The following is a 115,343-nucleotide window of genomic DNA, read 5'->3' as shown; positions in this document are numbered from 1 at the left end:
TGATAGACCTACTTTATCTAGATAATAAAGAACTCTTTCACGCTCCTCATCCGGCGTTAAACTTTGAAAGTTTCTTAAAGGTTCTGCAACTAAATCAATAATTCGCTTTTTAGGATTTAGAGAAGAGTATGGGTCTTGAAAGATCATTTGAATTTCTTGGCGAAATGCTCGTAATTGATTTTTATTTAACTCTATTAAGTCTTTGTCTAAAAACTCAATACTTCCATGTGTAGCCTTCGTTAATTGTAAAATCGCTTTACCCGCAGTAGATTTTCCACTACCAGATTCTCCAATTAGGCCATATGTTTCGCCTTCGCTAAGTTCAAATGAAATTCCATCAACAGCTCTAACGTGATCTACAACTGTTCGAAAGATACCACCGCGAATAGGGTAATGTACTTTTAAGTTATCAACCTTTAATAGAGACATTTACGATCGGTGCTCCTTTCTCGTTCTTGAAATGGAAATGCTTATAACAAGAACAACGTACATAATGATTTGGTGTGACTTCGTGCAAGTTAGGTTGATTTTCATGAGCATAAGATTGAATCCAAGGAATACGGTGGCTGAATCGACAGCCGTTTCTAGGTAGTTTGTCTAATGGTGGCACAGTGCCTTCAATAATATGAAGTCTTTGATTTTTTGAATGAGTAGTAGGAATAGAGTTTAATAGTGATCGTGTGTATGGGTGTAATGGATTATTTAGTATTTCTTCTACTGAACCAGTCTCAATAATTTGGCCAGCATACATAACAGCAACTCGGTCTGCTACTTCAGCAACTACGCTTAAATCATGAGTGATTAAAATGATTCCAAGTTTCGTTGTCTTTTGGATTTCTTTTAGTAAATCTAAAATTTGAGCTTGTATCGTTACATCTAAAGCGGTAGTAGGCTCGTCAGCGATAATGAATGACGGATTACAAGCAATTGCAATCGAAATCATTGCACGCTGTCTCATCCCACCAGATAATTCATGTGGGTACTGTTTGTAAGTAACCTCTGGTTTCGGAATACCAACTTGATTAAGTAACTCTAGTGCACGCTCTTTTTTCTGTGATTTTGATAAATCAGTATGGTAATCTAGGTTCTCTTCAATTTGTTTACCAATCGTCATTAGCGGATTTAAAGCAGTTAGAGGTTCCTGGAAAATCATTCCGATTTCCTTACCTCGAATCTTATTTAATTTACTATCATTTAGTGTTAGTAAATTCGTACCCTTGTAAGAGATTGATCCATTCATTTTTGTACGATTATTTGAATGTAGTCCAAGAATTGAGAGGGCTAGTGCACTTTTACCACAGCCAGATTCACCTACAATTGCGAGAATCTCATTTTCATGGACAGTCAATGACACATCATCTACAGCAGGATAATATTGGTTGTTTATTCGAAACGATGTCGTTAAATGTTCGATTTCCAAAAGAGGTTTTGACATATCGTATCTCCTTTCGCGATATCATGAGCAAATTGTTGGTTTATTTAGAATTTTTATAAGTATAATATTATTACGCGAATGTTTCAATACGGTATCAAAGCCTGTAATATATAGTCCTTTTTAACTAGGATTTGAATTTAAACCTGTTCAACTAGTCAATAAATAGGAAAAATTTGTAATGGGGACACGATAAAAAGGTTGATATATTAATTAAAATAAGAGGCAGTAGGATTTGTTAATTATGAAAACGTTTACATTTATGTGGTTGAAATAGTCAATAAGATGTGTTTGAAAAAAAGATAGAAAAAAGAAGAAGTTTGTCGCAAATTGTAAGAATTTTGTGGAAAATATAATATAGAGGGTAATTTTGTAGTTTGATATTCCTAGTACTTTATACCTGTTTTTATATAGGAAAATAAGAATTTAGTTAAAAAATGGGGGTCAACTAAACTATAATTTTAGTAAATTATAAGAAAAGAAAAAACAGAGTAAAGTAAAATGGATCAACTCTCCGACTTACTTTACTCTGTTTTTCTTAATTTAACCTTAAAGTTTTACAAATGATCAATTTAAATAAGCCGTTAACATCCAAACATGCTTAGCAAGCTTTTCTCGAATTGTTAATAATAAATCATGGGTTACAGAATCAGATTCAAGCTCTGCAATTTCCATACCATCTTTTAATTCTTCAATTAAGTATTTAAAGTCTTTAACAATGTCCTGTACCATTTCATCAGCAGTAACATTTGTATTCGCTTCATTTATACATGAAGTATCAAGATATTCTCTCACTGTTCCAAGTGGCTTTCCACCAATTATTAACACTCGCTCCGCTAGCTCATCAATATGTAAACTCGCCTCGTTGTAAAATTCTTCAAATTTAGTATGTAGAGTGAAAAAATTTGGACCTTTTACATACCAGTGATAGTTATGCAACTTTACAAATAGAATATTCCAGTCTGCTATTTGCTTGTTTAGCACATCAACAGTCGTTTTTGAGATGGATGATGTTTCCATTAAAATACCTCCTCTAAATGATGTAAAAGATTAAAAAACCATATACACAATCTTAACTGATAATGACCGATAATAGTCATGGTAATATTTGATAGCTAAGACAACAATTAGTAAATTTAACGTTAAATTGGTAGGTAGCATTATATTAAAATAGAAAACCATCCAAAAGATGGGAAGTTCAAAAAAATAAGACTGCCAGAATTAGTTAAACTGGTCTGCTATTTATTGAACTTTGCTGTATTTAATTCATTTTGCGACTTTTGAAAGATGTGTAATTGTTTTTATTAACTTAGTTTTTGCAGAGTCTGAATATTCATAGGATATAGCCTTACCGTAGTAATACATAGAATCTTTTGCTTGGTAGTTCTTTGTTGTGTAATATTTTATAGCTGCACCATTATATAAAGCATTAAGTGTTGCTGTTGCCGCAGCCTTAGACCATGTTTTTTTAAGAAATTTTTCTGGAATATATGCAGATGCAAAACTGTATGTCCAATCACCTAAACTACTTATAACTTTTGAAGAACCAGTAAATGTATCAATTAATTTATAATTCATACTAACTCCTTCATTAACCACCACACGTGATTGTATTAACGGATGGCTTGGTGAGCCTTCTTCAATAATTGTTTTTGCCACAAGCTGTTGGTTTTCATCATATTCAGCAATCTCTGTCACACTAGAGAAAAATTCTTGTTCTTGTGCTTCTTCAATCGAGCTTTCTAATGCAGTATTTTCCTCTGCGTTTACTGTAAATGGTAAAGAGACCGTTAGTAAAAGTGCTGTAGTCATTGCAGTTAATTGTTTCTTCATTTTCTTTCTCCTTTTAATAGAAAAATATAATGTATAATCTAAAAAACGACTGTTAAATAAAGGTGGTAAGAATCTTGAAAAAATATAGGGTATTGATCATAGCCCTTTTTTTAATGATTTTATTATTTTTGATAATAAACACATTTGAATTGCTGAATGATCCAACACCTATAAGAAAAATAGGTTTTGTATTTTTTACAATGCTTTGGATTTACGGAATCTATCAAAATAGAAAATCATTAATGAAAGTAAGTGCTATGGTATTCTTTTATTTTTTACTAATGGTTTGGGGTAATATTATTTAAATAACGTAATTGTAACCTATAAAATATCGTTTTCTTTTCATAGATAAGGAATAATATTCCACGTTCAAAATTGGTACCATTTATTGGTGTCGTTTCAAAAACTTACTGATAAAATATACACTAAAAATAGTGGACGAGGATTCCATTTATTTACCGGAGTAACGGATAAAAAATGGAATCTCTTAATGCTTAAATCGTAAGACCGAATATTGATAAATTCACCAAGCCAAACTGCCTTGGTCTGAAATTAATATTAAGGTCTTTTTCTATTTATTTTCACAAAAAAAGGCACCCATCTGTCAGACATCCCGACAGATGAGGCACCCAGTTTACGATTTATAAAATAGCACGAATTTATGATTATTTAATTGATTGAAAGCACAAGTCAGTAGACCTAATTCATTTAATAAAACGAACACGCTTAAGTTATGAATGCAGATTTACATTGTGAGGGGAAAGCTTAGGATCAATTCTAACTGCATCATCCTCATTAAACGCATTTTTTAATACTAAGAAAAATGAACCAATCATACCTAAAAGAATAATCACGTAAAAGAAAAAGATGAGCACATCGTAAGCCATTGTAAATACCCCCTTCGAAAATTTTCTGTATTTTATATATATGATTGAAGAAAAGGACAGATAACTAAAATTCACAAAGTGTTCAAATTTTAGAGGAATATTTTGATTTGGGCTTGGGGTAACTGGGTGAAGGAGGGGGGGATAGGTACTTTGTGAGTGAAAGTGGTTCGGGCCCTAAAGGGGTGCTGCTTTGTGTTGAAATACAGTGTGGGGGGAAATTGAAAAAGCGGACACAGGGTGTACTTTGTGCATAAAACGTTGATTTTTGTGCGTAAATGGGTGGGATTTGTTCATAAAGTAGAGGTTTTTGTGCATAAAAGTGTTTCGGGGCTCTAAGGGGAGCTGCTGTGCGTTGAAATACAACAGGTGTATTTTTGAAAAATACGAACACTTGTTGAACTATATTGATAAAGTTGTGAACTTCGTTGATATAATGCTCAATCCCGTTGATAAAGTGCGGATTCCCGTTGATATAATGTACAATCCCGTTGATAAAGTGCAGATTCCCGTTGATATAATGTACAATCCCGTTGATAAAGTGCGGATTCCCGTTGATATAATGCTCAATCCCGTTGATAAAGTGCAGAATCACGTTGATAAAATGCTCAATTCCGTTGATATATGCCATCGGCCTTTAATTAAGTACTCATTTTATTGATATATCGCTAAAAAACTGGCCCAGTTCGAGAGTGTACTAACCAAAAATAAACAAAAAATCACAAGCTAAACTTGTGATTTTCAGTCTGAATTTATTTTTTCTTCCTATATAACTGTGTTAAGCTGCTTGATTTCGATTTTTCTTAACGTTAACAAGAATCGGTGCTGAGGAAAGCAAGATAATTAATAAAACAGCACTAATTATAAATGAAGGAACCATATACCAAGCGTTATATACTAATGAGTAAAGTGGAACCGGAGTGCCTTTTGGTGCGTATGAGCCGTAAAATACAACTCCTGCGATAAAGTGGCAGATGAAACGAGCTAGTGAGCCGATAAATGTTCCTATAATAATGTAAACTGCTGCGCTTGTTTTATTGCCGTTTGCTAAATTGTTTTTTATTTGTTTAAATACGAGACCTGCTAAGCCTATGCTTGTAAATGCTGCGATATAGTCTAAGAATATTTGTATTGGATGTACATAATAAGGTTTTGTGATTAGTTGTAGAATTGCTAGTAATAGTCCAGTAATTAGGCCTTGTTTTAATCCCCAACGGAAAGCAATTAAGAAAACTGGAATCATTGTTAGTGATACGGATCCTCCTTGAGGTGCAGTAAATAGTGGTAAGAAGTCGAATACGATTGCAAGTGCTGCACACATCGCTATTTCTGCCATTAATTGAATCTTTGATGTCTTCATTTATATTTCCCCCTTTATTCGTGGACAACTTATGTAGTGAAACACTTTTTTAGTGAGAGTCGTTTCCACAGTTTGGGATTTCGAGTTGAAGTACATAAAAAAGCAACACGGGTAGCATGATGATCCCAGTGTTGCTTTTCATCGTGCCACATCCCTACGTTAGTATTAACTAACAGGTTCGAAGGGTAAGAATAGCTATTCTATTCACTCTCAGCCAATTGGCTCCCCTTGTGGATCAGCGTACATTTAGTTGTCTCTACTAAATATAGTCAAGGTGGTTTAAAAATACAATTAATTTATCTGTAAAAATTAAATTTTTTACGCTTTAATTAAAATTATTTTTAAAAAGTAAGTGTAAACAGAGCTATTATGTAAAAAATAAGCATTATAACTTTTATCTTATTTATACTGTCCATAAATTATTCACAATAGCTTGCTTTTCATTTTAAAATATACCGTGGTAGAATGAATACGGAACAAACAGCTAATTTTTGGTAGAAGTGTAAATAATTTGAAGGAGACATCGAGATGATACAAGTATTATTTGTCTGTTTAGGTAACATTTGTCGTTCGCCAATGGCTGAGGCTGTTTTTCGTCATTTAGTGACAGAAAAAGGGTTAGAAAAACAATTTATGATAGACTCAGCGGGTACTGGGGATTGGCATTTAGGTCACCCTCCTCATAAGGGAACACAGGGATTATTAAGCGAAAAGGGTATAAATTGCGAGGGTATGAAAGCTCGAAAAGTGACAGATAATGACTTTAAATATTTTAGTTATATTGTTGCTATGGATGCACAGAATAAAGAGGATTTAATGAATTTAGCAAGAAATAATTGTATAGGAGAGATTTCACTACTTTCAGATTATGTTCCAGCATCAATGTGGAAGGAAGTGCCTGATCCATATTATACGGGTAATTTTAATGAAGTATATGACATCGTAACTGAAGGATGTTCACATTTACTTCAACATATTTTAAAGCAACACCAATTAACAGTTTAGAGGAGGATGTAGAATGTCAAAACGTAACAAAGCTTTACGCAATATTCTAGTCGGAGTCGCAATTGGTGCGGGAGTTTCCCTACTTAACAAGGAAAATCGTGAGAAAATCTCACGTAAGGGAAGAAGCGTTACAAACAAATTAAATCAAATTAAAGAGGATCCAGAAATCGTAAAAGGTGCTGTAAGAAATCAATTGAGAGTTGTTCAAAGCTCAGTTGAAAAATTAGAAGGCAATGTTCAGCTTGTAAAAGATAAATGGATCGAAATTAAAGATTCTACATTAAATAAGTTCGATAAAGGATCTTCAAAGGTTTCTGAGCAGGCTGTTGAGGCTGTTGAAGCAAAAATTGAAGATTCAATCGATCTAGAAGAAGGTAAATCGCAAATTTCAGCGACTTCTCATGAGGTAACCCACGAGAACGAATCTTCTGAAACAGATGAGCAGTTAGAAGCTTCTCTTGAAGGTATTGAAGATATTACTGAAGAAAATGCAGATGAAGTACAAGAAAAAGTTGAATCAATTTTATTGGCAGGTAATACATCTAAAGAATAACAATTGAAGGTGTCAATTTGATTAACAAAAAAAATTCTATTGTAGCATTTGGTTGGGATTTAACGAAAAAGTGTATGGAAGACGAAATAGCATCTCGTTCAGCAGAGCTAGCATATTATCTAATGCTATCTCTTTTTCCATTTCTAATTGTTCTAACACAGGTTATTACCTTTTTACCACTCACTACTGATGAAATTATGTCTTTCTTAAGTCAATACGCTCCACCAGATGCAATGGCAATTATCAAAAGTAATTTACAATTAATAATTGGCCAATCACATGGTGGCGTGTTATCAGTAGGGGTAATCGCAACACTTTGGGCGTCGTCTAATGGTATTAATGCAATCATTCGAGCACTAAATGATGCTTATAATGTAGAAGATAAACGAAATTACTTTGTTACAAGAGGGGTTTCGGTTATTTTAACGATTATTATGATTTTTGTGATCGTGTTTGCGTTATTAATACCGGTATTTGGAAAAGTTATTGCCAAATTTGTATTTGAATTTTTAGGTATATCAAATGATTTCCTTTATACTTGGAGCATCATTCGATGGACACTAAGTTTTGTGATTTTGTTAATTGTATTTACTGTTTTATATTCAATTGGACCGAGTAAGGTTGTCCACATTAAAAAAGTTTTCTTTGGATCACTTTTTGCAACTTTAGGATGGATTATTTCTTCGTTTGGCTTTGCCTTTTATGTAGATAATTTCGGCAATTTCACAAGTCATTATGGAAGTTTAGGTGGAATTATCGTTTTAATGATTTGGTTTTTCATATCGGCGATGGTTGTCATAATTGGCGGTGAATTAAATGCTCTAATCAAAGAACGACAATATGGCAAGATCAAACCTAAACCTAAATTAATTGACCCAAAACAGCAAGGTCCGAAATAGTTTCTTCTATAATAATGGCGTTTTCTTCCATGAGTAGTCTTTTTTTAAACAGGTAAACTAAAAAAGACTTCAATAAAGGGAGGAAAATAAGTATGAGTAACAATAAGAAAAATCATAATGATAAATCTAATAAGAAGCAAAAAAGTAGCTCTCATCCAAAGAACAAAACGAGTGGATCTGCAAACGGACATAATGATTATCATTAATATTTAGACTGAAGAGAAAATGCGCACTTTGCCTGCTTGCATTGCTCATTACCGTCAATTCAGTCAAAAAAACGCATCGTACAGTATGAGTACGATGCGTTTTTTTTAATCTCTTAATAATCTTAATGAGTTAAGGATAACTAAAATTGTACTACCTTCATGACCGATTACTCCATAAGGTAGGTCAATGATTTGTAGGAAATTCGAGCAAATTAGAAATGCGATTACGGTAAGCGAAAAGATAATATTTTGCTTTACAATTTTGTTCATACGTTTTGATAATGTGATCGCTTTTGAAATTTTTGTTAAGTCGTTTTTCATTAAAACTACATCAGCAGTTTCTAAAGCTACGCCAGTTCCGCCACCCATCGCAATACCAACATTAGCAGTCGCAAGAGCAGGTGCATCATTTATTCCGTCACCAACCATTGCTACTTGGCCATAGTTTTCTTTTAGCTTTTTAACAATCGATACTTTTTCATCCGGTAGACAAGATGCGAAGTATTCATTGATTTCACTTTCTGCAGCAATCGCTTTTGCCGTTTGTTCAGAGTCACCTGTAATCATGACTGTTTGAACACCTAGTTTATTTAAAGTAGATAAAGCCTGTTTTGACTCATTACGAACTAAATCTTTTAATGAGAAAATCGCAACGACTTGATCCTCAGTACCAACATAAACAATTGTTTTTCCTTCTTGTTCCCATTGTTGTTCAAAATGTAACAGGGGATTTTGTTTCATCGCAACGAATTCTTTTTTACCAACTTTGTATTCCGTACCATTTAAAATAGCAGAAACACCGAAACCAGGATGGTCATCAATTTGTTCGAAAGATGATGAAACAGTGATTCCTTCTTTCGTCGCATAATCAACAATAGCAGCAGCTAATGGATGAGTTGAATATCTTTCAATAGAAGCAACGATTGATAATAACTCAGTTCGATCTAAATTTTCCACTTTTTCAAAGCCTGTCACTTCAGGTTTACCAATTGTTAACGTACCAGTCTTATCGAACGCAATTGCTTTTAAAACAGCTAAGCGCTCTAAATGAATACCGCCCTTAACGAGAATTCCAGATTTTGCTCCATTTGAAATTGCCGATAATACAGCCGGTGTAATAGATGCTACAAGTGCACAAGGAGAAGCAACAACTAGTAAAATCATTGCTCGATAAAAAGTTGTCGTCCATGACCAATCCAATGCAAAATGCGGTAAAAACATCATAAACAGTACGACAATTAATACACCTTTAACATAAACCCCTTCAAATCTCTCAATAAATTGTTGAGAAGGAGTTTGCTCACTTTGAGCTGTTTGAACAAGATTAATGATTTTTTGGAAAAGAGTCTCATCACTGTGCTTAGTAATCTCAACAACAAGCGTACCCTTAATATTAATTGTTCCAGCAAAAACTTCATCCTTTAAATTTTTAACGACCGGAATCGATTCACCAGTAAGAGCTGATTCATCAACTAAAGTTTCACCTTTAATAATCTGACCATCAGCAGGAATACGCTCCCCAGCTTTAATCAAAATCGAATCACCAATACTTAAACTTTTAATGCTAACAACCTCTTCAACATCACCAACTAAACGAATCGCCGTTTGAGGCTGAATCGACAATAAAGAAGAAATCTCTTTATTTGTCTTATTTAACGTATACGTCTCAAGTGCGCCACTTAAAGCAAAAATGAAAATCAGAACGGCACCCTCAGTCCAATAACCAATTGCAGCCGAACCAACAGCAGCAATGATCATTAACATTTCTACGTTTAATTCCTTTTCAGCAATCGTATCCTCAATACCTTCCTTTGCCTTCGCATACCCACCAATACAAAAAGCTAAAACATATAATATAATCGACATCATCGAATGTTCTTTTGTTCCGAATGAAGCAACTAGAATTAAAGCACCAGAAACTAAAGCAGCAATTAACTCACCATGCTTTGAAAGAAACGTTGAAGACTCCACATGCTCGGCCTCATATGTAGTATGAATCGTTGAAACTTTTGGACTTGCCTCCATAATAAATACCCCTTTCATATTATCAATTGAGAAAAATAATCAAATTCACTACCCTTATAAAACGACGAAAGCTGCCGTCCTAGGACAGCAGCGTACATTTTATAAAGACTTACTATTTATTTAATCTCTAAGTTGTTTATTTACTTAATTAAAATTATTCTTATTAACTATATATTAACACATTAGTTTAATTGTGATGAAAAAATTTGCTTATTGGATTAAAAAATTTTTAATGTTTTTGATTTGGGGCGTGAGGGGGCGGGGGCGAACAGGGTGTGTCTTTTATTGATAAAGTTGTGAACTTTGTTGATATATGGGGTTTTTTTGTTGATATAGTACTGATTTTTATTGATATAAGCAGAGTTTTGTTGATATACATAAAACGGTCACATATCCAGACAGCTATATGCTACATTTCGTTAGATAATAGGTAGTATTAATAGTAATAAGAAAAGGAGTGGCCATTTTTGATAGTTAAAGAAAGAAAAATCCCTACGATGTTATTAAAATTGGAGGCGCTTTTGCGGAGATTGCCAAAAGAGCATTCAATGCGTCCAATAATTGAAAGTGATTTTATGAAGTTCAAAGCAGGATATAACGGGGAGAAGAAGATTGATTATTATTTAGACTTACTTCCAAAAAAGGAATATAATATCCTCCATAATATTAGAGTGAAAAATGAGGACAAGCATTTCTTTCAGATTGATACTTTAATAATTACAAGCAAATATATACTTATATTAGAAGTTAAAAACATGTTAGGAAATCTAATGTTTGAGAGAGACTTTAATCAATTTATTAGACTTATTGGGGAAAATGAAGAAAGTTTTCCTAATCCGATTTTACAAGTTGATCGTCACCAGGTGCAACTGAGGGCATTCTTTGATAAACATAAATTGGCAATCCCTCCTATCTACTCATTTATCATCATCAGCAATTCATCATCTGTAATAAAAACCACTCTTCGCAACTCACAAGTCCTTGAAAATGTATTTCACAAGGAACAACTACCTTTAAAAATTCAAAAGCTTAATGAAATCAAAACTAATCAAATAATTTCACCAAATCAATTAAGAAGAATTACAAAGACTATATTAAAAAACCATACTACATTAAATTTTGATGTGTTAGAAAAATACAATATTAATAAAAATGAAATTATTAAAGGCGTGTTTTGCCCGAATTGTACTACTAATATTATGAAGCGAGGACATGGTAGTTGGCATTGTAAGTGTGCTCATCAATCAAAAGATGCGCACATTCAAGCTATCTACGATTACGGCTATCTAATTAGTCATTTTATTACGAATTGTGAATGTAGAGATTTTTTACAGCTGTCCTCGAGTTCGAGTGCATCGTATTTGTTAAAGTCACTTAATTTGGCCAGAATTGGACTTAATAAAAGCTCAAAATACTTATTTCAATTTGATGATTAAATTGTAAAATGCGAACAGATTGTGGCTTTTATTGATAAAGCTGTGAACTTTGTTGATAAAGTACCATTTTTTGTTGATATAATCTTTTTTTTGTTGATATATTGCTCTTTTTTGTTGATAAAGTGCTTTCCTCCGTTGATATACGCCTTTTTATGTTGATATAATGCGCAAATCCGTCGATAAACTGCTCTCCTCCGTCGATATAATACACAAATTCATAAACAAAACGCCGATCCACTCCAAACACACCCTAAAAAGTAAAAACAAATAGATAGAATCCCCAAATAAATGATAGAATAGACTGTATTTATAGAGAGAAAAGGCATATGGAGGGAAGCAATGTCAGCTAAGAGATTTTTTACGCATCCTTTGGGAGTGATTGGGTCGGCGGTTGTTACGACTTTTTTGTGGGGGAGTGCATTTCCGTTTATTAAGTTGAGTTATGCGCATTTGCATATTGGGAAGAATGAGATTTGGAAGCAGATGATTTTTGCTGGTTATCGTTTCTTTTTGGCTTCTTTGTTGATTTTGGTCATTTTTACTTTAATAGGAAGAAAGTTAGCTTTTAGGCGAGATACTTTTTTTGTTGTGGGGAAAGTTGGGTTGTTTCAGACTTTTTTACAGTATGTGCTGTTTTATATAGGGTTGAGTTTTTCGACGGGGGTTCAGGGTTCGATTATTGCTGGGACTACTTCGTTTTTTCAGCTTTTGGCTGCGCATTTTATGTATAAGAATGATCGGTTAAATTTGCGTAAGATTGTTGGTGTAACGGTTGGGTTTGTTGGTGTTATTATCGTTAATATAACGAAGGGGACTCTTTCTTTACATTTAGGGATTGGCGAGATTTTGTTATTGTTTGCGATGGCTTTTGGTGGGTATGGTAATGTGCTTGCTAAGGAAGCTGCAAAGAAAGTGGATGTTGCTTATTTGACAGCGTATCAGATGATGATTGGGTCAATTGGTTTGTTGTTAATCGGGGGCTTTACGGCAGGGTTTTTCCCGTTCCAATTTGATTTGAGAACGTTTGGTATGTTAGTTTATTTATCGATGTTATCAGCTGTAGGATTTATACTTTGGAATAATGTCATGAAATATAATCAGGTTGGAAAAGTATCGATGTATTTATTTTTAGTGCCTGTTTTTGGGGTGATTTTATCATCAATCATGCTTAATGAAGTTTTATCGTATCTTGTATTTATTGGTTTAATGATGGTCACTTCAGGTATTATTATTGTTAATTATCAAAAGGAACAACGCAGTTCTCATATGAAGAGTGCTTCTTGAATAAAAGCAACTCCACTTTTAAATAATAAAGTGGAGTTGCTTTTTTTAGTTGAAGGGAGGTACATAGTTGTCAAAGTTTGATAAGACAATGAACAATGAAATTGAATCGGTAGTAGATGATGCTACTGATTTTAAGGTTTCCAATCGGAAAAAACGGAGAAATAGTGGAAGTTTTATCGTGTTTGTTGGGCCAGCTTTTCTAGTTTTTGCAGCTTTAGTACTAACTCCATTTTTGATGGGCTTGTATTATTCTTTTACTAATTGGAATGGGGTAGTTGGAAATATTCATTATGTTGGTTTTGATAATTATAAATACATATTTACGCAAGATGCGGATTTTAAGCAGTCTTTTATTATTACTGCAAAGTATACGCTTTTTACCGTTATCTTAACGAATTTGATTGGTTTTGGCTTAGCGCTGTTAGTTACAAAGGGGCTTAAAACAAGAAATATACTTCGAACAATTTTCTTCTTACCTAATTTAATCGGTGGGTTGTTACTCGGTTTTATATGGCAATTTATTTTTAATAAAGGTCTAACCTCATTAGGGGCAGCTCTAGGCATGGATTCTTTGATGCAATCAATGCTAGGCACTGCAAATGGGGCTTTTTGGGCAATTATTATCGTAGCAATTTGGCAAGGTGCCGGCTATATCATGATTATTTATGTAGCAGCGCTCCAAGGCGTACCTCAGGAATTGATTGAAGCGGCTCAAGTGGACGGTGCGGATCGTTTTACAACGTTAAGAAAAATCATTATTCCGATGGTAGCACCGGCTGTAACGGTTTGTTTGTTTTTAACTATTTCATGGTCATTTAAAGTATTTGATCAAAATTTATCACTTACTGGTGGCGGACCATTTAAATCAACAGAAATGCTAGCGCTAAATATTTACACAGAAGCATTTGTAAATAACCGTTACGGATTGGGAGAAGCGAAGGCAATTATTTTCTTCGTTGTTGTTGCAGCTATTTCAGTTCTCCAAGTGTATATCACTAAGAAGAGGGAGGTTGAAGCTTAGTGGAAAACGAGCGATATACTGGATTATCATTTTTGCTCGAGTTATTTGGAATAATTTTAGCGATTCTTTTTCTAATTCCTTTTTACTATGTATTAGGAAATTCGTTTAAATCATTTGCAGATATTTTACAGAACACATCTTCACTCCCAAAATCTTTGGATTTCACGAATTACTCTCAAGCCATTGTTGTTATGGACTTTTGGAGAGCACTTTTAAATTCATTAATTGTTACGGTTGCTAGTAATGTCGTGATTGTTTTATTTTGTTCGATGGCAGCTTATAAACTCGTTCGTACAAAACATAAAGTTTCTACGATCATTTTCTTCATTTTTGTAGCAACAATGGTCATTCCATTCCAATCGATCATGATTCCACTTGTAAAAGTTGGGTCTATATTTCATTTAATGAATAGTCATTATGGGCTTGTTGTTATGTACTTAGCATTTGGATCAGCACTTTCTATTTTTCTTTATCACGGTTTTATAAAAGGGATTCCAATTGAACTAGAAGAAGCGGCAATTATTGATGGTTGTACTCCGTTTATGGTTTTTTGGAAAGTGGTGTTCCCTTTACTAAAACCAATTACCGTGACAATTGTTATTTTAAATACTTTATGGATATGGAATGATTTCTTACTACCATCACTTGTGTTGCGAGATGAAGAACTACGTACGATTCCACTCGCTACATTTTATTTCTTTGGCGCATATACGAAACAATGGAATTTAGCACTTGCCGGACTAGTATTAGGCATTTTGCCATTATTGATCTTCTTCTTTGCGGCACAAAAACAAATTATTAGAGGAATCACTAGCGGTTCAATAAAGTAGGAGGATAAAATGAAAAATAAATTATTTAAATCAATTGCTGTTTTATCAACGAGTATGTTGTTATTTTCAGGATGTAATAGTAATAAAAAAGAAGAGAAAAAGTCAGGAGCAGGAGAAAAAGTAACATTAAATATATTTCAGTTTAAAGCTGAGATTGCTAAAGATCTTGAAGCTTTAGCGAATGAGTACCAGAAAGAAAATAAAAATGTAACTGTAAAAGTTCAAACAGTAGGTGGAGGTGCGGATTATGGAGCAGCTTTAAAAGCTCAATTTGCATCAGGGAACGAACCGGATATTTTCAATAATGGTGGTTACCAAGAAGCCATTACTTGGAAGGACAAACTCGAGGATTTATCTGATCAAGCTTGGGTGGCGGATTTATATCCAGAAACAGAAAAACCGATGACTGTTGACGGAAAATTATTAGGTATGCCGATGAATACTGAAGGATATGGCTTCATTTATAACAAAGATTTATTTGATAAAGCAGGAATTACCCAATTACCGAAAACGTTAACTGAATTAGAAGCGACAGCTAAAAAGCTAAAAGACGCTGGCATCACACCATTTTCAGTTGGTTATGGTGAGTGGTGGATTTTAGGAATACATTTATTAAATATTCCATTTGCACAACAGCCTGATCCAGATAAATTTATCGCTGACTTAAATGCAGGCACAGCAAGAATTCCTGATAATGATAAGTTTAAGGAGTTCATCAAATTATTTGATTTAACGATTAAATATGGCAATAAAAATCCATTAACAACAGATTATAATACACAAGTGACAAACTTTGCTTCTGGAAAAACGGCAATGATGCAACAAGGTAACTGGACACAAGGTATGATTGATGGCATTACTCCTAATATGAAACTTGGACTTTTACCAATGCCAATTAATGATGATCAAGAAGCAATGGACAAAATCCCAGTCGGCGTACCGAATAACTGGGTAGTTAATAAAAATTCAAAAAACAAAGAAGAAGCGAAAAAGTTTTTAAACTGGATGGTTACTTCTGATACAGGGAAAAAATATATCGTGGAAAAATTTAAATTCATCCCTGCAATTAAATCGATTCAAGGAAAAGGCTTAGGACCAATAGCTGATGATATTCAAAAGTACTCATCAGATGGAAAAGTACTTTCATGGAACTGGTTCAAGTATCCAGATGGAGCAACAAATGAATTTGGTGCTTCTATGCAAGCTTATGTTGGCGGACAAAAAAATGCTAAACAATTACTGCAATCGATTCAGGATAGTTGGAATAAGTTGAAGAAATAATAAATCTAAGACAAACCTTATTTCGGAATAATTTCCGAATAAGGTTTGTCTTTTTTTTGGTTGATTTTGGAATGGAAGAATTTGTGCGATGAATCTATATAGTTATTTTGATATAGTAATTATCGAGCTGCATAAATCAAATAAATGAAATCCTGAGTTTAACCTAGATAAATAGATTAATAGTAAGGGAGAGTAATATAACATGAAAAAATCAATTAAAAATGCAATTTTATCAACTGCGATCGTGTTTTCTTTAGGAACTGTAGTCGGGCCAGCGAATGCTGAATCTGTTACTTATAAAGTAAAAAAAGGGGACACGCTTTATAAAATTTCAAAATCATATAAAACAACCGTTGCAGAACTTAAAAAACAAAATAAATTAAAATCAAATTCAATTCGAATTGGTCAAAAATTATATATTCCAGTAAAAGCGAAAATTGCTCCAAAGAAGCCAGCTACTCAAACGGTTAGTCCAGTAAAGCTTCCAGCAAGCGAATCAGTTAAAAAGATGGCACTAGAAATCACTTCTTGGTATGAAACATCATCATCTGAAGCGGATGCTTTTGGTACAACGAGCGGTAATTTTGATGGACAAGGTTTATCATTTGGTGCACTTCAAGAAAATTTCGGAACAAACACTATACAACCAATTATGAAAAATATGTTTAACAATCATAATGACGTCGTTTTAAAAGCGTTTAATGGAGATACGGATTCTTATAATACGTTTAAAGATGTCATCATGAACAAAACGACAAAAGAACAAGTAGCTTGGGGAGATTCAATCACGGACCCTAAAGATAAATACCAAGTTGTAGAGCCGTGGAAAACATATTTTAAAAACCTTGGAACAAGTAAAGAATGTATCGATGAACAAATTAACGCTTCAAAATGGTATTTCGACCAAGCTGAAAAGTATTACCAAACATTCGGATTATGGACAAAAAGAGGATACGCACTAATGTTTGATATCTTTGTACAAAGTGGTGCGATATCAGATAAAACGAAAGACCTAATCCTTGATGACTTTAAAAAAATAGATACAAAAAATCTAACAAAAGAACAAATTGAAACGAAAAAAATGAACATCATCGTCAACCGCCGCGCTGCAGACGTTAACCAACAATGGAGAGATACATGGAAATCTAGAAAATCAGTCATTGCTAACGGAAGCGGAACTGTTGTTGGTTACGGAGACTTTTTCGATGTAACTCCTTATGGTGCTACGTTGACACATGTGAATAAATAAGTTTGACGAGGGGAGTCCGAGGTTTTGGACTTCTCTTTTTTTGTTGGTTGGTGCGGTAAGTAGCTGAAACGCGAACATTAAGTGAACAATATTGATAAACCTGTGAACTCCGTTGATATAATGCTAAAATTCGTTGATAAATCGCTAAAGCTCGTTGATATATTGCCCTAGCTCGTTGATATATTCCAGTTTACGTTGATAAATCGCTTAAACTTGTTTGTATTTTCAATTTCAATTGATAAATTACATATTTTTTAAATAAAATACGTGATTTGGATTTCTTCAGGGAATATTAAAAAGGAAATCTACACTAATTTCATAGGAGAGATCAGTTGTGCATTGGTATATAAAAGTGTTAAAGAACTACATAGGGTTTCATGGTCGCGCGAGCCGAACTGAATACTGGATGTTCATGTTGATTAATGCAATTATTACTTTTTTATTTACGTTAGTAGACGACTTTGCAAATACAAATGAAATGTTTGCAGGAATATACGGTTTGCTAACTTTAATCCCATTAATAGCAGTCGGAGTTCGCAGATTACACGATATTGGTAGAAGTGGTTGGTGGTATTTAATTAGTATAATTCCTTTTCTTGGATCACTAATTTTATTAATAATGGCCTGTTTTAAAAGTGAAGACCATGAAAATCGATTTGGACCAGTTCCAGGAAGAAGTTTTGAGTACAAAAAATAACAAAGCCTGTATCCGATAAAGGATACAGGTTCTTCCAATTATGTATTCGAACGTTGTTTCTTAATTTCTGTTCCAAGGATCATTGCAATCTTATACCCGATGTATGTTCCTAGAGTATTTAATATAACGTCATCTATATCTGACCATCTAAAGGACATTAGAAATTGGACAACTTCTATACTTACCGATAAAAATAAGCCAACTATTATCACTTTTTTTGAGTGCTTAATGGTCGTTAAAATAAACCCAAATGGCACAAAAAGCAGGATATTTCCAAAAACATTAACGATAAATTGTTTAAAACCAAAGGCATTAAACAGGTTGATTAATGGAATTAAATTTAATCCACCTTCAGAAACACCTATTCCTAAAGAAGCGACTGGAAAAAATGTAAACCTAAAAATAAACATAAGTGAAAATATTAACAGTAAAAATTTAATAAAAATTGACTTCAAAATAAATCTCTCCAAAAAAATGCTTAGTTACGAGGTAATTATACAGTAATATTTTTTGTAATTCCTCAACAAATTTAGCATTATTTGTATAAAGTGTTCCTAAAGCCATTTAATACAAGTTCCGAGTTAATCTCAAGCTACTACTTACCGCCTAATTATTAGGTGGTTTTTTTGTGTTAATTCAAAATAGATTGTCCAAGTATTAAAAATTAATAATGTTAATGGCATGCCAGGAATAGACTTAAATGTACCATATTTACTTCTTAGGAGGGATCTTTCTTGGAATGGTATTTAAAAGTATTAAAGAATTACACGGTATTCAATGGAAGAGCTAGAAGAACAGAGTATTGGATGTTCGTCCTGTTTAGTGCCATTATCTCTATTATACTTTCAATTTTACAAAGCATTGCCGGTATAGATAATGTTTTAACTGCAATTTATGGTCTTTTAACTCTGTTACCAAACTTAGCAGTAGGAGCACGTAGATTACATGATTCTGGTAAGAGCGGTTGGTGGCTGTTACTTTGTTTGATTCCGTTTATTGGTACGATAATTCTTATTGTTTTCTTCTGTTTGGATAGTGAAGAGGGAGAGAATCGATTTGGTGGGAATCCGAAAGAGTAAGGTCATTTTATGAATAGTCGGTACTAGGCCGATGACAAACCCCATCTCAAATTTATTTTGAAATGGGGTTTGTCTGTTTTTATTTGATTGCTGTTGTAGTTTTTCGTTTTTTATAAATAAAAAGGTTAAGAACCATCTCAATCACTATTAAAAGTGGAGAATGACGACAATAAAACAAATTAGAGTCGAATTCTTCGTTCGCAGCGTAAATGGTTGTATCTACAAATTGTGCAATTGGAGCATTAGGGCTATTAACAATCGCAACGGTTTGTGAAGGGTTATATTTTAAATGTTCTGCTAATTCTAGTGTGTTTAATGTATTTCCGCTCTCAGAGATTATAATAATTAGGTCATCTTTTTCAACAATTTGCGGGAGCATATCGATAATGAAGGAATCGTATGTACATATTGCATTTTTCTTTTCTGTAACAAGAATTTTAGAAAAATATTCACCAATCGTTTTGGTCATACCAAGACATGCTATATAGACTTTTGGGGCATAAAAGATTTGATTTGCTAATTTATTTATTTTCACTTCATCAATATTAGAAATGCCTTGTTGTATAGTTGTAGAAAAATTCGAAAGGAGCATATCGTGATTTATTTCTTTCGTTTTTGGTGGTTGTAATGAATATTTAAGTTCAGAAAAACCGCTTAATCCAATTTTATGACACATTCTGATAACTGTTGTTGTACTAACATTATTAATCTCTGCAAGATTTACCAAAGTGAGGTTTTTAATTTCATTAATATGATTGTCGATGTAGAAAAAAACTTGTTTTTCTGAAGCACTTAATTCGTCTAAATGGTGTGAAAAAAGCTTGTATAGGGATGGAGTTCGCATAATTATTTACTCCTTATACTTATAGTTTAGTAGATTTTACTGAAAACACTATTATATTTAGGTTAATTTTAAGTGTTTGCATTGTTAAATGCAATGAAACGTTTGTACAATTGTACGCTATTCGTACTTTTCATGACATCGATTTATGGTATAACAAAGTTGTGATAAATAACTTATAAGAAGTCGGTTTAAAAACTAAAATTTATTTGTAAGGAGTTGAGTGAAATGGATCTTACGAAGATGACCAGTGAAAATCTCGTTTTTTTAGACAAGGATTGGAAATCCAAGGAAGAAGTTCTAAATAACCTAGTTGAGGAGCTAGACAAACAAGGATATTTGGCTAATAAAGAAGAATTTAAATTAGCTGTTTTGAAACGAGAGCAAATCTCTGCGACTGGAATGGAAGCGGGGCTAGCGATTCCGCATGGTAAATCTAATGCAGTTAAAAAAGCAGGATTTGCATTTGCTAGGTTAAATAATCCGATTAAAGATTGGGAGAGCATTGATCCTGCGAATGAAGTGAAATATGTTTTTTTATTAGCAATTCCAGAATCAGAAGCGGGTTCTACGCATCTTGAATTGTTAGCGGAATTATGTAAACGCTTAATTGATCAAAATTATTATACAAAGCTTGTAGGAGCTAAAAGTGTTTTTGATTTCATACATTCGTTGGAAAATGAAGTGATTTTGGATAATGAGCAAGTTGAATACACCAAAAAAATTGTAGCAGTAACAGCTTGTGCAGCAGGAATTGCCCATACATATATGGCCGCAGAAGCTCTTGAGAAAGCAGGAAAAGAGCTTGGTGTTCAAGTTTTAGTAGAAAAACAAGGAGCTAATGGGATTGAAGATAGGATTACAAAAGAGCTACTAAACGGGGCACATGCTGTTATATTTGCTACCGATATTGCAGCTAAGGATAAAAGTCGCTTTAACGGACTACCTTACATTCAAAGAAGAGTAGCAGATCCTTTAAGAAACGGGAAAGAAATGATTGAAAAGGTTTTAAATGAACCAGATGGAATCGTTCAAGATAATGCAGGAGAAGAGAAAATTTCAGGAGTAAAGCAAACGATTTTCTCACAGATATATCAAGGTGTTTTAACAGGTATTTCATATATGATCCCAGTCATTGTTGCAGCGGGGTTAATGATTGGGATTGGGCAGTTAGGGGCAGGTGCATTTGGGTTAGGGAAAGTAATTGGTGATGTAAAATATGCAACCGACCCTAACGAAATCATTGTAATTCTTCATTATTTAGGCTTATTCGGGGCCATGATTATGAAATTTATGTATCCAGTTTTTGCAGCATTCTTGGCATATTCAATTGCAGATCGTCCTGGATTAGCACCAGGTTTTGTTGGTGGAGCATTTGCAGGGGGCTTACATTATATTCTTTGGGGTGTAGATGGAGGAATTCCGTCGGGATTCTTTGGAGCACTTATTCTTGGGATTACTGCGGGGTTCGTTGCAAAATTCTTAAATGAAAAAATTAAATTACATAAAAACTTACAAGCAATGAAACCGATGTTCTTCATTCCAGGTATTACAGTACTCGTCATTTTCTTTTTAAATTTCTTTGTTGTCGACCCAGTATTTGGACATTTGAATGCTTGGTTACAAGAATTAATAGTAAAAAATCAAGACTCTGGTGAAATACTTCTTTCTATTATTATCGCTTGTCTTACTGCATTTGATTTAGGTGGACCGGTAAACAAAGCTGCAGGTGCTATTGCAATTGGTTTAGCTGCAGACCATATTTTTCCATTAACACCTAGAGTATTAGCGATTGTAATTCCACCAATTGGAATTGGTTTAGCAACAATTTTGGACAAGTATATCGTAAAAAGACGCGTTTTTGATGAGAATTTACGGGTAACTGGTACTACTTCATTAATTCTTGGGTTTATTGCAATTGGTGAAGGTGCAATTCCTTTTATGCTACGAAACCCGATTATTACAATTTCTATTAATCTTATAGGTGCTTCACTAGGAGCAGTAACAGCGGTGACACTTGGGGCTGTTCAATGGTATCCACTTCCTGCAATTTGGGGATGGCCATTAGTAGAAAATTTCTGGGCCTATGCATTAGGCATTATAGTCGGCACATTATTTATTGCATTTGCAAATATTTTTGTCCGCTATTATTTAATTAAGAAAAATGAAAAGAAAGCAGAATTAAATTAAATAGTTTATAAGGGACTGATCAAACAAATGGAATTGAATGGTTATTTGCATTCATTTCTAAGTTTGAATTATGGTCCCTTTCTATTTAACTATTTACTAAAGGAAGAGGTATATAAATATGAAGAAAACAAAAAAAGTACATGTTGTAGCTCACTCTCACTGGGATCATGAATGGTATTTTACAATTGAGGACTCACATGTTTTATTAATCCAAAACTTAGATTATTTAATTGAAACTTTAGAAAACAATCCTAAATTTACGAGCTATTGTTTTGATGCACAGTTATCTGTCGTTGAGCGATATTTAGAAATTCGTCCGCAGAATAAAGAACGTTTAATGAAATTAGTTAAGGAGAGACGATTATTCATAGGACCCTGGTATACACAAACGGATGCTCTCTTAGGTAAAACAGAAGCGGTCATTCGGAACTTGCTTTATGGTTACAAAATGGGGGAAGAAATGGGGCATAGTATGTCTATTGGATATTCACCAGACATTTTTGGTCAGCATGCATATTTCCCTTCTTTTTATAAAGAATTCGGTATGAATTATAGTATCTTCCAACGTGGTGTATATAATGATCAAATCGAAAAAGATTTGAACTTTAAATGGGTTGCACCAAATGGGGCAAATATAAAAACAAATAATATTTTCTTTGGGTATGGTCCAGGAAAATTTTTAAGTAGTGACCCTGAGTATGTTCAGGATCGACTTACACCAATTCTTGATAGATTAAGTGAAATGAACTCAAATACCGATATATTACTTTTACCTTCTGGCGGAGATCAAGTTTTAGTCCGCCGTAAATTTCCTGAAATAGTGGAAGAATTAAATAATCTAGATACAGATTATGAATTCGTTCTTTCTGACTATGAGACTTTTATGGAAGAAACATGGAAGGATGAGAGTTTCCTGAATGTTATTGAAGGTGAATTACTAGCATGTCAAAAGTCAAGAATTCACAATACTTGTCGTTCAGAACGTTATGATATTAAACGCCTAAATTATTTAGTGGAAAATAAAATAGTGAATATATTAGAACCATTAGCAATCATTGCACAAAAAAGTGGTTTAGAGTATCCACAGGAATGGTTAGATATTATTTGGAAAAAAGTGTTTGATAGTCAAGCTCATAATGGAATCGGGGCATCAAATTCTGATGATGCAAACCATGATATCGTAATGAGATTAACGAGTGCAATGCGTATCACTGATGATTTAATTAACTTACTGAAAAAGCAAATTACGACTGCTGTAAGTAATGAAACTGGTGAAAACAACATCGTAACAGTTTTTAATACCAATCCGAAAACATATTCAGGAAATGCTAGAGTGGTAGTTTTTACAAATGAAGAGAAATTTTCATTATTAGATTGCGATGGAAATAATGTTGAGTTTAGTACCTTGGATCAAGAACTGATTATTGGCGGAAGAAAAGTAATTGTAACTGCTCAAGGAGAAAAAGAAGTAGAAATTCCAAATTATTATCGTTCTGTATTATTAATTAAAGCTGATCAAATTCCGGCAATGGGATATTCAACTTATATCATAAAAACAGGTAATGAAACGATGAATCTACTTGTAACAGAACAATCTAAACAAATTCAAAATGAATATTTACAGCTCTCAATAGAAAATGGATATTTAGAGTTGTTTAATAAAGAAGAACAAACTACTCTTGTAGATTTTATCAGTTTTGATAATGTGGCAGATGCTGGAGATTCATTTGACTTCTCACCTCTAGAAGGCGATGAACAAATTTATATAGATAAACCTGAATTGCTTAAAGTAGAAAAAAGTCCATTCATTCATAAGATGACAATCAAACATCAAATCATTCTTCCGCAAGATATTGAAGAACGAAAAGAACATAAGTATTCAACAAAGTTTGAAATCATAACTGAATTAGAACTACATACAGGGGAGTCATTCTTACGCGTGCGTCACACAATTGATAATAATGTAAAAGACCATCGAGTAAGGGTGCTTCTGAAATCAAATATTCAAAACCCAGAAAAATCATATGCGGATCAAGGATATAGCTTGATGGAACGATCTGTAACGAATCCATATTTGTCTACTTGGAGAGAAACGGGCTTTGTAGAAGCGCCAGTTCCAATCTATCCACTAGAAAATATTGTCGCAATCTCTGATGAAAATCATACATTTGCTACTTTAGTAGGTGGAATTAAAGAGTATGAAGTACTTCCTGAAACAGGTGAATTAAGCCTAACATTATTCCGCAGCAATGGATTCCTAGGCCAAGATAATTTATTATGGCGTCCTGGTAGAGCATCTGGAATTAACAATAAAATTGTATATACACCAGATGGTCAAGTGTTAAAGAAAATGGAGTTTGAATACGCAATCTATACAGCTCAAGCTTCGTTACAGGCTGAAAAACTATTTGACCTAGCTAATAAGTTTGAAGTCCATCAAGAAGCTTATCAATTACAACAACTAAACACTTTTGAGGAAAGGTTAGAACGTTTTGAAATTCCTTTCCCAGTAGAAAAATTACCTAGAGAACAATCAATATTCGAAATTGATAATCCAGCAGTTTTTATGAGTTGCTGTAAAAAAGCGTGGAGTGACGATTCTATTGTTATTCGTTTATTTAATCCTACCGAATCTGCACAACCTGTAACCATAAATTCAGAAAGCTTAAAGGATAAATTCTTAACTTCACTTGCAGAAGAAAGAGTTGAACGAATCACAGATTCTAAAATTGTAATTCAACCAAAAGATTATGTGACCATTTTGTTGAAATAGCAGGTGGCTAATGACTCAATTACTTAAAAATTGAAGAAAAGTAAGGACGGCTTTTAGGAGTGGAGAAGAGAATGGTGACACAGTATGATTTAAGACCCGAAGTTGTAATTAAAGATTTTAAAGCTTCATGGGAAGGTTATGAAGGGATAGTTTTGAAATTAAAAGAAACGATTCAAGAAAAGAAACATTCAAATTTTATCCTATCCATTGAAAGTTATCCAGGTGTGCGCAATGAAGAAATTGTTAGTGAGATTATTGAAAAGATGAAGCCACAAAAAATCATTTTTTCAGATGATATAGCTTTCGATAGTAAGACGATAACGAAGATGATTAAACGTAATTTAACAGACGACCGTGTTTTTGGATTAATGGCCCATCATGATTTAGAAGAGTTTTTTGATGAAGAAAAACTTAAGAAAGTTCAACAAGAAATAAAAAATGCAGAAGGTCTGATTGTGATATATGGAACAGGTTCAACAGTCATAACTCCAAAGCCGGATTTACTAATCTATGCCGATTTGGCCAGATGGGAAATTCAATTACGCTATCGTGCAGGTGCACCAAATTGGAAGGCAGATAACGAAATGGATGATGCGTTAAGAAAATTTAAACGAGGCTATTTCTTTGAATGGAGAGTTGCAGATCGTCAAAAGAAAAAAGTGTTCGCTCAAATTGATTTTCTTTTAGACACAAACTTAAAGAATCATCCAAAAATGGTAGCTGGAGAGGATTTCCGTCATGCACTAAAACAAGTGGCTAGTCAGCCGTTCCGTCTTGTCCCATACTTTGACGAAAGTGTATGGGGAGGACAATGGATGAAAGAACATTTTAATTTGGATCCGTCTAAAATAAACTACGGTTGGGCATTTGATGGTGTACCTGAGGAAAACAGCTTGCTTCTACGATTTGGAGAGGTACAAATAGAAGTACCTTCTATTAATTTAGTTCATCAATTTCCAAATGAACTATTAGGACCGAAAGTATACGCTAGATTCGGAACGGAATTTCCTATCCGCTTTGATTATTTAGATACGGTAGGTGGCGGTAACTTGAGCCTGCAAGTACATCCGTTAGTAGAATATGCTCAAGAAAAGTTTGGAATCCCATATACACAAAATGAAAGCTACTATATCCTAGATGCAAAGGAAGACTCAACGATTTATCTGGGTGTCAAAGATGATACAACAAAAGAAGACTTATTTGAAGACTTACGCAAAGCGGAAAAAGGGAACTATCGTTTTCCTGATGAAAAGCATATCAATGTATTTCCCGTCAAAAAACACGATCATTATTCAATTCCAGCCGGCACCGTTCATTGCGGGGGACCCAACACAGTGGTATTAGAAATCAGTGCGACTCCATATATTTTTACATTTAAGCTTTGGGATTGGGAACGAATTGGACTCGATGGAGTTCCGCGACCCGTTCATTTAAATCACGGTGAAGCCAACATCCGCATGGACTTTAATACAGCTTGGGTTAAAAATAACTTAATCAATCCATTTGAAACCTTGAAAGAAAACGAGCATGAAAAAGTAGAAAGAACAGGGCTACATGAACTAGAATTCATCGAAACGAGACGCTATTGGTTTAAAGAGAGTGTCGAGATTGAAACGTTTGATAGTGTCAATATGCTAAATTTAGTAGAAGGTGAAGAGGCAATCGTTGAAAGTATAGACGAATCTTTTGCTCCATTCACCGTTCATTACGGAGAAACATTCATTGTTCCGGAAAAAGTAAAAAAATATATTATTAGAAATAACAAGCAAAGTGGAAAAGATGTTGCTGTGTTACAAGCTTTTGTTAAAAATTTATAAATGAAAAAAAAGATTACTAAAGGGTGTTCTATCAAAGAACACCCTTTAATCTTGCTATTTAATTTTCTTCTACAAAATGTATATCAATCTTATCAGTTAAAGATAAGATATGTACTACCTCCCCATGCTTTATATAAACCTTTCGTAAGCCTAGAGCTTCTTCCTTCACTTCCTGCCAACCCCACATTTTTAAAATTAATTTATAGGATTTAGGTAAACCATTTTCTTCTGATGCCATTTTCCATTTGTATATTTCATATCGATTTTTATGGTCAACTTTAGATTGAATTGCAGTTAATGGAACAGGGAAACCCTTATGTAATTTGGAGGGCTTGTGCGCAACAAAAAATATAAAAACGATCAGAAAAAGGGCTGTAAATATAAGCTTCTTGTTTCTTTTTTTCATCGAATATTTCTCCATTCTTATTGCCAGATTTATTAATATTTTATCATTTTTAAAATGGTAATTATTTAAGGATGATAGGGAGAAATTGAAAGTTTTATGAATAATTCAAAACTAAGGGAAGCATGAAGACTGACATTTACCCTTTTGAAATAGATGGTTTTTTATGTTCATGAGTTTGTAAAATATTGTACTTATTTCTGTCAAAAGTAAAACGAAATTAGAATGGATAAATTTGATATGATTTATTTATTAAAGGATTTTAATGTTGGGAAGGAAGATAGACGTTCTTGTGAGTTATACTATGAAAAGAAAAAATAAATCTATTTGGATAATATTAATAATCGCAGGATTAATGATCACAACAATATCAATTTTTAGAAATAAAGAATATGACAACAGTATTATAATCAATGGAATTGAAACTTTTGAACCAAAACCGTCGAATAAAGAGGACCACTTTCTACTATTTTATCCAGCCGATCCTAGAGTTTCTCAGGAATCTACAATTGTAAAAGAAGTGGATAAATCGGGTGAAATTGTTCAGGAATATGCGATTAAAGATAAGGATTTTGGAAGAATGAAAATTCAGCAAAAGCCGAATTACCTAAATCAATTATATGTGTCATTTTTTGGTGATGCTACTATTGATAATTATTTTTTCACATATGACATTGCAAAAAGAAAGTTTAATAAGGTAAATCTTAATTATTTTAAATACACTGTTGGTGTGGATCATATTCTGCATTATGGTAAAGATATTTTGTTTCAAACAATTGTTTCGCATAAAACAGGTGATCAAAATTTGGATTTAAAGACAAATGAGTTTAATATGTCCATTTCTAATTATTCTTCTGAAGAAAGCTTTGAAACTGAATATGGACATACCCCTAAATGGACACCGTTGTTAGGATTTAATAATAAGGTATTTTATGGGACAAATGGTAAGGTTAAAGAGAAAGAAACAGCAGAATATCCCGGGATTGGTATTATAGACTTGGAAAATCAATCGGTTCATTATGAATCACCTGAGACAGATGATATAGATTTACAACCAGTTTATTCTAACAAAAACCATGCTTACATTATAAGCGATACAGGAAAGATGTATGCGTACAATAGTAAACTTAAATACGAAGTTTTTGAACCATTCAAAAATTTAGAGGAGCAAGATTTCTATTATGACCAGGAGTTTCATCCATTAATGATCGATGAAATAACGGCATTATATAATGTGTACAGCTATGAAAATGGGAGCACACTTGGACTTCTGACATTTGAACCTGTACCAACTTTTCAACCGTTAAAAAAGAGCTATGTAAATGCAAAAAACAAATACAAGTTTATTTATCAGGATCCTGAGAAGAAAGAAGTATATGTACTATGTAAGAATGAAGAGAATTACAAAATCTTAGTACTAGACAATAAAACATTGGATTTGAAAGTAGAGTTCCCCGTTGAGTATGGGCATTTGCTTGATTTTATAGTTAGGATTTAACTGCTAGTCAATAATATTTAGTGATTCTGAATCTCAAAGGGGGATTCTTTTTTTTAGTTTCTTTTAATTTTAAACACCTACAACTTATTTCAATAAAAAAAGGACCACCGAAGTAGCCCAAATTAAATAACGCATAAATCAACTCATTGATATCGATTGCCTAAATATCTTCTTCTATAATCTTTACCCGGAGTTGGAATATCCATGAAGCCTTGTGCGCCCCAAACTTGATGCTCTGTTAATTTATCGAGACTACCACTTAGCTCCACTTTCTCTTGCATTTCAATGTCATCATCATTAGGAACATCTATGTCCATTTTTTAATCATCCTTTCCATACATACTGATCGACTAGAGCCAATCGAAAAATAATGCTTTCGATTTTATAGTCTTCTTCCACTGGTCATTCTTATACCATCAAAATGCCAGAAAGTAGAATTGGATTTGTGATTGGCTCCCAGTTGGATATGGAACGAATGGAAAAATTTTCTCCCTTTTTTTGAATGTTTTAATCTCATACTCAAACTCAGGATTAGTCAGAAATTCATTTTTCAATCGGTTTAGCCAGTATAATAGACACTAAAAACCCTACAAATCCTCCACCGATAGAGCCGGCCAAAGCTGAGTTAGTTTCGGCGTGAAATAGGAATACTCTAACTGAAAAATACGTTACTGCAAATGAAAATGCGTATAGCAAATATACATAAATGCTCTTTTTCGAAATCATATATTCCTCCAAAATTTATCAGCGCTAATAATTTAATTCCACAGTGTTTTTAATAAACCTTTAATTAAAAACAAGGAGCCGATGGTTATCGACTCCTTGTTTGAAAGTTTAAAATTTCACGTCCCCAGTTAAAGCACCTATAACGATAGCTGCAATAAGAACAGGTAAAATATAAATTAAAAACTCATAGCGATCGGGTTTTAGAGTTTTTCTCGCCTTATCGAATAGAGTTAAAACAATATAATAAATTGCTAAACTAATGATTAGCGTTACTAAATCAATAATAGTATATGGTTTGCTTATATATCTGTCTGAGTATGTAGCAGTAAGGAATAGAACACCCCATAGCATGAACTGTATAACGAAAAATTTAATAAACTTCATTTGTATAAACTCCCTTTGAACTTTTCCGGATTCAACTTATTCCACTATTGTCATACGAAGAAGTAAGAAAATCAACATCAACTAGCAAATAATGTAAATTATGATTTTCACCAAATACAATACATCAGAACAATCTAGTCAATATATTCCACCCTACTGTTCAAATGAATACGTTTTCACAATGGGAGAGGTATTTTATGATGATAGTGGAGGTGTTACAGATGATTGAAACGAAAAAAGTGATTGATTCAAATTTATCAGATGCCAAGACAAAGAAGAAGTCATCTAAAAAATTAAGAGATTTTTCAAATTATCTTACGTTTGTAGGACCAGTAGGTATTGTATTTGCAGCGATCGTGTTAACGCCATTTTTAATAGGGTTTTTCTATTCGTTTACTGAGTGGGATGGGGTAGCGAATTCTGCGAAGTGGGTCGGACTTGAAAATTATAAATACATTTTTACACAGGATAAAGATTTTATTCATTCATTTCTTTTAACTGGTAAGTATACATTCTTCGCAGTAATCTTGACCAATGTCATTGGTTTTGGTTTAGCGTTGATTGTAACTCAAGCATTGAAAACAAGAAATATTTTAAGAACGATATTTTTCCTACCAAACTTGATTGGTGGTTTATTATTAGGATTCATTTGGCAGTTCATTTTTAATAAAGGTTTAATTTCGGTTGGACAGTTATTACATTCAGACTTTTTACAAAGAGCACTTTTAGGAGAAGAAAAGGGTGCGTTTTGGGCGATTGTAATCGTGGCGGTTTGGCAAGGTGCAGGTTACATAATGGTTATTTATGTAGCGGCTCTGCAAGGTGTGCCACAGGAATTAATTGAAGCAGCTCAAATTGATGGTGCGAATAAATTCCAGGTGTTACGTAAAATTGTTATTCCAATGGTAGCACCAGCTGTAACAGTTTGTTTATTTTTAACGATTTCATGGTCGTTTAAAGTGTTTGATACAAACCTTTCGTTAACAAATGGTGGACCGTTTAAGTCTACGGAAATGTTGGCATTAAATATTTACACTGAGGCTTTTGTTAATAACCGTTATGGATTAGGTGAAGCGAAAGCGATTGTATTCTTCGTAGTCGTTGCCTTAATTTCGGTGATCCAAGTTTACCTTACGAAGAAGAAGGAGGTTGAGGCATAATGTTAAAAGAACGATATACTAGCCTAACTTTTATATTAGAAGTAGCGGCAATCATACTTGCTCTCATCTTCTTAGTTCCTTTCTATTATGTATTAGGAAACTCGTTTAAATCATTTGCTGATATTTTGCAAAATACATCTTCGCTTCCAAAAAGCTTAGATTTTACAAACTATAAACAAGCAATTGAAGTAATGGATTTTTGGAAGGCACTGTTGAATTCATTAATCGTGACAGTTATTAGTAATGTTGTAATCGTATTCTTCTGTTCGATGGCAGCTTATAAATTAGTTCGTTCGAAAAGTAAGATTTCAAATATCATTTTCTTTATCTTTGTAGCAACAATGGTTATTCCGTTCCAATCAATTATGATTCCATTAGTGAAGGTTGGAAGTACTCTTCATTTAATGAATAGTCATTGGGGATTAATAATCATGTATTTAGGTTTTGGTTCAGCTTTATCAATCTTCCTTTATCACGGCTTTATTAAAACGATTCCGATTGAGTTGGAAGAAGCGGCAATTATTGATGGATGTTCACCGGCGATGGTTTTCTGGAGAGTTGTGTTTCCTCTATTAAAACCAATTACGGTTACAATTGTGATCTTAAATACGTTATGGATTTGGAATGACTTCTTATTACCATCACTTGTTTTACGAGACATGGAGTTAAGAACGATTCCACTTGCTACATTCTATTTCTTTGGAGCATATACAAAACAATGGAATTTAGCTCTATCTGGACTTGTTTTAGGGATCACTCCATTACTACTTTTCTACTTTGCAGCACAGAAACATATCATTAAAGGAATTACGAGCGGTTCAATTAAATAACGTGATTGGGTGGAAGCTATCAATATATTCCACCCATCATGTCAATATAGGCTATCCTTAGTAAAGAATTTTTAAATGTATAATGAAAGCGTATTCAAAATAAAGAATATTGAGACGGGGGTTTTTAGGATGAAAAGGATGCTAAAGGTTGCAGCAGCATTAACAACTTCAGTGATGTTATTCTCTGCATGTTCTGGAGGATCTTCAGACAAAGGTTCAAATGATTCAAAGGATAAAAAAGTAACATTAAACGTATTCCAGTTTAAAGCTGAGATTGCAAAAGATTTAGAACAAATGGCAAAGGATTATCATAAAGAAAATCCAAACGTAACAGTTAAAATTCAAACTGTTGGTGGCGGTGCTGACTACGGTGCTGCATTAAAAGCACAATTTGCTTCAGGTAACGAGCCTGATATCTTCAACAACGGTGGATTCCAAGAAGCAATTACATGGAAAGACAAATTAGAAGATCTTTCTGACCAATCATGGGTAAAAGATTTATATCCAGGTACTGAAAAACCAATGACAATTGATGGCAAACTATATGGTATGCCGATGAATACTGAAGGTTATGGATTTATTTACAATAAAGATTTATTCGCAAAAGCTGGCATTACTGAGCCACCAAAAACTTTAAGCGAATTAACTGCAGCAGCAGAAAAGCTTAAAAAAGCAGGCATCACTCCTTTCTCAATCGGTTACGGTGAGTGGTGGATCCTAGGAATTCACTTATTAAATATTCCTTTTGCTCAACAACAAGATCCAGATAAATTCATGGCTGATGTGAATTCAGGTAAAGTGAAAATCCAAGACAACGAAAAATTCAAAGAGTTTATGAAACTATTTGATTTAACAGTTAAATACGGTAACAAAAATCCTTTAACAACTGATTACAACACTCAAGTTACAAACTTTGCTCAAGGTAAAACTGCTATGATCCAACAAGGTAACTGGATCCAAGGTATGCTTGATGGAATTACTCCGAACATGAACTTAGGCGTATTACCGATTCCAATCAACGACGACAAAGAAGCAATGGACAAATTACCAATGGGTGTACCAAATAACTGGGTAGTTAACAAAAACTCTAAAAACAAAGAAGCAGCTAAAAAATTCCTAGAATGGATGGTTACTTCTGACACAGGTAAAAAATACATTGTTGAAAAATTCAAATTCATCCCAGCTTTAAAAACAATTCAAGGTAAAAACTTAGGACCTATCGCTGACGATCTAATAAAATACTCAAACGAAGGCAAAACATTATCTTGGAACTGGTTCAAGTACCCAGATGGAGCTACTAACGAGTTTGGCGCAGCAATGCAAGCTTACGTTGGAAAACAAAAATCTTCTCAAGAAATGTTAAAATCTCTTGAAGATTCTTGGATGAAATTAAAAAAATAATAAATTGAGGCTTCCCTAAAATACCTCGATAGCCCACAAGGAATTCCTTGTGGGTTTTTTATGTGTTTTGGGGGATGAAAGGGTGGGCAGAGGTAGTTTGGCGATGATTGAGTCGCGATTTTGGCGATTATTAAGCAACAATGATGAGTGAAATGTGGAGCGTAGCGTTATATCAACGAAAATAGGGCATTTATCAACAAAAATGAGTGATATATCAACAAAAATAGCCATTATATCAACGAAGTTCACAACTTTATCAACAAAGTACATATTGTGTTCGTGTTTTCTGGCTCAAACGGGGGCAGTATTTCAGCGTGCAGTGGCTTCTCAAAATAGAAGTAGACAGCTTATGCACAAAACTCCAAACAATATGAACAAAAACCCCAACTTTATGCATAATTCACCCAAATCAATCACCCTTCGCCCCCAATCCTGCTACTGCAATTAGAGATTATTTAAAATTACGTATAGTAGCAGTTATTGATCCGGCGTATCACAATTTAGTAAATCAGCAAAAAGTGGAAGAACAGATTAATCATATAGATGAAAAGTTTAGAAGAGTTTTGTGGAATGACTCTATTTAACTAAAAACAGCGGTGGTCGTCTGACTATCGCTGTTTTTATTCCGGTTTTTATATTTAATTTTTTAACTTTCTGATAAACTAAATAGTAAAGAGTGCAAACGTTTCCGCAAAGGATGTTATCATGAAAAATAGTATTAGAAGTAAGCTTATTATATTATTATTAATCGCTACGATTATTCCGTTTGGATTATCGATTATAGCGAATTATTTTTATACGAAAAACACTGTTACGAAGGAATTTGTAGATACAAATCATGATTTGCTGAAGCGTAGCGGGAATGATTTATTGAATTATTTCAATGAGATATACGGTATTCCATTGTCAATCTATAGTAATAGACCTTTTTTGTCTGTTTTAGAAAACGGGGCTACTACTTATATTGAACAAAATTCAGCTGAAATTCAACGTAGTTTATTAGGTCTATATTTTTCGAGAAGAGAAATCGTGCAACTGAATTTGTATTTTACAAAGGGTAAGGATGATTACACTGTATACAATGCAAAAGTAAGTAGTCGAGGAAAAATGTATAATTTCAATCAAATGCCTGCGTATCGAAATTTAAGCTTTACGAGAGGTTCATACTATATTCAACCTACTCATCCGACACAAAACTATAATAATTTATCTGATTTTCGAATCGCGCCACCTAAGCAAGTTGTTTCACTTCATTATTTTTTAAACAATGTTACTTCTGACCAATGGTTAGGTTTCCTTTCAATTGATATTGAACTAAGTAGAATTAAAGAAATTTTTGATCGTATTTATAAAAAGGGAGAGGAACATCTTTACGTTGTAGGTGATGGGAATGTTGTTCTATATTCATCTGAGAAGAAGTTAATTGGGAAAAAGCTAGACACGAAATGGTATAAGAAAATTAGCTCAGCAAGATCAGATGATACTAGTTTTGAATGGAAGGGTAAAGACTTTAGCGGGGTTTATGTGTATGACAAAATGATGAGCAATCATCAACGATGGACTGTCATTAAAAGTATTCCTTATAAAAATCTTTATTATAATTCTACTCAGTTGCTGAAAATTACAGTTACTTTAGGGGCTATTTCCGTTTTATTGGTCATCATTTTAACGATCGTTGTTTCCTTCAGATTTACTAGACCAATCCGCATCTTAATTCGAGATATGCAGCGAATTGAGAAAGGGGAACTTGCCGTTTCATTCGATAGTTTAGGGAATGATGAGTTCGGTCAATTAGGGAAGCATTTTACTTCAATGGTCGATACATTAAACGATCTGTATATAAAAGAGTATAAGCTTCAAATCGAGAATAAAACGAATCAATTAAAGGTACTTCAGTCGCAAGTGAATCCACACTTTTTATACAATGCCCTGCAATCAATCGGAACGCTATCATTAAAAAATGACGGGATTAAAGTGTATCGATTAATTATGTCACTTTCAAAAATCATGAGATATAGCATGAAAAATAATGAAGATTTTGTAACGCTTAAAGATGAAATAAATCATATAAAAGATTATTTAGCGCTGCAAAACGAGCGCTATGACGGAAAGTTTGTCTATAACCTGGAAGTGGACGATGGATTAAACAAAGTAAAAATGCCGAAAATGATTTTACAGCCGATTGTGGAAAATTTCTTTAAACACGGCTTTGAAAAAAAGCAAATCCTTGGTGTATTAAATATTTCAATTCATAAGCAACCAGATTTTAGCTTGAAAATTGTAATAGCTGATAATGGTGAAGGAGCAACAAAAGAAGAAGTAGAAAAAATCACTGCATCGCTATCAGACGAAGGCTTACACACTACTGAGAGTATCGGTTTAAAAAATATTTCTGATCGTATTCAATTTTATTACGGTAAAAAGGCGCAATTGAAAATAGAAAGTGTGCAGTATGAAAACTTTGTTGTAACAATCATCATACCGATTGAAATGGCTAAAGGGGAAATTAATCATGAAGGTTCTACTAATAGATGATGAAAAGCACGTAAGAGAAGGGGTAAAACTTCTTGCAAATTGGGATATAATTGGCGTTACAGAAATATTAGAAGCAGAAAACGGAGCAATCGCTCAAGAAATAATTAAAAAAGAACAACCTACCATTATTTTTACGGACTTAATGATGCCAGAGTTAGACGGTCGAGGTTTACTAAAATGGCTTCACACAGAAAATATAAAAAGCAAAGTAATCGTAGTAACTGGATATGATGATTACCATTACATGAGAGAAGCGATCCAGTTCGGTGCGTCAGATTATTTACTAAAACCAATCGATCCAGATATTTTAAATGAAACATTATTAAAAGTAGTATCGGATTGGAATGAACAAGAAAAAGAGCGAATTGAAGCATTAAATGATTTTCGTATGCTTCAGGAAGTCTTACCTGTGTACCGAGACAAGGAATTGACGAATGCAATTTTAGGGAAAGAATTTAATCGAAGCTTCTTAATGCAATTAGGATATGAAGAAGGTAAAACTTTGCATGTTTCTTTACTAAAACTACGAAATTTAGAGACTTTCCGGGATATTTGGCCTGAAGATTTATGTTACTTTGCCCTTTTAAATATTGTGAATGAAGTACTTCAAAAACATAATGAAGGAATTGCATTTCAAAATTTACAAGGATCAAAGGAAATCTGCTTACTTTATTGGGGAGATGAAGTAACTGACAATATTCAGCATATCGCTAAAATTTTATCAACAGTAGTACCGTTCCCGTTTCACTTTGCAATTAGTAGAAAGCTCCAAGTCGAATCAATTCCATTTGGATACGAAGAGGTAGTGAATGTTCTACAACATATGAATATTTTAGAAAAGAGAGATTTACCGGTTTATTCTTATACAGATGTAAAAGAATATAATCCGATTAATCTAGTTGAAATCGTTAATTTATTTGAACAGATGGTTGAGAAGCAGGATATTTATATTTACGACGAAGTCATTCAACTTTTTAGTAAACGAATTACCCAGCAAAAGTATCTTCCATTTGCTCAATTACTTTCATTGCACCAAGAGTTTTTAATATTCTTTAACCACTGGATTAATAAGCTTTCACTGCAAACGATTGAGGGAGTGAATATCGAATTATTTTGGAATGCGAAAGGGCATTTTGGAATCGGTGAATATGTTTCTACGCAAAGAGAAAGAGTACAATCAATAATTCAAGAGAAAAACCAAACAAATCAAGAGCTTAACAGCATAGAAGCAATCGCGAATTATATCCAACAAAACTATGCTGAAGAGATTTCACTTCAGGAGTTTTCAGAGAAATTTTACTTAAGCCGTGAATATATATCTCGTAAATTTAAACAAATATATAGCGTAAACATCTCAGATTATATTGTTTCAATTCGAATCGAAAAAGCGAAGGAATTACTAAAATTTCCGAATTTAAAAATTTATGAAATAGCGGGCAAAATCGGTTATCAAGACGATAAGTACTTTCGAAAAGTGTTTAAAAAAATCGTCGGCATGACTCCAAATGAATTCCGAAACTTGAATGAGTGAAAATATTTAGTAAAATAGTTGCAGGAAATTCCTGGATAAATGAGAAATAAGTAATTAGTTACTCATTTTATGTTTCGGGGGATTAAAAGATGGAACAAGCTGTTGAAAGAGTTTTTACGAAAGAAATTTTAAAAAATGCCGCGTCACAATTTGGCATAACAGTAGAAGAAAAACCAGTTGGAGAATTCGAGAATTATCTTTTTAAAGGTAAACTAGCAGATGGTACGGATCGCATTTTACGATTAACACACTCATCTCATCGCTCAAAAGAAGAAATTGAAGCAGAGCTGAAATTTTTAAAATATGCTAGAGAAAACGGAGCAAATGCAGCAGGTTCTTTAACTTCACTAAACGGTAATCTAGTAGAAGTTCAAAATGCAAGCGATGGCACAAGCTTCTACGCTTCAATGTTTGAATGGGCAGACGGTCAATTAGTTGATCGAACAAACCCAACTGTATGGAATGACGATCTAATGTATACATGGGGTAAAACAATCGGCAAGTTACACGCGTTAACAGTTGATTACCCAGTCACTAATCGTGAGCATTGGGATGAAGAAGCTTATTTAAATGAAATGGTAGCCGACGAAGTGCTTGGCGTATATACGAAGGAACTAATCGAAGAAATTCAAAGCTATGAAAGAAAAAAAGATTCATATGGGCTAATCCATAGTGATCTACATCTTCATAATTTCTTCGTAAATGATAAAGGCGAGATCACGGTCTTTGACTTCGATGATCTGCAATATAACTATTTTATTTCAGACATCGCCATCGTTCTGTATTATACTGCTTGGGGAAGCAAAGCTTCATTAGAGGAAAAATCTCAATTTGCCAAAAAACAGCTAGAGGTTTTCAGAAAAGGGTATGAAACAGAATATGTTTTAGATGAAGTATGGTATAGCCGAATTCCTGATTTCTTAAAATGTCGTGATATTACGCTGTATCATGTGTTGAATATGAAGTATGATGAGAAAACGCCGAGAGTTATTGAGCTTTGTGAAGAGTTGAAGGATCGGATTGTTAATAGGAAGACGATTATTGAGATTTAATTAAAAGAAGCTACGATTCAAATATGAATCGTAGCTTCTTTTTTTATTTAAATTTGGGGGAGAAACGATTATAGAAGTGCTTAAATCAATATGATTTACAACTTAAATAGTTGCAAAAGATCTCAGTTGAATCTGAGGTTTTTGACTAGTTTCTTCTATTATATGTATTACAATATCCCACAAAGATTAACCTGCTTTTAACCCTACGTAAAGAATTTGTAAAGGTATAGTGAAAGTCCCCCTTTTTTGTTAATAACCTATTAAAATGACCGTATACACAGTAAAAATGGGAGAGATATGCGGTGGAGCAAATTGTCATCATCCAAGATCAAAATGAGATTGAAAATGTGCTTCAACAAAGTAATCAATTCGGTTTGGTGAAAATAAGCACATTTCCATATGAAGAGTTTAACGAAGAAGTTCACCTTGGTTTCTTAAAAGGGTGCATAGTACTAATGAAAAGTCATGTATTGGACGAGTTTATTCCAATAATAATGAGAATAAGACGAATAACAGAAATACCGATCATCTTATTAGTTGAAACTTATGATTCATACGAAGCAGCAATCTGTATTGAAGCTGGAGCGGATCATTATGTAAAATATCCGATCCATCCAAGAGACCTATCAGCAAGAATAAAAGCAGTTATGCGCAGAATTTGCAGTGAAAAAAAAGAAGAAATTCGAGAAACCGTTTTACATTTTGGAGATATTTCCTTCTATTTAACTAGAGAAGAGGTTTATAAAAACAAAATGAGGATCGAATTAAACGGTAGAGAATACGCAATTTTACTTTTTTTAGTAAAAAAAGCTGACTTTATCGTAACAAGAGAGGAGCTAATGGACGTAATTTGCGTCTATAAAAACAGAAGATTGATCGATATTTATATTCATAGCTTACGAAATAAGATTGAAGAATTCCCAAATTACCCCAAATATATTAAAACAATTAAGGGAAAAGGGTATCGTTTTGAAACGCTTACATTAGTTTAAATGGTAAGAAATTACAATTATATAATTTGGAAAAAAATGTATATATTAAAATGTTAATATAGCAAAAACAAATATTCAGAATACATCTTTAAATTCATTTGTCTTAATTTGAGGAATGCAGTCGTTCGGTGACGAGATTTGAAATATCAAAAAAGGAAGGAAATGCATCAATTGGAAAAAACTAGGTGAAACCTTAAAAAGGTGTTCACCTAGTTTTTTATTTTTATAAGTGCTGTAAACCAAATGTTGTAAGATCTTACTCAGCGTGATGTAACATGTACGTATATGCTGCATCGTAAATATGCTCTAAATCTGCATCCGTCATGAATACCAAGTCCTCAGTTGAAAATCCTTTCGTTAATTCCAAGAATTGAACCATGTTTTTACGCTCTTCTCTACTCATCATTAACAACACTCCCTTAATTTAATAATTAGTTTTTAATCTGTTTTAATACAGTGTATTTGATTAATAACTATTATATAACAGTTTAAATAAAATGTGCTAGAGATTTTTACTAAAATATAAAAAATAAATTACAGAGATTTTAGTTCTTACATGTTAACTTATTATTTTAAAATAATATCCAATATTACAATTTTGCTTAATGTTTGTAATATAACTAGATGTCATTAAATGGACATTAGTCATTCCTTTTTAAGAGGAGAAAAACCCATTGATGTTACGGGTTTCTTAACTTAAATTTCACAATTTGTTAATTAACGATTACTTAACAATACGTTAAGTAATTGTTATACTTAGGTCGGTTGAATGTCTTATGATATTTTAATAGAATAGTAAAAGATGTTATTCAAGGAGGCAGGCATGGAAGAGACAATTAGTTTACAGGAATTATTCGGCGTTATTAAAAAACGTCTTATTATGATAATAAGTATTACAGTTTTAGCCACAGTCGTTGCAGGTGTCATTAGCTTTTTATTTTTAACCCCAATTTACCAATCTTCTACTCAACTTTTAGTTAACCAAAAAGAGACGAAAGATTCTTCAATCTATCAGAATAATCAGGTTCAAACAAATGTTCAATTGATTAATACATACAACGTCATTATTAAGAGTCAGGCCATTTTAGATGAAGTTATTAAACAACTAAACTTAGATTATTCAGTTGCAGAATTGACTAGCAAAATTACTGTTTTAAGTGAAACGAATTCACAAGTATTTACTGTTACTGTACAAGATCCTAATCCAAATCAAGCACAGGCGATTGCAAATACAATTGCAGATGTGTTCCAAGACAAAATTAAAAAAATTATGAGTATTAACAATGTAACAGTTTTAGCAAAAGCGGATTTAGGCGATAATCCGAGTCCAATTAAGCCTAATAAGAAATTAAATGTTGTGATTGGTTTTGCAGCTGGATTAATACTTTCTGTTGGTATTGCTTTCTTACTTGAGTTTTTAGATAACACAGTAAAAACTGAGAAACAACTTGAAGAGTTATTAGATTTACCGATTTTAGGAGTGATTTCTGAAGTGTCAAAAGGACATGTTACGCCTAAACTTAAAAAATTTAAACTGAGAAAGGGTGCGTAAAATGTCTAGACAGACTACCAAAGAAACATTTAAAAGATTTCTTATTACATTAACAAACCCTAAATCACCATTTGCAGAGCAATATCGTACAGTTCGTACTAATATACAATTTTCTTCAATTGATAAAAAAGTAAAGTCGATCTTAGTAACATCTTCGGAACCATCTGAAGGAAAAACAACGACGATTGCAAATCTAGCTGTTACGTATGCTCAGCAAGGGAAAAGAGTTCTATTAGTCGATGCTGATTTGCGTAAACCGCAGTTGCATTCTGATTTTAAGTTAGAGAACTTTAAAGGATTAACAACTGCTATTGCACAAGAAAAGCCATTAAAAGACTTTATACAAAAATCTCAAATTGAAAATCTATCAATTTTAACTTCTGGTCCAATTCCACCAAATCCATCGGAATTATTATCTTCAGAGAAAATGAAGAACTTGATTGAACAAATGTACGAACAATATGACATGGTTCTTTTTGATGCGCCTCCATTGTTAGCAGTGACAGATGCTCAAATTATTTCACAAGTTTGTGATGGAACGATATTAGTTGTACGTAGAGGATATACTTCAAAAGAAAAGATTAAAAAAGCCAAAGAGTTATTAACACTAGTAAACTCTAATATTCTAGGTGTAGTGCTTAATCGAGCGGAATTGGATAAAGACGGTTATTACGATTATTATGGTAACGAAAAATGATTGATCTACACTGTCATATTTTACCAGGTCTAGATGACGGTCCAATTACAATGGAAGATAGTATTAATATGGCCCGAGCTGCAGTGGACAATGGTATTCATACAATTGTTGCATCACCCCATCATCAGAATGGACGTTACAATACAGACAGAAAAAAGATATTAGAAAAAGTAGAAGAATTAAATAATGTATTAGAACAAAGAGCTATCCCTTTAACTATTTTACCAGGGCAAGAAGTAAGACTGTACGGAGAATTAATTCAAGACTTTGAACTTGGCCAAATTGTATCAATTAATGATGGAAGACGCTATTTATTATGCGAGCTTCCATCATCTCATATACCGCATTTTACAAATAGGTTGTTTTATGAGATTCAGGCAAATCAAATTACCCCGATTATTGTACATCCTGAACGAAATAAAGTTCTTATAAATGAACCAGACATTCTATTTGAATTTGTTCAAAAAGGTATATTAACTCAAATAACTGCTTCATCTTTAACAGGTAATTTCGGTAAAAAAATTCAGAAGTTTGCTTTTAAATGTATTGAGGCAAATTGGGTACAAGTTATTGCATCAGATGCACATAACACAAAAAATCGGAATTTTGAGTTAATAGAGGCGTATGAGATTATTCGAGAAAAATTTGGAATTGAAACTGAGTTCCTAATGAGAGAGAATGCACAATCTATTGTGAATGGTGACATTCTTTATTCAGAACAACCTCTCAAATTAAAACTAAATATTTTTAGTCGTTTACTAAGTATTTAAGAAACGATTGGTGATATCTCCTTACCGTTACCAATGGAGGTACTCGACTATATTGTGGTAGATGATTAAATTGATTAGATTACCGTAAATCTAAATGCAAATAGCCCTCTTGAAAGTACTCAAACTTAATCGGCTAAACACATTTCAGAAAAGTAATTACAAGTTTTTAAAATCATCTGCTTAGACGCCAGTCGTCAGAGGTATAGTGTGAGGAGGGGTTAGATGCCCTAAATTTTATTAAAATAGAGTTTCTTTTTGTGTATTTATTCACATGAATGTAGAAGTAGAAACTTTATTATTTTGGGGAAAGAAAGCGATGGAGGGATTTAGAAAATGAAGAAAGTAAGAAAAGCAATCATACCGGCAGCGGGATTAGGAACACGTTTTTTACCTGCAACAAAGGCAATGCCGAAAGAAATGCTACCAATCGTAGATAAGCCAACAATTCAATACATTGTTGAAGAAGCAATTGCCTCAGGAATTGAAGACATTATTATCGTAACAGGTAAAGGGAAACGTGCAATTGAAGATCATTTTGATTTTTCATTTGAACTAGAACACAATTTATTAGAAAAAGAAAAATATGCGTTATTAGAACAAGTAAAAGCTCCTTCTAATATTGACATTCATTACATACGACAAAAAGAACCAAAAGGATTAGGACATGCAGTATGGTGCGCACGTAATTTTATCGGTAACGAACCATTTGCGGTACTGCTAGGTGATGATATTGTTGAAGCAGAAACGCCAGGCTTAAAGCAGTTGATCGATCAATATGATAATACATATTCTTCAATTATTGGTGTACAAACTGTACCAGAAGAAGAAACAAATCGATATGGGATTGTTGAACCGCTTATGCAAGAAGGTAGAAGATACGAAGTAAAAAACTTCGTTGAAAAACCAGCACTAGGTACTGCTCCATCTAATTTAGCAATCATGGGTCGTTATGTTTTTACGCCTGAAATTTTTAAGTTTTTAGAAGAACAAAATATTGGTGCAGGTGGAGAAATTCAATTGACGGATGCTATTCAAAAATTAAATTCAATTCAGCGAGTGTTTGCATATGACTTTGAAGGAAAGCGTCATGATGTGGGTGAAAAATTAGGGTTTATTAAAACGACGATTGAGTTCGCTTTAAAACATGAAGATTTAAGAGATGATTTATTGAAGTATTTACATGACATGTTAACAGTAAATATAAAATAAGGGGATGGATGAGCAGATTGAAAGCAATGAGATTTGAACAATCAGAATATGCTTCACTACCACTCTTATCGAAGGAAACTGTTGAAAAAAATTGGATATATTTATTTACTAAGCGCTTAATGGATTTATTAGGCGCTTTTTTGGGTCTATTAGTATTATTACCAGTCTTTATTGTAGTAGCAATTTTTATTAAATTAGAAGATCCAAAAGGTCCAATTTTCTTTTATCAAACTAGAGTCGGTAAAGATGGAAAAGAATTTAAAATGTACAAATTCCGTTCAATGGTAACTGATGCAGAAGAACGACTGAAAGAGCTTATACAATATAATGAAGTTTCAGGTGCGATGTTTAAAATGAAGGATGATCCAAGGATTACGAGGATTGGTAAGTTTATTCGAAAAACGTCAATTGATGAGTTACCGCAATTCTTTAATGTTTTATTAGGTGATATGTCACTTGTGGGACCAAGACCACCTCTTCCTAGAGAAGTAGCGGATTATACAGATTTTGATAAACAGAGATTACTAGTTACGCCTGGATGTACAGGGCTTTGGCAGGTTAGTGCACGTAATAGTGTTGGATTTGATGAGATGGTTCAATTAGATTTAATGTATATAAGTAATCGGTCAATTATTTTTGATATTCAAATCATTTTAAAAACAGTTGGAGTATTGTTAGGATCGAAAAATGCATTTTAATAAAATAAATCATCTACATCGAATGTTTATGGTTGTAGAAGAGTTTTGAAAAATTATTAATGATGTTAAAGGAGATAAGTAAATGGATGAAAAATTAGTTTCTATAATTTTGCCGACTCATAATTCCGAAAATTATATTCAATTAACAGTAAATTCGATTTTAAATCAAGTGTATCAAAACTTTGAATTAATTGTTATTGATGATTGCTCAACTGATAACACGGTAAAAATTATAGAGAAATATATATCTATGGATAATAGAATTACTCTAATTAAACTAGAAAAAAACTTGGGGGCTGCCAAAGCGAGGAACATTGGTTTAGAAAAAAGTACAGGTAGATATATAGCCTACATAGATGCTGATGATTTATGGGAACCAAATAAGTTAGAAACTCAAATAGATTTTATGAGAAATAATAATATTGGATTTTGCTTTACCTCATATTATGTAATTAATAGCATTGGTGAAAAATTAAAGATAATTAAAATGCCTAATACTATTAACTATAACAGGTACTTAAAAAATACTATAATTCAAACATGCACAGTAATGGTTGATACTACATTAGTGGAAAAAAGTAACTTAGTAATGCCCGACTTAAGAAGGGGTCAAGATGCGGCTACATGGCTAAAAATATTAAAAAGCAATGTTTTAGGTTATGGAATGGAGAAAGTTTTAGCCTCATATAGAAGGACTCCAGGTTCACTTTCAAGTAACAAATTTAAAGCTATTAGACGTACTTGGTTTATATATCGAAATATTGAAAAACTAGGGATTATTAAAAGTACAATTTGTTTTATTTCATATGCATTTAATGCATTGAGAAAAAGAATTTATATTAATTCTGTAAAATATTAATTATATTAAAAAAATTTTGAAATTATAGCAACCACTGAGGTGAAGTTTTATGAGAAATATAATGTTTTTAGGGAGCATCTCCTTAAAGAGAAATAGACTTGATGGTGTCACAGTAAAAAGTAGAACACTATTAAAATGGCTACAAAGTAATAATTATATTGTAAATGTGATTGATACGGATAATTGGACTAAAAATATTATTTATATATTATTTAAATTTTTCATATCTATCTTTAGAAGTGACTTTATTATACTTAGCTCCGCAGATAGGGGAGCTTATTATGCATTAAAGTTGTTAAATTTATTAAAGATAAAGAAGCCTATCTACTACTTAGTAGCAGGAGGGAGATTAGGTGAGAGAATAATAAAAAACGAGTATAATTATGAAACCTATAAAAAGTGTACAAGAATCTATGTTGAATCAAAATTAATGTATGATCAGATAAAAGAATATAATTTAAATGTTAAAGTTTTAAATAATTTTAGAGAAATACCAAGTATAAGTTCGAAAAAAATCGAGAATGATATAATAAAATTTATATATTTTGGTAGAATAATACCGGAAAAAGGGATTACAGATGCGTTAGTTGTTATGAATAACTTAAGGGAAAAAGGATATAACTTAAAATTTGATTTATATGGTCAAGTTAAGAGTGAATATCTATCACAGATTAAGAAATATTTAAATAATGATATTAAATATAAAGGAGAATATGCTCCGGATGGTATATCAGAATATAATATTTATTCACAATATGATGTGCTAGTATTTCCTACTAAGTATCCTGGTGAATGTTTACCTGGAACACTTATAGAAGCTTATATAGCGGGTTTAACAATTTTAGCATCTGAGTGGAAATATGCTAAAGAATATATTGAACATGAAAAAGTAGGATATTTATTTAATTACAATGATATTAGTGAATTTGAAAAAGTGGCAGAAAAGTTAATTAATGAGAAAGAAAAAATTAAAGATTTTAAAGAAAATTCTAAAAAATATTCTAGTAAATTTGATGTAAATACTGTTCTTAATGAATTACATCAAGATATTATATAAGTGAGGAAAGATATGCCGAAAGTAACGGTTTTTATGCCAGTTTATAATACTGAAAAATATTTAGAAAAAAGCATTAGAAGTATCTTAAATCAAACTTTTAAAGATTTTGAGTTATTAATTATAGATGATGGATCAACTGATAAGAGTAAAGAGATTATCAATAAATTCAAAGACACTAGAATTAGACTTATTGAGAATGAAGTTAATAAAGGGTTACCATATACAAGAAATTTAGGCTTAAGATTGGCTAAGGGTTTATATTTTGCAATAATGGATTCTGATGATATTGCTAGAAAAGATAGACTAAAAGAACAGGTGAGTATTTTAGATAAAAAAAATGATATCGGAGTAGTTACTAGTAATGAAAGAGTAATTTATAAAACTTTTCCTATAAAAGTAGTAAAAAGGAAGCAAAAAAGCGATTTTCTTAAATTACTGTTATTGTTTGAAAATTGTATTGGCAATACTACTGTAATGTTTAGAAAAAATATATTAGATGAAATAATATATCAAAAAGATTTTTTTGTTTGTCAAGATTATAAGTTTTGGGTCGATCTAAGTAGTAAAACGAAATTTACAAGTATTAATAAAAGTTTAATGTCTTATAGAACAGGTCATGAAAACATTACAAAAAAATCAAAAAAAAATAAAGAAAAAGAACGGAATGCCCTTTTACTAAAAATTAGACAAGATGCATTTGAATTAAATAAAATATCTATTTCAGATATTGAACTAAATAAATTAAATGATTTTTTAAATAAGAAGGATAAAAGTTTAGAGAAATTCCAAAAAATTGAATGTGTTTTTAATAGAATTACAAATCATAATAAAGAAAATAATGATTTGATTGCAGTAATAAAATATGTATTATCACAAGAATTAAAAATATGTAATGGAAGTATATTACAGAAGAAAAAAATAATGTCAAATTTGGAGAAGAATTTACCTATTTCTTTTAATTTTATTGACGATATTCAATTATTATATCGAAATTTTTATAATATATTTCGAAATCTAATTAATTAGGTGTTAAATGTATAAAAAAGAGAATAAATTTTTTAGTTCATTAAATGGAATACAACTATTATTAACTCTGTTGTTAATGTCAATATTTTTAATTCCACAACAGATAAGAGAAGGTATATTAGGTGGGAAAATAGGTGGGTTAAACTACATAGCGACATTAATTTTGTTTCTTATCTTATTTAGATATATAAGAATGTTTGATTTGAAATATGTAGTATTTTTGTATATCTTCAATATTTACTTATTAATAAGTCTATTGTTTTTTGAGAATAAATTGATGGAAATTATAATTGTATTATTATCATTTTCACTTCCGCTAATTATAATAGGGTTAAAAATTAGAGATACTAGCTTAAAAGTAATATTTAGAATTTTTTTATCTTATTTTAATATTATTATATTAATTATTACCATTTTAGGTATTATTGATTTTTTAACCAATTATAAAATACTTTTATCAATTTCAAAAATCCTGCCAGCAAGAATTGAAGAATTGATTAATCTGCAGAAAAGTACTTCATTATATAGATTATTTTCAATATATGGTCATCCATTATTTAATTCACAACTCTATTTAATGTACTTGATTTTAAATTATATTGGGACTGTTTATTTTGAGTTTCGCACAAAAAAATATTTCTTTTATATTTTGACGACCATTGGTATTGCTTTAACTGCTAGTAAAACAGGGCTAATATTATTAATTATAGCTTTACTAGGCTTCTCATCGAGAAAAAAATGGATAAGAAATTATTTTATATTAGGGTTAATGACTTTAATTGTTTGGATTAGTGGAATATTCAACTCAACCATTCTAAGGTTAACTAGTGGTAATTTAACAACTGGTCGAGAAGACATGTGGTCGAAAGTTGAACAATATAATATGTTTCCAATTAAAATTTTTACCGGATATGGAAGATCTTTTGCGTTAGAATATAATAATTATATTGCTAAAGCATCAGCTGCATTTGAATACCCATATAGAATGTTTGCTTTAGAAATGGGAATCTTTTTCACAATTATTTTATATTGTTTTATATTTGTTTACCCAGTTCTTTTATTAATAAAAAGAAAACATTATAATCTTTTATTCTGTTATTTAATTATTTTTATTGACGTGAACACATATAATGGGCTTTCATCAAGAGGAGATTATATGTTAATTTTTTCTGTATTTACCTTTTTAATTTTAAACGTATCATTGCATAAAAAATGAATACTTTTAAGGAAATTAATATATTTGAAGAATGAAAGTGTAGCTATCGTTACACTTTTTTATTTTTACCCATTAAAACTAAATCTAAAGAGGGTAGAAAATATTGTGTTAACTTGAAAGTATAAATATTACAATGTAATATTTCGAAAGATAAATAAATGTTTTGGGGTAATATATGAATAGTAAAAACCTTTTTAATAAATTTACTGAATTTGCTTTAGGAAGTGGGATAGTACTATTATTAGGATTTATTTCATCACCTTTAAATACAAGGTTATTTTCTCCTTCAGAATTCGGGAAGTTTTCCATGTTCCTACTTTGTTCGAATTTTATTAATTCTTTTATACTTTTGGGTGTTGACCAATCTTTTATGAGATTTTTTCATGAAGAAGAAGTAAAGAATAGAAGCAAGTTGTTGTATAAGACTTTAAAATTGCCTCTAATTTTATGCAGTATTATTTCAATTCTAATCATCGTGTTTAAAACCTATTTTTTAAAATTTATGTATAACATAAGTTATGCTAATAATGAATTAATATCTTTATTTGTTATTAACAACTTTGCCATGATTTTTAACAGATATGCGTTACTTTTATTAAGAATGCAACAAAAAGGTAAACTATTCTCTTTGTTAAACATCTTTCAAAAACTGTGTAATATATTGATTTTATTACTACTTTTTTTACTATATGATAATAAATTTATTGTATTAATCTATGCATTTGTAATAACAAATATTATGGTTTCAATCATAGGAATAATATTAGAAAAAAAATTATGGAAGTTTAATAATAAAGGGAAGAGAATTAATACTTCTATGAAAGAATTGTTAAATTATGGAATTCCTTTATTGTTTACTTTTTTAATTACATGGATTTTTCAGTCATTTGATAGATTATTTATTAAACATTTTTATGGATATAAGGAGCTTGGAATATATTCAGCGGCATTTTCTATAATTGCATTGTTAGTATCTTTTCAAAGTACATTTACAACATTTTGGACGCCAGTAGCATTTCAACGTTTTAATGAAAATAAGAATGATAAACATTTTTTCGAAAAAATTAATCAAATCATTACAATTATAATGTTCATAATTGGCCTAATATTAATTACATCTAAAGATTTGATTATATTGTTACTAGGTTCAAAATATAGAGCAGCTAGCGATATTATTCCGTTTTTATTATTAATGCCAATTATGACAACTATTTCTGAGACAACCGTGATTGGAATAAATTTTTATAAAAAAACTATTTACCATATATACATTGCATTAATAGTAGCTATAGTAAGTATAATCGGAAACTATACTTTGGTTCCTAGATTCGGTATTGTTGGATCTGCATTTTCAACTAGTGTGACATACATTGTTTTTTTTATATTTAGAACATATTTTTCCGGAAAATTATTTAGGGTGAATTTTCACTTGAAAAAACTTTTTATCATTACATTAATGTATTATGGGTATGCATTCTATGCGTTAAATTATAAATTTAATTATTTATATATAGCTATTTTATTAATCAATCTAACTATCATAAATATTCTTTATAAAGATATAACCTTTTTCATATATAGAAAAATTAGTATGCAGTTAAAGACGATGAAAAATAAATATTATAGATCTATCTAAGTGGAGAGACGAATGCGAATTTTATTTATTGTAAAAATTGATGAGAATTGGAAGACAGGACTATTTACTGCTACACATGAAAGAATTAAAAATATATTTCCACTAATTGACCCTGCGAGTGAAGTATATTGTATTAAATATTTTGATGGTTGGTTTATAAAACTTATAAAATATTTTTTTAGAAAGAATGTGATAATGAAAGGGGAAGAAAGTTTTACCTTTGAAAATATTAAATATAAAAATATTTATTATAAGAATACATTAACTTTAAAAATATTTAATTTATTAGGAATAGATTCATATAGAAATTATTTTTTATTTAAACAACAAAGATGCTCATATTACAAATTTGATTTAGTCAGCTCTCACTGGGCTGTTGAACCAGCATCATTGGCTTATTATGTGTATAAGAAAACTAATAAATCATATACAATAACTTCACATGGAAGTGACATTCATACCCTTCCTAATAAATCTAAAAAGTTAAGAAATATTATTAAAAGGAATCTACTTTATTCTAAATGTAATATATTCGTTAGTAGGGCTCTCAAAAAAGATGCTGAACAATTCATAATTAAAGATAAAAAAAATATCTCGATTCCAAATGGGATAGATTTCAATAAGTTTAAAATGCTTGAGAAATTAGACATTATTAATAAGTCAGATTTCAAGAGAAAAGTAGTAGGGTATGTTGGGAATTTTTTAGAAGTTAAAAGGGTAGATGCATTACCTGATATAATATATAGAATACAGAAAGAGTATGGTAATGAAATTATATTTATATTAATTGGTGATGGAAAGTTAAAAAAGGATATAGAAAAAAAATGTTTAAGTCTGGGATTGAATGTGATATTTACAGGTAAACTACCACCTAATGAAGTAGTAGAGTATTATAATGCTATGGATGTATTAATGTTACCAAGTAGAAAAGAAGGATTAGGTTGTGTAGCTATCGAAGCACAGGCTTGTGGTGTTCCTGTAGTTGGAAGTAGTAACGGTGGCATACCTGAGGCTTTAAGATATAAGGAATTAATAGTAAAAGAAAGTAATGATTTTAATAATGAATTTTCAGATAAAGTATTAAAAGTATTAGATTGCGAATATAAAATTTCTAAATTAGAATTGATTAACTTTGTTCATAAAAACTTTGAAAAAAGTTTAATAACTAGTAAAGAACTTGATGTTTATAATAATTTATTAAATATTAATGGATAATATATTTGATTGAAATACAAAAATATAACTTTTCAAAATTTCATTATTTTTATAAGAATAATAGATTTAATAATCTATTATTTTTTTTTATTTAATTGTTTAATTTAGAAAAGATTTTAGTTTACTTAAAGAGGAGTTAAATAATGAATATTACAATTGCGGGAACAGGGTATGTTGGATTAGTTACGGGTGTGTGTCTTGCCGAAGTAGGAAATAAAGTAATTTGTTTAGATAGTGATGAGAAAAAAATAAGTAGATTAAAAAATGGGTTTTCTCCAATATATGAAGAGGGATTAGAGTCCTTAATGAAATCGAATTATAAAGAAGGAAAATTGTTTTTTACTTCTGATTATAAATTTGCATTTAAAAATGCTGATATAATTATGATTGCTGTTGGTACTCCAGAAAGAACTGATGGTTCTGCCAACTTAGATTATGTAAAAATAGTAGCTAAACAAATAGCAGAAAATATTGAAAAAGATACTTTAATAGTTATTAAGTCCACCGTACCTGTTGGAACAAATGATTATATTGAGAATTATATTAAGAAATATCTTGTTAATGACGTACATATTGAAGTTGCTTCAAATCCAGAATTTTTATCACAAGGATCTGCAGTAAAAGATACTTTAAACGCTTCAAGAATAGTCATAGGAGTGGAAAGTGAATGGGCACAAAGAAGGTTAGAAAGTATATATTTACCTTTTAATCAACCGATTATTGTTACAAAAAGAAGTAGTGCAGAGATGATAAAATATGCTTCTAATGATTTCTTAGCCTTAAAAATTTCATTTATGAATGATATTGCAAATTTATGCGAAATTGTTGGTGCGGATGTTGACGAAGTTTCTTTAGGTATGAGTTACGATGACAGAATAGGTAGTAAGTTTCTTAAAGCAGGATTAGGGTATGGGGGATCATGTTTTCCAAAAGATACAAAGGCACTTCATTGGCTAGCAAGTGATCATGACTATGAATTAAAAACTGTTAAAGCAGCAATAGAAGTTAATGAAAACCAAAAAATGAGGTTAATAAAAAAAGCCCGTAACCTTGTTGAAAATTTTGAAGGTATGAAAATTGCAATATTAGGATTAACATTTAAACCTGGTACGGATGATATGCGTGAAGCTCCTTCAATACCAAATATAAATTATCTTTTAGAGCGTGGTGCATCTGTAATAGCATATGATCCTGTTGGTATTGATAACGCGAAAAAAATATTTGGAAATAAAATAAATTATACTACTAATATTACTGAAGCGTTAGCTGATGTTGAGATGTGTTTTATCATGACTGAATGGGAAGAAGTATTAAATTTAGAAATAAATAAGTATTTAAAGCTAATGAAAAATCCAATTGTATTGGATGGTAGAAATTGTTATTCACCAGTAGAAATGCAAACTGAAGGAATAGAATATTATTCAATTGGTAGATGAAAATTTTACAATTTTAACGTATGTAAAGATATAGGAGAAAAATATGCTTAAAAAAATTCTAGTAAAAGTAATAAATACACTAATTTTGCGTAGAAGTTTTTTAGAACAGCTTAAGCAAAGAGGTTTAAAAGCTGGAAATAACGTTAGCATTTATAATACTAAAATAGATTATTCACATTGCTTTTTAATTGAAATAGGAAACGATGTGACAATAACGAATAGTACCCTTTTAGCCCATGACGCTTCTACTCAGATATATTTACGAAAGAGTAGAGTGGGGAAAATCATTATTGGCGATAGAGTATTTATTGGTTGGGGAAGTATTATCCTGCCCAATGTAGTAATTGGTAATGATGTAATTGTAGCATCTGGATCCATTGTCACTAAGGATATACCTTCAAATACTATAGTAGCAGGCGTACCGGCAAAAGTAATTGGAAAAACTTCTGATTATATTGAAAAAAATAGAGAACTTTTGAAAAGTGCTCCAAATTATGATACTTATTGGAAGAAAAAGAGCAAGGAAGAAATTAATCTGATGATAAATGAATTAAATGGTAAAATTGGTTTCGATGAATAAATTGATACTAACTTATATAACTATTGCACAGGTGAATCTTTAATGAGGAGCATGTGCTTTTTTTGTAATTTATATGCAATTGATAAAATAATTGAATCCGAAAGTTTCGAGCTTTTATTAACCAGTAATAACCATAAATTTGTGGGGAATTTATTTAAATAGAAGAAAAATCTAAAAAGGTAATTAGAGTGGCGTGAAACCGACATAATAATCCAAATGGAAATAAGAAATAGTAATTGTAAGGAAAAAAAATTTCAAATAATACTTATCGAGTTTATTTTTATTGATTAAGTGAAAGGTAAAATGTATATGAATTATAAAAGTCATTTCAAAAAATGGTACACCCACCCCACTCTAGACAATGAACAAAAATCATTACTAGAACAAATGAAATCAAATGAAAAACTAATAGAAGACAGCTTCTACAAAAACCTAGAATTCGGAACAGGCGGAATGCGAGGCGAACTAGGTGCAGGAACAAATCGCCTAAACATATACACAGTAAGAAAAGCCTCAGAAGGACTAGCTCGTTTCATTGAAAAACAAGGTGAAGAAGCAAAACGTCAAGGTGTAGTAATCGCTTACGATTCTCGTCACAAGTCTCCTGAATTTGCAATGGAAGCTGCAACGACTCTTGGTGCACATGGTATTAAAACATATGTATTCGAAAGTTTACGTCCAACTCCAGTTTTATCATTTGCCGTTCGTTATTTAGGTTCATTCAGTGGGATCGTACTAACGGCAAGTCACAATCCACCTGAATACAACGGATACAAAGTATACGGTCCTGATGGTGGCCAATTACCTCCTGCAGAAGCAGATGAATTAACTAGTTTCGTTGATCAGGTTGAAGATGAATTAACAGTCGAAGTTGCTTCAAAGGATGCATTATTATCTAATGGTTTACTAGAAATGATTGGCGAAAAAGTAGACTCTGCATATTTAGAAGAGTTAAAGTCAGTCGTTGTAAATGCTGATATAGTTGAAAACTATGCTAAAGACTTAAATATTGTCTTCTCACCATTGCACGGAACTGCCAATATTCCTGTTCGTAATGGATTTAGTATGTTGGGCTACACGAATGTAACTGTAGTAAAAGAGCAGGAGCTTCCAGATCCAAACTTTACAACTGTAAAATCTCCGAATCCGGAAGAACATGCGGCATTCGAATTAAGTATTCAGTATGGTGAGCAAGTAAATGCGGATTTATTAATTACAACTGATCCAGACGCAGACCGTTTAGGCGTTGCTGTTCGTAACTCTGAAGGTGAGTTCACGATTTTAACAGGTAACCAAACGGGTGCGTTAATGATTGAGTATTTATTATCTCAAAAGAAATCACTTGGTACTTTACCCGAAAATGGTGTAGTTTTAAAAACAATCGTTACTTCTGAAATTGGGAGAGTGATTGCTCAAAATTATGGTATTGATACAATTGATACACTGACTGGTTTTAAATTTATCGGTGAGAAAATTAAAGAATATGAACAAACAGGTGAATACGAATTCCAATTTGGTTATGAAGAAAGCTACGGCTATTTGGTCCGTGGATTTGTACGTGATAAGGATGCTGTTCAATCTGTTATGTTAGCTTGTGAAGTAGCAGCTTATTATAAGTCTCAAGGTAAAACATTATATGATGGTTTACTAGAAATCTTTGAAAAGTATGGTTACTTTAAGGAAGATTTAGTGTCTATGACATTGAAGGGGAAAGATGGGGCAGAGCAAATTCAACAAATGATGAATGAATTTCGTGTGAATCCTCCAAAAGAGATTGCTAGTATTGAAGTAGCTGTAATTGAAGACTATAAGGAAAGTACGAAAACAACGGTAATAGATGGTACGGCTGCTGAAATTAATCTACCAAAATCAAATGTATTAAAATACATTTTATCAGATGAATCATGGTGTGCATTAAGACCATCGGGTACCGAGCCAAAGATTAAATTCTATTTTGGTGTTAAAGGAAATTCTTTAGAAAATAGCAGTGAAAAATTAGAAGCAATTAAGAGGGATTTATTAAGTCGCTTTGATCAGTAAGTGAATAAATTTAAATTTATTAAAAGCACGACCTTTTTTTAGAGGTCGTGTAATTTTTTTGTTTAAATTTAGTAAAAAAGACAACTCTGATTTACTTCCAAGTTAAGTACATATTAGAAGGAGAATAACCTTGTCCAGATCAGAAAAACACTCAAAGAAAAAAATGTCCACACCAAAAAAAGTACTATTAATCGTAGTTAGTGTAATAGTTGTAATTGTTTTAGGAATAGGTGGGTCAATTTACCACAATATAAATAAAACATCAGATGCAATTTATCAAGGAATAAAGAAAACCGACAAACGTAAAGATGAATTTAATGTTGAAAAGAAAGAGCCTTTCTCAATTTTACTATTAGGTGTTGATCATCGCCCTGGTGATAAAGGTCGTTCGGATTCGATGATTGTATTGACAGTTAATCCGAAAACAAATACGACTAAAATGGTAAGTATTCCACGTGATACGAGAACTGATATTGTTGGAAAAGGGAAAGTTGATAAAATTAACCATGCTTATGCGTTTGGTGGAATCCAAATGTCTGTTAATACAGTTGAAAATTTCTTAAACATTCCGATTGACTATTATCTTGAAGTAAATATGGAAGGCTTTAAAGATATCGTTGAAGCAGTTGATGGGGTAGACGTTAATAATGATTTAGACTTTACTTATGAAGGCGTTCATTTTACGAAGGGGCAACTTCATTTAAATGGTACAGATGCATTAAAGTTTTCTCGTATGCGTAAGTTAGACAAGCGAGGTGACTTTGGGCGTCAGCTTCGTCAAAGACAAGTGATTGAAGCGGTTGTTAAAAAAGGAGCAACGATTTCTTCTTTAACAAACTATCAATCTGTATTACAAGCGGTTCAAAAGAATGTTATGACGAATATTAGTTTAAAGGATATGGTTTCAATCCAAAAAGATTATCGTACAGCTGCGAAAAACGTTACTGAAACTCAAATTACAGGTGAAAGTAAGAAGATTGATGGAATCTGGTATGTAATTGTATCGAAAGAGGAACAAGATAAAGTATCAACTGAATTACGTCAACATTTGGAATTACCTTAAGAAGTGAATAAATAACGAAACCTTCAAATAAACACCGTTAAAAACTTATATTTTTAGCGGTGTTTATTTTTTTATGTCTTTTTATCTTTATGACTCTACTAATTTCTTCTAAAATTCACTCCAAAATACTCATTCCTCCCAAATTAGAGTTTTACCTACACACACACTTATCCATCAACATAATAATATATATATTCCTAAAATTATGAGTAAAAATGTTTAGGAGGTCTTGACGATAAAAGGCATTATACTTGCAGGTGGTAGTGGTACGCGGCTGTATCCATTGACGATGGTGACTAGTAAGCAGCTATTACCTGTATATGATAAACCAATGATTTATTATCCGTTATCTACTTTAATGCTGGCGGGGATTAGAGATATTTTGATTATATCGACTCCAGAGGATTTGCCTCGTTTTGAGGCGTTGTTAGGTGATGGGTCTCAGTTTGGCATTTCTTTGCAATATAAGGTACAGCCTAGTCCCGATGGGCTGGCCCAAGCTTTTATTATTGGTGAAGAGTTTATTGGAAATGATTCAGTTGCGATGATACTAGGTGACAATATTTATTATGGTAGTGGGTTGCGTAGTATTTTGAAAAAAGCAGCGTTGAAAGAAACCGGAGCGACGGTGTTCGGTTATCATGTGCAGGATCCTGAGCGATTTGGGGTCGTGGAATTTGATGCGTCCGGAAAAGTTTTGAGTATCGAAGAAAAGCCTGTCGCTCCGAAATCTAACTATGCGGTGACAGGATTATATTTTTATGATAATCGTGTCGTTGAAATTGCTAAAAACGTAAAACCATCTCATCGTGGTGAGTTAGAGATTACTTCTGTAAATGAAGCTTATTTAAGCTTGGGCGAATTAGATGTAGAGCTTTTAGGGCGTGGTTATACGTGGTTAGATACTGGAACGCATGAGAGTTTAGTTTCAGCAACGAATTTTGTAAAGACAATTGAGGAGCATCAAGGGATTAAGATTTCTGCTCCAGAAGAAGTTGCTTATATTAATGGATGGATTAATAAGGAGCAATTATTACGTTTAAGCGAGCAACTGAGTAAAACGAGTTATGGTCAATATTTACGAAAAGTTGCGAGTGGCGAGATAAAATATTAAGGGGTCATTACCTTTGAAGATTACAGAAACTTTTTTAAAAGGTATTGTAGTTATTGAACCGACTGTTTTTGGTGATCACCGTGGTTGGTTTATGGAAACTTATAATGATTCAAAAATGAAGGATTTTGGCATGGATATACATTTTGTTCAAGATAATCAATCGTTTTCTGCGATGAAGGGAACTTTACGTGGCTTACATTATCAATTATCTCCAAAAGCACAAACGAAATTAGTGCGGTGTACAAGGGGTTCGATTTTTGATGTAGCTGTTGATATTCGAAAAGGGAGTCCGACATACGGAAAATGGTTTGGGATCGAATTAAGTGCTGAAAATAAAAAACAACTTTTAGTACCAAAAGGGTTTGCTCATGGTTTTATGACGTTAACGGATGATGTGGAAGTTCAATATAAAGTAGATGAGTTATATTCACCTGAGTGTGATCGGGGGATCAACTGGAATGACCCCGACATAAAGGTCGATTGGCCAATCAATATTTCTCCATTATTATCAGCAAAAGACAAAATTGCGCCATTATTAAAGGATGCTGAAAATAATTTTGTTTATAAGGAGCAATAAAATGAAGATTTTAGTAACTGGTTACGGTGGGCAGCTCGGCTACGATGTCGTGAAGGAATGCGAGCTACACGGTTTAGATGTTAAAGGTTGTGGTCGAAAAGAGCTTGATATTACTAAGGAAAAATCAGTATTTTCTTTAGTAGATTCATATAAACCTGATGTAATTATTCATTGTGCTGCTTACACAGCGGTCGATAAAGCTGAAGATGATCAAGAGAATTGCTGGAATGTAAATGTTGAAGGCACGAGATATTTAGCTGAAGCTGCAAAAAAGCAAAATGCAAAATTCGTTTATATTAGTACAGACTATGTATTTAATGGGAAAGGTGAAAATCCTTTTACGGAAGAGGATCAGCCTGAACCAATCGGTTATTATGGTTTAACAAAGTATGAAGGAGAAAAAATTGTTCAATCTCTAATCGAAAAGTATTTTATCCTTCGAATTTCGTGGGTATTCGGGATTAATGGGAATAACTTTATTAAGACGATGCTAAGACTATCAGAGTCTAGAACTGAATTAAATGTAGTAGGTGATCAAATAGGTTCACCGACATATACTGTTGATTTGGCTAAATTAATAGTAGAATTTATCAAAACTAACAATTACGGAATATATCATGCTACGAATGAGGGCAACACTAGTTGGGCAGAATTTGCAGGAGAAATTTTCAAACAAGCTGACCGTAAAATGTTAGTAAATTCGATTTCAACTGAAGAATACCCTACTCGGGCTGCTCGACCAAAGAATTCAAGATTATCGAAACGAAAGCTAGTTGAAAATGGTTTTACACCCTTACCTTCATGGCAAGACGCATTAGCAAGATTTTTAATTCAATTGAAATCTAGTTCAATTAGAGACGAGGTACAGTAATAAATGAAAGTAGCGATTACAGGTGGTGCCGGGTTTATCGGTGGCAACTTTGTTCAATATATGTTGAGTAACTATCCTTCCTATTCTATTTATAATTTAGATGTTTTAACATATGCTGGCGATTTAACGAAGCATAAAAACATCGAAGCAAATGAGAACTATCATTTTGTAAAAATCGATATTACGAATCGTGAAGAGATTGTAAAATTATTTAATAAAGAAAAGTTCGATTATGTCGTCCATTTTGCAGCGGAAAGCCATGTGGATCGCTCAATTGCCGAGCCAGAAATATTCGTTAAAACAAATGTTTTAGGTACTCAAGTTTTATTAGATGCGTCTAAAGCAATTAACATTAAGAAATTTGTTCACGTTTCAACTGATGAAGTATACGGTGAATTGGATTTTGATCCTACAACATTTTTTACCGAAGAGACTCCGTTACAACCAAATAGTCCGTACTCCGCAAGCAAAGCATCATCTGACTTTCTAGTTCGTGCCTATCATGAAACATTCAGATTCCCTATGAATATCACACGCTGCTCAAATAACTACGGTCCATATCACTTCCCAGAAAAGCTAATTCCATTAACTATTTCACGTGTTGTAAATGACCAAAAGGTTCCTGTTTACGGGACCGGAGAAAACATTCGAGACTGGCTACATGTACTAGACCATTGTGCAGCAATCGATTTAGTTTTGCATAAAGGACAAAATGGCGAAGTTTACAATATAGGTGGACATAACGAACGTACGAATTTAGAGGTCGTTAAAACAATTATTGCAACTCTTGGTAAATCAGAAGACTTAATTGAATTTGTTCAAGATCGCTTAGGTCACGACAAGAGATATGCAATTGACCCTAGTAAGTTAGAAAAACTAGGATGGAAACCTACTTATCATTTCGATACTGGAATTGCTCAAACTGTTCAGTGGTATTTGGATAATAAGGAATGGTGGGAAGCGATTGTTTCTGGTGAGTATAAAAAGTACGTTGAAATTAGTAAATACTAAGTCTAGGACTAATAATAAAATCATAAAAAGTGAGTGCCACTGTATTATTTTTCAGTGGTATTTTTTATAAATTAATCTAGTTATAATCATATATTTGAAATATTTAAAATACATCTTTAGTTTCATTTTTTATGATATAATTAAAAATAATGTTAAAAAGATTAAAAATTCGTTACAAAAATATAGGTAATTTTTCATATTTCCATTAATTTGTCTTTTTTGAAATAAAAGCGATTTAAATTAACCGTTTAAATTGTTTTTTTTTGTATATAAAAGACTAATTATTTAGTTTATCAATCAAATGTTTCGACCTAATGATTTAATTTGGAACTTAAATCATGACCTATTAAATTTTGTAATAAGTGCAAAGATTTAAAAAGGGGAAAATGCATGAGGAGAAAACAACTAGGTGTTACTGTCGTAGTAATCAATTTTAATAAAGAGAAGTATATAAAGGAATGTATTAATTCACTGAAGAAACAGACAATGAAACAACTAGAGGTTGTGATTGTTGATGATGGTTCCACAGATGATAGTGTCTCAGTTATAAAGAAGGAAATTAGACGCCAAAAGAATTTCCGATTAATTGAGCAAAAAAATGCTGGACCAGGCGCAGCAAGAAACAGAGGGATTTTAGAGGCGAAAGGTGAATATATAGCATTTTTAGATAGTGATGATACAGTAGATGCAGACGTATACAAAAGTATGTTTGATGAAGCAACAAAATGTAATGCTGATACAGTAGTCGGAGATATCACATGCTTTAATGAAAAAAGAACATGGCGACTTTTGTATATGGATGATTTGTTTAATAAGAATCTCAACCCTGTTAGACATATTAGGACTTCAAAAGATTTACATGTCACGCCAAGTGTATGTAACAAATTATTTAAAAAACACTTATTATCTGTTTACGATATTATGTTTGATCAGGACTTACGTGTTGGAGAAGATTTATTATTCACCCAAAAAGCTTTATTTAAATCAAATAGAACGGTAGTTATAGACAAAAGTGTGCTAAATTATCGTGTGGAACAAAATGGAGCAAGTTTAGTACAGCAGGCAGACTTAACATTTTTTGAGGGATTAGTAGAGGCACAAAAAAGGTTAGTGTCATTTCATGAAGAAAACAATACGATTATACGGCTTTTTCCGATTGAGAAAAGACAGTGGGTCTTCTTTTGTCAAAGTATAATAAATAAACGTAAAAAATTTACGAAAAAAGATGTTTTCAATTTATATAAAATAGGAGAAAAATATATTCAAAACACACATTATAAAAATATTTTAACAGGTAGTCGTATGTACCAAGGATTGTTTTATACAATCTTTAATGAAGGAACATCTGATGATTTATATAAATTACTTTCAATGATGGATACAATGAATATTAGTCGAGAAACTGTTGAAATAAAAGGCTTAACTTATAGCTTTTTAGTAAATCATTTTCCAAAGTGGAAACGATATTTGGAAATTAAAGGATTTAGCCTTTGTCAAAAGGTTGAAGACATCTCACTATCAGACGATACATTAGTTATAAAGGGATTTGCTTTTATTAACGGGATTAGTACAAATGGTAGCGTAAAAAAGATTGTATTCAAAGATATAAAATCAAATCAAGAAGTTGAATTCCCACTTGAAAATATTACTCGAAAAGATGTTAGCTATGTCCAAGGTAATAATCAAATTAATTTTGATGAGTCAGGTTACGAATGTGTGATTGAAAACTTATCTACTCAGCTTGATAACGGCAGTTGGAGTGTTTGGATTACAGTTACAGATCGTAATAAAACGATTACTGAACCTTTACGAGTAAGTTTATACAAACAAACTAAAAAAACTAGACCTTATTTAATTGATAACCGAAAAATTGCTCCGTATTATAAAAAAAGAAATTTATCTTTCCGCGTTGTTGAAATGCCTGTTACCAAACAGATGAAGTTTAATATTGGAAGAGTAAAACGGGTTATACGTCCTGTCGTAAAGTTTGCTTACAAAAAACAATGGCAGTCGCTTATGGTTTATAGTTTGTATTTACTAGTTTATCAATTTTTAAAGAGCAAAGAATTATGGTTAATTGGTGAACGCCAAGATACTGCACAAGACAACTCATATCATTTATTCAAATATATTCGTAAGAAGTATCCACAAATTAATGCGTACTATGTAATAGATAAGAATAGTCCGGATTATAGCCATATTGCACATCTTGGACATTGTATTCAATTTGGTAGTGTTTTACACAGCCTGATCCTGTTACTTTCTACTAAAACAATTAATAGTTATGCGGAAGATCCAAATATGTATACTGAGGCTTATCGAAATATTGTTGAGGAACGTCCTGAAATTCAACGAAATGAACGTATCTTTTTACAACACGGTGTGATTGGCGTTAGTCGTGTAAGTCATGTGTTGCATAAAAATAAAGTTGATTATAGTAAGTTTGTTGTATCTAGTGAGTTTGAAAAAGAACATATTGTCTCAGAATTCGGATATGAAAAGGAAGAGGTAATCGTAACTGGGCTACCAAGATGGGATGCATTGGTCGATGAAAGTCAAGGAAACGAGATTTTGCTAATGCCAACTTGGCGTTCATGGAATAGATCAAAGGAAGCTCTTGAAGAATCTGAGTACTGGGATCGTTATATGAATTTACTTCATAATAAAAAATTACATGATCTACTTGAAAAGAAAGATTTAACACTAACTTTTTACCCTCATTATCAAACGCAATTATATATGCCAGAATTCTACTCGCCGCATGAGCGAATTAAAGTGATGTGTCAAGGAGAAGAGACTGTTCAATCCCTTTTAAAACGTCACAGTGTGTTAATTACTGATTATTCAACTGTATCATTTGATTTTTCATATTTAGAGAAGCCCGTACTATTTTATCAATTTGATTACGATGAGTTCTATACACGACACTATAATGAAGGACCAATTACTCAAAATCGTTTATTCGGTCCAGTAACAGATAAAGAGAATGAAGTAATTGCTATATTAGAAAATATGGTGATTAATCGTAGTAAATGGAAAAATAAAGCGAAAAAAAATCCATACATTATAAAACCAAAAGTATCGCATACCGAACTTGTGTTTAAATCAATTTTAAATTAAATTTACTTTTATTATTTTAAGGAGAGTAACTGTCATTGCAAATTTTTGCAGTGACAGTTATTTTTTTTACAATTTTTTAACAAGGATACACATTTAGATTCACAATAAAAAGTTAATCTTAAATTAATAAAATATCTTCTTTAACACATCATTTCTGGAGGTTTGAAATGAAGAATAGTGAATTATTGAGTAATAATCATGTTGATTCGACAACTTTAAATTTTAAGCCAAGTTTAATAAAGGTTACGAATGAGGATTTCGATGCGAATATAGATCTTCAAAATGAATTGTTAGTAAAGCAAAATGAGTTCCTTTCGAATAAGGTAATGGAATTGGAAAAAAGAATGGAAGAGCAGTTATTTCGTCAGCTGGATTTAATTGTGGAGCATGAGGAATTTATGATGGGGCTCGATGATTATGTTCTTGTAAACGAAGTAAAGCAATCTTTTGGTTCATATGAATATGAGAAGCTGCAAGAGGAATATCAAAGGCTTCAATTAAACTATGAAACATTTAGAAATTCGAAATTTGGAAAGTTAGCAAGGAAGTATTGGAAGCTTTTGAAGTATCTAAAAAGAAAATGAGGGGACATTCATGTTAAAAGAATCAATCGAAAAACAAATCACGCGACTACGTAACGAGAAATTTGATACAAAAATGATGCTGCAAAAATTAATGAATGTGGATGAACCTTTTTATTTTCAAAACCATGAGTTATTTTCATTTTTAGCTGATGATTTCACTGTTAGTAAAGGTGTTCAAAAGGTCCAAAAAGAAAAGGAAATTTTAATTCAAAACAAGCTAATTAAGCAGACTGCTATTATTGATTATGTAAAGAGCGATAATTTAATGACGCTATTATTTAATGAAGGAAGAAGTAGATTATTTACGAAATTTGGGGTTACAGGCTTCGTTAGTGGTGGTAAATGTGAAGTTGTTTTTGAATTACGATTTATTGATCATGAAGATCACATTAGCACATTAAATTTTAAATTAGATGAGCTAGTCGATCTAACTCCGTATATTCAAAAAGAGTTTCAATCGGTCTCTTTTTCAATTCACATGACTGGCGCGGGTACATTGCATCTTTTCCATGCTAAATTAATGGGTTCATATAAAGAAAGTAAAGTAGACAATAGTTACTTGAAGAAACAAAAAAAGGAAATTAAAGATTTTCGAGTTGGGTTTATTGCAGATGAATTTACGACGCGTTGTTTTGATTATGAGTTTGAACTAATAAAGATCACGCCAGAGAATTGGTTAGATGAGTTTAAAAAGCATCGAATTGATTTCTTCTTTTGTGAGTCTGCATGGCTGGGTAACGAAGGGGCTTGGAAGGATAAGATTGGTACGAAAAATCATCGGGATCATACGAAACTATTAAAGTTAGTTTATTGGTGTAAAGAGCACTATATCCCGACAGTGTTTTGGAATAAAGAAGATCCGTTTCATTATCAAGCTTTTATTGATACTGCGAAGCATTTTGATTATGTGTTCACGACTGATCATGAATCAGTTCAACACTACGAGGCAGAAGGTTGCGAAAATGTTTATTGTTTACCTTTTGCAGCTCAACCGAAAATTCACAATCCAATTGAATATCTTCCACGTAAAGAAAAGGTCGTTTTTGCTGGAGCATATTACGGTAAAAAATTCCCTGAACGGACAAGAGCGATGGAGAAGCTAGTAAGTGCTTCGAAAGAATATGGACTCGATATTTATGACCGAAACTATCATAATCCAACAAGTCCAAATCAATTTCCAGAAGAGTATCGACCGTTTATTGTTGGAAACTTAAAACAGAATGAAATCGACATTGCCTATAAAGGATATAAAGTAGCACTTAATGTGAATAGTATTACTAAATCTCCGACAATGTTTGCCCGGAGAGTATTTGAGTTGCTGGCAAGTAATACACCAATTATTAGTTCCCATTCAGAAGGGATTCATAGAATGTTTGGTGAGATCGTAACGACTACCGACAATGAAAAAGTGATGAAGGAACGTCTTGCTAATTATTATACGGATGAGACTTATTACAAGAAAAACCGTTTACTCACATTACGAAAAGTTTTAGAAGAGCATACTTACACTAATCGTGTGGAGGAGCTACTTGATCTTATTAAATTGCCGTACGAAAGAAATGAAGAGACTGCTACATTAGTAGGGATTGTTCGAAGTAATGCAGATTATGAGAAGTTAATGGCAATCTACAATCGACAAGGAATTAAACAGAAAAAGCTAGTTATTTTACTCGACTTATTTGATGGCTATTTAGACATTTTTAATCAAAACAATCATGGAAATGTAAAAACATTCTTGATTGATTACTGCCATCATTACTTTAGTATTAATGATCTCGTTGATTCGAGTTATCTTGTACCAATTCACTTAGATCATTATTACGGAGAAAATTATTTAAGAGATTTGATGCTCGCTACAAAATATACAAATGATACGATCATTGCTAAAGGGAATCAAAATAGCTATAGCTATGTGAATAGTTGCCGTATTGACGAAGCTTTGATTTGTACAAAGGCGACAAGATTTATTCATCCTAATGAATTTATGAGGCTTTTAGAGACGAAATCAACGATTGATCATTTTTCAAAAGCTGGCGTTCAATTTTTTGAAATTGATGAGTTTAATTTTTATCGAAATGCCTATGAAAAAGCCATTGACCACGACGAAATCGAGAGAATTTTAGTATAAGGAGCTGTCTTTATGAAACTGGCGATTATTGGGCATGATTTAAAGTTTATAAACGATGCGATTAAGAGATTTGAAGCAAGAGAAGACATCGAAATTAAAATAGATTTATGGGAAGGCCATACAATTCACCAGGTTACAAAAAGCATAGAAATCGTTAATTGGGCGGATGTTCTGTTTTGCGAGTGGGGACTTGGAAATGTCGTTTGGTACCAGGAGCATAAAAAAGAACACCAAGTATTAATCGTTAGAATGCATCGTTTTGAAATGAATACACCATTTCCTGAAAAATTTGATTTTACGAAGATTGATAAGGTCATTGCGATTTCTTCCTATATATTTGAGGAGTTTCATCGAGTTGCGAAAATTCCTAGAGATAAGATGGTTGTCATTCCAAATGGTGTTGATGTAGAGAGATTTCATTTGCCTAAGGAGTATGACGCAAATTTCCGAATTGGCTTACTTGGTTATGTCCCGAAGTTAAAACGATTAGATCGAGCGCTTGCTATTTTTGAAAAATTATGTGAAAAAGACAGTCGATACTCTCTTTCGATTAAGGGAAAGCATCCGAAAGAATTTTCGTGGGTATGGAATAATCAACAAGAGCATGATTATTATACGAATGTTTTTCGAAAAATTGATAAATCTCCCTATAGCAACCAAATTCAATTTGAAGAGTGGGGAGATTCAGCGGAGTGGCTTCAGTCGATCGGTTATGTCTTATCAGTAAGCGATTATGAAAGCTTCCACCTAGCTCCTATGGAAGGGATGGCTTCTCGCGCTGTGCCAATTGTCTTAAATCGTGAAGGAGCTCGAACAATCTTCCCTGATGAGTACATTTTTGAAACAATCGACCAAGCAGCGGAATTCATCGCCAATTCAAAAAAAGAATCAGGAAAAAAACTAGTTGAATTCGTTAAGAAACATTATTGTATGGATAAAATGTGTTCAGAGATTTTGAGTCTAATTGATGAGTTACAAAGTAAATTAGTTCATTAAGAAGGTATGAGCACAGTGAATCCAAAAAGGAGGATCTGTGCTTTTTTCTCACTTTAAGAAAGCATAAATTGGCAACGAGGAAGTTATTTCGACGTGGTGGCCAATTTTAGGAATAAAGTATAAGTGCAACTACGCCTCTGTCTCCACCTAAAAGGCTCGCCAATCGGTGAGTTTTCTTTATCTATATTATATACATCGTGTATGAATGGTTTTAATATGTGGGAAACTAACTAATACGGATGGAAAAAGATTATCGCTATAAAATGTGACGAGAAGTCACGAAATAATAGTGGAATAAATTTACATTTTTCGTGATAATAAATGTTTTTATTTCATAGTTAAGATACAATAGATAGATACATATTAGGAAAAAACCGATTCATTTTGAAAGGGGAAAGAATTTTGACTGTTAAAGTAATGACTATATTTGGAACAAGACCAGAGGCGATAAAAATGGCGCCACTTGTGCTTGAATTAGCGAAACATCCTGATCAGATCGAATCAATTGTAACGGTTACAGCTCAGCATCGACAAATGCTTGATCAAGTACTTGAGATTTTTGATATTACTCCTGACCATGATTTAAATATAATGAAGGATCGTCAAACGTTAATTGATGTAACAACTCGAGGTTTAGAAGGATTAAATAGGGTTATGCAAGAAGTGAAACCTGATATTGTATTAGTTCACGGTGATACGACTACTACTTTTATTGCTAGCCTTGCAGCTTTTTATAATCAAATTGCGATTGGACATGTTGAAGCAGGTTTACGAACTTGGGACAAATATTCACCATATCCAGAAGAAATGAACCGCCAATTAACGGGTGTAATGACGGATTTCCATTTTGCACCGACAACAAAATCAGCCCAAAACTTATTAGCTGAAAACAAAAAAGAAGAAACAATCTTTATTACTGGTAATACAGCAATCGATGCCCTAAAAACGACAGTTAAGGAAGAGTACGCTCATCCTGTGTTAGATCAAATCGGTAATGACCGTTTAGTGTTAATGACTGCACACCGTCGTGAAAACTTAGGGGAACCAATGAGAAATATGTTTAAAGCGATTAAACGTTTAGTCGAAAAACATCATGATATTCAAGTTGTGTATCCTGTACATATGAACCCTGTTGTTCGCGAAATTGCAAATGATGTTTTAGGAAATGACAATCGAATCCATTTAATTGAGCCACTGGATGTGATTGATTTCCATAACTTTGCGGCAAGGTCTCATTTAATCTTAACGGATTCTGGTGGTGTACAAGAAGAAGCACCTTCTCTAGGTGTACCGGTTCTTGTTTTACGTGATACAACTGAACGCCCTGAAGGAATTGACGCTGGTACATTAAAGCTTGCGGGAACTGACGAAGATGTTATTTTTGCACTAGCTGATGAATTGTTGTCAGATGAAGAAGCACACGCAAAAATGTCTAAAGCATCGAATCCATACGGAGACGGCGAAGCTTCTAGAAGAATCGTTGAAGTCATTATTAAACATTTTAAAAATAAAGTTAAGTAATCTAAAAAAAGACTATTTTTGAAAAGTTTTCAATGATAGTCTTTTTTTGTCCATTTAAAGGAAAAATTAATAAATTTAATGCATTATATAAACAATAGAAGTAGACGATCATAGATTTTGTGACGGACTATATTTTGCAGTGTCCAAGGCAGGTTTCTAAAAACAGTCTTCTTTTAGAATGTATGATATAATTAGATTTTAAACATTATTTAATTTTCTATTCTACACAATAGGAGGGTTCATGTGAAAGTTTTAGTCATAGGTGGGGCAGGATATATTGGATCTCATACAGTATATGAATTAATTCGTGAAAATCATGAAGTAGTAGTAATAGACAATTTATCAACAGGTAGAAAAGAAGACATTCATGAACTTGCTACATTTTATCAAGCAGATATTAGGGATTTAAATTCTTTAAATGAAGTATTTAAAAAAGAGAATAATATTGATGTAGTCATGCATTTTGCAGCAAAGCTCATTGTCCCAGAAAGTGTAGAAAAACCATTTGAGTATTATGATAATAATGTTTTCGGGCTTAAAGTTCTATTAGAGGCAATGGTTGCAAATAAAGTAAATAATATTGTATTTTCTTCTACGGCAGCCGTTTACGGAGAGCCAGAAAACTCGATATGTACTGAAGAAGATTTCTGTTTACCAATTAATCCATATGGTGAAACAAAATTAGCAGCTGAAAAATTAATTCAATGGTCTGCTAAGGCATATGGATTGAATTATTGTATCTTGAGATATTTTAATGTTGCCGGAGCAGATGTTTCAGGAGAAATTGGTTTATATAAGGATAATCTCACACATTTGATACCAGTAACAATCCAAGCTGCATTAGGATTGAGAGATAAATTAGTTGTATTTGGAACAGACTACGAAACAAAGGATGGTACATGCATACGTGATTATATCCACGTCACTGATGTAGCAAAAGCCCATATATTAGGAGCAGAATTTACTACGAAACAACAAAGTGGTATTTTTAATCTTGGTTCTAATTCTGGCTACACTGTACAAGAAATCATTGATATGGTGGAGAAAGTTAGCGGCATTGAAGTTCCAGTTGAGTATAGTGGCAGACGCCCGGGCGATCCGGCTGCAATAGTTGCATCTAACCATAAAGTCATTGAGCAATTAGGCTGGAATGTGAAAAATGCTCTCGAAGATATCATCAAATCTGATTGGAATTTTCGATTAAGTAAAATTGAAGTAAGTCGTAAATAAAATTGTAAACGTATTTTTTATATAGGAGAGAACAACTTTATGATATTAGTAGTTGGTGGAGCAGGTTATATTGGTAGTCATACTGTAAAAGAGTTATTAGATCAAAATTTCGAAGTAGTTGTTTTAGATAATTTAACAACAGGGCACCGTAATGCGGTTGATCCTCGTGCAGAATTTATTGAAGGAAATCTTGGTGACGCTACTTTATTATCAGAGATCTTCACAGAAAAATCGATTGATGCAGTTATGCACTTTGCAGCAAATAGTTTAGTTGGAGAATCTGTTATAAATCCGCTTAAATATTATCAAAACAATGTTTCTGCAACAATTACATTACTAGGAAGTATGTTAGAGTATGGCGTGAAGAAATTCATTTTCTCATCAACAGCTGCAACATACGGAATTCCAGATGTAGACTTAATCACAGAAGAAACAAAAACGAATCCAATCAATCCTTATGGTCAATCAAAATTAATGATTGAAAAAGTATTAAGTGATTTCCATACTGCTTATGGTATGGACTATGTTGTATTACGCTACTTTAATGCAGCGGGTGCACATATAACTGGTGAAATTGGTGAAGACCACACACCTGAGAGTCATTTAATCCCACTAATCCTTCAGCACCTTTTAGGTCAAAGAGAAAGCATCACTGTGTTTGGTGATGACTATCCAACTGCTGATGGAACATGTATAAGAGATTATATACATATTACAGATTTAGCTGGTGCTCATATTGCATCACTAAAGAAAATGCTTGAAGAAGACAAGTTCACACGTACTTACAACTTAGGTAATGGATTAGGTTACTCTGTAAAAGAGGTAATTGAAACATGTGAAAAAGTAACTGGCCGAAAAGCGAACATCATCATGGGAGAGCGTCGCGCTGGAGATCCTGCAAATCTAGTTGCGTCATCACAAAAAATCTATGATGAACTAGGTTGGAAAACTAAGTATAAATTAGAAGAAATTATTCAAACAGCTTGGAATTGGCATCAATCTCATCCTGAAGGATTCACAAAATAAATAAATGATTTAACGTATAAAAAAGAACTGCGCCAAATGGTTGGAAACAACGGCGCAGTTCTTTTTTTTACTATTTATTAGACCTTTTGCAATTGTAAAGTTTGGTCGTCATTTTAAAAGTTTCGTTTATTTTTCAAGCATTCATTAACTATTTTTAAAGCCTCCTGATTTTTCATCAGTAAATTGCTTTTTTGTCCCTAAATTGCAATGTGTTTGTCATTAACACTTTTCGTAAAAAGTGGTATAATTTATTGCAAAATATGTAGAAATATAACCTTTAATTTTATTTGATAATTGCTACACACAAGGGAGACGTATATGAATAACATTGCAATACAAGGACTTAGACTTAAAGATAGTTTACTAGAAGTAATCACTAAACAAGAAATAGTGCATGAGAACGATCTATCTTTTTACTTAGAGAATAAGTCTAGTGGAATAATGAAGAAACTCGAATCAACATTTACATTAAATAAAGACGAAATCGTTTTCAAAATAAAGATTGAAGAGTTTCAACTAGAGAATGAAATTAGTCAATTTCTAGTCGTTGCGAAGGATTCGAATAATGAATCATATTATATGATGGGATCTCCATTAACAGTTGAGCCTAATAAATATACTAATTGTCATGAGTTAAGTGAAAAGTTTGTTGTAATCAGTCACTTAGAAAATAGATTAGTAGCCCTAACTTTAGGTAAAAAACAACATGTAACAAAGATGTTTAGTGAGATCAATCATTATAAATTTTCTTCAATTATTGAAATTGAAAATTTAAGAATTGAAGGACCGAAAGTTAGTTTTAATATATCAAAGGATCTGATTCTTAATAAACCAGATTTAGAATTCTTTCTAAGAGAAAGAACAACAAAAGAAGTTTTCATACTTAACTTTAAAATTAATCAAGAAAATGAAGTCGAAATTGATTTAAATGAATTTGCTTCACACCATATTGAGAAAATCTCGAGATGGGATGCAGTCGCTACATTTAAAAATGAAAATGTATTGGTTGAAGGGAAAATCAGTGAATTTAATCAAAAAGTCCCTAAAGTTTATGATCGATTCTTTAAATCGTTTGATGTAAATCTTTCTAAAAATGAATTAACTGAATCTGATCTGGACGATACAGGTTTATCGAATGTAGTAACACCATATACTACTTCAAAAAATGAATTATCAATAGTAATTCGACCTGAGTTGTTTTTATTTAATGAAAAGTTTAAAACGAAAATATCCGTAACTAAATTTAAAATGAAGAAATCCATCGTTTCAATTAAAGCAAACTTATCAGTAATTGAATTAAGTGACTTTAAAGTAAGCGAAGTATATCTTCGTTTCCGTAATAAAGCTACAATTCTTGAGCACAGCATTCCTGCTACTGAACGAAAGATTTCGGAGAACAATTCAGAAATTGAGTTTTCTTTTGATCTAGAAGATTTTAAATTTATGCCATTCTATTGGGATTTATATGTAATCGTAAATGTGAACGGTGAAAAAAATTATGTAAAAGTAAAAAATCCATTTTGGTCAGTTCGAAAAAAACTAGATACAAAAATATTAAAATACGAGTATATGATTAATGATCAATATATGATTTATCCATACGTGGCAGGGGATAACTCAATTGCGTTTTGCTATCGAGAAAGAGCTGACTATGAAACGGCACCTTTTAAACTAAAAGAAAAGCTAGCTTATTTTACGTATAAGCTATTTAAGCCTTACTTTGATAAAAAGGATATATGGCTTGGATATGAGAAGTTTTCTAGTACTGCCCAAGACAATGGATATTATTTCTTTGACTATTGTTATAAACATAATAAGCATAAGGATTTTTACTATATTATTAAAGAAAACTCAGCAGACCGCGTCAATTTAGAAGATAAAAAAGATAAGGTCTTAACGTTCATGAGCTTTAAATATATGCTATATATGTATGCTTCTAAGCTATTAGTATCTTCAGAATCGAAGGGGCATAGTTATGATATTCGTATTCAAAAAGGACAGTTAAAGAAAGCACTAGATCAAAAACGATTTGTCTTCCTACAACATGGTGTTACGGCTCTAAAACGAGTTGATTATGTATTTAAAAAGACAAAAACGAATGCTGTAGATTTATTCGTTGCGACATCAGATTATGAAAAGAACATCATAAAGCAATATTTTGGGTATGACGATGACGAAATTATTGTTTCAGGATTTTGTCGATGGGACGTTTTAGAGGATAAGTCACTACCAGAGGAAAAAGAAATTTTCTTAATGCCAACGTGGCGTTCATGGATGGATGGAATTCCAGAAGAGGAGTTTATTCAAAGTGATTATTTCAAAAATTATGTTGAGCTATTAACATCATCTAAATTGAAGCAATTACTAGTAGAAAGAAATATTACATTAAACTTCTTCTTACATCCAAAGTTCATGGAGCATTTACATCATTTTAAAGCAACAAACGATAAAATTAATATTTACCAATTCGGCGAAATTAAAGTAAATGAATTCTTAATGAAATCATCCATGCTAATTACAGATTATTCGAGTGTAGCATGGGAAATGTATTACCAAAAGAAGCCAACTTTATTTTTCCAATTCGATATTGATAAATATACAAAATTCCAAGGTAGTTATTTAGATATGGAGAATGAGTTATTTGGAGAACGTTCTTTAACTGTTCAAGATCTTATTCAACAAATCGAGAAGTATGTAAATCATGATTTTAAAGAAGAAGAAGAATATGCAGAAATGCGTAAGAAATACTTTAAATATATAGATCAAAATAATTCTTTAAGAACATTTGATTATATATTAGAAAACAAAGACAAATTATATATAAAAAATACTTATGTAGGTACAAAGGTTTCTTTCTATCAAAAAGTTAGCCAAAATGAAATTGTACGAGCAGTATGGAATGCTGGGAAAAAGAATAAATTAATCAGTAAATTTTCATTAAAAACTAAAAATCTTTTAAAAGGAATTTCTTAAAAAATAATAATTCGTGTAGAAAAATCTTTTACGATTAGTGATGGAGGAATTAATTTGTTTGAAGTAACAAGTTTCAAAGTTAATAATGGACAACTCGATCTGGAATTAATTAGTCAAACAAAAGTAAAATCAAAAAATGTAAACTTCGAAGTGCGTTTTAAAGATATGGAACGATTTGTTGTTGGGGCTTTTAATGAGTATTTTTCTGTACCAATGAAGAAAAAATCGGATCGATTTATATTGTCACTACCATTAGAAAGCATCACTTCTCACTTGCCGGCACCGAATCTGGAGAAACAAATCGTTTGGTTCTTTATTGAAAGTGACGGACAGTATTTTGAATGTAAGATTAATGAAAAATTTAAAAAAGATGTTCAAGAAACAAAAGAGATTCCTGTTAATGCTTATTTTGAGATGCGACTTCTATATAGAGGAAATAAAACACTTGGACTTGAATTAGCTGCAAATCCGATTAAGTCTAACATTACCTTTAAAGAACAAGTACAAAATTCATTATTATTTGAAGTAAACGGATTTATTAAGAATGTAGAAATTTCTGTAAAGAATTTTGAAGTTTATCTTAGAAAAAGAACGCATAAAAGTATTCTTCTTTATAATGATGAAGTTCGTTTATTACACAAAAAAGATAATTTGTTTGAATTACCATTAGGCCAATTTGCTGATTTTGCATTAGATGAACGAACTATTTTTGATTTTAAATTGAGAGTAAAAGAAAAAAATGTTCGAATTGAGACATTATGTAAAACGGAGTCGATCATAAAAAAATTAAATTTAGATTCTGTTTTAGATTTATCATCATCTGAATTATATACTACAGCTTCTAATACATTAGCATTAAAAATCGATAGATTGCATCCATCAATCCCTGTAGAACAGTGTATCTTAGACAATCAAAGACTAATCATCCAAATAAATGAGAAGTCTTTAAGTGGTATACAAAATAGCAATATAGAAGCAGCTTGGTATAGAGTAAATCAACTACCAAACAAATTAGAAGATCTTGTAGAATTTAAAAAGATCGAAATGGATCGTCAAAATGGTTTGCTTAGTTTAAATAGTGATTTAGGCTTACTGTTCGAAGGGATAAAAACGAACTATGAGCAAAAGTATCAATTGTTTTTACAAGTAAACAAAGGAAATGAAAAATTATTATATAATCTATCAGCAAATGAGAAATTTATGGATTCATATACAGGAGACCTTACAACTTCTGCAATAAAATGTGAGAAAAATGTATCACTTTCATTAAAACCGACGACAAGTAAAGCGATTAACCTAGGTATTTTAGGTACTTGTTTTACAAGGTCTGCTTTTAATAGTGTAGATCCATATTTTAATAAAGATTATAAAAATTACTTTAATATTGGCTACAGTTATTTCTGGGTTTCTTTATTAAGCTCAGTAAGTGAACCAATCCAATATAATAGAAGTAATTTTTCAGATATACCAGACAAAGTAGTTCGAAACATTGAAAGAGAATATTCGAAAACATTATTTACAGAATTAAAAAATGCGAAAGTGGATTATCTATTAATCGATTTCTTTGTCGATGCGCTTCATGGTGCTAGAAAGTTAAAAGATGGAAGATATCTTGGACAAAATGGTGATATGCATAAATCAGCCTACTATAAAAATCATATTCTGAAGGATACGGAGCAATTTGATTATCGTAATCCAGCGTTTATGAGTGAATGGAGAAAGGCATGTGACCAGTTTATCGATCGATTACAAGAAATAATTCCTTTAGATAAGGTTATTTTAAACATTGGTGGATTAACGGAAGAATATTTTGATGCAAAGGGATTACCTCATACTTTTTATGAGAAAAATCAATTTGTGAAAAAAGAAATCACAAACTTTAATACGACATGGAATCGAATGAATAATTATTTCTTATCGAAAGTACCAAATGCAAAAGTGATTGATATGAATGCTTATAATTATAAATCAAGTCATCATCACCCAATCAGCATGGGGCCACATCACTTTGAACATTCTTACTATAAGAGCTTAGTAGCTGAAATAGGAAAGGTTATTACATTCACCGAACAAAAATAATAAAAAAGAGGAATTATTAATTTGATTAATAATTCCTCTTTTTATTGATTAATCTTTTTGTAAGGCATTTTTCGTTTTTATAAATACTTTGCTTGTAAGACGATTGCTCTTACCTTTACGATAAATTTCTTTTAGAATGATGTTTTCTCTTAAGCGTATATACAATGTTTTATTTTTGTTCTTACTGTATAAATACTCTTTTTTATCATTTATTTCTTTAAATGTGCGTTCACAATTGTTTTGGTCAATATATTTAAAGTATTTCTTACGCATTTCCGCATACTTTTCTTCTTCTTTAAAATCACGTTTTATATACTTTTCGATCTGTACAATAAGATCTTGAACAGTTAAAGAACGTTCTCCAAATAATTCTTTCTCCATATCTAAGTAACTACCTTGGAATTTTGTATATTTATCAATATCGAATTGGAAGAATAAAGTTGGTTTCTTTTGGTAGTACATCTCCCATGCTACACTCGAATAATCTGTAATTAGCATGGATGATTTCATTAAGAATTCATTTACTTTAATTTCGCCGAATTGGTAAATATTAATTTTATCGTTTGTTGCTTTAAAATGATGTAAATGCTCCATAAACTTCGGATGTAAGAAGAAGTTTAATGTCACGTTGTAGTCCTCAAGTAATTGCTTCAATTTAGATGATGTTAATAGGTCAACATAATTCTTGAAATAATCACTTTGAATAAACTCCTCCTCTGGAATCCCATCCATCCAGGAACGCCACGTTGGCATTAAGAAAATTTCTTTTTCCCCAGGCACTGATTTATCCTGAAGTACATCCCAACGACAAAATCCTGTCACAATAATTTCGTCTTCGTCATATCCAAAATAGTCCTTGATGATATTCTTTTCATAATCAGATGTCGCAACGAACAAATCTACCGCATTTTGCTTTGTCTTCTTAAATACATAATCAACTCGTTTTAATGCTGTAACACCATGCTGTAAAAAGACAAAACGTTTTTGATCTAATGCTATCTTCAAATGCCCTTTTTGAATACGAATATCATAACTATGGCCTTTTGATTCAGAAGAAACCAATAACTTGGCAGCGTACATATATAGCATGTATTTGAAACTCATAAATTTTAAAACTTTATCTTTTTTGTCCTCTAAATTTACAATGTCAGCTGCATCTTCTTTAATAATATAATAAAAATTTTTATGCTTATTCTGTTTGTAACAATAATCAAAGAAATAATATCCATTGTCCTGGGCAGTACTTGAAAACTTCTCATATCCAAGCCATATATCCTTTTTATCAAAGAATGGCTTAAAAAGCTTATACGTAAAGTAAGCTAGCTTTTCTTTTCGTTTATATGGTGCCGTTTCATAGTCTGCTCTTTCTCGATAGCAAAACGCAATTGCGTTATCCCCAGCCACATATGGATAAATCATATATTGATCTTGTAGTACCGTTTCATATCGAAGAATGTTTTTATTGATTGAATATTTTAGCTCAGGAACTGGATTTTTTAGTTTGATATAAACATCCTCATTATTGATTGTCACGATTACAAATAAGTCCCAATAAAATGGGATAAAATCAAAGTTCGTAAAGTCGAAACTGAACATAATCTCATTTATATTATTAATTTCTTTCTTTGAACTGATTGGAATGCTATATTCGGATTCAATTGCTTTATTTCGAAGTTTTAACCTTATTTCTTTAATCGTGTAGTCTACTGGTTCTAATATTTCTAAATTCATCCGAATATTAATATTGCTATTATTTAGCTTCAAGTCTAAAACTGAAATTCTACTTTTATATTTTTCGTTAAAAAGGAATTGTAATGGTCGTATGACGATTGCTATTTCTTGTTTTAACGTTAAATAAGGAGTGATAATATTCGAATTAACTAGCCCGCCTTCATTTTGAGACACTTCTGAGATTCCTTCAAAATTTAGATATGGTAAATATCTTTCTGAATTTGATTCCACCATTTTATCAAGCCAGACAAGCTTACCTTCGATGATCAAATTTTCAGTTTGAAATTCAATATATAAATCCCATCTTGAAATGACATTTATGAAATCCATTCCAAACGGTATGAGATTCATTTGAATTTCATTATTTTCTAGTAATTGATAGGGTAAATCATAATAGATCGATGAATTTCTTTCTCGCAAGAAGAATGTAACATGCTCTCTTTTTAACAGTTCATTCTCTAATAATTTCAAATGGAAACTGTCTTTTTTAATCGAAAATGAACTGATTTCAAATTGAGTATTAAATTTAAAGTTATGAATTTCGTTAAATTGTCTTGTGAGATCATACGTTGGACCATGTAATAGTGAAAGTTGGTTATCTTCATTTAGATAGAGGATTGATCTAGATTCATCAGACGAGCTATAAGTGAATCGATCGTTCCTAGATTTTTGATTAAAAAGTAATTGATAAAAAATTGAATTTGAGTCAGTTAAATATAATTTACACTGATATTTAAAATCTTTAGAGAAATTTAGTTCATTTAAATTTATTGTTAATTCGTATATGAAATCAATTTGCTTGATATCTATAGGCAATGACTGCTGAAATTTTTGTTCACTATCCACCAAAATTAATTCCATTTCATTTAATGATTGAATAGGATTCATTATTCTCAAAATGATTGTATTATCTATAAATGTGTACTTTTCCACATAAATACTTTCCATAAAAAAGAGACCTCCAAAAAGATTTCATATCTAATTTTAATACTATTTTGTCTTAGTAATTGTGATTTCATTACAGAGTGTTTAAACTTTCTTTACATTAAAGTGTTCTAATTATTAATTTTAGTAAATGATATAAAGTAATTTAGCTTTTCAACTATGACATTTCTTTCAGGAAAAACAAGTTTGTGATAAAATAGTTAAAGCAATTTACATGTAGAATTATGTCTAAATTAGGATTGTTTATGACCTTGGAGGTGTACGAAATAAATTGTATAGAAAGAAGATTCTGTTGATTTCCCAGCATTTTTATCCAGAAATAGGGAGTGCGGCAAATCGATTAAAAAACATTTATTTAGAATTAAAAGAAAAAAATTATGAAGTAAAGGTGTTAACGTTACAACCTAGATATCCTAGTCGTGAGCTTTACGAGGACAAGAGCTTTTGGAATGAACCGTTAATGGATGAATCTGATTTTATTCGAATTGATCCTTCAATAAAAACACATTCAGGTAATATTGTAAAAAGACTATATCTTTACATAGAAGTAATGATTCGATTTATTTTTTCAATCTTGTTATTACGCAAGGAGTATGACGCGGTTTTTGTAACATCACCGCCTATTTTTGTTGGGGTAGCAGGGTTAATTGCAAAATGGAAATTAAAAGCGCCTTTAATAGTAGACATTAGAGACTTATGGCCAGAGTCTTTAACAGGTGTAAAATTATTTACAAACCGTTTTATATTAAATACAGCTTATAAAGTAGAAGAAATTCTTTATAAAAAAGCAGATCGTATCATCGTTAATAGTCTAAGTTTTGTTAATTATATGACTGGAAAAGGTGTGCCGAAAGAGAAAATCTCATTTATGCCTAATTCATTAACAGAAGAAGAGTTAAATGGCAATGTGCCAGTAGTAAAGTCAGAAGGCGATCATGTAAATGTCATTTATACTGGGAATCTTGGTATGGCACAAGATATTCAAAAGTTAATCAAAGTCATTGAAAAAATGAAAGATGAATCGAAAGTTCGATTTATTATATTAGGTTACGGCTATCATTCGAATGACTTACAAAGAATAATTAATGAAAAGAATTTAACGAATGTTACAATCCATTCTGCGAAATCGCGTAAAGAAACATTAGATTTAGTATCAAATTCTGATATTGCTTATGTAAGCTTAGTTGATCAAGATGTTTTTAAAACAGTACTACCTGGTAAAATCATTGATTATATGTGTGTGAAAAAACCGATTATTGGTGATGTTTCCGGCTATGCGAGTGATATTATTCGTTCTGCGGATTGTGGGATTGTTTCAGATGTAAACACTGTAGAAGAATTAGTAAAAAATATAACAATTCTAGCAAATGATCGAGCGCTTAGAAAGCAATACGGTGAAAACGGATATAACTACGCATTTGAAAACTTACGTTGGAAAACAAATATTTCTGTATTAACTAGATTATTGGAGGAAATCCATGAATAAAAAGGTGTGTGCTTTTGTATTTAATCACTTTACGAATGATGCAAGGGTGCTTAGAGAATGTTCTGCTTTAGCAGAAGTAGGATATGAAGTTGATTTAATCGCGTTGCATGATGATTCGCCAACCTTACCAAAAAAAGAGCGACGTGAAGAAGGTTTTAATGTTATTCGCGTGAATAATCGTTTACCTTTTGGAATTTACCATCTAGTCTATTTTACCGGTAAAATTATGAACGCAATAAAGAAAAGTTCAGCAATGAAAATTTTAGCTGTACTTCTTGTATTAGCCGGTTTGTTTTTTGCGACGATCCCTACAATTATTATTGCGATTATAATTGGTTTATTTGGAAATCGTTATATGAAAGTGCTTTTAACAAGAGGATATAATATTCTTCAAATGATTGGATATGGCTTAAAGAAAGATTATGATGTATATCATGCGAACGATTTAAACACTTTACCACAAGGAATTATTTGTGCAAAGCTATTTAAAAAAAGTAAATTAATTTACGATTCTCATGAAGTGCAATCAAGTCGATCAGGTTATGAAAATCCGATATTTGGTAAAATTGAAAAGTTCTGCATTCGATATATTGATATTATGATTCATGAAAACAATACGAGAGCGAAATATACTCAAGATCTTTATGATATTGAATACCCAGAAGTAATCCACAACTATCCTTTCGTTTCAAAACCAGAGGAAAATCTTTCAGTTAATTTAAATGAACGACTAGGTTTACCGAAAGATGAACCAATCTTGTTGTATCAAGGTGGTATTCAAAAAGGTAGAGGCTTAGAGCTGATTGTAAAGGCAACACCGTTATTTAAAAAAGGGACAGTTGTTTTTATTGGTGACGGCAAAATTAAACCAACACTATTACAAATGGTTGATGAGCAAAAACTGCATGATCGTATTAAATTTATCGATAAAGTTCCAGTAGATGAATTATTGAGCTACACACGAAATGCTTATTTAGGTTTCCAAATCTTAAATAATATTAACTTTAACCATTACTCTGCATCTTCAAATAAATTATTTGAATATCTGATGAGTGGTGTTCCAGTAGTAGCTTGTAGTTTTCCTGAAATTCAAAAAGTTGTAGAAGGAGAACATACTGGTGTGTGTGTAGATTCACATGATATTAATTCAATTGCTGAAGGTGTAAATTATTTATTAGATCATCCTGAAGAAAGAAATGAAATGAGCCAAAATTGTTTAGTAGCTCGACACAAATATAATTGGGATGAAGAGAAGAAAGTATTTATTGGAATATACGATAAAGTATTAAATAACAAGCAAAAACAGTTAGCTAGTTAATTGATTAGACTAGTGATGAAATATTCCTCCTAAGGAGTGCAATTTGAATGACTGCTTATAAGGTTAGTGTCATTGTAATTAACTATAATAAAGAAAACTATATCGAAGAATGCCTACGATCCGTTGCTAAGCAGTCACTCAATCAGATTGAATGTGTTATTGTAGATGATGGTTCAACTGATGGAAGCTTAGATATAATAGAAAAATTTGTTGAAAAACATAAGAATTTTAAACTAGTGAAACAAGCAAATAGTGGACCAAGTGCGGCTAGAAACAATGGAATTAAAAATGCTACAGGTGAATACTTAGCGTTTTTAGATGGAGATGATTGGGCATTTCCAAATGCTTATGAGCAGTTATATAAGCTTGCTAAAAAGCATCAAGCGGATAGTGCTGTAGGTAATATTCTTTGTTTTAATGAAATGAAGTCCTATCGCTTAAACTATATGAACGAATTGTTTTTAAGAAAGCTTCCTGTAGTGCGACAGATCCTAAAAAATTCTGAATTAGTTAAAACTCCTTCTGCAAGTAATAAGTTATTTAAAAGAGACATGATTGTTTCTAATCAAATTTTATTTGATACCGATTTACGAGTTGGTGAAGATTTATTATTTACGCAAAAAGGACTAATTCAATCGAATAAAACAGTTGTAAAAGATATTGATGTGATTGGTTATCGTGTAAATGATTCAAATTCAAGCCTGATTAAGGCCGGTAGCATCAATTTCTTTACCCAACTTGTTGACTTACAACAAAAATTATCGGAGTATTATAAGTCACATAAAATACAAGATCAATTAATTCATATTGAACGCCGACAGTTACAGTTCTTCATAGATTCTATTTTTCTAAAAGGGAATAGCTTACCTGATGATGAAAAAATAGAGTTAGCTCAGGCTGGACAACAGTATTTAGCAGCTCTTACGAATCAGGAATTACTAGTAAATGAATTAAATGAGACGAAAGCATTCTTATGTCACTTAATGAATCAAAACGATGGTATTAGTTTACAAAAGTGGATTGAGATCATAAATGATCTATCGATTCAAAAAGAAAATGTGATTGCTGGAGATAAAATTTACTCTTATTTGATAAACTATTTTCCACAATATAAAGATCAGTTAATCATCAATGATCTTGTTATTAATCATGTATTAGAAGATATCAGTTTACATGGTGATCGTTTAACGATTAGAGGATATGCGTTTATTAAGAATCTATCAACAGAGGATGTTAAGAAGGAATTTGTTTTTCGAAATCAAAAGGGTAATGAAAAAATAATTGAGCTTCGACCAATGTTAAGAACAGACGTTACCTTTATGGAAAGTAAAAATACAAGCAATTATAACTGGGCAGGTTATGAAACAGTTGACGTTTCTTTACTAGAAGTATTAGGGAACGGAAAATGGGATTTATTTATCCGATTAAAAAAAGACCGACTAGTAGTTGAGCAGCCTGTCATTGTTTTTTTAACGCAACATCGAAACAAGATGAAGCCATCATCAGTTTCAGGAAAACAGCTGATTGCACAATTCAGTAACCTAAAATTATCCATATTAATAAGAAATAAAACAGCGAAGAACGGGCTAAATCTTTGGATTTCTAATATGAAGCGCACAGTAAGAAGTGATGCAGCTTTCCTATTTAAAAAAGATTTTCATAGTCTATTTGCTGTCATTCTTTATAAATTATTTGGTTGGTATTTTAGAAGTAAAAAAATATGGTTGGTCGGGGAAAGACGTGACACTGCTCAGGATAACTCATATCATCTATATAAATATATTCGAACAAATCATCCAGAAATAAATTGTTATTACATTATTGATAAAAATTCACCTGATTATCGACATGTGCAGGATTTAGGAAATATTATACAATTTGGTAGTTTCCTTCATAGTTTTTATATGTTGGTTTGTATTAAAACGATTAATAGTTACGCTGAGCATGCAAATATGTACACTCAAACTTATAAAAATGTGAATAGGCAATATCCTGAATGGCAGCAGAATAAAAAGATTTTTATTCAACATGGTGTCATAGGGGTGAGTCGAGTAAATCAAGCACTTAATAAAAATGAGTATGGCTATTCATTGTTTGTTACGTCATCTGAATTTGAAAGAAACCATATTATTGAAGAATTTGGCTATAAAGAAGATGAAGTAGTTGTTACAGGATTGGCAAGATGGGATGCGTTAAAGGACACTAGTACTGGAAACGAAATTTTGTTCATGCCAACTTGGCGCAATTGGATTAAATTTAGAGATGCACTTGAAGATTCAAGATATATGAAGTCATTAATATTATTTTTAAGTAATAAAAAACTTCATCATCTATTAGAAAAATACAATAAGACAATTACGTTTTACCCACATTATCAAACACAGCTTCTTTGGGGAGAATTACCGTTTTTCCATGAACGTATTCATATTGTCAAACAAGGGGAAGAAACAGTTCAAAATCTATTAAAGCGTCATAGCTTGTTAATTACAGATTATTCAACTGTCTCATTTGACTTTGTTTATATGGAAAAGCCAGTCATATTTTATCAATTTGATTATGATGAATTTTACTCAAGACATTATAATGAAGGTCCGATCAATCATAAAACGGATCTATTTGGAAAAGCGTGCGATACAGAAGACGAAGTGCTATCTGAGTTAGAACGTATCATTAATCACAACATGAAAATTGATGAGGATTATCTGATCAAGAGTAATAAATTTATGAATCGAAATAACTCATTACATACTGAAGCAATCTTTCATGAAATTTTGAAAAGAACATGATTCTATGTACAAGGAGGGATATTCTTATTTTATATGCAAAAGGCTATTAGAGCACTAAACGAAGATCCAAAGTTAGCGTTTGAAGAGTTTAAAAAGTTCATAATGAATGAAGAGCAAGTAGAGTTTGATATCTTTCATCTAATTAATATAAAGAAAAAAAATATATATATTGAAGATTTATATTTCATATTAAAAGACACATTTAGTCAGTATGATTTAAGTCAAATCTTTGTCTACGATTATGTTTTTGCAAAATTAATTTTACAAAAAGAGTTTAAAAAAGCAGTTACATTTTCTGAGTTAATAAATAGTTTAGACCAATATACTACTGATCTAGATTATTCTATTTTTAAGATTAAGAAAATAAATACAACAGTATTGTTTACTTATTCTTATGGTAATGAACTAGTAGAAGTTGATATATCAGACTGGTTGGAAACAGCCCATTTTGAAAATCAGATTATCGATATTGAAAAATTGGAGAATAAACTAGTAATTAGAGGAAATGCTTTTTTTCAAGGTATTAATTTAATAAATGATGAAGATATTGAGCATCAATTAATCATTAAGGATTCAAATAATAAGTCAAAAACTATTCAGATAAAAAGGGCACGCACAAACTATTTCAATAGTTCTAGATATAATTATTGCGCAGGTGGTTATGAGTTCCATATTAATTTGGATGATTTTTCTAATGTAGGCAATTACGATGTAACACTTGAAACGGTTTGCTATGGACGAGTTATTAAAAGTAAGTTAAAATATGCAATCAATGTGAGAAAAAATTATCAATTTAACAATAATTTAACGATTGTTAATAAAAAATTAAAACTTAATCTATTACATAAATCACATTTTTCTTTTAAAATAGAACCTGTGTCTTTTGTTAATAGCGTTATAAAAAATGTAATTACACGTAGTAAAGAAAAAAAGATATTGATTTCAAGGTTTTTTCATAATCCCAAAAACACCACATGGGAAAAGATAAATTTTGCTATCATTATCATATTTATTGAGTTATTTGGTTATACAATAGGTAACCGAAAGTTTACAATTATCAGTGAAAAATTAGCTGATAGTACAAATGATAACGGCTTTGCATTTTTTCAATATTGTCGTGAACGTTCTGATGCTAGTAATATTTATTATCTACTAAGAAAAGATGCAAAAAATTATAATGAGATAAAGAAATTAGGTAATGTAATCCCATATAATGGCTTTAAACATTTTCTCTTTTCTATTTTCGCTAAGACAATTATTAGCACAGATAATGTAAAAATATTAATTCCAAAAGAACTTAGGGACATTAGTCATGCTAATCTTGTATTTATTGGTCATGGTGTAACCTTATTTAAAAAGGTTGACCATGTTTATCATGCAAGTAGGGGAGTAGCTAATCAAATAATTGTTTCTACGGATCAAGAGAAGGAAATCTTTATTAGACACTTTGGATATGAACCGAATAATGTTTTTGTTACAGGTTTGCCACGTACATCATATTTAATGAATCATTTGACTGAAAAAGTTATACTAGTTATGTTTACTTGGCGAACAGAAATAAAAAGTAAAGAAGATTTTTTACAAAGTGAATTCTTCTATAGATTAAAAGGTTTGTTACTTAACAAAGAGTTATTAAAAAAATTAGAATCCAACAATGTCTCGTTAAAAGTCTTAGTTCATCCAAGAATGATCGAATATGTTGATTTAATGCCTAAACTACATAACCGAATCATATTGGAAAAGCTGACAGAAACAGATGTGAAACAAGCTATTGAGAATAGTAGTATGTTGATAACAGATTATTCGAGTATTTTATTTGATTTTATTTATTTAAAAAAACCGATTATAATGTATGGTTTTGATTATTTAAATGCTAATTATTCAGTTAGTAGAGATTATATGAATAGTACATTAGCTGATGTTTTCTTTGAAACTGAAAAAGAAGTTCTCCAAAGGATGAACAAATATATAGAAGAAGATTTTATACTTGATCAACGTACTTACAGTCGCTATTCACATTTAGTGAATAGTCATCAAAATAGTGTTAATCTATTATACGATGTACTAGAAAATAAGATGTGAAATAGATCAAAGTCGATTCAGTGTTCAAACTGATTACAACGACTTTGTTTTGATTGAGTGATTTCAATTGAAAGAGGTAGAATTTATGAAAATATGTACAATTGGATTAGGATATATAGGATTACCAACTTCTGCCATGTTCGCTAAATATGGTAATGAAGTAGTAGGTGTGGATATTAATAAAAGTGTTATTGATAAATTAAATGCAGGGGAAATTCATATAGAAGAGCCTGGATTAGGTGAAGTTGTAAAAGATGTTGTTAATAAGGGGAACTTTAGAGCTTCTTTACAACCTGAACACGCTGATGCATTCATTATTGCAGTACCGACTCCAAATATTGAAGATGAACATAAATCTTGTGATTTAGGCTTTGTATTATCAGCGGTTAAATCGACAATACCATTTTTACAAAAAGGTAATGTCTTAATTGTTGAATCAACAATTGCACCAAGAAGTATGGATGATTTCGTTAAGCCACTTGTAGAGGAAGCTGGCTTTAAAGTGGGCGAAGATATTTTCCTAGTACATTGCCCAGAACGAGTTTTACCTGGACAAATTATGGATGAATTAATCAATAATAATCGAATTGTTGGTGGAATTACACCAGCATGTTCAGAAGCTGGGGCGAATGTATATCGCACTTTCGTAAAAGGCGAAATTATTAAAACAGATGCAAAAACAGCAGAAATGTCCAAATTAATGGAGAATACATTTAGAGATGTAAATATTGCCCTTGCTAACGAATTAACAAAGGTTTGTAATTCATTAGACATTAACGTATTAGACGTGATTCAAATGGCTAATAAGCATCCTCGAGTAAATATTCATTCACCAGGTCCTGGTGTTGGTGGACATTGCTTAGCTGTTGACCCATATTTTATCGTTGCAAAATCACCAGATTTAGCAAATATTATCAAACTATCTCGTGACACAAATGTATCTATGCCACAATATGTAGTAGACAGTGTTAAAAAACTATTAGTAGGCATAGAAAATCCAAAAGTTGCAGTATTTGGAATTACTTATAAAGGTAATGTAGATGATATTCGTGAAAGTCCGGCAATGGATATCATTGATTTATTAAATAATGAAGAGATGAACATTTCAATTCATGATCCACATGTACACTCAAACAAGATTCAATTAAGTTCGATGGAGGAAGCAGTAGAAGGTGCTCACTTAATCTTAGTCTTAACGGATCATAATGAATTTAAGAATATGGACTTTGAATCAATCTCGAAACAGATGGAAAATAGAATGTTGTTTGATACTAAAAACTGTGTTCCGCCAGTTAACGGTGGGGAGTTAGCGTATGTAAATTTTGGGAATTTATATAAGTATACAAATGAGAACGTGGTTGAGGTATGAAGAATTTAACTACAATCTTTAAAGAGCATTTTAGCAATTTCTATATGATTGGACGTTTATCCAATTATGAGATGAAAAAGGAATTCGCTGATAGCCAATTAGGTACGGTCTGGGCTTTTATTAATCCTCTTCTACAAATTGGTGTATACTGGTTAATATTCGGTACTGGTATTAGAAAGGGACTACCTGTTGACGGGATTCCATTCATCTTTTGGATGCTATGTGGATTAATTCCTTGGTTCTTCATTAGTTCGTCAATTTTACAAGGCTCTAGTGCCATCTTTAATCGACTTAATACAGTGTCAAAAATGAATTTCCCATTAAGTATTATCCCGACATATGTTATACTTTCGAGATTTTATACACATTTGTTTATGCTTGCGTTATTATTAATTAGCGTAGTTTTTAGTCAAGGTTTTGGACATATCAATGTACTTTCTTTACTGTACTTTATGTTCGTAAACTTACTATTTGCGACATGTTTAGCTTTAGTTTCATCAACGCTTTCAACATTAATACGTGATATTCACTTATTAATCCAGTCTACAACTAGAATGTTGTTATACTTAACGCCAATCTTATGGGTACCTCGTTCTGGAGGAACCCTTCAAAAAATTATGATGTTAAATCCGTACTACTATATTGTAACTGGCTATCGTAGATCGATACTATATAATGACTATCATATGATTTTTTCATTGTATTCAGTTTACTTTTGGTGTTTTATGTTAGCTTTATTAATTTTTGGAGCTGTAATTCATATTAAATTTAGAAAATCATTTGTTGATATTTTATAAAAACTTTTCTATGTTTAATGAATAAGTAGAGAGTTAGTCGAGCGTAGTTTTAAATTAAATAGCTCGGATCGTAGGTGAGAAAATTGGTCAAAAAAGTAATTTTTCGTAATGTGTCGAAGAAATTTAAAATGTATAGTAAGCCAACAGATAAATTAAAAGATTTATTCTTTGGTGGTAAAAGTGGAGAATATTTTCATGCACTTCAAGATGTTTCTTTTGAAGTAAATCAAGGCGAAATCGTCGGGATCATTGGATTGAATGGTTCAGGTAAGAGTACAATGTCAAATTTAATTGCAGGTGTTACAATTCCGAACGAAGGTGAAGTTGAAGTAAACGGGATGGCAACATTGATTGCTATTCAGGCTGGATTAGATAACCGACTAACTGGACTTGAGAATATTCGCTTAAAAGGATTAATGATGGGATTAAGCAAAAGTCAAATCGATGAAATTATTCCTAAAGTAATTAAATTTGCAGAAATCGGTAAATTTATTAATCAACCTGTAAAAACATATTCAAGTGGAATGCGTTCTCGTCTAGGATTTGCCATATCAGTAAATATTGACCCAGATATTATGGTTGTCGATGAAGCATTATCTGTTGGTGACCCTACATTTACAAAACGATGCTTAGATAAAATGAATGAATTCAAAGAGCAAGGAAAGACAATATTCTTTATCAGTCATTCTCTAAGCCAAGTGAAAAGTTTTTGTACAAAAGCACTGTGGATGCACTATGGTACAGTTCGTGAATATGGTGAATGTGCAGAAACATGTGAAAATTATCAAAGTTTTCTAACTGAATACAATAAACTTTCAGCTGAAGAAAGAGAATTAGATCGAGAAAAGCATATGAAATTAACTGTTAGTTAATTAATAAAAATTAGGAGACCAATATAATTGGTTTCCTAATTATATTTATAAAAATAAACAAAAAGTTTCGTATGGAACATAGGAGGAAGTATACTCTTGAATAAAGTAAGAAAAGCAATTATACCAGCAGCAGGACTAGGAACACGTTTCTTACCTGCAACAAAAGCTATGCCGAAAGAAATGTTACCTATCGTAGATAAACCTACTATTCAATATATCGTTGAAGAAGCTATTGCAGCTGGAATTGAAGATATAATTATTGTAACAGGAAAAGGAAAGCGCTCTATTGAAGATCATTTTGATATTTCAATCGAATTAGAACAAAACTTATTAGAGAAAAAGAAATTCGATATACTTGAAAGAGTACAAGCACCATCTAAAGTTGAAATTCACTATATTAGACAAAAAGAGCCAAGAGGTTTAGGTCACGCAGTTTGGTGTGCTCGTAAATTTATTGGTGACGAGCCATTCGCAGTACTACTTGGCGATGACATCATTCAATCAGATGTTCCATGTGTTGAACAATTAATTAATCAATACGAGTTAACACACTCTTCAGTGATCGGTGTACAAGAAGTACCTGAAGACGAAGCTTACCGCTATGGAGTAATTGACCCAGTTGAACAAGATGGCCGCCGCTATCAAGTACGTAACTTCGTTGAAAAGCCAGCTAAAGGTACACAACCATCAAACTTAGCAATCATGGGACGTTACTTATTAACACCTGAAATCTTTGAATTCCTAGAAGAACAAGAAGTAGGAGCAGGTGGAGAAATCCAATTAACTGACGCAATTCAAAAGCTGAATAAAATCCAAAGAGTATTTGCATACGACTTCGAAGGCAAACGCTACGACGTTGGTGAAAAACTAGGATTCATCACAACTTCAATCGATTTCGCACTACAACGCGATGACTTAAAACACGATTTAATGGCATATATAAAACAAAAAATCGATGAAATCGAAAACTAAACAAAATTAAAAACTAATTCGTATGGAGTTTCATATGCAGAAAAATAGTTCTATTAACACTGTAATCAAATATTGGTTACCAGTTATTCTAATAGCCGGTATTATATTCTATTCTTCGGCTACACCGTACGAAAAGCAAGACATAAGACCAGAAATCAGTCATATGAAATTTCTATATGACATGATGGAGCATTTCGACTTTGTTCACTTTAATTATGCTGGAGAAGAGGTAAGTATCAAAAGCTTGGGAGTCCCAGGATTTACAGAATTCTTTATCCGAAAACTCTCCCACTTCACCATCTACCTACTACTAGCATTTTTTTCAATAAGACTATCAAGACTTTATTTCAAAAGATATTACCTAGTAGGAATTCTTATCGCAGCCATCTACTCAATGGGCGACGAATTCCACCAATCATTTACAGCGGGTCGTACGCCGCTAGTTCAAGATGTCGTAATTGATTGCATCGGCGCAATGGTTGGGGCTTGTTTGTATTATCTTATTAATAAAAGGCATAATGCTAGAGTACAGAAAACCATTAGAGTTTAATCTAATGGTTTTTTTTGTGTGATTTGGGTCTTATTAAACGGAGGAGGTTGGGGCATTGTGGAGGGGATTTAGTGATATACGTAGAAGCTGTGAATGTGGATGAAATCTAGTGATTAACGCAGAAGCAACTTGTGTCAATATGGATGAAATCTAGTGAAATGGGCAAAAAGCAGTGGCATTGAGGGAGAAATCTAATGAAAAAGGTAGAATGCAGTGGCGTTGAGGGGGAAATCTAATGAAAAAGGTAGAAAGCAGTGGCGTTGAGGGCGAAATCTATTGAAATACGCGAAAGCCTGTGGCTTTATGCACGAAATCTATCCATTTACGCACAAAACCCAATGATTTATGCACAAAATCCGCTGATTTACGCACAAACCCACTGATTGCAATGCCCGCCAAGTATCATATCAACAAAAAATCCGATATATCAACAAAAGTCAGTACTATATCAACAAAAACTAATGCTTTATCAACAAAGTTCACAGCTCTATCAATAAAGTACACAAAGTGTTCGCATATCCAACTAGATCCAGCAGTTATCTACTTACAAAAAATGGAAATGTGTTTTATAATGGGAAAGGGAAATGTTTCCAATATTTCCTAAATTAAGTTGCTTTATTACATACAAGGGGGAACGAATGATGTCATTATTAAGTGCTTCACTATGGGCGGTAGGAATTATATTATCATGTGCATTAACTTTAAAGATTACTGGTAGTGGTTTTAAAGCGAAAAAAACTGAAGAATAAGCATTGTCTATATTTTGAGGCCATTAGAGGATTATCTAATGGCTTTTTTGCAGTGCTGCCAAGTGTTATATCAACAAAAAAAACGATTATCAACAAGAACCACTACTATATCAACAAAAATCAATGTTATATCAACAAAAAAACCGATATATCAACAAAAACCAATGCGTTATCAACAAAGTTCACAGCTTTATCAATAAAGTACACAAAGTATTCGCTATTTCCAGCTGCATCGCGCCGTTTTCGCTAGCCTGACAGACAATGCTAGATCCTTCGCTAACCGATTCCCGCACACAAAAAAATCTTATCTAACCTCCAGTTAGATAAGATTCCATCTCTTACAATTTAATGAAATTAGGTTCTGTGCCGGCTTTTTCTACATAGCCGATTTTAACAGGATTCATTTGAATTAAAACATAGTTAGGGTCTTCTGGACCTTCTAGCCATTTAGACAATTCTTCAGTCCAAACTTTCTCTTCGGCACTTGGATTTTCAATTATTTCGGCCTTTGCAAACATTTCTACAAAGTTGTCGTCTAATCGATCTCCGTCGTGGCCTAGTAGTATATGTACATTTGGATTATTTTTTATATCATCTATTTTTTGTGAATTCTTATTAGTAGCGATATAAGGTGTTAGGCCTTTAAAGAAAAATATCATGTAGCAGCTATGTGGAAAGTCTTCGCGAATGGTCGTAAATAGACCTAATTGCTTCGCTTTTAATACTTTCATAATATTTTGTTGAATCATTTTTAAATAACTCCCTTCAAGTTCGAAAGATGAGCTGGTCGCTGGATTCTACCATGTTCATCTCCAACATTAGTAATTCTAGTTCTCGAGGTTATAATCCTTTTCTTAATTTCGGTAAAACTAAACTTTTATCTGCATTTACTCATCAACAGTTTAAGTGTTTGTTAATTGTTTTACATTTAAACCTATTTTTTTAATCCTTTTGCATATGATATTTAGTAAGGAAAATTATTTAGGAGGTTATTATGGCTCATCGTTTGTTTTTTATTGTTACTTTTATCGGTGTTCCATTATCGGTAATTGGGAGCTTGATGCATTGGAGTGAAATTCTTTTATTTATCATTTACTGTATAACGATTATTGGATTAGCTGGCATTATGGGAAGAGCGACAGAGAGCTTAGCGATCGCAGCTGGCCCACGAATTGGGGGACTTTTAAATGCGACATTTGGTAATGCGGTAGAGTTAATTATTGCGATATTTGCATTGCAAAATGGATTATCAGAAGTAGTTTTGGCATCGTTAACGGGTTCTGTTATTGGAAATTTACTTCTTGTAGGTGGTCTATCGTTTTTTGTTGGGGGATTAAAGTATAAGCGTCAAAGCTTTAATGTTTATGATGCGAGGCATAATTCAGGTTTACTAATTTTTGCAGTTGTACTAGCCTTTGTCATTCCAGAAATTTTTTCAGTTAAGATGACCGCTAATGAAACGATGACGCTTAGTGTAGGGGTTTCGATTGTTTTAATGATTTTATATTTAGCGGCATTATTATTTAAATTAGTTACGCATCGTGGAGTTTATGTTGCAAAAAATCAAGAGATCATAGAGGAACATGAAGAAGCTGAGTGGGGAACAACGAAAGCTATGATTGTTTTAGCTTTAGCTACTATAGCAGTGGGCTATGTTTCTGAGAAGCTTGTTCATACATTTACGACCGTTGGCGACAAATTTGGATGGACTGAGCTATTTATCGGTATTATCGTTGTTGCAATCGTTGGTAATGCTGCTGAGCATGCGTCTGCAATTGTGATGGCATTTAAAAATAAGGTAGGGGTTTCAGTAGAAATCGCTGTTGGTTCTTCACTACAAATTGCAATGTTTGTTGCGCCTGTGTTAGTTATTTGCTCATTATTTATAGGTGAGAGAATGCCTTTAATTTTCTCGATGCCTGAATTGGTTTCTATGATTACATCCGTATTTTTAACAATTGCCATAATGAACGATGGTGATACGAACTGGTTTGAAGGGCTAACTTTATTAGCTGCCTATTTCATCATGGGGATCGGCTTCTATTTATTATAAAAATTAAAATTGAAGGTGGTAAAAGTTGAAAATATTAATACGCATTGTATTTTATTTAATTGGATTACTATTTTTAACTTTAGGAATTAGTTTAGCGATTAAAGCTGAACTTGGTGCAAGTGCATGGGATGCGCTTGCAGTCGGCGAATCGAAAACATTCGGTTTATCTGTGGGGAATTGGATTATCATTAACTCGTCAGTACTTTTATTTGTTAATGCCTTTTTACAAAAAAAACGACCTGATTGGCTTGCAGCAATTACGTTTATATTAATTGGTCGGTTTCTAGATTTTTGGTTAACAGTTGAGTCAGAACATTTATTTGATGCAAATATTATTACTAGATACATCCAATTAGTACTAGCTATTTTAAGCATGACAATTGGTATTGCTATTTATTTACAAGCAAAGTTTCCATTAAGTCCAATTGATGATTTAATGATTTCACTCAGTAAACGATTTGGCGTAAGCTTAGGCGTAGCTAAAACGATTGGGGAAGTGTTTGCCTTAGTATTAGCATTTCTTCTAAAAGGTCCAATTGGAATTGGTACTGTAGTAATTACTTTCAGTATCGGGCCAATACTACAAAAAATTAGAGTTCCAATTGAAAAGCTTTATACTAAGCTAAGTTCATAACGAAATATTTCATTTATGGAATACATATATTTAAATAAAATGTTCATGCTAAGAGTAAATAATTTCCTTATTTGTGAAAGGGGCATGAACATGTCTAAATGGTTAAAACCATTCGTTCTACTAAATATAGTCATTTTATTTGTTTCTTTAAATAATGGACAAACAACTTTTGCAGCAAATTCAGAAATAAGAGTCCCAGGCTCGGCAGCAAATGTAACAAAGGAAAACACTTATCCAAATCCAACTCAAGACTTGCCAGAATTACAACCAGGTGGACTGGCTAAGCAGTTATTAGATTCATCGAATGTAAAAATAGAGAATCCTAATCTAATTCGTATGTTTAATGAATCCTCAGTAAGTAAAGCACCATTTGCTGTTGGGTATAACGCGAAGATTTTCCTAGGTGTTTGGCCTTTAAATTATGAGTCAAATGAGACAACAATTAATTGGCAATATAAAAAAATCAATACAAACTTTCTCGATAATCGAGGAGAAAAAACGTACAAACGCATGAAGTACTATCAAAACACACAGCAAGTTATTCGCGGTGGTTTAACTGCAAAAGTTAGAGACTCAGATGATGTTATTAACCTAATGATGCATGATGCTTCAGAAAAAACAACATTGCCACTTGCATACCAAACAGTAGTCGGAGCAGGTACAAAAAACGAACGAGTATATAATGTACCACCAAAGCAACTAGGCTATTTATACGCATACGCACCAGCTGTTAATGAAAAAGGAAAAGTAACATTTGGAGAAGTATATTTAATCTTAAAGGGTAATAAAAGATCACTTCAAGTGAAAAATGTCGTGTCGCAAGGTGTAGGCGCATGGATTCCTGTCCAAGATTATGTATCTTTTGGGTATTTAGCTTCGCCACAGCCTAGATAAAATATGTTAAATCCACAAGAGTGAATTTTGCTTGTGGATTTTTTTGTTTTACTGCACTAAATTAACGTGATTAACGGAGAGCGGCACTAAATTAACGAGATTTAGAGATGGGAATTGCAATTTATCAACGGGTTATGGGGATATAACGCAATATATCAACGAAGAACAGCAATATATCAACGAAGAATGGCAATATATCAACGAAGAACAGCAATATATCAACGAGAATTAACCATATATCAACGGAGTTCACAGCTTTATCAATATTGTTCAAATCGTGTTCGTATTTTCAATATGTGAAGATAGGAGCCAATTAAATATGATCTAATCAACAAAAAAAGCATGTCATAAAAATGACATGCTTAACTCTTAAAGCTTTGAACTTCTACTAGTAAAATCAGTATCACGATAGTAGCTATTCTTCACTAGAATATTAGGCCCTAAACATTTAACTGCTGGACAATGACAGCTTAGTTCTTTTGCAGTTTTTGATAATGACCAAGTATCATATGCTTCCTGGAGTGTATGAGTTTGAATATTACCAAGATGAGGTACATCACCAAAGTCAGTTACGATAATACTTCCATCGAATACATTTACATTTAAGCGAGAACGGCCGTCAGGGTCATTTCGTAGTGTTACATTTTTACTATTATATAGTCTTTGAATAATGTCTAAATCCTTCTGATCATCGCTACATGGATAAAATGGCAGTGTACCAAATAGCATCCAAATGTTTTCATCGCGGACATCTAGTAAAGTAGAGATTGCATTACGTAGTTCATCCTTCGTTAAAACTTCTAATGTACTAGCGAAATCACTTGCGTACATAGGGTGTATTTCGTGCCTTTGACATTTCATTTCATCAATAATTTGACGATGAATTTTTTCTAAGTATGGAAGAGTACGTTTATTTAGCATTGTTTCAGCAGATACCATAACGCCTGCTTCAGCAAGGCGGCGACTGTTTTCGATCATATTTTCAAATAATTTTGCACGTTGCTCATATGTTGGCTTGCGATCCATCATGGCAAATCCTGCTTCAACAAATTCATCAACTGTTCCCCAGTTATGTGAGATATGTAGTACGTCTAAATAAGGAATGATTTTTTCATATCTTTCAAAATCTAATGTTAGATTTGAATTAATTTGAGTTCGGACACCGCGCTCATGGGCATACTTTAATAATGGCACTACATAACCGTTCAGCATTTTATTAGAAAGCATCGGCTCTCCACCGGTAATACTTATGCAACGAAGCTTTTCGATCTCTTCTAAGCGATTTAGTACTAGTTCAATCGGTAATGGATTTGGATCCTTCGGTTGTAAAGTATATCCGACAGCACAATGCTCGCATCGCATATTACAGATTGTTGTCGTTGTAAATTCTACATTTGTTAGTATGTTTTTACCATACTCTTCAACATCTAAATATGCTTCCCAAGGGTCATATGTAGGTGTTATTTGTTGTAATAAATTTTTCATAAAAAAACTCCTTCAGGCACAAAAGTGCACCCATAAGTATAAGATAAATTTAATTTTCCTCAACCATTATAAGAAAGAAAGTTAATCATTGTATAGAAATAAATGCTTAAAAAATAAAAAAATGTCGAAAGTTTTACGATATATAGTCGAAGAAGGGTATAATATAAAATGAATTGTATTAAGAAAGGACGAGTTATTTATGTCAAGCACAGAACAATTATCTTATATTAAAGAGCGTTTTAACACAGTAATGGAAACAATCGAATCTTTAGAAGCTGATGAAGTAAGCTTAGAAGAATTAGATCAATTATTATCTGTTTTAGATGACATAGAAACTAAATGTCGTGAAGTTAATCAACCTGAATGAGTCCATTAAAATGGGCTTTTTTTATTTATTGAAAAAGCGATATGACAGCTAAATAAAGAAACATACTTGTCAGGGCTTTTTTTATTCCGTTTATTAAAAATTGTATTATAATGAGAAGGGGAACATTCTGTCTTTTTTATAAAGGGTTGAGGGGGAGCAGCAATGCAAAACATACAGGAAAGTATTTATCAATTAATCGTTGAAACATCAACGAATCTACCAAAGGACGTACGTAAAGCAATCAGACAAGCTAAAGCAAATGAAACTTCTGGAACTAGAAGTGCCATCGCGTTGGAAACGATTACAAATAATATTATGATGGCTGAAAACGATGTTTCACCAATTTGCCAAGATACTGGTATGCCAACGTTTAAAGTAAAAACTCCAGTTGGTGTAAACCAGCTTGTGATAAAAGAAGCAATTTATGCTGCGATTGAACAAGCTACAAAAGATGGTAAGCTTCGTTCGAACTCTGTAGATTCTTTATTTGGTAAAAACAGCGGAAATAACTTAGGACCGGGTACTCCTGTTGTGAAATTTGAGCAACATGAGAGCGATTATATCGATATTCGTCTAATCTTAAAAGGTGGCGGATGTGAAAATAAAAATATCCAATATAGCTTACCATGTGAACTTGAAGGACTTGGTAAAGCTGGTCGTGATTTAGACGGTATCCGTAAATGTATTTTACACAGCGTATATCAAGCACAAGGACAAGGCTGTAGCGCAGGCTTCATCGGAGTTGGTATCGGCGGAGACCGTACTAGCGGTTATGAGCTTGCTAAAGATCAACTATTCCGTTTAACTGAAGATGAAAATCCAATTCCAGAGCTTAAAGCAATGGAAGATTATATTTTGGAAAATGCAAACAAGCTAGGCGTAGGAACAATGGGATTTGGTGGAGAGACAACATTACTTGGTTGTAAAATCGGCGTAATGAACCGTCTACCTGCAAGCTTCTTCGTATCAGTAGCGTATAACTGCTGGGCATTCCGTCGTTTAGGTATGAAAATTAATCCTGAGACTGGTGAAGTTTCAGAATGGATCTATCGTGATGGTGAAGAAATTAGCTTTACAAATGAAGCTGCAGATACTGCAGAAGCACCTCGTGAAGTGAAATTAGTAGCGCCAATTACTGAAGAACAAATTCGTGATTTAAAAGTTGGAGATGTAGTTTCGATTAGTGGAATGATGTACACTGGCCGTGACGCAATCCACCATCATTTAAAAGACCATGACTGTCCAGTAGACTTAAATGGTCAAATTATTTACCACTGTGGACCTGTTGTATTAAAAGATGAAGAAGGCAAATATCACATTAAAGCAGCTGGCCCAACAACAAGTATTCGTGAGGAGCCATACCAAGGCGATATCATGAAAAAATTCGGCATTCGCGCTGTAATCGGTAAAGGCGGAATGGGTGCAAAAACATTAAAAGCATTAGAAGAGCACGGCGGTGTTTACTTAAATGCAATTGGTGGAGCAGCACAATACTACTCACAATGTATTAAAGAAGTAAAAGACGTAAACTATTTAGAATTCGGAATTCCAGAAGCAATGTGGCACTTACAAGTTGAAGATTTCAAAGCAGTTGTAACAATGGATTCTCACGGTAACTCATTGCATCAAGATGTAGATAAGAGCTCACTTGAGAAATTAGCTACTATGGCTGAGAAGGTATTTTAATAGTTGAGATTTAGGGGCAATGTCATTTGATGGCATTGCTTTTTTTTGTGGGGAGATTATTTGTTGGTGTAAATAGGAGATGAAAAGTGCAAATAAGAGCGGGGGTACTGCGATTAAATTCGAAGAGTGGATAGGAAAAATGAAACCTGCAAATAAATGATGAGAACCCGCAAATAAAAACGTGAGTAGTGCAAATAAAAGCCGAATCACCGCAATTAAATTCTACGAGTTCAAATAAGAAAATGTAATCTGCAAATAAACGAAGAAGACCTGCAAATAAAAACATGAGGATTGCAAATATGGCCCCAGCGACTGCAATTAAATTCCCAAGTGCAAATAAAAATATGTAATCTGCAAATAAACGAAGAAAACCTGCAAATAAAAACGTGAGTAGTGCAAATAAGGCCCCAGCGACTGCAATTAAATTCCCAAGTGCAAATAAATTCTACGAGTGCAAATAAGAAAATGTAATCTGCAAATAAACGAAGAAAACCTGCAAATAAAAACATGAGTAGTGCAAATAAGGCCCCAGCAACTGCAATTAAATTCCCAAGTGCAAATAAAATCACGAAAATAGCAAATAAAAATGGCAAAACTGCAAATAAAATTACGAAATCTGCAAATAAAATTACCAAATCTACAATTAAAAGTTTCAAAACTGTAAATAACCTTCTCAATACTGCAAATAAGGCGTTAATTCATGAAGAAAAAGTTTAATTTTAGGGTAAATTAAGCAAAATTGAATGGTTTGGATTGAAAAACCCCTATATTCATTAAAAAACTTCAATCCCTGAGCCGACACAAAATCCTGAGCTAGAAAAACTTAGTTTTATTTCAAAAATGCACCAATTTTATTCATATTTCTAATTTATTTACAGATACTAATTTTAAGTGAGGTGAGTGAGTTGAAAAAGTTTATCGTATCGATTCTTGCTTTCTTGTTAGTGTTTCCTAGTACTACTTTTGCTTATAGTAATACGCCACATGGCTGGGGGATTGTTCGTACGAAGAATGAGGTTCCGCCAGATGCTGGTGAGCAGCTTAATAATTTGTTATCTAATACGGGGTCAGTGTATTTAGGTGATACTACGAAAAAGGATGTTTATTTAACTTTTGACAATGGTTATGAAAATGGATTTACGCCGAAGTTTTTGGATGTGTTAAAGAAGCATGGTGTTCATGCGACTTTTTTCATAACGGGTCATTATATTAAGGAGAATCCTGAGTTAGTAAAACGGATGGTAAATGAGGGGCATATAGTTGGAAATCATTCGTGGAGTCATCCTGATATGACAACGATTGGTGATCAGAAGATTGTTGAGGAATTGGAACAAGTTAAAATGGCATACCAAGAATTAACTGGCCGAACAGATATGAGATATTTTAGACCTGCACGAGGGGTTTTTAGTGAGCGTACTTTGAAGTTGGTCAATAAAGAGGGGTATGAAAATATTTTTTGGTCATTGGCATATGTTGATTGGAAGGTTGATCAGCAAAGAGGTTGGAAATATGCTTATGATAATGTGATGGATTTGATTCATCCAGGAGCGGTTATTTTAATGCATACTGTATCGAAGGATAATGCAGAGGCGATGGATGCGATTATTACTGGTTTACATAAAAGAGGTTATCGTTTTGGCAGTTTAGATGAGTTAATGATGGAGAGAAGTGGATTTGATCCGAATTTCTATCTTCCTAAAAAATAAAAAGCTAATGATTGAGTAGTTTAGTAAAACTGCTTTAATCATTAGCTTTTTTTTACACATTAAGAAAGTATAAATTGGCAGCGGTGAAGAAAAGTCGACGTAGATGCCAATTTTGGTATAAGTATAAGTGCAACTACCCCTCTGTCTTCGCCTAAAGGCTCGCCAATCGGGGAGTTTTCTTTATCGGTTTGCGATTGCTTCGTAGTTTAATTTTGCGTGTTGTTTAGACGTTTTAATTACGAATGGATTTTCGACTGTATTTTCTAAGAATTGTTGGTCCTTATTTGCGAATTTTTTAATTCCGTTAAGAACTTGTTCTTCTTCTGATACTACTTCTCCAAAAAGTAATTCTTGTGTGATTGGTCCTTGGTTATAGTGTTCATAATAGAATCGTCTATAGTCAAATTGATAGAAAATAACTGGTTTTTCCATGTATGAAAAGTCAAACGAAACTGTTGAGTAATCAGTGATTAATAAATCGGATCGTTTTAAAAGTGATTGAACGGTTTCTTCACCTTGACGGATTACTTTGATTCGTTTATGGAAATCTGGAACATCTTTCATATAAACCTGAGTTTGGTAATGTGGATAGAAAATAATATTTAAATCGTTATCTTCTAAAATTTGGTGTAAATCAGGATTACTAAGTAAAGATAAGTAACGGTTAAAGTATTCAGAGTTCATTAATTGCTGCGTACTTTTATTCCAGTTTCTCCACGTTGGCATAATTAGAATCGTTTTCCCATTACCTGTATTTTCAAGGGCGTCCCATCTAGCTAGTCCAGTTACGGCAACTTCATTTTCGGCATATCCAAATTCGTTCACGATATGATCTTTTTCAAAATCAGATGAAACGATAAATAATGAATAGCCCATTCGATTTTTATTTAGTACATGGTTTACTCGACTAACTCCAATTACGCCATGTTGAATAAGGATTTTTTGATTTTGCTGCCATTCAGGATGGCATTTTAAAACTTGTAGGTATTCATGGGTGTACATGTTAGCACGTTCGGAATATGCATTAATTGTTTTATCACAAGTTAATAAGTAGAGTGTGTGCTTTATACTTCCGTATTGTACGATGTTACCGAATTCCTTTATATGTTCATAATCTTTAGCATTTTTATCGATTAAATAGTAACAGTTTTCTCTTAGATTATTTTTCTGTATATACTTGAATAAATGATACGAATTATCTTGTGCTGTATCTTTTCTTTCTCCAATTAGCCAAATATGTTTATTTCGATAGTGCTTTTGTGTTAAGCGGTATAAGAAAAAGATAAGGAAGGATTTCCATTCTCTCCTTAGTACAAGTAAACCAAATTCATAGACTAAATCGCGGAAGGATTTTTGTATTTTTGTTTTTAATCTTCCTAATAGACCTGTTTTTTTAATTCGAATATGCAAATTCTTCTTTGGAAAATATGGCACTATGCTGTGTGTTTTAGTTGTTGCTGGTTTTGAATTTGCTTTTGTTGAAAAATAAAAGATATGAAGTGGTTTTTTTAGCGTAATATCTCCGACTTTTACTGAGATTGACACTTCATAATCACCATCAGGTAAAATTTTACTTAATTCAATCGTCGTTGTTTTATAGCCACCATCGTTATAATTGATACTATTTTTTGAGAATAAGTAAGATAAATCTGAACGCTCAAGTGTTTCAAGTGTAACTGTAATGACTTGTCCGTTTGACTTATTCGTAAACTGTATTTCTTTAATAGAATCATCATTATTAATTTCCTCAATAAAGGCAAAGCCACCTACTTGTAAGCGATCTTCACGTAATGAAAGGATTTCAATTTTTTGATATAGATTAAATGCTTTTATTTCTAGGTATTCTTTATACTTTGGAAAATATTTTGCAAAGTAGTGATAATATTTTCCTTCGATTTTAACTGCACCTTTTTGTAATGTTCGATCAGATAATAAGCGCATTAGTAAATTAAATTCTTCTGAAACTTTATTAACAAATATCGTGTAGAATACCTTACTAATTTTAGAAGTATTATGTTCTATTTGATTTTCTGACATGTTGTTTGCAAAGTTAGATGAAATCGTTAATAATTCATCGAACTGCTCAGAAGGGAAGTAGTACGCTTTAGTTAATAAAGATGTTAAATAATAATCCCATAATTTTTTCTCAATATGAGCGTAATGAGAGGTAACATCTTTTTGTTTATAATAGTTCCGTAATTCTGATTGAGTAATAAGAAGGTCATTAAAAAAATCTAAAGTACTAGTTTGTTTAATAACATCACTATTCGTTAAATCTCTCACATTTATGACGATGTCTGAAGTGACATAAACTTTATTCGAACAAATAAAGGATTGTTGAGTAAATAATAAATCTTGTTGCTCAGTTATATTCTCATTAAATTGTATTTGATTGTCGCTCAATAAACTTCTTTTGATCATCATATTTTTAATAGAAGGATTTAAAAGTAGTTCTGGCTGTTGGTCAAATTGGCGTATTTGCGGTAAATCTTTTTTGAAAATGGATTTTAAGTCATGGTGCTCCCATTTTCTTGTACCATTGAATAATTGGATATTTCCTAAAGCAATCTCAGCATTTGCTTTAGTAGCACCGTCATATAGTTTTTCATAAGATGAAGAATTTACAATATCATCTGCATCGATAAAGGCAATAAACTCACCATTAGCTTCTTGTAAGCCTATGTTACGCGCTTTATTTTTTGCCGTAAAATCGATTGATACGGATTGGAAATTTTTATGTGAATTTGAGTATTCTTCAATTAATTTTTTACTATTATCTGTTGAACCGTTGTCAATCACGATAATTTGAAGATCAGTTAATGATTGACTTTGTAAGCTGTTAAGGCAATCTTTTAAGACATCTTCATGATTATGTGCGACAACGACTATACTTACTTTTGCTTTTTCCATAATAGTCTTACCTCACTAGTCTCTACTTTCAATTAAATAGTTTATCATAAATTATAAATTAATGTGTCTTCCATCCTATATTAATTTACGCTTGGTAAGTGGTTTTTGTAGTAGTATTTTCTCCAATATTTGATGGAGATATTTATTAAGAGGGGTAGTAGATGCAGAGTTTCTAAAATTGACTAATGGTAGTTTTAAAAAAGAGGCAATTACTTTAGTAAATTTTTATTAAACCTATTGACTTTGATAATGATAATCGTTATCATTTAAATATGTTAAATATCAAAACCCGCTGTAGCGATATTTGATAAGTTTTAAAACCTGATTGGACTTGAAAGTTTCCCCATTCCCTTAAAATTTAATGTGTCAAAAAAAGCTTGATTAGTCCCCAAGCTTTTTTTGTGTTTTTCAGGCTGTAAGAGCTTTCTAAAAATAAAATTTTTAAGCATGTAACTAGAGATTATTTCTCTAGTTTTTTTGCGTTTCACACAAATTTTCTTAACCGGTACTGATTATGCTATAATACACTTCAGAGTAATTAAGGAGGAACGGGAGAATGTGGAAGGAAGAGGTTGCTTTAGAAACTCCATATCAATGGGAAGAGGTTTTAAAGAGATTAGAGCATGAGCCAACATTTACAGTGCATTCTGCTGAAAAGCGGTTAAGCATTCCACTTTATATTGAGGGAGAGCATGCAGTTGTAAAGGTTAAGAAAATAGATGATGCTCCGGTTCGATTTGAAGTTATTAGTGAACATGAGGATAAAGCTAAAATTCTCGAGGAGATTGCTACAATTTTGCAATGGCAAACTGAATTTGAAGAGTTACATTATCATTTAAGACAAACTACTATATCGCCTCTAATAGACCTTTTTGGACATACACCAATCACTGTTTCTAATGATCCTTTCGCCTGTTTAATTACATGTATTATTCATCAGCAAATTCAGCGTACTTTTGCGATTCAAGTCACAAAGCGATTTGTTCGAATGTATGGTGAGAGAATTGGTAATGCGTGGTTTTTTCCATCGCCTGAGAAAATTGCCATGTTAACGATTGATGAGTTAAGAGATTTACAGCTTAGTACTAGAAAAGCTGAATATATGATTGGCATTGCTAAAGCGTGGAGTGAAGGAGATTTAAGTCATCAAGATTATCGAACATTATCTTCAGAGGAAATTTCTAAGGAGCTAATTAAGCTTAAAGGGGTCGGCCCCTGGACGGTTGAAAACTTCTTATTATTTGGTTTAGGAAGAAAAGATATTTTCCCAGTTGGTGATGTTGGCATTCAAATCGCACTTCAAAAGCTTTTAAATTTAGATGAAAAGCCTTCAAAAGAAATAATGGAGTATGTTAAAGAGCAGGTTTCACCGTTTGGAAGCTACGCTGCTCTGTATCTTTGGAAGAGCATAGAATAATGGAGTTGTATATATGAGCAATCAGTTAGAAAATAAATTAGAAGTAGGACAATCCTTTCCTATTACAATTAAACGTATCGGGATTAATGGTGAGGGTGTAGGTTACTTCAAACGACAAGTTGTATTTATTAAAGGAGCATTACCTGGTGAGGAAGTAGTTGCTGAAGTAACGAATGTTCGCAACGGTTTTGCTGAAGGGAAAATTCAACGTATTCGTAAGTCGTCACCAGACCGTGTAGATCCGACTTGTAAAATCTATGAAAAATGCGGTGGCTGCCAAATTCAGCATGCTTCATATGAGGGGCAGCTTCGATATAAACGCGATATTGTCATCCAAGCAATGGAAAAGTATGCGAAAGATTTACTAGAAAAAACACCAATTAAAGAAACGGTTGGTATGGAAAATCCTTGGAATTATCGCAACAAAAGTCAGCTTCAAACTGGACTTGAAAAAAATAAGATTATCGCTGGATTATATAAACAAAACTCACACGAAGTTGTCGATATTGGCCATTGCCCAATTCAACATGAGGATTTAAATAAAATCACAGGTAAAGTGAAGAAGATTTTAACTCGTTTAAATATTCCTGTTTATAATGAACGAAAAAATAAAGGGGTTATTCGAACAATTGTTGCCCGTGTCGGATTGCAAACAGGTCAAATTCAATTAGTTCTAGTAACTGGTACGAAAGATTTTCCACAGAAAAATGAATTAATTAGTGAAATTAAAAAGAGAATTCCTGAAGTAACTAGTTTAATGCAAAACATTAACAATCAAATGACTTCAGTGATTTTTGGTCGTGAAACTGTTTATTTAGCAGGGGAAGAAGTAATCGAAGAAAAGCTTGGTGACTTATCATTTGAGCTTTCGGCTAGAGCGTTTTTCCAATTAAACCCTGAGCAAACGGTTAAGCTATATGATGAAGTGAAAAACGCAGCGGCACTTACTGGTACGGAAAAAGTCGTTGATGCTTATTGTGGAGTAGGTACAATCGGATTATGGCTTGCTAAAGACGCAAAAGAAGTTCGTGGCATGGACGTAACAAAAGAGGCGATCATCGATGCGAAAACAAATGCATTAAGCCATGGATTTACAAACACTCATTACGAAGCAGGTAATGCTGAAGAAGTATTACCAAAATGGTTAAAAGAAGGCTGGAAACCGGATGTGATTATTACTGATCCACCGAGAACTGGTTGCGATGAGGAGTTCTTAAATACTGTATTAAAAATTAAACCGAAAAAATTAGTATATGTTTCTTGTAATCCTTCTACTTTGGCTAGAGATTTAAAGGTATTAAGTAAGAATTATGATGTGAAGTATATGCAGCCAGTAGATATGTTCCCGCATACTGCACATGTAGAAGTTGTAGCGAATTTGGAATTGAAGATGTCTAATTAATAAATGCTCTGCTAGTTAAAATAAACATTAGCCACCCTAAATTCGTTAAAAAGTACTTTTTTCGAATTCGGGGGCTTTTTTCTGTTAAACTCTTGGCAATTCGGTTTCTTCTAATTGAAGAAATATTGGAGAGAATTTTAGCAAACACTGATTAACATTTTTGATCAGTTTGATAATAAGTGAATAATCATGGTCATCTTACTTTTTAATTTTCGGATAAGTGGTTGGCCTAGTTTCCCATCATGAGAGGATTTGAAGTTGAAAATGAAAGATAATTTTTGGCGTGAATTACCGCGACCTTTTTTTATACTGGCTCCAATGGAAGATGTGACGGATGTTGTGTTTCGCCATGTTGTAAGTGAAGCAGCCAGACCTGATGTATTTTTTACGGAGTTTACAAACAGTGAGAGTTACTGCCACCCAGAAGGGCACCAAAGTGTACGCGGTCGTTTGACTTTTACAGAAGATGAGCAGCCACTAGTAGCACATATTTGGGGTGATAAGCCTGAATTCTTTAAGCAAATGAGTATTGGTATGGCGGAACTTGGTTTTCGAGGTATAGATCTCAATATGGGCTGTCCTGTACCTAATGTGGCAGGACATGGGAAGGGGAGCGGCCTAATCCTTCGCCCAGAAGTTGCAGCAGAACTAATACAAGCAGCAAAAGCAGGAGGACTGCCAGTAAGCGTTAAGACAAGGCTTGGTTTCTCTAAAATAGACGAATGGCGTGACTGGCTGACACACATATTAAAACAAGACATTGCCAATTTATCCATTCACTTGCGTACTAGAGATGAAATGAGCAAAGTAGATGCACATTGGGAACTAATTCCGGAGATTAAGAAACTTCGTGATGAAGTAGCACCGAATACACTGTTGACAATCAACGGAGATATCCCTGACCGACAAACTGGCTTAAAGCTTGCTGAACAATATGGTATTGATGGGGTTATGATTGGACGTGGAATTTTCCATAATCCGTTTGCTTTTGAAGTGGAGCCAAAAGATCATAGTAGTGAGGAATTGCTTAATCTTTTAAAATTGCATCTGGATCTTCATGATCAATATGAGTTACGTTCGTTCAAAGCTCTTCATCGCTTCTTTAAGATTTATGTCCGTGGGTTTAGAGGAGCAGGCGAATTAAGAAATCAATTAATGAACACAGAATCAACAGATGAAGTGCGTGATATGCTCGATAAATTTATGGCAAAGAACTTTATTGGGATAAGCGAAGAATAGAATTCCCTAATTAAATGGCTCCAGTATTTTGCTGGGGCTTTTTTGCATTGGTATTTGCATAGGATGCTGATCTAGTCTGTGCTCTTCTTTTTCTTTTCTAGACGGAGACGACACTTCAGTGACTTTTAGATTCATATTTAATTTTGATTTACACTATAAGATGAAAGGTCTGCCGAACTACTCAGCAGACCTTCTCTATTTCTAATTACTTGGATTCAATAATCGTTTTATTAATTACATCAATCACGTAGTTCTTTGTATTTTTAGCTATCGAACCACCATCACTTTTAAAAATCGTGGATTTGGTAGTATCAGTTGGTTCAATGTGTACTGGAACTTGCGTTTGACCTTCGCTTAGATTAATAGATTGAGTGAAATTCATTCCATTATAGTCAGTTACTTTTTCCCCGTTGATGGTGAGGTTAGCACCTTTAATACTATTTCCTTTGATCGTTAAAGTCGAACCTTTCACATCAATTTGGCTTACTACAAGTGGGTTATCAATCCAGCGTAAAATCTTGTCTTGGACAACCATTTTGTTGCCACCTTGGTTTGTGACGACTACTTTCATATCAGTTCCAGTCGCACCGTAACCATAGTAACTGATATCATCATCCGATGAATCAGATGGTGTGTGGTCTGTTAAACCTTCGTGATCCCAAGAGTTGTCTCTCGTGTATTTATACGTAATTTCAGTTCCTTCCTCAAGTTCAGTTGTATATTCCCAATCAGGTGTAACGGCACCATTTCGGCTCATTGACCAGCCGCCTGTATTCCATCCATTTAAGCTGTTTGGAATATTCATTTGAGAAGATAATGGAGTATCATCTGGTGCATGCACCTTGAAAGTGACTTGTACCATGACGATATCAGGTGTCACAGTTACCGTGTTAGAGTCCACATAATTCCCAGCTTGATCAAATACACGGATTTTGTATTTATAAGTTGTACCGTTAGCTACCTGATAATCACGGAATGTGGAAGTGTCTCCATTGACTGATGTAAGTAATTGATCGTCACGATAAATAATCGTTTTATATGGCTGATCTGGCTGCTTAAGGTTCCAGTTTAAGTTAACCTGACCAGACTCTTGAATTGGTGTATCTAAAGTGACTTCTTTAGCAGGAGGAGTCGTATCTGATGTGCTCCGTGTATAATTTACTTCTGCTGTTGAAGTAGATACCCATGTTTTACCTAAATCAGGAGTAAAGGACATTCTGTATTCATAAGTACCTGCCTCCAATGGTGTAAAGCTACCTTGAAACTCATTTGCCTTATTTTCCTGAGTTTGACCAGTATATAGAGCTTGATATGTTGTCCAAGTTGTTTGGCCTTTAATTCTTACTTGAAGCTCGGCTGTGATTCCCTCGGCCGGGCCGGTTTCAGTAGCACCTGACAAGTAAAAAGATGCTTTAACAGTAGAATCAAGCGCTAAGTTCAACTCCCCATTAGATAAGGTAGTCAGGTTGCTCGGGCTAGCATTCGCAACATCATAATGTGGCACGAGACCAGCTGAGGCTACAGGCTCAGATTCGTTGCCATTAGAATCTACAGCTGTCACTTCAAAATAATAGGTACGCCCATTATTCAAACCTGAAATATCAACAGATTTACCAGTAGTTTCTTTCACTTTTGTCCATAATCCACCAGCAATATTGGATTGGTAGACATTGAATTTTGTTCCATTTCCTGTCCAATTTAAAGTAATTTGTTTAGAACCTACTGTACCTACTACACTTTTAACTGACTGTGGTTGTTTTACTTCATTATTTGATAGTAACATTCTTCCGGATTCAGCTGGAACGGTCAATGTAAGCTTACCATCTTTTGCTGTAGCTAAATACTTAGTATCTAATTGGTCTACATATTGAACGCCATTCGCAATAAGTCCTTTTGTATCAATTTCAACAGTTTGTGAAGTATTCCCTCTGTTGATAATAACAAGGGCAGATTTTGATCCTTTTGTTCGAGTGTAAGCTAATACATCATTTTTTGCGTAAATGTGGTGAAGATCTCCATAGCTAAATAGATCGGAATTTTTACTACGAATTTTACCTATCGTTTGATAATGTTTAATTAAATCTTGGTTCTCATTTCCCCATGGATACGTACGGCGATCATCTGGATCCTTTGAGCCTGTTTGTCCTGCTTCATCTCCATAATAAATAGTCGGCGCACCAGGGTAGCCCATTTGAAGAATAGAAGCTAATTTTAATCGCTTTACACCTTCATTGTAATTATAGTTCGGATCCTGTTCAGCTCTGTTATACGTATCTGTTCCATTTCCTAACAGGAATATAGCGCGTGCAGTATCATGAGATCCCATTAAGTTCATGAGTGCATAAAACGCTTCTTTAGGATAGTCCTCTTGAACAGCTTCGAGTGAGTTTTGTGCATTTTCTGCATTACCGTTCTTTAAATAATCCAAGATTGCTCCTCGGAAACGATAGTTCATTACGGAATCATATTGATCTCCTAAGAAGTACTTGGAAGCATCATCCCAAATTTCCCCTAAAATAAGTGGTTTCTCATCTTTTTGAAGCGTGCTTCCGGATCCTGTCATAGTCTTGGATTTCATTTCTTTTCGGAATTCCTGCCAAAATGAACTGTCCACTTCATTTGCTACATCTAAACGCCAGCCGGAAGAACCTCGATCGATCCATGATTTTCCTACAGAGTCCTTTTCATACATTAGATAATTAGCTAATTCAGTGTTGTTAAGTTCACTAAGGTGGTCAACCTTTGATCCTTCAACTGATTCAAATACTGGCAGACTATCATAGCCCCACCATCCTTCATACTTATAATGTTCTCCATTTGAAACGCCGTTTACTTTTTCATTAGGAACTTTAACATTTTCAATATGGAACCAGTTTTCGAAACCGTACGGGCTAAAGGATTGACCTTCAGAGATAAGTTGTTTTTTTGCTTTCTCTTTAGCAGCAGCTTCGGTCAATTTTTCGTCATTCATCAAATTATAAACACGAGACCAATATTCATATGCACCAACTGTTTTATATTTGTTATAGCGGTCAAAATAGATTGAGTCGTCAGAGACGTGGTTAAAAACTCCATCCAAAATCAAATGCATGTTACGTTTCGATAACTCTTTTGTGAAATCCTTAAATTCTTTTTCTGTACCAAACATCGGATCAAGTTCTTTGTAATCGGTTGCATCATATTTATGGTTAGATGGTGCAAGAGCAATCGGATTTATATAGAGTGTGTTAACTCCAAGTGATTGAAGGTAATCAAGCTTAGCTTTGATTCCAGCAATATCTCCTCCATAAAAATCATTACTAAACTCTCCGTCCCCATTATATGAACCAGTTCCTTGTTCATAAGGATTATCAGGTAAGCTTGACCAAGAAGCGGGATGTTCGATTGGTTGGCTACCGCGAGCTCCAACTTTATCCTTTATATGGTCATTTGTCTTGTTGCCGTTAAAAAAGCGATCAGGAAAGATTTGATAGACTACAGCTTCTTTCATCCAATTTGGAGTTTGATATTCAGGGTCATAAACTGTCAATTGGAAAAGACCTGCATTTTTATCTTCTGCTTTTCCAGTATGGCCTTCTTGTGTGTCCTCACCATATTCTGCCGTTGTGTCTTGATCTCTTACAATGAATTTATATCCATGAATACCTTTATCTGCCGGAGTAAAGGTGGCTTCCCAGTACTCAAGATCACCTTTGCCACTTGTATTTGACCAGCCAACATTTTTCATAGCCAAGACTTTTGTTGTACCTGAATTATAGTTTTTTACATAAAGGCTTGCACTTGTCAGGTCACCTTTCTTAGCTGATATCCTGAATGTGACAGGTGTCTCTGCAGGAACCGCACCAAATGGCTTTCGGTAAATTTGATCCCATGAATCATGATATAGGGCACTTTGATCAATCAAGCCATCAGAGCCTGTTGGTTTATAATCTGTATAAACTTCTTTTGTTTGATTATTATAGAAAAATGTAATAGTAGTTTCAGAGATTACATTTAACTTCAAATTGGAAGTAGGGTAGGACTCGTTCCAATCCTTGCCCAATACAATCTTGTATTCGTATGTACCACTTGGCACCTTTGTAGTGAAGGAATAGATATTTTTAAAATTGTCATCCTTTAAAAAGGCTGTTGATTCCGCTGGGCTCCAAGCTGCCCCTGCATTAATTGCAGGCTGGATCGTTCCAACAAGACGTGGTTGTCTTTCATCTGCTAAAGGAGTGTAATGAGTGCTGTCTGAAATTGAATGAGTGTTATCATTATAGTAGAAAGTGACATCTTTTTGTTCGGAAAGTACTAGTTTAATGTTGTTGCCACCTGGATTTCCGCCTTCACCGTAATTTTCCGACCAGTTTCCACCAATGGCGATTTTATACTCATATTCACTGGCCGGTAAAGTACCAGTAAAAGTATAGAGACCATTACCTTTGTACACCATTTCCGTTTTGGCCGAAGCTGGGTCCCAATCGCTTGGATTGCCTAACAAGCTTTGAATGCTACCAACAAGTACAACTTGTTTAGCTACCGTTTCTGCTGCTTTTGCAGATCCATTTGTAATTAGTCCCGGAAACATCTGGAGTACTAATCCTAATACAGTGACGAGCGATAATATTGATCTTTGTTTTCTCCTCATGAAAAAACCCCTTTCCTCTTTCTAAATTAAGAAAACGTTTATACAAAAGATGCAATAAAAATATGTATGTAGGTAATGCTAATCTATTGCAACCGTTTGCATAAATTTGTTTTCAAAATAATTATAACTTTTTATCAACACAAATCAATGGTAAATGGCAAAATAATACAAATTTTCTGAATTAAATACAATTGATGTTTATTTAAGATGGAGTTTCAAATTTTAGAAGACGAGCAAGAAGATTAAATGTCTACATTGCTTCACTGTTAATAAACAACTGGAATAACATTATTAAAGTTGCACAAAATGTGACAATATTTTAAAATTGTTAAGTGTACAATATGCGATAAGTGTAAACCATGCTATGATAGGAGCGTGAGGTGAAATGAGAATGAGTACAATGACATTAAAATTGACAGAGGAACAACTTGAGCAAGCGATTCATGAACAAGATGTAGTAAGATACGAAAAAGAATCATTGTTTTTAATGAATAACTTGGCTGTTAGTATGAGTGAAGTTTATGATGACATTCTACGATACGTTATGCCAAAGAAGGTTAAATTTAATTTAGGGCCAGATTTAATTAAAAAAGAAGAATCAATTACACTTTTGAAAGAAATGATGGAGATTTCAACAAAAATTCATGAAGAAAAAATGGATTTTAATAATGTGAAAATTAAATTTGATACGTGGTTTTATCAGATTACTTCAGAAGGCATATTAGTCTTTGATTATGATTTAAGAGAATTGATGACGATTACTCAAGCGTCAAAAGAGTTAGGTGTATCACGTCAAATGGTCTACAAATATATTGAAAGAGGCTTAGAAGCGGTTGGCGAAAAAGGGCAACAAAAAATACCTAAACATGCTATTGAAGCTTGGAAAAATCCTGTAATGGCTTTTCAAATTCAATGGAACTATCAAATGAAACGAATCAGAACTCAAACAATTGACGAACGCATCGAAATGATAAATGAACTAATCTATGAATATGAAGAACAATTTGGAGATAATTTTTACAAACTTTTCGGAAGCTATACTGATGAAGATATTGATCGTTCATCGGAATCCGTTGATATATTTGATTGGAAAGAGTTAGAGGAAGAAAAGCGTAATTTATTAATGAAGCGAAAGGGAGGAAAAGAATGATTAATCCTTTAAAGTTCAACACATTGTTTATCAAATATGAAGGGGCTTTTCGAACTTCTCCTCCGATGTTAAATCTTGTCCCTCTTAATGATGGAGTCATGAAGGTTCAACTTAATATAGACTTAATACCACATCCTCAGTTTGGAAAATCGAAGGCCAGAATATTAGAGAGTGGTATAATTCGAATGGACAATTAATACAATATCGCTATTGTTGGGAAGAAAAAAGAGATCCTACGGGAAATATATGTTCCTTTGAAAATGAACATAATCATGGCGTAGAAACAGATCCACACCATACTCACCCAGTGCTTAATGACCGAAAACCTTATGACAATAACTAAAATGTTCGTTCAGTTGAAGATTTTTTAGATTTTGTATCAAGCTACATATTAACCGCTAAAAAATACCGATTCCCTATTCTTAATTCAACATCAAGTTCTACTCCGCACACTACTCCTTTATAAATCAAATATACAATAGCAAGTATTATAACTAGAGTTTCTCACGTATTAATTAATACAATGACTACCTTTAAATAGTTTCTCAATTATTCCAAGTTAAATAAATGATATAAACATTGGCTTTATAGCAATCGGTATTAATATTCTCGTAATTGTTAGCGTAAGTTTAATCATTAACACATTCGTTGATAGTTAAAGGGAGGCCCCTGAGATGATTAAAACAAATGCTAATCGGCTTCAAAATTTACTTGAAATATTTAGTGAGTACGGAAAAACAGAAAATAATGGTGTGACTAGACTTGCATTATCCGCCGAAGATATTGCGGCACGAAAGAGATTTCAAGCTTTATGTGAAGAGGCTGAAATGACAGTAAAGTATGATGACATGGGAAATATGTATGCAACATTACCAGGTAAACAAAACTTGCCACCAATCGTAATAGGTTCTCACTTGGACTCCGTCATTAAAGGGGGGAGGTTTGATGGTGTGCTAGGCGTACTTACAGCTTTAGAGACTGTTTATACAATAAAAGAAAAAAATATCGAATTAGATTATCCGATTATGATTGTCAATTTTACGAACGAAGAAGGAGCTCGATTTGAGCCATCGCTTATGTCTTCAGGTGTGTTGTCTGGTAAATTTGATAAAAAGAAAATGATTGCTTCAACAGATAAAAATGGAACGTCATTCGCTCAAGCATTAACGGAAAGTGGCTTTGAAGGTTCTGAAACAAATCGATTAGTAGAGGGCAGCGCATATATCGAACTACATATTGAGCAAGGTCCAGTTTTGGAGCGGAAAAACTTAGATATTGGAGTAGTAGAAGGTGTATTAGGAATGGTATGCTATGAAATTTCAATTTTTGGCGAATCGAATCATGCAGGTACGACGCCAATTAGCATGCGCAAAGATCCAATGTTTACTGCTGCAAATGTGGTGGTAGATTTACAAAAGCAACTACAGAGCCTAGATTCAGATCTTGTTTACACAATCGGTCGTATAAATGCATATCCAAATATTCATACAGTCATTCCTTCCGACGTAACCTTTACTTTAGAAGCAAGACATAAGGACCCTGGGGTCATTGCGGAAGTAACAAGAATGGTGGAAGAACTGCCTGTTAATCTAAATGGCTGCCCAATCAAATCTACACGCTTATGGGATCGAGATACCGTTGATTTTGATAAAACAGTAATAAACGCAGTTGATTCTGCTTGCAAAGAGTTAGGGTATAAAGAAAATCGCATGTACAGTGGTGCTGGACATGATGCTCAATTCATCGCTTCTTATATCCCAACGGCAATGATTTTTGTTCCAAGTATAAATGGATATAGTCATCGAGAGGATGAATTAACTTCATATGAGGATTGTGCTAAAGGGGCTGACGTTTTGCTTAATGCTGTAATGAGATTATGTTTTGAGAAAGTGAACAAATAGTGTTGTAATTTAAAATAGTTAAGAAGTAGTTTAAATGAAAATGGGCGAATGAATTCGTTTATTTTCATTTTTTTGTATAAATTCTAAAGGAAATCTAAAAGTAAATAGAGAGTCTTATTTTTATCATTAATTTATCCTCCTATCCCAACTTTACGAATTATTTACAATCCTTTAAAACTAGGTTAATTATTCTTTTTTATAGTTAGAGATGTAGAAAATAATAATTTTCCTTAGGAGGACAAACAATAATGAAACGTGGATTAAAATTAACATTTGCAGCAATGGTCGTTACAGGTATGCTAGCAGGATGTAATAATAAAGATGACAAGACTACTGGTAAAGCAAGCACAGATGATAAAAAGATTGAACTAACAGGTACAATTAGTGCTGCAGGATCAACAGCGTTACAACCACTAGCTGACGAAGCTGCTACAGAATTTATGTCTAAGTTCCCACAAGTGTCAGTTACAGTACAAGGTGGCGGTAGTGGAACTGGCGTAAATCAAGTATCTACTGGTGCTATTCAAATTGGTAACTCAGATGTACCAGCTGCAGAAAAATTAGAAGACAAATCAAAAGCAAGTGCTTTAGTAGAAACAAAAGTTGCTGGTGTTGGTTATTCAATGGTAACAAATAAAGATGTTGGTGTAGATTCACTTACACTTCAACAAATTGAAGATATTTTCGCTGGAAAAGTAACGAACTGGAAAGAAGTTGGCGG

The 115,343-nt window shown here is 32.6% G+C and carries 94 protein-coding genes, 1 pseudogene and 1 riboswitch (1 of these 96 running past the window's edge); of the genes and pseudogenes, 75 read left to right on the top strand and 20 right to left on the bottom strand.

Features of this window, described 5'->3' with window-relative positions; all coding sequences use genetic code 11:
• The 4 genes from CN601_RS04070 to CN601_RS04055 form a co-directional block, all read right to left on the bottom strand.
• Window positions 1-429, bottom strand: partial view of an ABC transporter ATP-binding protein gene (locus CN601_RS04070; RefSeq protein ID WP_098118011.1) — the 5' portion only. The gene continues 498 nt to the left of window position 1, outside the view; 429 of the gene's 927 nt are visible here — the first part of the coding sequence; it begins with the start codon at window positions 427-429; its stop codon lies beyond the left edge, outside the window.
• Window positions 410-1,435 (bottom strand): ABC transporter ATP-binding protein, encoded by a 1,026-nt coding sequence (locus CN601_RS04065; protein WP_098118010.1) that lies wholly within the window; start codon window positions 1,433-1,435, stop codon window positions 410-412. The genes CN601_RS04070 and CN601_RS04065 overlap by 20 nt, the downstream gene beginning before the upstream one ends.
• Window positions 1,436-1,999: 564 nt before the next feature.
• Window positions 2,000-2,452 (bottom strand): Dps family protein, encoded by a 453-nt coding sequence (locus tag CN601_RS04060; RefSeq protein ID WP_098170164.1) that lies wholly within the window; start codon window positions 2,450-2,452, stop codon window positions 2,000-2,002.
• Window positions 2,453-2,698: 246 nt separating this feature from the next.
• Window positions 2,699-3,265 carry a hypothetical protein gene (locus CN601_RS04055; RefSeq protein ID WP_098170163.1) on the bottom strand — a complete coding sequence of 189 codons (567 nt, stop codon included), beginning with the start codon at window positions 3,263-3,265 and terminating at the stop codon, window positions 2,699-2,701.
• Between the two features lie 74 nt (window positions 3,266-3,339).
• On the opposite strand from CN601_RS04055, the gene CN601_RS04050 reads away from it, so the two are divergent.
• The gene (locus CN601_RS04050; RefSeq protein ID WP_098170162.1) at window positions 3,340-3,570 is read left to right on the top strand and encodes a hypothetical protein; all 231 of its coding nucleotides are present in this window, start codon (window positions 3,340-3,342) and stop codon (window positions 3,568-3,570) included.
• Between the two features lie 426 nt (window positions 3,571-3,996).
• Here CN601_RS04050 and CN601_RS26810 read toward each other — a convergent pair whose 3' ends face one another.
• A complete protein-coding gene (locus tag CN601_RS26810) occupies window positions 3,997-4,152 on the bottom strand; it encodes a hypothetical protein (protein WP_179865431.1) in 156 nt (51 codons plus the stop codon).
• 775 nt (window positions 4,153-4,927) lie between these two features.
• Entirely contained in the window at window positions 4,928-5,509 is a 582-nt protein-coding gene (gene thiT / locus CN601_RS04040; protein ID WP_098170160.1) for an energy-coupled thiamine transporter ThiT, read from the bottom strand.
• A gap of 134 nt (window positions 5,510-5,643) precedes the next feature.
• Window positions 5,644-5,748: riboswitch (TPP riboswitch) on the bottom strand.
• 289 nt (window positions 5,749-6,037) lie between these two features.
• Between thiT and CN601_RS04035 the strand changes: the two genes are divergently transcribed.
• Genes CN601_RS04035 through CN601_RS04025 form a run of 3 tightly spaced genes read left to right on the top strand, consistent with a single transcriptional unit; the run spans window position 6,038 to window position 7,966 of the window.
• Window positions 6,038-6,514 (top strand): low molecular weight protein-tyrosine-phosphatase, encoded by a 477-nt coding sequence (locus tag CN601_RS04035; RefSeq protein WP_098170159.1) that lies wholly within the window; start codon window positions 6,038-6,040, stop codon window positions 6,512-6,514.
• A gap of 13 nt (window positions 6,515-6,527) precedes the next feature.
• On the top strand, window positions 6,528-7,067 hold the full coding sequence (locus CN601_RS04030) for a hypothetical protein (RefSeq protein WP_098170158.1): 540 nt from the start codon (window positions 6,528-6,530) through the stop codon (window positions 7,065-7,067).
• Between the two features lie 17 nt (window positions 7,068-7,084).
• Window positions 7,085-7,966, top strand: coding sequence for a YihY/virulence factor BrkB family protein (locus CN601_RS04025; protein WP_257131603.1), 882 nt, complete (start codon window positions 7,085-7,087; stop codon window positions 7,964-7,966).
• A 311-nt stretch (window positions 7,967-8,277) separates the two neighbouring features.
• Here CN601_RS04025 and CN601_RS04020 read toward each other — a convergent pair whose 3' ends face one another.
• Window positions 8,278-10,197 (bottom strand): heavy metal translocating P-type ATPase, encoded by a 1,920-nt coding sequence (locus CN601_RS04020; RefSeq protein ID WP_098170157.1) that lies wholly within the window; start codon window positions 10,195-10,197, stop codon window positions 8,278-8,280.
• A gap of 467 nt (window positions 10,198-10,664) precedes the next feature.
• Between CN601_RS04020 and CN601_RS04015 the strand changes: the two genes are divergently transcribed.
• Window positions 10,665-11,633, top strand: a complete 969-nt coding sequence (locus CN601_RS04015; protein ID WP_098170156.1) for a nuclease-related domain-containing protein — start codon at window positions 10,665-10,667, stop codon at window positions 11,631-11,633.
• Window positions 11,634-11,661: 28 nt separating this feature from the next.
• Here CN601_RS04015 and CN601_RS26485 read toward each other — a convergent pair whose 3' ends face one another.
• Window positions 11,662-11,871, bottom strand: a complete 210-nt coding sequence (locus CN601_RS26485; RefSeq protein WP_142317300.1) for a hypothetical protein — start codon at window positions 11,869-11,871, stop codon at window positions 11,662-11,664.
• A 101-nt stretch (window positions 11,872-11,972) separates the two neighbouring features.
• On the opposite strand from CN601_RS26485, the gene CN601_RS04010 reads away from it, so the two are divergent.
• From CN601_RS04010 to CN601_RS03985, 6 genes are all read left to right on the top strand, one after another.
• Window positions 11,973-12,917: a DMT family transporter gene (locus CN601_RS04010; RefSeq protein ID WP_098170155.1), complete on the top strand. Its 945-nt coding sequence runs from the start codon at window positions 11,973-11,975 to the stop codon at window positions 12,915-12,917.
• Window positions 12,918-13,005: 88 nt separating this feature from the next.
• Window positions 13,006-13,938: a carbohydrate ABC transporter permease gene (locus CN601_RS04005; RefSeq protein ID WP_098170216.1), complete on the top strand. Its 933-nt coding sequence runs from the start codon at window positions 13,006-13,008 to the stop codon at window positions 13,936-13,938.
• Window positions 13,938-14,768 (top strand): carbohydrate ABC transporter permease, encoded by an 831-nt coding sequence (locus tag CN601_RS04000; RefSeq protein ID WP_098170154.1) that lies wholly within the window; start codon window positions 13,938-13,940, stop codon window positions 14,766-14,768. Before CN601_RS04005 ends, CN601_RS04000 begins: the two co-directional genes overlap by 1 nt.
• A 9-nt stretch (window positions 14,769-14,777) precedes the next feature.
• Entirely contained in the window at window positions 14,778-16,049 is a 1,272-nt protein-coding gene (locus tag CN601_RS03995; protein WP_098170153.1) for an ABC transporter substrate-binding protein, read from the top strand.
• Window positions 16,050-16,251: 202 nt separating this feature from the next.
• Window positions 16,252-17,298: a LysM peptidoglycan-binding domain-containing protein gene (locus tag CN601_RS03990; protein WP_098170152.1), complete on the top strand. Its 1,047-nt coding sequence runs from the start codon at window positions 16,252-16,254 to the stop codon at window positions 17,296-17,298.
• Between the two features lie 334 nt (window positions 17,299-17,632).
• Window positions 17,633-17,995 (top strand): DUF805 domain-containing protein, encoded by a 363-nt coding sequence (locus CN601_RS03985; protein ID WP_098170151.1) that lies wholly within the window; start codon window positions 17,633-17,635, stop codon window positions 17,993-17,995.
• A 38-nt stretch (window positions 17,996-18,033) separates the two neighbouring features.
• On the opposite strand, the gene CN601_RS03980 is transcribed toward CN601_RS03985, so the two are convergent.
• Window positions 18,034-18,450 carry a VanZ family protein gene (locus tag CN601_RS03980; RefSeq protein WP_098170150.1) on the bottom strand — a complete coding sequence of 139 codons (417 nt, stop codon included), beginning with the start codon at window positions 18,448-18,450 and terminating at the stop codon, window positions 18,034-18,036.
• Between the two features lie 279 nt (window positions 18,451-18,729).
• Between CN601_RS03980 and CN601_RS03975 the strand changes: the two genes are divergently transcribed.
• The gene (locus CN601_RS03975; protein WP_098170149.1) at window positions 18,730-19,074 is read left to right on the top strand and encodes a DUF805 domain-containing protein; all 345 of its coding nucleotides are present in this window, start codon (window positions 18,730-18,732) and stop codon (window positions 19,072-19,074) included.
• 79 nt (window positions 19,075-19,153) lie between these two features.
• On the opposite strand, the gene CN601_RS03970 is transcribed toward CN601_RS03975, so the two are convergent.
• Complete coding sequence (locus CN601_RS03970; RefSeq protein ID WP_098170148.1) at window positions 19,154-19,918, bottom strand: MurR/RpiR family transcriptional regulator; 765 nt, start codon at window positions 19,916-19,918, stop codon at window positions 19,154-19,156.
• A gap of 225 nt (window positions 19,919-20,143) precedes the next feature.
• Here CN601_RS03970 and CN601_RS03965 point away from each other — a divergent pair, with 225 nt between their 5' ends.
• The 3 genes from CN601_RS03965 to CN601_RS03955 all read left to right on the top strand — a co-directional run bounded on the left by CN601_RS03965 (window position 20,144) and on the right by CN601_RS03955 (window position 26,695).
• Entirely contained in the window at window positions 20,144-22,105 is a 1,962-nt protein-coding gene (locus CN601_RS03965; protein WP_098170147.1) for a fructose-specific PTS transporter subunit EIIC, read from the top strand.
• 118 nt (window positions 22,106-22,223) lie between these two features.
• Entirely contained in the window at window positions 22,224-24,878 is a 2,655-nt protein-coding gene (locus CN601_RS03960) for a glycoside hydrolase family 38 N-terminal domain-containing protein (RefSeq protein WP_098170146.1), read from the top strand.
• A 74-nt stretch (window positions 24,879-24,952) separates the two neighbouring features.
• A complete protein-coding gene (locus CN601_RS03955; RefSeq protein WP_098170215.1) occupies window positions 24,953-26,695 on the top strand; it encodes a class I mannose-6-phosphate isomerase in 1,743 nt (580 codons plus the stop codon).
• A 58-nt stretch (window positions 26,696-26,753) separates the two neighbouring features.
• Here CN601_RS03955 and CN601_RS03950 read toward each other — a convergent pair whose 3' ends face one another.
• Window positions 26,754-27,101 (bottom strand): hypothetical protein, encoded by a 348-nt coding sequence (locus CN601_RS03950; protein WP_098170145.1) that lies wholly within the window; start codon window positions 27,099-27,101, stop codon window positions 26,754-26,756.
• 301 nt (window positions 27,102-27,402) lie between these two features.
• Here CN601_RS03950 and CN601_RS03945 point away from each other — a divergent pair, with 301 nt between their 5' ends.
• Window positions 27,403-28,596, top strand: coding sequence for a hypothetical protein (locus CN601_RS03945; RefSeq protein WP_142317299.1), 1,194 nt, complete (start codon window positions 27,403-27,405; stop codon window positions 28,594-28,596).
• Window positions 28,597-28,739: 143 nt separating this feature from the next.
• Here CN601_RS03945 and CN601_RS26805 read toward each other — a convergent pair whose 3' ends face one another.
• From CN601_RS26805 to CN601_RS03935, 3 genes are all read right to left on the bottom strand, one after another.
• Window positions 28,740-28,913, bottom strand: a complete 174-nt coding sequence (locus CN601_RS26805; RefSeq protein ID WP_179865430.1) for a hypothetical protein — start codon at window positions 28,911-28,913, stop codon at window positions 28,740-28,742.
• 226 nt (window positions 28,914-29,139) lie between these two features.
• Entirely contained in the window at window positions 29,140-29,322 is a 183-nt protein-coding gene (locus CN601_RS03940; protein WP_098170143.1) for a hypothetical protein, read from the bottom strand.
• A 108-nt stretch (window positions 29,323-29,430) separates the two neighbouring features.
• Window positions 29,431-29,706 carry a hypothetical protein gene (locus tag CN601_RS03935; protein WP_098170142.1) on the bottom strand — a complete coding sequence of 92 codons (276 nt, stop codon included), beginning with the start codon at window positions 29,704-29,706 and terminating at the stop codon, window positions 29,431-29,433.
• 221 nt (window positions 29,707-29,927) lie between these two features.
• On the opposite strand from CN601_RS03935, the gene CN601_RS03930 reads away from it, so the two are divergent.
• The 7 genes from CN601_RS03930 to CN601_RS03900 all read left to right on the top strand — a co-directional run bounded on the left by CN601_RS03930 (window position 29,928) and on the right by CN601_RS03900 (window position 39,207).
• On the top strand, window positions 29,928-30,866 hold the full coding sequence (locus CN601_RS03930; protein WP_257131602.1) for a carbohydrate ABC transporter permease: 939 nt from the start codon (window positions 29,928-29,930) through the stop codon (window positions 30,864-30,866).
• On the top strand, window positions 30,866-31,696 hold the full coding sequence (locus tag CN601_RS03925; RefSeq protein WP_098170141.1) for a carbohydrate ABC transporter permease: 831 nt from the start codon (window positions 30,866-30,868) through the stop codon (window positions 31,694-31,696). The genes CN601_RS03930 and CN601_RS03925 overlap by 1 nt, the downstream gene beginning before the upstream one ends.
• A 129-nt stretch (window positions 31,697-31,825) precedes the next feature.
• A complete protein-coding gene (locus CN601_RS03920) occupies window positions 31,826-33,097 on the top strand; it encodes an ABC transporter substrate-binding protein (RefSeq protein WP_098117988.1) in 1,272 nt (423 codons plus the stop codon).
• 705 nt (window positions 33,098-33,802) lie between these two features.
• Window positions 33,803-35,632, top strand: coding sequence for a sensor histidine kinase (locus CN601_RS03915; RefSeq protein ID WP_098170140.1), 1,830 nt, complete (start codon window positions 33,803-33,805; stop codon window positions 35,630-35,632).
• On the top strand, window positions 35,610-37,163 hold the full coding sequence (locus CN601_RS03910) for a response regulator transcription factor (protein WP_098170139.1): 1,554 nt from the start codon (window positions 35,610-35,612) through the stop codon (window positions 37,161-37,163). The genes CN601_RS03915 and CN601_RS03910 overlap by 23 nt, the downstream gene beginning before the upstream one ends.
• 89 nt (window positions 37,164-37,252) lie before the next feature.
• Complete coding sequence (locus CN601_RS03905; RefSeq protein WP_098170138.1) at window positions 37,253-38,215, top strand: phosphotransferase enzyme family protein; 963 nt, start codon at window positions 37,253-37,255, stop codon at window positions 38,213-38,215.
• A gap of 302 nt (window positions 38,216-38,517) precedes the next feature.
• A complete protein-coding gene (locus CN601_RS03900; protein ID WP_098117983.1) occupies window positions 38,518-39,207 on the top strand; it encodes a winged helix-turn-helix domain-containing protein in 690 nt (229 codons plus the stop codon).
• A 256-nt stretch (window positions 39,208-39,463) separates the two neighbouring features.
• Here the strand turns inward: CN601_RS03900 and CN601_RS03895 are convergent, their stop codons facing one another.
• The gene (locus CN601_RS03895) at window positions 39,464-39,613 is read right to left on the bottom strand and encodes a BH0509 family protein (protein ID WP_172446925.1); all 150 of its coding nucleotides are present in this window, start codon (window positions 39,611-39,613) and stop codon (window positions 39,464-39,466) included.
• A 417-nt stretch (window positions 39,614-40,030) separates the two neighbouring features.
• On the opposite strand from CN601_RS03895, the gene CN601_RS03890 reads away from it, so the two are divergent.
• The 28 genes from CN601_RS03890 to CN601_RS03755 all read left to right on the top strand — a co-directional run bounded on the left by CN601_RS03890 (window position 40,031) and on the right by CN601_RS03755 (window position 75,491).
• Entirely contained in the window at window positions 40,031-40,759 is a 729-nt protein-coding gene (locus tag CN601_RS03890; protein WP_179865429.1) for a YveK family protein, read from the top strand.
• A 1-nt stretch (window position 40,760) separates the two neighbouring features.
• The gene (locus tag CN601_RS03885) at window positions 40,761-41,456 is read left to right on the top strand and encodes a CpsD/CapB family tyrosine-protein kinase (RefSeq protein WP_098170136.1); all 696 of its coding nucleotides are present in this window, start codon (window positions 40,761-40,763) and stop codon (window positions 41,454-41,456) included.
• Entirely contained in the window at window positions 41,453-42,226 is a 774-nt protein-coding gene (locus tag CN601_RS03880) for a tyrosine-protein phosphatase (protein ID WP_098170135.1), read from the top strand. Before CN601_RS03885 ends, CN601_RS03880 begins: the two co-directional genes overlap by 4 nt.
• Window positions 42,227-42,559: 333 nt before the next feature.
• On the top strand, window positions 42,560-43,435 hold the full coding sequence (gene galU, locus CN601_RS03875) for a UTP--glucose-1-phosphate uridylyltransferase GalU (RefSeq protein WP_098170134.1): 876 nt from the start codon (window positions 42,560-42,562) through the stop codon (window positions 43,433-43,435).
• 8 nt (window positions 43,436-43,443) lie between these two features.
• Window positions 43,444-44,133, top strand: coding sequence for a sugar transferase (locus tag CN601_RS03870; protein ID WP_257131601.1), 690 nt, complete (start codon window positions 43,444-43,446; stop codon window positions 44,131-44,133).
• An 82-nt stretch (window positions 44,134-44,215) separates the two neighbouring features.
• Window positions 44,216-44,992, top strand: coding sequence for a glycosyltransferase family 2 protein (locus CN601_RS03865; protein ID WP_098170133.1), 777 nt, complete (start codon window positions 44,216-44,218; stop codon window positions 44,990-44,992).
• Window positions 44,993-45,041: 49 nt separating this feature from the next.
• The gene (locus CN601_RS03860) at window positions 45,042-46,049 is read left to right on the top strand and encodes a glycosyltransferase (protein ID WP_098170132.1); all 1,008 of its coding nucleotides are present in this window, start codon (window positions 45,042-45,044) and stop codon (window positions 46,047-46,049) included.
• Between the two features lie 12 nt (window positions 46,050-46,061).
• Window positions 46,062-47,075 carry a glycosyltransferase family 2 protein gene (locus CN601_RS03855; RefSeq protein WP_098170131.1) on the top strand — a complete coding sequence of 338 codons (1,014 nt, stop codon included), beginning with the start codon at window positions 46,062-46,064 and terminating at the stop codon, window positions 47,073-47,075.
• A 7-nt stretch (window positions 47,076-47,082) separates the two neighbouring features.
• A complete protein-coding gene (locus tag CN601_RS03850; protein WP_098170130.1) occupies window positions 47,083-48,291 on the top strand; it encodes a hypothetical protein in 1,209 nt (402 codons plus the stop codon).
• 175 nt (window positions 48,292-48,466) lie between these two features.
• A complete protein-coding gene (locus CN601_RS03845; RefSeq protein ID WP_098170129.1) occupies window positions 48,467-49,927 on the top strand; it encodes a lipopolysaccharide biosynthesis protein in 1,461 nt (486 codons plus the stop codon).
• Between the two features lie 12 nt (window positions 49,928-49,939).
• A complete protein-coding gene (locus tag CN601_RS03840; RefSeq protein ID WP_098170128.1) occupies window positions 49,940-51,142 on the top strand; it encodes a glycosyltransferase in 1,203 nt (400 codons plus the stop codon).
• Between the two features lie 140 nt (window positions 51,143-51,282).
• On the top strand, window positions 51,283-52,578 hold the full coding sequence (locus tag CN601_RS03835; RefSeq protein WP_306659815.1) for a UDP-glucose dehydrogenase family protein: 1,296 nt from the start codon (window positions 51,283-51,285) through the stop codon (window positions 52,576-52,578).
• 43 nt (window positions 52,579-52,621) lie between these two features.
• A complete protein-coding gene (locus CN601_RS03830; protein WP_098170126.1) occupies window positions 52,622-53,158 on the top strand; it encodes an acyltransferase in 537 nt (178 codons plus the stop codon).
• A 309-nt stretch (window positions 53,159-53,467) separates the two neighbouring features.
• Window positions 53,468-55,198, top strand: a complete 1,731-nt coding sequence (locus tag CN601_RS03825) for a phospho-sugar mutase (protein WP_098170213.1) — start codon at window positions 53,468-53,470, stop codon at window positions 55,196-55,198.
• A gap of 130 nt (window positions 55,199-55,328) precedes the next feature.
• Window positions 55,329-56,261 (top strand): polyisoprenyl-teichoic acid--peptidoglycan teichoic acid transferase TagU, encoded by a 933-nt coding sequence (tagU, locus tag CN601_RS03820; protein WP_306659814.1) that lies wholly within the window; start codon window positions 55,329-55,331, stop codon window positions 56,259-56,261.
• Between the two features lie 235 nt (window positions 56,262-56,496).
• The gene (rfbA, locus tag CN601_RS03815) at window positions 56,497-57,375 is read left to right on the top strand and encodes a glucose-1-phosphate thymidylyltransferase RfbA (protein WP_098170211.1); all 879 of its coding nucleotides are present in this window, start codon (window positions 56,497-56,499) and stop codon (window positions 57,373-57,375) included.
• A gap of 13 nt (window positions 57,376-57,388) precedes the next feature.
• Entirely contained in the window at window positions 57,389-57,952 is a 564-nt protein-coding gene (gene rfbC / locus CN601_RS03810) for a dTDP-4-dehydrorhamnose 3,5-epimerase (RefSeq protein ID WP_098170125.1), read from the top strand.
• Between the two features lies 1 nt (window position 57,953).
• Window positions 57,954-58,823 carry a dTDP-4-dehydrorhamnose reductase gene (gene rfbD / locus CN601_RS03805; protein ID WP_098170124.1) on the top strand — a complete coding sequence of 290 codons (870 nt, stop codon included), beginning with the start codon at window positions 57,954-57,956 and terminating at the stop codon, window positions 58,821-58,823.
• Between the two features lie 3 nt (window positions 58,824-58,826).
• Entirely contained in the window at window positions 58,827-59,834 is a 1,008-nt protein-coding gene (gene rfbB / locus CN601_RS03800) for a dTDP-glucose 4,6-dehydratase (protein ID WP_098170123.1), read from the top strand.
• Between the two features lie 390 nt (window positions 59,835-60,224).
• Window positions 60,225-62,954, top strand: coding sequence for a bifunctional glycosyltransferase/CDP-glycerol:glycerophosphate glycerophosphotransferase (locus CN601_RS03795; RefSeq protein ID WP_098170122.1), 2,730 nt, complete (start codon window positions 60,225-60,227; stop codon window positions 62,952-62,954).
• A gap of 167 nt (window positions 62,955-63,121) precedes the next feature.
• Complete coding sequence (locus CN601_RS03790; protein WP_098170121.1) at window positions 63,122-63,538, top strand: hypothetical protein; 417 nt, start codon at window positions 63,122-63,124, stop codon at window positions 63,536-63,538.
• 10 nt (window positions 63,539-63,548) lie between these two features.
• Complete coding sequence (locus tag CN601_RS03785; protein WP_098170120.1) at window positions 63,549-65,666, top strand: CgeB family protein; 2,118 nt, start codon at window positions 63,549-63,551, stop codon at window positions 65,664-65,666.
• Between the two features lie 12 nt (window positions 65,667-65,678).
• Window positions 65,679-66,662 carry a glycosyltransferase gene (locus CN601_RS03780; RefSeq protein ID WP_098170119.1) on the top strand — a complete coding sequence of 328 codons (984 nt, stop codon included), beginning with the start codon at window positions 65,679-65,681 and terminating at the stop codon, window positions 66,660-66,662.
• Window positions 66,663-67,079: 417 nt separating this feature from the next.
• The gene (gene wecB / locus CN601_RS03775; RefSeq protein ID WP_373604953.1) at window positions 67,080-68,183 is read left to right on the top strand and encodes a non-hydrolyzing UDP-N-acetylglucosamine 2-epimerase; all 1,104 of its coding nucleotides are present in this window, start codon (window positions 67,080-67,082) and stop codon (window positions 68,181-68,183) included.
• A 243-nt stretch (window positions 68,184-68,426) separates the two neighbouring features.
• Window positions 68,427-69,413: a UDP-glucose 4-epimerase GalE gene (gene galE / locus CN601_RS03770; protein ID WP_098170118.1), complete on the top strand. Its 987-nt coding sequence runs from the start codon at window positions 68,427-68,429 to the stop codon at window positions 69,411-69,413.
• Window positions 69,414-69,452: 39 nt separating this feature from the next.
• Complete coding sequence (gene galE, locus CN601_RS03765) at window positions 69,453-70,439, top strand: UDP-glucose 4-epimerase GalE (protein ID WP_098170117.1); 987 nt, start codon at window positions 69,453-69,455, stop codon at window positions 70,437-70,439.
• Between the two features lie 318 nt (window positions 70,440-70,757).
• Entirely contained in the window at window positions 70,758-73,412 is a 2,655-nt protein-coding gene (locus tag CN601_RS03760; RefSeq protein ID WP_098170116.1) for a CDP-glycerol glycerophosphotransferase family protein, read from the top strand.
• 54 nt (window positions 73,413-73,466) lie between these two features.
• Complete coding sequence (locus tag CN601_RS03755; protein ID WP_098170115.1) at window positions 73,467-75,491, top strand: DUF6270 domain-containing protein; 2,025 nt, start codon at window positions 73,467-73,469, stop codon at window positions 75,489-75,491.
• A 48-nt stretch (window positions 75,492-75,539) separates the two neighbouring features.
• On the opposite strand, the gene CN601_RS03750 is transcribed toward CN601_RS03755, so the two are convergent.
• The gene (locus tag CN601_RS03750; protein ID WP_098170114.1) at window positions 75,540-78,170 is read right to left on the bottom strand and encodes a CDP-glycerol glycerophosphotransferase family protein; all 2,631 of its coding nucleotides are present in this window, start codon (window positions 78,168-78,170) and stop codon (window positions 75,540-75,542) included.
• Between the two features lie 268 nt (window positions 78,171-78,438).
• On the opposite strand from CN601_RS03750, the gene CN601_RS03745 reads away from it, so the two are divergent.
• The 9 genes and pseudogenes from CN601_RS03745 (at window position 78,439) to CN601_RS03705 (ending at window position 90,399) form a co-directional block, all read left to right on the top strand.
• On the top strand, window positions 78,439-79,653 hold the full coding sequence (locus CN601_RS03745) for a glycosyltransferase family 4 protein (protein WP_098170113.1): 1,215 nt from the start codon (window positions 78,439-78,441) through the stop codon (window positions 79,651-79,653).
• On the top strand, window positions 79,646-80,971 hold the full coding sequence (locus CN601_RS03740; protein ID WP_098170112.1) for a glycosyltransferase: 1,326 nt from the start codon (window positions 79,646-79,648) through the stop codon (window positions 80,969-80,971). The genes CN601_RS03745 and CN601_RS03740 overlap by 8 nt, the downstream gene beginning before the upstream one ends.
• Window positions 80,972-81,018: 47 nt before the next feature.
• Window positions 81,019-83,757 carry a bifunctional glycosyltransferase/CDP-glycerol:glycerophosphate glycerophosphotransferase gene (locus CN601_RS03735; protein WP_098170111.1) on the top strand — a complete coding sequence of 913 codons (2,739 nt, stop codon included), beginning with the start codon at window positions 81,019-81,021 and terminating at the stop codon, window positions 83,755-83,757.
• 33 nt (window positions 83,758-83,790) lie between these two features.
• Window positions 83,791-85,839, top strand: a complete 2,049-nt coding sequence (locus tag CN601_RS03730; RefSeq protein WP_098170110.1) for a CDP-glycerol glycerophosphotransferase family protein — start codon at window positions 83,791-83,793, stop codon at window positions 85,837-85,839.
• 85 nt (window positions 85,840-85,924) lie between these two features.
• Window positions 85,925-87,208: a nucleotide sugar dehydrogenase gene (locus CN601_RS03725; RefSeq protein ID WP_098117951.1), complete on the top strand. Its 1,284-nt coding sequence runs from the start codon at window positions 85,925-85,927 to the stop codon at window positions 87,206-87,208.
• Window positions 87,205-88,005, top strand: a complete 801-nt coding sequence (locus CN601_RS03720) for an ABC transporter permease (RefSeq protein WP_098117950.1) — start codon at window positions 87,205-87,207, stop codon at window positions 88,003-88,005. Before CN601_RS03725 ends, CN601_RS03720 begins: the two co-directional genes overlap by 4 nt.
• A gap of 128 nt (window positions 88,006-88,133) precedes the next feature.
• Window positions 88,134-88,838 (top strand): annotated as a pseudogene (locus CN601_RS03715) (ATP-binding cassette domain-containing protein); the annotation flags it as partial.
• A gap of 135 nt (window positions 88,839-88,973) precedes the next feature.
• Window positions 88,974-89,849 (top strand): UTP--glucose-1-phosphate uridylyltransferase GalU, encoded by an 876-nt coding sequence (gene galU, locus CN601_RS03710; protein WP_098170109.1) that lies wholly within the window; start codon window positions 88,974-88,976, stop codon window positions 89,847-89,849.
• A gap of 34 nt (window positions 89,850-89,883) precedes the next feature.
• On the top strand, window positions 89,884-90,399 hold the full coding sequence (locus tag CN601_RS03705; protein ID WP_179865428.1) for a VanZ family protein: 516 nt from the start codon (window positions 89,884-89,886) through the stop codon (window positions 90,397-90,399).
• A gap of 1,087 nt (window positions 90,400-91,486) precedes the next feature.
• Here CN601_RS03705 and CN601_RS03700 read toward each other — a convergent pair.
• Window positions 91,487-91,897 (bottom strand): pyridoxamine 5'-phosphate oxidase family protein, encoded by a 411-nt coding sequence (locus CN601_RS03700; RefSeq protein WP_098170108.1) that lies wholly within the window; start codon window positions 91,895-91,897, stop codon window positions 91,487-91,489.
• 245 nt (window positions 91,898-92,142) lie between these two features.
• On the opposite strand from CN601_RS03700, the gene cax reads away from it, so the two are divergent.
• The 3 genes from cax (at window position 92,143) to CN601_RS03685 (ending at window position 94,729) form a co-directional block, all read left to right on the top strand.
• The gene (cax, locus tag CN601_RS03695; RefSeq protein WP_098170107.1) at window positions 92,143-93,201 is read left to right on the top strand and encodes a calcium/proton exchanger; all 1,059 of its coding nucleotides are present in this window, start codon (window positions 92,143-92,145) and stop codon (window positions 93,199-93,201) included.
• 25 nt (window positions 93,202-93,226) lie between these two features.
• Complete coding sequence (locus tag CN601_RS03690) at window positions 93,227-93,835, top strand: YczE/YyaS/YitT family protein (protein WP_306659813.1); 609 nt, start codon at window positions 93,227-93,229, stop codon at window positions 93,833-93,835.
• A 90-nt stretch (window positions 93,836-93,925) separates the two neighbouring features.
• Entirely contained in the window at window positions 93,926-94,729 is an 804-nt protein-coding gene (locus tag CN601_RS03685; RefSeq protein ID WP_098170106.1) for a YfkD famly protein, read from the top strand.
• Window positions 94,730-95,098: 369 nt separating this feature from the next.
• On the opposite strand, the gene yfkAB is transcribed toward CN601_RS03685, so the two are convergent.
• Window positions 95,099-96,214 carry a radical SAM/CxCxxxxC motif protein YfkAB gene (gene yfkAB, locus CN601_RS03680; protein ID WP_098170105.1) on the bottom strand — a complete coding sequence of 372 codons (1,116 nt, stop codon included), beginning with the start codon at window positions 96,212-96,214 and terminating at the stop codon, window positions 95,099-95,101.
• A 199-nt stretch (window positions 96,215-96,413) separates the two neighbouring features.
• On the opposite strand from yfkAB, the gene CN601_RS26800 reads away from it, so the two are divergent.
• From CN601_RS26800 to pdaA, 4 genes are all read left to right on the top strand, one after another.
• Window positions 96,414-96,581, top strand: coding sequence for an SE1561 family protein (locus CN601_RS26800; RefSeq protein WP_098117942.1), 168 nt, complete (start codon window positions 96,414-96,416; stop codon window positions 96,579-96,581).
• 162 nt (window positions 96,582-96,743) lie between these two features.
• Window positions 96,744-98,267, top strand: coding sequence for a fumarate hydratase (locus CN601_RS03670; RefSeq protein WP_098170104.1), 1,524 nt, complete (start codon window positions 96,744-96,746; stop codon window positions 98,265-98,267).
• A gap of 507 nt (window positions 98,268-98,774) precedes the next feature.
• Window positions 98,775-98,984 carry a hypothetical protein gene (locus tag CN601_RS03665; RefSeq protein ID WP_098170103.1) on the top strand — a complete coding sequence of 70 codons (210 nt, stop codon included), beginning with the start codon at window positions 98,775-98,777 and terminating at the stop codon, window positions 98,982-98,984.
• 188 nt (window positions 98,985-99,172) lie between these two features.
• A complete protein-coding gene (pdaA, locus tag CN601_RS03660; protein WP_257131600.1) occupies window positions 99,173-99,973 on the top strand; it encodes a delta-lactam-biosynthetic de-N-acetylase in 801 nt (266 codons plus the stop codon).
• A gap of 180 nt (window positions 99,974-100,153) precedes the next feature.
• Here pdaA and CN601_RS03655 read toward each other — a convergent pair whose 3' ends face one another.
• The gene (locus tag CN601_RS03655) at window positions 100,154-102,883 is read right to left on the bottom strand and encodes a CDP-glycerol:glycerophosphate glycerophosphotransferase (RefSeq protein ID WP_098170102.1); all 2,730 of its coding nucleotides are present in this window, start codon (window positions 102,881-102,883) and stop codon (window positions 100,154-100,156) included.
• A 556-nt stretch (window positions 102,884-103,439) separates the two neighbouring features.
• On the opposite strand from CN601_RS03655, the gene CN601_RS03650 reads away from it, so the two are divergent.
• The 3 genes from CN601_RS03650 (at window position 103,440) to CN601_RS03640 (ending at window position 106,941) form a co-directional block, all read left to right on the top strand.
• Window positions 103,440-104,300: a DNA-3-methyladenine glycosylase family protein gene (locus CN601_RS03650; protein WP_098170101.1), complete on the top strand. Its 861-nt coding sequence runs from the start codon at window positions 103,440-103,442 to the stop codon at window positions 104,298-104,300.
• A gap of 13 nt (window positions 104,301-104,313) precedes the next feature.
• Entirely contained in the window at window positions 104,314-105,702 is a 1,389-nt protein-coding gene (rlmD, locus tag CN601_RS03645) for a 23S rRNA (uracil(1939)-C(5))-methyltransferase RlmD (protein WP_098170100.1), read from the top strand.
• A 264-nt stretch (window positions 105,703-105,966) separates the two neighbouring features.
• Complete coding sequence (locus CN601_RS03640) at window positions 105,967-106,941, top strand: tRNA dihydrouridine synthase (protein ID WP_098170210.1); 975 nt, start codon at window positions 105,967-105,969, stop codon at window positions 106,939-106,941.
• Window positions 106,942-107,146: 205 nt separating this feature from the next.
• Here CN601_RS03640 and CN601_RS03635 read toward each other — a convergent pair whose 3' ends face one another.
• Window positions 107,147-111,571 carry a pullulanase X25 domain-containing protein gene (locus tag CN601_RS03635; protein ID WP_098170099.1) on the bottom strand — a complete coding sequence of 1,475 codons (4,425 nt, stop codon included), beginning with the start codon at window positions 111,569-111,571 and terminating at the stop codon, window positions 107,147-107,149.
• A 391-nt stretch (window positions 111,572-111,962) separates the two neighbouring features.
• On the opposite strand from CN601_RS03635, the gene CN601_RS03630 reads away from it, so the two are divergent.
• The 5 genes from CN601_RS03630 to CN601_RS03615 all read left to right on the top strand — a co-directional run.
• The gene (locus tag CN601_RS03630) at window positions 111,963-112,721 is read left to right on the top strand and encodes a helix-turn-helix domain-containing protein (RefSeq protein WP_179865427.1); all 759 of its coding nucleotides are present in this window, start codon (window positions 111,963-111,965) and stop codon (window positions 112,719-112,721) included.
• On the top strand, window positions 112,718-112,918 hold the full coding sequence (locus CN601_RS03625; RefSeq protein WP_098170097.1) for a hypothetical protein: 201 nt from the start codon (window positions 112,718-112,720) through the stop codon (window positions 112,916-112,918). Before CN601_RS03630 ends, CN601_RS03625 begins: the two co-directional genes overlap by 4 nt.
• A complete protein-coding gene (locus CN601_RS27980) occupies window positions 112,870-113,064 on the top strand; it encodes a toxin-antitoxin system TumE family protein (protein ID WP_373604952.1) in 195 nt (64 codons plus the stop codon). The genes CN601_RS03625 and CN601_RS27980 overlap by 49 nt, the downstream gene beginning before the upstream one ends.
• Before the next feature lie 331 nt (window positions 113,065-113,395).
• Window positions 113,396-114,622, top strand: a complete 1,227-nt coding sequence (locus CN601_RS03620) for a Zn-dependent hydrolase (protein WP_098170096.1) — start codon at window positions 113,396-113,398, stop codon at window positions 114,620-114,622.
• A gap of 248 nt (window positions 114,623-114,870) precedes the next feature.
• Window positions 114,871-115,343, top strand: a 473-nt coding sequence (locus tag CN601_RS03615) for a substrate-binding domain-containing protein (protein WP_179865426.1), incomplete at its 3' end; no start/stop codon positions are given.

The organism is Bacillus sp. AFS017336 (assembly GCF_002555445.1).
Taxonomy (GTDB): Bacteria; Bacillota; Bacilli; order Bacillales; family Bacillaceae_G; genus Gottfriedia.
This window is presented reverse-complemented; position numbering and strand designations above follow the sequence as displayed.

Excerpts from the sequence above, each read along its gene's own strand:
- galU (WP_098170134.1), top strand. The coding sequence starts at position 42,560 with ATGAAGAAAGTAAGAAAAGCAATCATACCGGCAGCGGGATTAGGAACA.
- CN601_RS03925 (WP_098170141.1), top strand. The coding sequence starts at position 30,866 with ATGTTAAAAGAACGATATACTAGCCTAACTTTTATATTAGAAGTAGCG.
- CN601_RS03735 (WP_098170111.1), top strand. The coding sequence starts at position 81,019 with ATGACTGCTTATAAGGTTAGTGTCATTGTAATTAACTATAATAAAGAA.
- CN601_RS26810 (WP_179865431.1), bottom strand. The coding sequence starts at position 4,152 with ATGGCTTACGATGTGCTCATCTTTTTCTTTTACGTGATTATTCTTTTA.
- CN601_RS03965 (WP_098170147.1), top strand. The coding sequence starts at position 20,144 with ATGGATCTTACGAAGATGACCAGTGAAAATCTCGTTTTTTTAGACAAG.
- CN601_RS03655 (WP_098170102.1), bottom strand. The coding sequence starts at position 102,883 with ATGGAAAAAGCAAAAGTAAGTATAGTCGTTGTCGCACATAATCATGAA.
- CN601_RS03860 (WP_098170132.1), top strand. The coding sequence starts at position 45,042 with ATGAGAAATATAATGTTTTTAGGGAGCATCTCCTTAAAGAGAAATAGA.
- CN601_RS03960 (WP_098170146.1), top strand. The coding sequence starts at position 22,224 with ATGAAGAAAACAAAAAAAGTACATGTTGTAGCTCACTCTCACTGGGAT.
- CN601_RS03990 (WP_098170152.1), top strand. The coding sequence starts at position 16,252 with ATGAAAAAATCAATTAAAAATGCAATTTTATCAACTGCGATCGTGTTT.
- CN601_RS04060 (WP_098170164.1), bottom strand. The coding sequence starts at position 2,452 with ATGGAAACATCATCCATCTCAAAAACGACTGTTGATGTGCTAAACAAG.
- yfkAB (WP_098170105.1), bottom strand. The coding sequence starts at position 96,214 with ATGAAAAATTTATTACAACAAATAACACCTACATATGACCCTTGGGAA.
- CN601_RS03865 (WP_098170133.1), top strand. The coding sequence starts at position 44,216 with ATGGATGAAAAATTAGTTTCTATAATTTTGCCGACTCATAATTCCGAA.
- cax (WP_098170107.1), top strand. The coding sequence starts at position 92,143 with ATGGCTCATCGTTTGTTTTTTATTGTTACTTTTATCGGTGTTCCATTA.
- CN601_RS03640 (WP_098170210.1), top strand. The coding sequence starts at position 105,967 with ATGAAAGATAATTTTTGGCGTGAATTACCGCGACCTTTTTTTATACTG.
- CN601_RS03685 (WP_098170106.1), top strand. The coding sequence starts at position 93,926 with ATGTCTAAATGGTTAAAACCATTCGTTCTACTAAATATAGTCATTTTA.
- CN601_RS03905 (WP_098170138.1), top strand. The coding sequence starts at position 37,253 with ATGGAACAAGCTGTTGAAAGAGTTTTTACGAAAGAAATTTTAAAAAAT.
- CN601_RS03725 (WP_098117951.1), top strand. The coding sequence starts at position 85,925 with ATGAAAATATGTACAATTGGATTAGGATATATAGGATTACCAACTTCT.
- CN601_RS03825 (WP_098170213.1), top strand. The coding sequence starts at position 53,468 with ATGAATTATAAAAGTCATTTCAAAAAATGGTACACCCACCCCACTCTA.
- CN601_RS26800 (WP_098117942.1), top strand. The coding sequence starts at position 96,414 with ATGTCAAGCACAGAACAATTATCTTATATTAAAGAGCGTTTTAACACA.
- CN601_RS03950 (WP_098170145.1), bottom strand. The coding sequence starts at position 27,101 with ATGAAAAAAAGAAACAAGAAGCTTATATTTACAGCCCTTTTTCTGATC.
- CN601_RS03945 (WP_142317299.1), top strand. The coding sequence starts at position 27,403 with ATGAAAAGAAAAAATAAATCTATTTGGATAATATTAATAATCGCAGGA.
- rlmD (WP_098170100.1), top strand. The coding sequence starts at position 104,314 with ATGAGCAATCAGTTAGAAAATAAATTAGAAGTAGGACAATCCTTTCCT.
- CN601_RS04030 (WP_098170158.1), top strand. The coding sequence starts at position 6,528 with ATGTCAAAACGTAACAAAGCTTTACGCAATATTCTAGTCGGAGTCGCA.
- CN601_RS03635 (WP_098170099.1), bottom strand. The coding sequence starts at position 111,571 with ATGAGGAGAAAACAAAGATCAATATTATCGCTCGTCACTGTATTAGGA.
- CN601_RS03730 (WP_098170110.1), top strand. The coding sequence starts at position 83,791 with ATGCAAAAGGCTATTAGAGCACTAAACGAAGATCCAAAGTTAGCGTTT.
- CN601_RS03625 (WP_098170097.1), top strand. The coding sequence starts at position 112,718 with ATGATTAATCCTTTAAAGTTCAACACATTGTTTATCAAATATGAAGGG.
- CN601_RS03740 (WP_098170112.1), top strand. The coding sequence starts at position 79,646 with ATGAATAAAAAGGTGTGTGCTTTTGTATTTAATCACTTTACGAATGAT.
- CN601_RS03830 (WP_098170126.1), top strand. The coding sequence starts at position 52,622 with ATGCTTAAAAAAATTCTAGTAAAAGTAATAAATACACTAATTTTGCGT.
- CN601_RS03750 (WP_098170114.1), bottom strand. The coding sequence starts at position 78,170 with ATGGAAAGTATTTATGTGGAAAAGTACACATTTATAGATAATACAATC.
- CN601_RS03885 (WP_098170136.1), top strand. The coding sequence starts at position 40,761 with ATGTCTAGACAGACTACCAAAGAAACATTTAAAAGATTTCTTATTACA.
- CN601_RS03995 (WP_098170153.1), top strand. The coding sequence starts at position 14,778 with ATGAAAAATAAATTATTTAAATCAATTGCTGTTTTATCAACGAGTATG.
- CN601_RS03665 (WP_098170103.1), top strand. The coding sequence starts at position 98,775 with ATGAGTAGTGCAAATAAGGCCCCAGCAACTGCAATTAAATTCCCAAGT.
- CN601_RS04020 (WP_098170157.1), bottom strand. The coding sequence starts at position 10,197 with ATGGAGGCAAGTCCAAAAGTTTCAACGATTCATACTACATATGAGGCC.
- CN601_RS03880 (WP_098170135.1), top strand. The coding sequence starts at position 41,453 with ATGATTGATCTACACTGTCATATTTTACCAGGTCTAGATGACGGTCCA.
- CN601_RS03785 (WP_098170120.1), top strand. The coding sequence starts at position 63,549 with ATGTTAAAAGAATCAATCGAAAAACAAATCACGCGACTACGTAACGAG.
- CN601_RS03720 (WP_098117950.1), top strand. The coding sequence starts at position 87,205 with ATGAAGAATTTAACTACAATCTTTAAAGAGCATTTTAGCAATTTCTAT.
- wecB (WP_373604953.1), top strand. The coding sequence starts at position 67,080 with ATGACTATATTTGGAACAAGACCAGAGGCGATAAAAATGGCGCCACTT.
- CN601_RS03895 (WP_172446925.1), bottom strand. The coding sequence starts at position 39,613 with ATGATGAGTAGAGAAGAGCGTAAAAACATGGTTCAATTCTTGGAATTA.
- CN601_RS03855 (WP_098170131.1), top strand. The coding sequence starts at position 46,062 with ATGCCGAAAGTAACGGTTTTTATGCCAGTTTATAATACTGAAAAATAT.
- CN601_RS03780 (WP_098170119.1), top strand. The coding sequence starts at position 65,679 with ATGAAACTGGCGATTATTGGGCATGATTTAAAGTTTATAAACGATGCG.
- CN601_RS03630 (WP_179865427.1), top strand. The coding sequence starts at position 111,963 with ATGAGTACAATGACATTAAAATTGACAGAGGAACAACTTGAGCAAGCG.
- rfbB (WP_098170123.1), top strand. The coding sequence starts at position 58,827 with ATGAAAGTAGCGATTACAGGTGGTGCCGGGTTTATCGGTGGCAACTTT.
- CN601_RS03795 (WP_098170122.1), top strand. The coding sequence starts at position 60,225 with ATGAGGAGAAAACAACTAGGTGTTACTGTCGTAGTAATCAATTTTAAT.
- CN601_RS03700 (WP_098170108.1), bottom strand. The coding sequence starts at position 91,897 with ATGATTCAACAAAATATTATGAAAGTATTAAAAGCGAAGCAATTAGGT.
- CN601_RS03920 (WP_098117988.1), top strand. The coding sequence starts at position 31,826 with ATGAAAAGGATGCTAAAGGTTGCAGCAGCATTAACAACTTCAGTGATG.
- CN601_RS03870 (WP_257131601.1), top strand. The coding sequence starts at position 43,444 with ATGAGCAGATTGAAAGCAATGAGATTTGAACAATCAGAATATGCTTCA.
- CN601_RS03705 (WP_179865428.1), top strand. The coding sequence starts at position 89,884 with ATGCAGAAAAATAGTTCTATTAACACTGTAATCAAATATTGGTTACCA.
- CN601_RS03845 (WP_098170129.1), top strand. The coding sequence starts at position 48,467 with ATGAATAGTAAAAACCTTTTTAATAAATTTACTGAATTTGCTTTAGGA.
- CN601_RS03760 (WP_098170116.1), top strand. The coding sequence starts at position 70,758 with ATGAATAACATTGCAATACAAGGACTTAGACTTAAAGATAGTTTACTA.
- CN601_RS03910 (WP_098170139.1), top strand. The coding sequence starts at position 35,610 with ATGAAGGTTCTACTAATAGATGATGAAAAGCACGTAAGAGAAGGGGTA.
- CN601_RS03850 (WP_098170130.1), top strand. The coding sequence starts at position 47,083 with ATGTATAAAAAAGAGAATAAATTTTTTAGTTCATTAAATGGAATACAA.
- CN601_RS03935 (WP_098170142.1), bottom strand. The coding sequence starts at position 29,706 with ATGAAGTTTATTAAATTTTTCGTTATACAGTTCATGCTATGGGGTGTT.
- CN601_RS03790 (WP_098170121.1), top strand. The coding sequence starts at position 63,122 with ATGAAGAATAGTGAATTATTGAGTAATAATCATGTTGATTCGACAACT.
- thiT (WP_098170160.1), bottom strand. The coding sequence starts at position 5,509 with ATGAAGACATCAAAGATTCAATTAATGGCAGAAATAGCGATGTGTGCA.
- CN601_RS04065 (WP_098118010.1), bottom strand. The coding sequence starts at position 1,435 with ATGTCAAAACCTCTTTTGGAAATCGAACATTTAACGACATCGTTTCGA.
- CN601_RS04035 (WP_098170159.1), top strand. The coding sequence starts at position 6,038 with ATGATACAAGTATTATTTGTCTGTTTAGGTAACATTTGTCGTTCGCCA.
- CN601_RS03915 (WP_098170140.1), top strand. The coding sequence starts at position 33,803 with ATGAAAAATAGTATTAGAAGTAAGCTTATTATATTATTATTAATCGCT.
- CN601_RS03890 (WP_179865429.1), top strand. The coding sequence starts at position 40,031 with ATGGAAGAGACAATTAGTTTACAGGAATTATTCGGCGTTATTAAAAAA.
- CN601_RS03670 (WP_098170104.1), top strand. The coding sequence starts at position 96,744 with ATGCAAAACATACAGGAAAGTATTTATCAATTAATCGTTGAAACATCA.
- CN601_RS04055 (WP_098170163.1), bottom strand. The coding sequence starts at position 3,265 with ATGAAGAAACAATTAACTGCAATGACTACAGCACTTTTACTAACGGTC.
- galE (WP_098170117.1), top strand. The coding sequence starts at position 69,453 with ATGATATTAGTAGTTGGTGGAGCAGGTTATATTGGTAGTCATACTGTA.
- CN601_RS04005 (WP_098170216.1), top strand. The coding sequence starts at position 13,006 with ATGAACAATGAAATTGAATCGGTAGTAGATGATGCTACTGATTTTAAG.
- CN601_RS03940 (WP_098170143.1), bottom strand. The coding sequence starts at position 29,322 with ATGATTTCGAAAAAGAGCATTTATGTATATTTGCTATACGCATTTTCA.
- CN601_RS03620 (WP_098170096.1), top strand. The coding sequence starts at position 113,396 with ATGATTAAAACAAATGCTAATCGGCTTCAAAATTTACTTGAAATATTT.
- CN601_RS03930 (WP_257131602.1), top strand. The coding sequence starts at position 29,928 with ATGATTGAAACGAAAAAAGTGATTGATTCAAATTTATCAGATGCCAAG.
- CN601_RS04010 (WP_098170155.1), top strand. The coding sequence starts at position 11,973 with ATGTCAGCTAAGAGATTTTTTACGCATCCTTTGGGAGTGATTGGGTCG.
- CN601_RS26805 (WP_179865430.1), bottom strand. The coding sequence starts at position 28,913 with ATGGACATAGATGTTCCTAATGATGATGACATTGAAATGCAAGAGAAA.
- CN601_RS03650 (WP_098170101.1), top strand. The coding sequence starts at position 103,440 with ATGTGGAAGGAAGAGGTTGCTTTAGAAACTCCATATCAATGGGAAGAG.
- rfbD (WP_098170124.1), top strand. The coding sequence starts at position 57,954 with ATGAAGATTTTAGTAACTGGTTACGGTGGGCAGCTCGGCTACGATGTC.
- CN601_RS03840 (WP_098170128.1), top strand. The coding sequence starts at position 49,940 with ATGCGAATTTTATTTATTGTAAAAATTGATGAGAATTGGAAGACAGGA.
- CN601_RS03970 (WP_098170148.1), bottom strand. The coding sequence starts at position 19,918 with ATGCGAACTCCATCCCTATACAAGCTTTTTTCACACCATTTAGACGAA.